Source organism: Tardiphaga sp. vice154 (assembly GCF_007018645.1).
Taxonomy (GTDB): Bacteria; Pseudomonadota; Alphaproteobacteria; order Rhizobiales; family Xanthobacteraceae; genus Tardiphaga.
In genome coordinates this window covers 3489718-3605060 of the sequence record NZ_CP041399.1, presented here as the reverse complement: position 1 = coordinate 3605060, position 115343 = coordinate 3489718, and the positions used below count along the sequence as shown (strand labels likewise).

At 62.2% G+C, this 115343-nt stretch carries 108 protein-coding genes, 3 tRNA genes and 4 pseudogenes (2 of these 115 only partly in view); 93 read left to right on the top strand and 22 right to left on the bottom strand.

The genetic code is table 11. The features are described from left to right. The 12 genes from FIU28_RS16860 to FIU28_RS16810 all read left to right on the top strand — a co-directional run. Window positions 1–418: the 3' portion of a calcium-binding protein gene (locus tag FIU28_RS16860; RefSeq protein WP_246660709.1), read on the top strand. 866 nt of this gene lie to the left of the window's left edge; 418 of the gene's 1284 nt are visible here — the last part of the coding sequence; its start codon lies beyond the left edge, outside the window; the stop codon is at window positions 416–418. A gap of 113 nt (window positions 419–531) precedes the next feature. Next, the gene (locus FIU28_RS27000; protein ID WP_246660708.1) at window positions 532–747 is read left to right on the top strand and encodes a hypothetical protein; all 216 of its coding nucleotides are present in this window, start codon (window positions 532–534) and stop codon (window positions 745–747) included. Beyond that, window positions 704–2038, top strand: a complete 1335-nt coding sequence (locus FIU28_RS16855; protein ID WP_246660707.1) for a calcium-binding protein — start codon at window positions 704–706, stop codon at window positions 2036–2038. The genes FIU28_RS27000 and FIU28_RS16855 overlap by 44 nt, the downstream gene beginning before the upstream one ends. Before the next feature lie 290 nt (window positions 2039–2328). Beyond that, complete coding sequence (locus FIU28_RS16850) at window positions 2329–2970, top strand: class I SAM-dependent methyltransferase (protein ID WP_368039449.1); 642 nt, start codon at window positions 2329–2331, stop codon at window positions 2968–2970. A 185-nt stretch (window positions 2971–3155) separates the two neighbouring features. Beyond that, the gene (locus FIU28_RS16845; RefSeq protein WP_143574359.1) at window positions 3156–5390 is read left to right on the top strand and encodes a peptidase domain-containing ABC transporter; all 2235 of its coding nucleotides are present in this window, start codon (window positions 3156–3158) and stop codon (window positions 5388–5390) included. Continuing rightward, complete coding sequence (locus FIU28_RS16840; protein WP_143574357.1) at window positions 5380–6726, top strand: HlyD family type I secretion periplasmic adaptor subunit; 1347 nt, start codon at window positions 5380–5382, stop codon at window positions 6724–6726. Before FIU28_RS16845 ends, FIU28_RS16840 begins: the two co-directional genes overlap by 11 nt. Beyond that, on the top strand, window positions 6723–8675 hold the full coding sequence (locus FIU28_RS16835; protein ID WP_143574356.1) for a tetratricopeptide repeat protein: 1953 nt from the start codon (window positions 6723–6725) through the stop codon (window positions 8673–8675). The genes FIU28_RS16840 and FIU28_RS16835 overlap by 4 nt, the downstream gene beginning before the upstream one ends. 72 nt (window positions 8676–8747) lie before the next feature. Beyond that, window positions 8748–9860: a hypothetical protein gene (locus FIU28_RS16830; protein ID WP_143574355.1), complete on the top strand. Its 1113-nt coding sequence runs from the start codon at window positions 8748–8750 to the stop codon at window positions 9858–9860. Between the two features lie 81 nt (window positions 9861–9941). Further along, window positions 9942–10355, top strand: coding sequence for a hypothetical protein (locus tag FIU28_RS16825; protein ID WP_143574354.1), 414 nt, complete (start codon window positions 9942–9944; stop codon window positions 10353–10355). Between the two features lie 328 nt (window positions 10356–10683). After that, window positions 10684–11700 (top strand): hypothetical protein, encoded by a 1017-nt coding sequence (locus FIU28_RS16820; RefSeq protein WP_143574353.1) that lies wholly within the window; start codon window positions 10684–10686, stop codon window positions 11698–11700. 34 nt (window positions 11701–11734) lie between these two features. Then, complete coding sequence (locus tag FIU28_RS16815) at window positions 11735–14137, top strand: glycosyltransferase (protein ID WP_143574352.1); 2403 nt, start codon at window positions 11735–11737, stop codon at window positions 14135–14137. Then, entirely contained in the window at window positions 14138–14752 is a 615-nt protein-coding gene (locus FIU28_RS16810; protein ID WP_143574351.1) for a hypothetical protein, read from the top strand. Window positions 14753–14842: 90 nt separating this feature from the next. Here the strand turns inward: FIU28_RS16810 and FIU28_RS16805 are convergent, their stop codons facing one another. Then, entirely contained in the window at window positions 14843–15568 is a 726-nt protein-coding gene (locus FIU28_RS16805; protein ID WP_143574350.1) for an acyltransferase, read from the bottom strand. 284 nt (window positions 15569–15852) lie between these two features. Here FIU28_RS16805 and FIU28_RS16800 point away from each other — a divergent pair, with 284 nt between their 5' ends. After that, window positions 15853–18198 (top strand): glycosyltransferase family 2 protein, encoded by a 2346-nt coding sequence (locus FIU28_RS16800; protein WP_143574349.1) that lies wholly within the window; start codon window positions 15853–15855, stop codon window positions 18196–18198. A gap of 38 nt (window positions 18199–18236) precedes the next feature. On the opposite strand, the gene FIU28_RS16795 is transcribed toward FIU28_RS16800, so the two are convergent. Then, window positions 18237–20732 (bottom strand): glycosyltransferase, encoded by a 2496-nt coding sequence (locus FIU28_RS16795; RefSeq protein ID WP_210247729.1) that lies wholly within the window; start codon window positions 20730–20732, stop codon window positions 18237–18239. 28 nt (window positions 20733–20760) lie between these two features. Then, on the bottom strand, window positions 20761–21657 hold the full coding sequence (locus FIU28_RS16790; protein ID WP_143574347.1) for a hypothetical protein: 897 nt from the start codon (window positions 21655–21657) through the stop codon (window positions 20761–20763). Between the two features lie 206 nt (window positions 21658–21863). Here FIU28_RS16790 and FIU28_RS16785 point away from each other — a divergent pair, with 206 nt between their 5' ends. The 7 genes and pseudogenes from FIU28_RS16785 to FIU28_RS16755 all read left to right on the top strand — a co-directional run bounded on the left by FIU28_RS16785 (window position 21864) and on the right by FIU28_RS16755 (window position 29528). Further along, window positions 21864–23072 carry a glycosyltransferase gene (locus tag FIU28_RS16785; RefSeq protein ID WP_143574346.1) on the top strand — a complete coding sequence of 403 codons (1209 nt, stop codon included), beginning with the start codon at window positions 21864–21866 and terminating at the stop codon, window positions 23070–23072. Between the two features lie 34 nt (window positions 23073–23106). Further along, on the top strand, window positions 23107–23748 hold the full coding sequence (locus FIU28_RS16780; protein ID WP_143574345.1) for a ParA family protein: 642 nt from the start codon (window positions 23107–23109) through the stop codon (window positions 23746–23748). 261 nt (window positions 23749–24009) lie between these two features. Further along, window positions 24010–24630 (top strand): transglutaminase-like cysteine peptidase, encoded by a 621-nt coding sequence (locus FIU28_RS16775; RefSeq protein ID WP_143574344.1) that lies wholly within the window; start codon window positions 24010–24012, stop codon window positions 24628–24630. 184 nt (window positions 24631–24814) lie between these two features. After that, window positions 24815–25874 (top strand): annotated as a pseudogene (locus tag FIU28_RS16770) (IS3 family transposase). A gap of 254 nt (window positions 25875–26128) precedes the next feature. After that, window positions 26129–26749, top strand: coding sequence for a transglutaminase-like cysteine peptidase (locus FIU28_RS16765; RefSeq protein WP_143574344.1), 621 nt, complete (start codon window positions 26129–26131; stop codon window positions 26747–26749). A gap of 126 nt (window positions 26750–26875) precedes the next feature. Next, a complete protein-coding gene (galE, locus tag FIU28_RS16760) occupies window positions 26876–27892 on the top strand; it encodes a UDP-glucose 4-epimerase GalE (protein ID WP_143574343.1) in 1017 nt (338 codons plus the stop codon). Between the two features lie 523 nt (window positions 27893–28415). After that, window positions 28416–29528 carry a hypothetical protein gene (locus tag FIU28_RS16755; RefSeq protein WP_246661011.1) on the top strand — a complete coding sequence of 371 codons (1113 nt, stop codon included), beginning with the start codon at window positions 28416–28418 and terminating at the stop codon, window positions 29526–29528. Window positions 29529–30092: 564 nt separating this feature from the next. Here FIU28_RS16755 and rfbA read toward each other — a convergent pair. Genes rfbA through rfbB form a run of 4 tightly spaced genes read right to left on the bottom strand, consistent with a single transcriptional unit; the run spans window position 30093 to window position 33535 of the window. Continuing rightward, complete coding sequence (rfbA, locus tag FIU28_RS16745; protein ID WP_143574342.1) at window positions 30093–30974, bottom strand: glucose-1-phosphate thymidylyltransferase RfbA; 882 nt, start codon at window positions 30972–30974, stop codon at window positions 30093–30095. Between the two features lie 4 nt (window positions 30975–30978). Beyond that, a complete protein-coding gene (gene rfbD / locus FIU28_RS16740) occupies window positions 30979–31875 on the bottom strand; it encodes a dTDP-4-dehydrorhamnose reductase (protein ID WP_143574341.1) in 897 nt (298 codons plus the stop codon). Between the two features lie 4 nt (window positions 31876–31879). Continuing rightward, entirely contained in the window at window positions 31880–32437 is a 558-nt protein-coding gene (gene rfbC, locus FIU28_RS16735; RefSeq protein ID WP_143574340.1) for a dTDP-4-dehydrorhamnose 3,5-epimerase, read from the bottom strand. Between the two features lie 36 nt (window positions 32438–32473). Continuing rightward, complete coding sequence (gene rfbB, locus FIU28_RS16730; protein ID WP_143574339.1) at window positions 32474–33535, bottom strand: dTDP-glucose 4,6-dehydratase; 1062 nt, start codon at window positions 33533–33535, stop codon at window positions 32474–32476. 240 nt (window positions 33536–33775) lie between these two features. Here rfbB and FIU28_RS16725 point away from each other — a divergent pair, with 240 nt between their 5' ends. Next, the gene (locus tag FIU28_RS16725; protein ID WP_143574338.1) at window positions 33776–34018 is read left to right on the top strand and encodes a hypothetical protein; all 243 of its coding nucleotides are present in this window, start codon (window positions 33776–33778) and stop codon (window positions 34016–34018) included. 240 nt (window positions 34019–34258) lie between these two features. Here FIU28_RS16725 and FIU28_RS16720 read toward each other — a convergent pair. After that, window positions 34259–34890 (bottom strand): annotated as a pseudogene (locus FIU28_RS16720) (transposase); the annotation flags it as partial. 954 nt (window positions 34891–35844) lie between these two features. Between FIU28_RS16720 and FIU28_RS26505 the strand changes: the two are divergent. The 5 genes from FIU28_RS26505 to FIU28_RS16695 all read left to right on the top strand — a co-directional run bounded on the left by FIU28_RS26505 (window position 35845) and on the right by FIU28_RS16695 (window position 39003). Then, window positions 35845–35985 carry a hypothetical protein gene (locus FIU28_RS26505; RefSeq protein ID WP_168209947.1) on the top strand — a complete coding sequence of 47 codons (141 nt, stop codon included), beginning with the start codon at window positions 35845–35847 and terminating at the stop codon, window positions 35983–35985. A 985-nt stretch (window positions 35986–36970) separates the two neighbouring features. Beyond that, window positions 36971–38023: a peptidoglycan-binding protein gene (locus FIU28_RS16710; RefSeq protein ID WP_143574336.1), complete on the top strand. Its 1053-nt coding sequence runs from the start codon at window positions 36971–36973 to the stop codon at window positions 38021–38023. 4 nt (window positions 38024–38027) lie between these two features. Continuing rightward, entirely contained in the window at window positions 38028–38552 is a 525-nt protein-coding gene (locus FIU28_RS16705) for a sterol desaturase family protein (RefSeq protein ID WP_143574335.1), read from the top strand. 2 nt (window positions 38553–38554) lie between these two features. Then, on the top strand, window positions 38555–38857 hold the full coding sequence (locus tag FIU28_RS16700; protein WP_143574334.1) for a hypothetical protein: 303 nt from the start codon (window positions 38555–38557) through the stop codon (window positions 38855–38857). Further along, window positions 38824–39003, top strand: a complete 180-nt coding sequence (locus FIU28_RS16695; RefSeq protein WP_143574333.1) for a hypothetical protein — start codon at window positions 38824–38826, stop codon at window positions 39001–39003. The genes FIU28_RS16700 and FIU28_RS16695 overlap by 34 nt, the downstream gene beginning before the upstream one ends. Before the next feature lie 77 nt (window positions 39004–39080). Here FIU28_RS16695 and FIU28_RS16690 read toward each other — a convergent pair whose 3' ends face one another. Continuing rightward, entirely contained in the window at window positions 39081–39587 is a 507-nt protein-coding gene (locus FIU28_RS16690; RefSeq protein ID WP_246660706.1) for a thermonuclease family protein, read from the bottom strand. A gap of 87 nt (window positions 39588–39674) precedes the next feature. Here FIU28_RS16690 and FIU28_RS16685 point away from each other — a divergent pair, with 87 nt between their 5' ends. After that, on the top strand, window positions 39675–39944 hold the full coding sequence (locus tag FIU28_RS16685; RefSeq protein ID WP_143574332.1) for a hypothetical protein: 270 nt from the start codon (window positions 39675–39677) through the stop codon (window positions 39942–39944). A gap of 101 nt (window positions 39945–40045) precedes the next feature. On the opposite strand, the gene FIU28_RS16680 is transcribed toward FIU28_RS16685, so the two are convergent. From FIU28_RS16680 to FIU28_RS27365, 3 genes are all read right to left on the bottom strand, one after another. Then, window positions 40046–40243: a hypothetical protein gene (locus tag FIU28_RS16680; RefSeq protein WP_143574331.1), complete on the bottom strand. Its 198-nt coding sequence runs from the start codon at window positions 40241–40243 to the stop codon at window positions 40046–40048. A gap of 245 nt (window positions 40244–40488) precedes the next feature. Beyond that, window positions 40489–40656 (bottom strand): hypothetical protein, encoded by a 168-nt coding sequence (locus tag FIU28_RS26500; protein WP_168209946.1) that lies wholly within the window; start codon window positions 40654–40656, stop codon window positions 40489–40491. 288 nt (window positions 40657–40944) lie between these two features. After that, window positions 40945–41232 carry a hypothetical protein gene (locus tag FIU28_RS27365; RefSeq protein ID WP_368039448.1) on the bottom strand — a complete coding sequence of 96 codons (288 nt, stop codon included), beginning with the start codon at window positions 41230–41232 and terminating at the stop codon, window positions 40945–40947. Between the two features lie 417 nt (window positions 41233–41649). On the opposite strand from FIU28_RS27365, the gene FIU28_RS26495 reads away from it, so the two are divergent. Then, entirely contained in the window at window positions 41650–41826 is a 177-nt protein-coding gene (locus FIU28_RS26495) for an antitoxin VbhA family protein (RefSeq protein ID WP_168209945.1), read from the top strand. A gap of 128 nt (window positions 41827–41954) precedes the next feature. Here the strand turns inward: FIU28_RS26495 and FIU28_RS16665 are convergent. The 3 genes from FIU28_RS16665 to FIU28_RS16655 all read right to left on the bottom strand — a co-directional run bounded on the left by FIU28_RS16665 (window position 41955) and on the right by FIU28_RS16655 (window position 44187). After that, window positions 41955–42040 (bottom strand) — tRNA-Tyr (locus FIU28_RS16665). A 285-nt stretch (window positions 42041–42325) separates the two neighbouring features. Next, window positions 42326–43780 (bottom strand): GH1 family beta-glucosidase, encoded by a 1455-nt coding sequence (locus FIU28_RS16660; RefSeq protein ID WP_168202963.1) that lies wholly within the window; start codon window positions 43778–43780, stop codon window positions 42326–42328. Window positions 43781–43833: 53 nt separating this feature from the next. Then, window positions 43834–44187, bottom strand: a complete 354-nt coding sequence (locus FIU28_RS16655; protein ID WP_143574328.1) for a PRC-barrel domain-containing protein — start codon at window positions 44185–44187, stop codon at window positions 43834–43836. A gap of 285 nt (window positions 44188–44472) precedes the next feature. Here FIU28_RS16655 and FIU28_RS16650 point away from each other — a divergent pair, with 285 nt between their 5' ends. From FIU28_RS16650 to upp, 3 genes are read left to right on the top strand one after another with little or no spacing between them, the layout of a single operon-like run. Continuing rightward, window positions 44473–45729 (top strand): GTP cyclohydrolase II, encoded by a 1257-nt coding sequence (locus FIU28_RS16650; protein ID WP_143574327.1) that lies wholly within the window; start codon window positions 44473–44475, stop codon window positions 45727–45729. A gap of 19 nt (window positions 45730–45748) precedes the next feature. Next, window positions 45749–46984: a URC4/urg3 family protein gene (locus FIU28_RS16645; protein WP_143576233.1), complete on the top strand. Its 1236-nt coding sequence runs from the start codon at window positions 45749–45751 to the stop codon at window positions 46982–46984. Between the two features lie 14 nt (window positions 46985–46998). Beyond that, window positions 46999–47628: a uracil phosphoribosyltransferase gene (upp, locus tag FIU28_RS16640; protein ID WP_143574326.1), complete on the top strand. Its 630-nt coding sequence runs from the start codon at window positions 46999–47001 to the stop codon at window positions 47626–47628. On the opposite strand, the gene FIU28_RS16635 is transcribed toward upp, so the two are convergent. Next, complete coding sequence (locus tag FIU28_RS16635; protein ID WP_143574325.1) at window positions 47613–48473, bottom strand: SDR family oxidoreductase; 861 nt, start codon at window positions 48471–48473, stop codon at window positions 47613–47615. The genes upp and FIU28_RS16635 overlap by 16 nt on opposite strands. Beyond that, entirely contained in the window at window positions 48470–48658 is a 189-nt protein-coding gene (locus FIU28_RS16630; RefSeq protein ID WP_143574324.1) for a hypothetical protein, read from the bottom strand. The genes FIU28_RS16635 and FIU28_RS16630 overlap by 4 nt, the downstream gene beginning before the upstream one ends. 116 nt (window positions 48659–48774) lie before the next feature. On the opposite strand from FIU28_RS16630, the pseudogene FIU28_RS16625 reads away from it, so the two are divergent. The 3 genes and pseudogenes from FIU28_RS16625 (at window position 48775) to FIU28_RS16615 (ending at window position 51904) form a co-directional block, all read left to right on the top strand. After that, window positions 48775–50352 (top strand): annotated as a pseudogene (locus tag FIU28_RS16625) (GMC family oxidoreductase). 218 nt (window positions 50353–50570) lie between these two features. Next, a complete protein-coding gene (locus FIU28_RS16620) occupies window positions 50571–51737 on the top strand; it encodes a M20 family metallopeptidase (protein ID WP_246660705.1) in 1167 nt (388 codons plus the stop codon). Between the two features lie 93 nt (window positions 51738–51830). Further along, window positions 51831–51904, top strand: a tRNA-Gly gene (locus FIU28_RS16615). A gap of 353 nt (window positions 51905–52257) precedes the next feature. Here the strand turns inward: FIU28_RS16615 and FIU28_RS16610 are convergent. Then, window positions 52258–53145 carry a LysR substrate-binding domain-containing protein gene (locus FIU28_RS16610; protein ID WP_143574323.1) on the bottom strand — a complete coding sequence of 296 codons (888 nt, stop codon included), beginning with the start codon at window positions 53143–53145 and terminating at the stop codon, window positions 52258–52260. A 104-nt stretch (window positions 53146–53249) separates the two neighbouring features. Here FIU28_RS16610 and FIU28_RS16605 point away from each other — a divergent pair, with 104 nt between their 5' ends. The 6 genes from FIU28_RS16605 (at window position 53250) to FIU28_RS16580 (ending at window position 60485) form a co-directional block, all read left to right on the top strand. Continuing rightward, window positions 53250–54410 (top strand): acyl-CoA dehydrogenase family protein, encoded by a 1161-nt coding sequence (locus FIU28_RS16605; protein ID WP_143574322.1) that lies wholly within the window; start codon window positions 53250–53252, stop codon window positions 54408–54410. After that, window positions 54400–56499 carry an acetate--CoA ligase family protein gene (locus FIU28_RS16600; RefSeq protein ID WP_246660704.1) on the top strand — a complete coding sequence of 700 codons (2100 nt, stop codon included), beginning with the start codon at window positions 54400–54402 and terminating at the stop codon, window positions 56497–56499. Before FIU28_RS16605 ends, FIU28_RS16600 begins: the two co-directional genes overlap by 11 nt. Next, complete coding sequence (locus tag FIU28_RS16595) at window positions 56496–56864, top strand: hypothetical protein (RefSeq protein ID WP_143574321.1); 369 nt, start codon at window positions 56496–56498, stop codon at window positions 56862–56864. Before FIU28_RS16600 ends, FIU28_RS16595 begins: the two co-directional genes overlap by 4 nt. Next, complete coding sequence (locus FIU28_RS16590; RefSeq protein WP_143574320.1) at window positions 56861–57703, top strand: alpha/beta fold hydrolase; 843 nt, start codon at window positions 56861–56863, stop codon at window positions 57701–57703. Before FIU28_RS16595 ends, FIU28_RS16590 begins: the two co-directional genes overlap by 4 nt. Before the next feature lie 61 nt (window positions 57704–57764). Then, on the top strand, window positions 57765–58973 hold the full coding sequence (locus FIU28_RS16585; RefSeq protein ID WP_168203088.1) for an ABC transporter substrate-binding protein: 1209 nt from the start codon (window positions 57765–57767) through the stop codon (window positions 58971–58973). A gap of 72 nt (window positions 58974–59045) precedes the next feature. Beyond that, on the top strand, window positions 59046–60485 hold the full coding sequence (locus tag FIU28_RS16580; RefSeq protein ID WP_143574319.1) for an NAD-dependent succinate-semialdehyde dehydrogenase: 1440 nt from the start codon (window positions 59046–59048) through the stop codon (window positions 60483–60485). Here the strand turns inward: FIU28_RS16580 and FIU28_RS16575 are convergent. Both FIU28_RS16575 and FIU28_RS16570 read right to left on the bottom strand, forming a co-directional pair. After that, window positions 60482–61180: a YkgJ family cysteine cluster protein gene (locus tag FIU28_RS16575; protein WP_143574318.1), complete on the bottom strand. Its 699-nt coding sequence runs from the start codon at window positions 61178–61180 to the stop codon at window positions 60482–60484. The genes FIU28_RS16580 and FIU28_RS16575 overlap by 4 nt on opposite strands. Window positions 61181–61235: 55 nt before the next feature. Then, window positions 61236–61880: a TetR/AcrR family transcriptional regulator gene (locus FIU28_RS16570; protein ID WP_143574317.1), complete on the bottom strand. Its 645-nt coding sequence runs from the start codon at window positions 61878–61880 to the stop codon at window positions 61236–61238. 233 nt (window positions 61881–62113) lie between these two features. Between FIU28_RS16570 and FIU28_RS16565 the strand changes: the two genes are divergently transcribed. From FIU28_RS16565 to FIU28_RS16545, 5 genes are all read left to right on the top strand, one after another. Continuing rightward, entirely contained in the window at window positions 62114–63376 is a 1263-nt protein-coding gene (locus FIU28_RS16565; RefSeq protein ID WP_143574316.1) for an acyl-CoA dehydrogenase family protein, read from the top strand. 12 nt (window positions 63377–63388) lie between these two features. Next, window positions 63389–64450, top strand: a complete 1062-nt coding sequence (locus FIU28_RS16560; protein ID WP_143574315.1) for a phosphotransferase family protein — start codon at window positions 63389–63391, stop codon at window positions 64448–64450. Between the two features lie 84 nt (window positions 64451–64534). Continuing rightward, window positions 64535–65446 (top strand): DMT family transporter, encoded by a 912-nt coding sequence (locus FIU28_RS16555; protein WP_143574314.1) that lies wholly within the window; start codon window positions 64535–64537, stop codon window positions 65444–65446. 191 nt (window positions 65447–65637) lie between these two features. Then, window positions 65638–66495 carry a DMT family transporter gene (locus tag FIU28_RS16550; protein WP_246660703.1) on the top strand — a complete coding sequence of 286 codons (858 nt, stop codon included), beginning with the start codon at window positions 65638–65640 and terminating at the stop codon, window positions 66493–66495. Window positions 66496–66889: 394 nt separating this feature from the next. Beyond that, window positions 66890–68110, top strand: coding sequence for an MFS transporter (locus tag FIU28_RS16545; RefSeq protein WP_143574313.1), 1221 nt, complete (start codon window positions 66890–66892; stop codon window positions 68108–68110). A gap of 16 nt (window positions 68111–68126) precedes the next feature. On the opposite strand, the gene FIU28_RS16540 is transcribed toward FIU28_RS16545, so the two are convergent. Further along, complete coding sequence (locus FIU28_RS16540; RefSeq protein ID WP_143574312.1) at window positions 68127–68912, bottom strand: SDR family NAD(P)-dependent oxidoreductase; 786 nt, start codon at window positions 68910–68912, stop codon at window positions 68127–68129. A 132-nt stretch (window positions 68913–69044) separates the two neighbouring features. On the opposite strand from FIU28_RS16540, the gene FIU28_RS16535 reads away from it, so the two are divergent. Beyond that, complete coding sequence (locus FIU28_RS16535) at window positions 69045–69782, top strand: histidine phosphatase family protein (RefSeq protein WP_143574311.1); 738 nt, start codon at window positions 69045–69047, stop codon at window positions 69780–69782. An 11-nt stretch (window positions 69783–69793) separates the two neighbouring features. Here the strand turns inward: FIU28_RS16535 and FIU28_RS16530 are convergent, their stop codons facing one another. Next, window positions 69794–71026, bottom strand: a complete 1233-nt coding sequence (locus FIU28_RS16530) for a serine hydrolase domain-containing protein (protein ID WP_143574310.1) — start codon at window positions 71024–71026, stop codon at window positions 69794–69796. Window positions 71027–71203: 177 nt separating this feature from the next. Between FIU28_RS16530 and tuf (FIU28_RS16525) the strand changes: the two genes are divergently transcribed. The 47 genes and pseudogenes from tuf (FIU28_RS16525) to secY form a co-directional block, all read left to right on the top strand. Continuing rightward, on the top strand, window positions 71204–72394 hold the full coding sequence (tuf, locus tag FIU28_RS16525) for an elongation factor Tu (protein WP_143574309.1): 1191 nt from the start codon (window positions 71204–71206) through the stop codon (window positions 72392–72394). Between the two features lie 244 nt (window positions 72395–72638). Continuing rightward, window positions 72639–72714: transfer RNA gene (locus FIU28_RS16520), tRNA-Trp, on the top strand. A gap of 202 nt (window positions 72715–72916) precedes the next feature. Further along, the gene (locus FIU28_RS16515) at window positions 72917–74092 is read left to right on the top strand and encodes a zinc-dependent alcohol dehydrogenase (RefSeq protein ID WP_143574308.1); all 1176 of its coding nucleotides are present in this window, start codon (window positions 72917–72919) and stop codon (window positions 74090–74092) included. A 366-nt stretch (window positions 74093–74458) separates the two neighbouring features. Then, window positions 74459–74650, top strand: coding sequence for a preprotein translocase subunit SecE (gene secE, locus FIU28_RS16510; RefSeq protein WP_143574307.1), 192 nt, complete (start codon window positions 74459–74461; stop codon window positions 74648–74650). Between the two features lie 14 nt (window positions 74651–74664). After that, window positions 74665–75195 carry a transcription termination/antitermination protein NusG gene (nusG, locus tag FIU28_RS16505; protein WP_143574306.1) on the top strand — a complete coding sequence of 177 codons (531 nt, stop codon included), beginning with the start codon at window positions 74665–74667 and terminating at the stop codon, window positions 75193–75195. 154 nt (window positions 75196–75349) lie between these two features. Further along, a complete protein-coding gene (rplK, locus tag FIU28_RS16500; RefSeq protein WP_143574305.1) occupies window positions 75350–75778 on the top strand; it encodes a 50S ribosomal protein L11 in 429 nt (142 codons plus the stop codon). Window positions 75779–75783: 5 nt separating this feature from the next. Then, window positions 75784–76476: a 50S ribosomal protein L1 gene (rplA, locus tag FIU28_RS16495; protein WP_143574304.1), complete on the top strand. Its 693-nt coding sequence runs from the start codon at window positions 75784–75786 to the stop codon at window positions 76474–76476. A gap of 173 nt (window positions 76477–76649) precedes the next feature. Next, on the top strand, window positions 76650–76832 hold the full coding sequence (locus FIU28_RS16490; RefSeq protein ID WP_143574303.1) for a hypothetical protein: 183 nt from the start codon (window positions 76650–76652) through the stop codon (window positions 76830–76832). Window positions 76833–77051: 219 nt separating this feature from the next. After that, window positions 77052–78002 carry a 2-hydroxyacid dehydrogenase gene (locus FIU28_RS16485; protein ID WP_143574302.1) on the top strand — a complete coding sequence of 317 codons (951 nt, stop codon included), beginning with the start codon at window positions 77052–77054 and terminating at the stop codon, window positions 78000–78002. 175 nt (window positions 78003–78177) lie between these two features. Then, the gene (locus FIU28_RS16480) at window positions 78178–78642 is read left to right on the top strand and encodes a (2Fe-2S)-binding protein (protein WP_143574301.1); all 465 of its coding nucleotides are present in this window, start codon (window positions 78178–78180) and stop codon (window positions 78640–78642) included. Between the two features lie 3 nt (window positions 78643–78645). Continuing rightward, window positions 78646–80820, top strand: a complete 2175-nt coding sequence (locus tag FIU28_RS16475) for a xanthine dehydrogenase family protein molybdopterin-binding subunit (protein WP_143574300.1) — start codon at window positions 78646–78648, stop codon at window positions 80818–80820. Continuing rightward, window positions 80817–81464, top strand: coding sequence for an Isoquinoline 1-oxidoreductase subunit (locus tag FIU28_RS16470; protein WP_143574299.1), 648 nt, complete (start codon window positions 80817–80819; stop codon window positions 81462–81464). The genes FIU28_RS16475 and FIU28_RS16470 overlap by 4 nt, the downstream gene beginning before the upstream one ends. Before the next feature lie 161 nt (window positions 81465–81625). After that, complete coding sequence (locus FIU28_RS16465; protein ID WP_143574298.1) at window positions 81626–82252, top strand: HAD-IA family hydrolase; 627 nt, start codon at window positions 81626–81628, stop codon at window positions 82250–82252. Window positions 82253–82835: 583 nt separating this feature from the next. Next, window positions 82836–83354, top strand: coding sequence for a 50S ribosomal protein L10 (rplJ, locus tag FIU28_RS16460; RefSeq protein ID WP_143574297.1), 519 nt, complete (start codon window positions 82836–82838; stop codon window positions 83352–83354). Between the two features lie 55 nt (window positions 83355–83409). Beyond that, window positions 83410–83781 carry a 50S ribosomal protein L7/L12 gene (rplL, locus tag FIU28_RS16455; protein ID WP_143574296.1) on the top strand — a complete coding sequence of 124 codons (372 nt, stop codon included), beginning with the start codon at window positions 83410–83412 and terminating at the stop codon, window positions 83779–83781. Window positions 83782–84201: 420 nt separating this feature from the next. Next, entirely contained in the window at window positions 84202–88368 is a 4167-nt protein-coding gene (gene rpoB, locus FIU28_RS16450) for a DNA-directed RNA polymerase subunit beta (protein ID WP_143574295.1), read from the top strand. Between the two features lie 127 nt (window positions 88369–88495). Then, window positions 88496–92695, top strand: coding sequence for a DNA-directed RNA polymerase subunit beta' (rpoC, locus tag FIU28_RS16445; protein ID WP_143574294.1), 4200 nt, complete (start codon window positions 88496–88498; stop codon window positions 92693–92695). Window positions 92696–92805: 110 nt separating this feature from the next. Further along, window positions 92806–93456 (top strand): annotated as a pseudogene (locus FIU28_RS16440) (fructose-specific PTS transporter subunit EIIC); the annotation flags it as partial. Window positions 93457–93671: 215 nt separating this feature from the next. Further along, the gene (locus tag FIU28_RS16435) at window positions 93672–95726 is read left to right on the top strand and encodes an FAD-dependent oxidoreductase (RefSeq protein ID WP_143574292.1); all 2055 of its coding nucleotides are present in this window, start codon (window positions 93672–93674) and stop codon (window positions 95724–95726) included. Between the two features lie 367 nt (window positions 95727–96093). Then, window positions 96094–98136 (top strand): ABC transporter ATP-binding protein, encoded by a 2043-nt coding sequence (locus FIU28_RS16430; RefSeq protein WP_143574291.1) that lies wholly within the window; start codon window positions 96094–96096, stop codon window positions 98134–98136. A 156-nt stretch (window positions 98137–98292) separates the two neighbouring features. Continuing rightward, entirely contained in the window at window positions 98293–99462 is a 1170-nt protein-coding gene (locus FIU28_RS16425) for an HWE histidine kinase domain-containing protein (protein WP_143574290.1), read from the top strand. A gap of 830 nt (window positions 99463–100292) precedes the next feature. Beyond that, complete coding sequence (gene rpsL, locus FIU28_RS16420) at window positions 100293–100664, top strand: 30S ribosomal protein S12 (RefSeq protein ID WP_011473880.1); 372 nt, start codon at window positions 100293–100295, stop codon at window positions 100662–100664. 12 nt (window positions 100665–100676) lie between these two features. After that, window positions 100677–101147, top strand: coding sequence for a 30S ribosomal protein S7 (gene rpsG / locus FIU28_RS16415; RefSeq protein ID WP_143574289.1), 471 nt, complete (start codon window positions 100677–100679; stop codon window positions 101145–101147). Between the two features lie 30 nt (window positions 101148–101177). Next, window positions 101178–103250 carry an elongation factor G gene (fusA, locus tag FIU28_RS16410; protein WP_143574288.1) on the top strand — a complete coding sequence of 691 codons (2073 nt, stop codon included), beginning with the start codon at window positions 101178–101180 and terminating at the stop codon, window positions 103248–103250. A 39-nt stretch (window positions 103251–103289) separates the two neighbouring features. After that, window positions 103290–104480 carry an elongation factor Tu gene (tuf, locus tag FIU28_RS16405; RefSeq protein ID WP_143574287.1) on the top strand — a complete coding sequence of 397 codons (1191 nt, stop codon included), beginning with the start codon at window positions 103290–103292 and terminating at the stop codon, window positions 104478–104480. Between the two features lie 78 nt (window positions 104481–104558). Then, entirely contained in the window at window positions 104559–104867 is a 309-nt protein-coding gene (gene rpsJ, locus FIU28_RS16400; RefSeq protein WP_013166261.1) for a 30S ribosomal protein S10, read from the top strand. An 88-nt stretch (window positions 104868–104955) separates the two neighbouring features. Continuing rightward, window positions 104956–105687: a 50S ribosomal protein L3 gene (gene rplC / locus FIU28_RS16395; RefSeq protein WP_143574286.1), complete on the top strand. Its 732-nt coding sequence runs from the start codon at window positions 104956–104958 to the stop codon at window positions 105685–105687. 1 nt (window position 105688) lies between these two features. After that, on the top strand, window positions 105689–106309 hold the full coding sequence (gene rplD / locus FIU28_RS16390) for a 50S ribosomal protein L4 (RefSeq protein ID WP_143574285.1): 621 nt from the start codon (window positions 105689–105691) through the stop codon (window positions 106307–106309). After that, the gene (locus tag FIU28_RS16385) at window positions 106306–106605 is read left to right on the top strand and encodes a 50S ribosomal protein L23 (RefSeq protein WP_143574284.1); all 300 of its coding nucleotides are present in this window, start codon (window positions 106306–106308) and stop codon (window positions 106603–106605) included. Before rplD ends, FIU28_RS16385 begins: the two co-directional genes overlap by 4 nt. A 12-nt stretch (window positions 106606–106617) precedes the next feature. Further along, window positions 106618–107451 carry a 50S ribosomal protein L2 gene (gene rplB, locus FIU28_RS16380; RefSeq protein ID WP_143574283.1) on the top strand — a complete coding sequence of 278 codons (834 nt, stop codon included), beginning with the start codon at window positions 106618–106620 and terminating at the stop codon, window positions 107449–107451. Between the two features lie 12 nt (window positions 107452–107463). Then, on the top strand, window positions 107464–107742 hold the full coding sequence (gene rpsS / locus FIU28_RS16375; RefSeq protein ID WP_143574282.1) for a 30S ribosomal protein S19: 279 nt from the start codon (window positions 107464–107466) through the stop codon (window positions 107740–107742). Window positions 107743–107752: 10 nt separating this feature from the next. Beyond that, window positions 107753–108136 (top strand): 50S ribosomal protein L22, encoded by a 384-nt coding sequence (gene rplV, locus FIU28_RS16370; RefSeq protein ID WP_143574281.1) that lies wholly within the window; start codon window positions 107753–107755, stop codon window positions 108134–108136. Window positions 108137–108153: 17 nt separating this feature from the next. Continuing rightward, on the top strand, window positions 108154–108852 hold the full coding sequence (gene rpsC, locus FIU28_RS16365) for a 30S ribosomal protein S3 (protein ID WP_143574280.1): 699 nt from the start codon (window positions 108154–108156) through the stop codon (window positions 108850–108852). 24 nt (window positions 108853–108876) lie between these two features. After that, entirely contained in the window at window positions 108877–109290 is a 414-nt protein-coding gene (gene rplP, locus FIU28_RS16360; RefSeq protein WP_143574279.1) for a 50S ribosomal protein L16, read from the top strand. 10 nt (window positions 109291–109300) lie between these two features. Further along, window positions 109301–109510 carry a 50S ribosomal protein L29 gene (gene rpmC, locus FIU28_RS16355; protein WP_143574278.1) on the top strand — a complete coding sequence of 70 codons (210 nt, stop codon included), beginning with the start codon at window positions 109301–109303 and terminating at the stop codon, window positions 109508–109510. A gap of 10 nt (window positions 109511–109520) precedes the next feature. Then, window positions 109521–109769 (top strand): 30S ribosomal protein S17, encoded by a 249-nt coding sequence (gene rpsQ / locus FIU28_RS16350; protein WP_143574277.1) that lies wholly within the window; start codon window positions 109521–109523, stop codon window positions 109767–109769. A gap of 64 nt (window positions 109770–109833) precedes the next feature. Beyond that, entirely contained in the window at window positions 109834–110202 is a 369-nt protein-coding gene (gene rplN / locus FIU28_RS16345) for a 50S ribosomal protein L14 (RefSeq protein ID WP_143574276.1), read from the top strand. After that, window positions 110202–110516, top strand: coding sequence for a 50S ribosomal protein L24 (gene rplX, locus FIU28_RS16340; RefSeq protein ID WP_143574275.1), 315 nt, complete (start codon window positions 110202–110204; stop codon window positions 110514–110516). The genes rplN and rplX overlap by 1 nt, the downstream gene beginning before the upstream one ends. Further along, window positions 110509–111066 (top strand): 50S ribosomal protein L5, encoded by a 558-nt coding sequence (gene rplE / locus FIU28_RS16335; protein ID WP_143574274.1) that lies wholly within the window; start codon window positions 110509–110511, stop codon window positions 111064–111066. The genes rplX and rplE overlap by 8 nt, the downstream gene beginning before the upstream one ends. A 43-nt stretch (window positions 111067–111109) precedes the next feature. Continuing rightward, the gene (rpsN, locus tag FIU28_RS16330) at window positions 111110–111415 is read left to right on the top strand and encodes a 30S ribosomal protein S14 (RefSeq protein ID WP_143574273.1); all 306 of its coding nucleotides are present in this window, start codon (window positions 111110–111112) and stop codon (window positions 111413–111415) included. Between the two features lie 12 nt (window positions 111416–111427). After that, window positions 111428–111826 carry a 30S ribosomal protein S8 gene (gene rpsH, locus FIU28_RS16325; RefSeq protein WP_143574272.1) on the top strand — a complete coding sequence of 133 codons (399 nt, stop codon included), beginning with the start codon at window positions 111428–111430 and terminating at the stop codon, window positions 111824–111826. A 13-nt stretch (window positions 111827–111839) separates the two neighbouring features. Continuing rightward, a complete protein-coding gene (gene rplF, locus FIU28_RS16320) occupies window positions 111840–112373 on the top strand; it encodes a 50S ribosomal protein L6 (RefSeq protein ID WP_143574271.1) in 534 nt (177 codons plus the stop codon). An 11-nt stretch (window positions 112374–112384) separates the two neighbouring features. Continuing rightward, window positions 112385–112747 carry a 50S ribosomal protein L18 gene (rplR, locus tag FIU28_RS16315; protein ID WP_143574270.1) on the top strand — a complete coding sequence of 121 codons (363 nt, stop codon included), beginning with the start codon at window positions 112385–112387 and terminating at the stop codon, window positions 112745–112747. Window positions 112748–112817: 70 nt separating this feature from the next. Beyond that, complete coding sequence (gene rpsE, locus FIU28_RS16310) at window positions 112818–113390, top strand: 30S ribosomal protein S5 (RefSeq protein ID WP_143574269.1); 573 nt, start codon at window positions 112818–112820, stop codon at window positions 113388–113390. Window positions 113391–113413: 23 nt separating this feature from the next. Further along, the gene (gene rpmD, locus FIU28_RS16305; RefSeq protein WP_143574268.1) at window positions 113414–113608 is read left to right on the top strand and encodes a 50S ribosomal protein L30; all 195 of its coding nucleotides are present in this window, start codon (window positions 113414–113416) and stop codon (window positions 113606–113608) included. Between the two features lie 113 nt (window positions 113609–113721). Next, the gene (gene rplO / locus FIU28_RS16300) at window positions 113722–114213 is read left to right on the top strand and encodes a 50S ribosomal protein L15 (RefSeq protein WP_143574267.1); all 492 of its coding nucleotides are present in this window, start codon (window positions 113722–113724) and stop codon (window positions 114211–114213) included. A gap of 149 nt (window positions 114214–114362) precedes the next feature. Beyond that, on the top strand, window positions 114363–115343 hold the 5' portion of the coding sequence (secY, locus tag FIU28_RS16295; RefSeq protein WP_143574266.1) for a preprotein translocase subunit SecY. It continues 351 nt past the right edge of the window; only the first 981 of its 1332 coding nucleotides appear in the window; it begins with the start codon at window positions 114363–114365; its stop codon lies beyond the right edge, outside the window.

The window sequence follows — 115343 nt, the reverse complement described above, 5'->3', positions numbered from 1 at the left end:
CCTGTACGGCGATGCCGGTAACGACTCGCTTTACGGCGGTGCGGGTAACGACACCCTGTTTGGCGGTTCGGGCAGCGACACGCTTGTCGCCGGCTCGGGCACCCAGACGCTCATCGGCGGCGCAGACGGCAGCTCGTTCGTCGGCTCCAACACCGGCACGGCATCGATGGTCGGCGGTGCGGCACAGGATTACTTCTACCTGTCCAACACGGCCAGCAATGACACTATTGACGGCGGTGGCGGCAACCTCGACTCGGTCACCTTCCTCAACCATTCGGCATCTGATGTGTCCAGCATCACGGCTGGTGGCGCGGGTTCAGCTGCCGGCTCCCTGGATGTCACCTTCAGCAATGGCCAGGTGACCAACGTGAACAACGTCGAATACCTGATCTTCACGGATGGTTACACCAAACTCTGATTGAGATTGACCGACCAATAACGACGCCGCCCTGGATCATCCAGGGCGGCGTTTTTTATGGAATGTGCCAGCAGCCAGCATAGGTCGCGGCTTTCATCAGGGGGAAGAACAGCATGACCACGTCCAGTCTCACGCAGGCCGACCTGGCCGCTTTGTTGGCGACGACCATCGATCCGGCCGTCCGGCAGCAGATCCTGGATTATCTGGTCGCCACTACCGCCTGGACCTCGCCCGATGATGGATCCGCGATTCCGGTCGAGATCGGAAGCTACATCCTGACGCCAGATGCCGCTGCCAACGTTTTTGGTAGAGAGCAATCCGCACAATAACGGTGTGGCGGGCGGCGCCACCCTTAAAGCGATCATCGAGAATACCGCGGCGGATGTCACGCTGGCGGTCGGCGGCAGTTCGCCGCTTCTGGTCGCCACCGGCAACGGCAGCAATCAGGTCTTCATCACCAATACCGCGGCTGTCACGGTACTGACCGGCTCCGGCAACGACACCATCTTTGCCGGCACCGGCGCCGACGTGATCCGCGCCAATGGCGGCAACGACGTGCTGATCGACCAAGCCTCCGGCTCGAACACGCTGGATGGCGGCGATGGCGCCGATGCTCTCTACGGCTTCGGCTCGGACACGCTGTTCGGCAGCGCCGGCAACGATACGCTCTATGGCGGCCTGTCGTCTGAGCTGCACGGCGGCGCCGACATCGACATTCTCATCTCCGGCAGCGATGCCGGCCATGCCGACAAACTGTTCGGCGACGGCGGCACGGACCAGCTGACAGGCGGCGCCGGGGCCGATACGCTCGATGGCGGCGCCGGCGCGGACGTCGTCACGGCCGGCTCGGGCAACCAATATCTCGACGGCGGCGATGACAACGATCTGGTGGTCGGCGGCACCGGCGCCGATTCGCTGCACGGCGGCAATGGCGCCGATGCCGTCTATTCCGGCAGTGCCTCCGGCGGCGCCAATTGCATGTTCGGCGATGCCGGCAACGATTCGCTCTATGCCGGCGCCGGCGATGATACCTTGGACGGCGGTTCGGGCAATGACCTCGTGCTCGGCGGAGCGCTCAGCTCTACCTTGCACGGTGGAGCGGACGACGACATCATCTATTCCGGCAGCACCTCGGGCTATGGCAGCACCTTGTACGGCGATGCCGGCAACGACACTTTGTATGGCGGGATTGGCGCAGACACGATCTTTGGCGGCAGCGGCCACGACCTGCTGGTCGCCGGCCACGGCCTCGGCATCACCCAGACCCTGATCGGCGGCGATGACGGCAGCTCGTTCCTCAATGACACCGGGGGACCCAGCGTCTCCATGGTCGGCGGCGCCGGCCAGGACTATTTCTACCTGAACAACATCTTCACGGAGGACACCATCGACGGCGGCGGCGGCAACCAGGATTCGGTTACCTTCGGATTTCACAAGAGCACAGACGTGCTCAGCGTGACCCCGGGATCGACGGCGAATTCCTTCGACGTCACATTCGGCTATCTGACGTACAACCACCTGGCGCCGACGCAGCTGCCGGTGACCCACGTCACCCAGATGACCCATGTCAGCAATATCGAATATCTGATCTTCAACGACGGAAACTACACCACGCTGTAGTATGCTTTCAGACGCACCGGTCACCCCCAGCCCACATTCAGCCTCATGTTGAGGAGCGCGCCTTTGCGCGCGTCTCGAACCATGAAGAGATTGTGCGTCGCCGACGAATGAAATTAAGTCGCCGTCGCGGTGTTTACTCACACGAGACTCCATTCCAGGTGATCTGGAACAAAATACCGCTTATTAACATAGCTCACGAACAACGCGTTCCCGGGCTGGTGTCGCATCCGCGTCATGTTAGATTGTGAAATCGCAGCCGCCCACAAAAACCAGAACGAGTGATTGAAAACGTGACCGGATCGACCTTGAATTTCGGGCAGCGGCGGCTGCTGAACGCCGGCGCTGGCAATGTGACAGCGAAGCGAATCGAGACCCTGCTGGACTCGAAAGGCTGGGAAGAGGTGCGCCTTGACGTCGATCCTGATGTGAACCCCGATATCGTCGGATCGCTGACAGACCTCGACCAGTTGTTCGAGCCCGCGTCCTTCGACGCCATCTGGTGCTCCCACGTGATCGAGCACCTGTTTGCCCATGAGACCTGGCCGACCCTAGTCAAATTTCGCCAGGTGCTGAAACCCGGCGGCTTCGCCCTCATCATGTGCCCGGATATTGAGGCGGTGGCCGAGCATCTGCTAAAATACGGCTTGGCTTCGATCGCCTATACCTCGCCATCTGGGCCGATTCGCGCGCTTGACATGCTGTATGGCCATTCCGCCGCCATCGAGCAGGGCCGCCATTACATGGCCCACCGCACCGGCTTCACCACTGAACGGCTGGGCAGCCTGATCCTGCAGGCTGGCTTTGCCGCCGCTCGCGTCCGCAGCGAGAATTTCGAGATCTGCGCACTGGCGCTTATGCCAGGTGCTGATGCTGACGCAGTTCAGACGGAGCTGGCCAGCTCGGGCTTCGATTTCCGCGAGACCGCTGCCTGAGCACTGGCGGACTCAATGTTAATCAATTCCCACATTATCGGCTTATTTGGCCCTTAACATTTGATTTCTGGTGGAATTGCGATGTGCGTTGCGGCATGATGTTCAAGCCTCCGGGCGTGCGGCGCTGATGTTAAGAGCCGCGAGACCATTCCGGGTCGTTTCAGATGATAGCTCAGAGGCCGGTCATGATCGTTGAACCAACCATCGTCGGCAATCCTCCTGAAGACGCGGCGTCGTCCGGCTTGGGCTCGCTGGTCATCGTGGCGCGCCAGCATGGACTTCACCTGACGACCTCGCAGCTGATTCACGACAACTTGCTGTCCGGCCAGGAAGTGTCGCTCAGCGACCTGCTGAAGTGCGCCAATTCGTCGGGCATGACGGCCAAGGCCGTCAAGCTCGACTGGAAGGGCCTGAGCCAGCTCAAGAAGGCGCTGCCCGCGATCATCCGCCTGAAGGACGGCAGTAGCATGGTGCTGCTGCGACTTGAGGGCGACGAGAACAACGTGCGCGTCGTGCTGCGCGATCCCAACGCCGCTGAGGACGCACTGCTGGTGATCGATCAGCCGCGCTTCGAGGACATCTGGACCGGCGAAGTCGTGCTGGCAAAGCGCGACTATTCGGTCTCGGATGAAACGCAGCCGTTCAGCCTGGGCCTGATCGCGGCGCTGATCTTTCGCGAACGCCGCATCGCGCGCGATATCGCCATCTCGGCGCTGATCCTCGGCCTGCTGGCGCTGGCGCCGATCATGTTCTTCCGGCTGCTGACCGACAAGGTGATCTTCTACAAGGCCGACAACACGTTCTATGTGCTGTGCGTCGCCATGCTGGTGGTGGTCGCGTTCGAGACGGCGTTCTTCTATCTTCGGCAGTATCTCGTGCATCGCCTAACCACACGGCTCGACGTCAAGCTGTCGACCTACGTGTTCGACAAGGTGCTGAGCCTGCCTATCGATTATTTTGAGCGCACGGCGGCCGGCCTGATTTCGCGCGACATTCGCGAGATTTTCCGCGTCCGCGGCTTCCTGATGGGGCAATTGTTCGGCACCATCCTGGATTCCACGACGCTGATCTTTTTTCTTCCGATCATGTTCTTCTTCAGCCCGATCATGACCTTCGTGGTGCTGGGCTTCGCCGGGTTGATCGTGCTTTGGCTTTTGCTGATGCTGCCGGCCTATCGCAAGCGGTCGTCAGCGGTGATCGCGGCAGAGGGTGCGCAGGGCGCGTTTCTGCAGCAGTCGCTGAGCGGCATCCGCACCATCAAGTCGCTCGCGCTGGACACAAGGCAGCGTCACATGTGGGACGTGCTGGTCGCCCGCGTCGCCAAGGCGCGGTTCGAGGAAGGCAAGATCGGGACCCTGATCCAGGCGGTGGTCAAGCCGATGGAACGGTTTGCTGTGAGCGGGTCCTTCGCAGTCGGCGTCTATCTCGCCATCACAACCAACGATCCCGTCTATGTCGGCGCGCTGTTCGCCTTCATGCTGCTGTCGCAGCGCGTGTCGGGCCCGCTGATGCAGATGGCCCAGCTCATCAACCAGTACGACGAAGCGCGCTCGGCGGTGGCCATCGTCGGAAATCTGGTCAACCAGCCGGCAGAAGAAGGCCGTTCCGGCCATGGCGTCCGCGTGCCGCTGAAGGGCCACGTGCAGTTCTCCGGCGTGACCTTCAAGTACAAAGGCGCGGTGTCGCCGGCGCTCAATGACGTCAGCTTCGAGGTGCCGCTGGGCCAGACCATCGGCGTGATGGGCAAGAGCGGCTCCGGCAAGACCACCATCACGCGGCTGCTGCAGCGGCTGCATTCCGATTATGAAGGCCTGATCAAGATCGACGGCGTCGACGTGCGCGAATACGACGTCGATCACCTGCGCCGCAACATCGGCGTGGTGCTGCAGGAGAACTTCCTGTTCAGCGGCACCATCCGCGAGAACATCTCGGCCGCCAAGCCCGACGCCACCTTCGACGATGTGGTGCAGGCGGCGCGGCTGGCCGGCGCCGAGGAGTTCATTGACAAGCTGCCGCGCGGTTACGAGACGTACATCTACGAGGGCTCGCCCAACCTGTCCGGCGGCCAGCGGCAGCGGCTGGCCATCGCGCGCGCGCTGATCGTCAATCCGCCGATCCTGATCCTCGATGAGGCCACCAGCGCTCTCGACGCCGACAGCGAGGCCATCGTCAACGCCAACATCTCGCGCATCGCTCACGGGCGGACCATGATCATTATCTCCCACCGGCTATCGTCCTTGATCAAGGCGGACGCCATCCTGGTGCTTAACCGCGGCGTTGTGGACGATATCGGCCGCCACGAGGAATTGCTCGAGCGCAACGACATCTATGGCGGGCTGTGGCACCAGCAGAACCACCACATGGACACGCCGGCCAGAAACGATCGCCCCGCCTACAGGAGTCCGACCCTTGTCTCCTAACCAGGCATCTTTGGCCACCGTTCGCCAGTTCCAGTCGGAAACCGACGCGATCCGCGAGGCGCCCGAGCCGCTCGCGGCGCGGGCCACGCTCTACGTTCTCGTGGCGTTCGTCCTCGCGCTGGTCGCGATCATGTGCCTGATGCGGCTCGATCGCGTCATCGGCAGCGTTGGCGGCAAGATGGTGCCGATCGACCAGATCAGCGTGCTGCAGGCGCTCGATGCATCGATCATCAAGACCATCGACGTGCGCGAGGGCGACCAGGTCAAGCCCGGCCAGTTGCTGGCCACGCTGGATTCCACCTTCACCTCCGCCGACGTCAACCAGTACCGGCTGCAGATCGCCAGCCTCGCGGCGCAGGTGGCGCGCGACGAGGCCGAGCTGAAGGAGGAGCCGCTGGTCTATCCGGCAAACTCCGATCCGGATTTCCAGAAGTACGCCGCCTTGCAGAAGGCGCTGTACGACCAGCGGATGGCGCAATACACCGCGCAGATCAACAGCTTCGACTCCAAGATCAAGCAGACCCAGGCGACCATCGAGAAGCTCCGCGGCGACGACGCCCGCTACCGCCAGCGCGATGAGATCGCAAGCAAGATCGAGACCATGCGCACGACGCTAGCCGAGAGCGGCACCGGATCGAAGCTCAATCTCTTCATCTCCCAGGATACCCGGCTGGAATTGCTGCGCACCCTGGAAAACACCCATAACAGCCTGATCGAGGCGCAAAACACGGTGGCTTCCTTGAATGCCGACCGCGACGCATTCAAGCAGCAATGGGCCGCGGCGCTGAGCCAGGATCTGGTGACCACGCGCAACAAGCTCGACGACGCCAGGTCGGCGCTGGAGAAGGCGGCGCGGCATCTGGACCTGGTGCGGCTGACTGCCAGCGAACCGTCCGTCGTGCTGACCATGGCCCGGCTGTCCGTCGGCTCGGTGCTGAAGCCCGGCGATCCGTTCATCACGCTGATGCCGGTGGGAACGCGGCTGGAAGCCGAGATCAAGATTTCCGCGCGCGACATCGGTTTCGTCAAGGCGGGCGACAACTGCACCTTGAAGATCGATGCGTTCAACGCCGCCGAGCACGGCACGGCCCAGGGCAAGGTGCGCTGGATCAGCGAAGGTGCCTTCACCACCGATGACGACGGCAAGCCCATCGATGCCTATTACAAGGCGCGCTGCTCCGTCGACGAAACGCATTTCATCGGCGTGCCGAAGAACTTTCGCCTGATCCCCGGCATGACCCTGACCGGCGATATCAATGTCGGCACCCGCTCGGTTGCGATGTATGTGATCGGCGGCATGCTGAGCAGTGTCAAGGGAGCGATGCGCGAGCCATGACGGTGGCAGCCCGGTCGATTCTCGGACGGCTGCTGCCCGCCTCGAGGGCGCAGGCCTTTGCCCGCGGTGAGGGCGCCTATGAGCGCGGCGCCTATCTTGAGGCCTACCGGCACTGGCGCGTTGCCGGCGAGGCCGGCCATGCCGGGGCCGCGTACCGCGTCGGGCTGCTCTATGCGCGCGGTGAAGGCGTTGTGCGCAGCCTGCCCGATGCCGTCGCGTGGTACACCCGGGCCGCCGAAGGCGGCAACGTCGAAGCCCAATTCCAGCTCGGCCTGATCCATCTCAACGGCGCCGCCGCGCCGCTTGGCATGAACGCGCCGGAGATGTGGCGGCGTTCGTCGGCGGCGCGCAGCGAGGCCGGCGGCAAAATCCAGGCGCTGGTATTTCCGCACGGCACCGATGTGCCGCCCGACGCGCAGCTCGCCTTCCGCTGGATGCACGCGGCCGCGGAGGCCGGCCATGCGGAGGCGCAGGCCTTTCTCGGCGATTTCCATTCGAACGGCACCGGCTGCGACAAGGACCTTGCCGCCGCGCTGACATGGTATCGGGCCTCCGCGGACGAGGGCTCCGTGCGCGGCGCGTTTGCGCTGGGCGACGTGTACTTCCAGGGCCGCGGCGTGCCGGTGGATTATCCGACCGCGGCGCAGTGGTACGACAAGGCGGCGACGGAGGGGCACGTCCGCGCCCAGGTGGCGCTCGCCTTCATGCATCTCAAGGGCACCGGTCTGGCCGAGGACCATGCCGAGGCCGCGCGACGCTTTGCCGTCGCGGCGTCCCATGACGACAGTGTGGCGCAGTATCACATCGGCCTGATGCGACTGAGCGGCGACGGCGTCGCGCAGGACATCGGCAAGGCCGAAACCGCATTGCGCAAATCGGCGAAGAAGGGCTACCTGCCGGCCATCTTGGCGCTGGCGGAATTCTATGCGCTGGGCACCGGATCGCAGCCTGACCTGTGCGAGGCCGCCAACTGGTATCTCGCCGCCGCCGAGCAGGGCAACGCCCAGGCGCAGTTCCTGGTCGGCCGCTTCCACGCCACGGGGACCGGCGTTGCGCCGAACCTGCGCGAGGCTGCGAAGTGGTTTCTGCGCGCGGCCGAGAACGGCCACACCACCGCTGCCTATAATGTTGCGGTGTTCCTGCTCAACGGCACCGGCGTGGCGCAGGACGGCGCCGCCGCCGTCAGATGGTTCGAACGCGCGTCGGAGGCCGGCATCGCGGCCGCACAGACCCAGCTCGGCCGGCTCTATGCCGCAGGCCAGGCCGTGCCGCGCGATGCCGGGCTCGCGGGCGAATGGCTGCACAAGGCAGCCGCGGGCGGCGACCCCGACGGCAAGACCGCCTATGCCGTATTCCTGCTGCAGCCGGACGCGCCGCCGGATGTCGTGGCGCGCGCGCGCGGGCTGCTGACGGAGGCCGCCAACGTCGGCTTCGTGCCGGCCGCCCTGCAGCTCGGCCAGCTCGCCATGGGCAGGTTCGGCGTCGCGCGAGACCTAACGGAAGCGGCAAGATGGTTTGGTAAGGGCGCCGAGGCCGGCAATGCCGAGGCGCAATATGCGATCGGGATGCTGCATCTCGATGCTAGCAGCCCGGTCCACAATGCTGGCGCGGGCGCGGCATGGATGGCGAAGGCGGCCGGCGCCGGCCACGGCGCGGCGCAATTCCAGCTCGGCGTGCTCTATTGTACCGGCAACGGCATCGAGAAGAATCTCGCCGAAGGCATCAACTGGTACGAAGCCGCGGCCAGGCAGGGCCACGCGATGGCGCAATACAACGCCGCCGTGATGCTATCGAACGGGCAGGGTCGCGAGGCCGATCGAGAGGCGGCGCTCGGCTGGTTTCAGAAGGCGGCGGAGCAGGGGATGGCGGAGGCACAGGTGGCTGTAGGAGACACATATCGCAGGGCGGCGGAGATGGCTAAAGAGGATAGCAGCCAGAACTCGTTGTGACGGGGCTACAAGCTTAGGGAACGAAACTGCTAGTCGCGTACTATGCTATCTTGAATCTGGCAGTGAACGATCATGCTACGCAAGTATCGGCGACAGATTAAAGAAGTAACTATGGATGCAAATTTGATCAACCGGATCTTTGCCCTTCTGTTTCTATGTGGCTTGGCATTAAGACTTCCGTTTTCGTCAGATGCCCTTGCAGAACAGCTGTTTCCCGATCCGGGCTTAACAAATCCGAAACTCAGATTTCACTCGGGACGCAGAGTTGGCAATGAAATTGAAATTTCCCCCGTGCTTCCGGATATTTTGGGAGATGCTTCCGCTTGGACTGTAGTTCAATGGAACAAGACCGAAATCCTTGATCCCTCGAAAATGTTAAAAGGTGATCCTCGGTATAGCGATCGGCTATTTGGTAACCCGAAATACACTTTTACTTCTGAGAACAGGGAGTCGAGGTTAAGTATCTTTGATACTGGAGTTGGCTCATCGAAAATATTCGAACTTTTTGCGTCTGGTGGACAACTAACTGAAACGGGCGGGGCAAACCTCTTCCTCGCAGCGAAGGCTCTGAACGGCGGCGCAGTTTTGGATAAGCCCGTTCATTATTCAGTGAAGTTGCGAATTTCGGAAGCTGATGTGCATGCGCCCAGTTCGCTGATTTCGAGCGGCGTGGTTCTCGCCCAAGTAATAAGTGGGTTTACTTTGATACTATCCGACCCGGAATCGAATCGACGGACACCGGTGTTTGTTCAAATTGGTCACGCGAACTCTCGAAATTCGTATTCTCAATATCGAGGATGTTACCCCAATCACGGCAATCGAGACATTGTCTATAATTCGGTAGGAGCAAAGCAATTGCGGTTCGAAGCCGGAGATGCAGTCAGTTTTCGGTTTTCCCTAAACAGCATTGTCTGTCAGATGGCAAAGAGAAATTTTTTATGCCGACGAACGGATGGTACAAATGAAGATTTCAGTTTCCCGGCTGCAGCGCTCGATATGAAAAACTGGCGTGTGAACTCGATGTACATCGGCCTTGAAACCCAAAACCGCGATGCTCGGACAGATGCGACTGCTGAGGCTCAAGGTGCAATCAGCGTGGCTGTCCAAGTTTCCGACGTTAGTGTTAGCAAAGACGAGAGCTTCGCTCCATCTTCTAACTGCACAAGCTTATCGTTGGACGATTAGTATTCCACTTGATTCCAATACCCGCCAACGATATGTTGTAGTGTAGCATTGATAGCATCAAATGTCCTGAAAGGTACAAGGATGGCGCGGCTTAAGGATACTCAAGCCTACTTGCTTCCATATCATCATACTCGAGATATGGGGCGGTTCAGTGATGGCAGCGAGTCAGTTACTTTCACTCGCGAAGAATTTGAATCGCTAATCAAAGTTTTCTTGCGTGCCGTCGAGGTCGATGAAGATTGGTATCGGTCTGAATACGATGACGTCGATGCCGCAATAGTGGCTGGAAGCTTTCGATCTGCGAGACATCATTTCATTCAAAACGGTTACCGTGAGGGCCGAAGACCAGCACCGGTAGTGGTGGATGAGAATTGGTACGGAAAAATTTATTCAGATGTGACCCGAAGCTTGGAGTTTGGGGAGATTGAATCATACCAGGAGCATTTCGATAAGTACGGCGAGAGTGAGGGACGTTTTCCGTTTCAGTTAGCCTGAATTCAGTGCGACGTCTTTTGGGTTCGAAGAGACGCATTTGACCTGGGGCGCGGTCATGTGAAACTAATCTGACTGGAATTTGAATTCGAGTAGTCTGTGTAATTGATCTGCTGTCGACGAAACAAGTAATTGTTTACTTGGTCTTTAGCTTTCCAAAAGAGTTAATCTAAAAAGTATCCAAAGACGGAAAACAATGGTTGTCGGGCATATTGATCGAATAAATCTGGAAACATGTGCGGGGTGGGTCCTGGACACGGAGCGCCTTGCTGCCCCAATTCCTCTCACATTTTATGTTAACGAGAAGCCAGTGTATTCAGGGCTAGCCGACTTGGAGCGCTTGGATATTGGCGCAAAATACGGTGAATCGCGACACGGATTTTCTTTTGGAATTTCGGCGTTTCTCAAGTACGGAAAAAACATTGTTGATATCGCCATAGATGCGAGCGAGCCTTTCAAATTTCAGAGTCTCCCTTTTTCATTGGATACACGCGACAGAAAAGACCTGGTTGAAGTTGGTACGGAGGGATGGCTCTTCCTGAAAAACGACTCCAACGACATCAGCGGAATTCTTAGCGGCAAGAAAAGCTTTAGAAGCGAGGACCTAGACCCCCTTCGAAAAATGTTTATTAGGCGGCATGTTTTCCTTTCGAGCTTAAATGTCAAATCACTCACATTCGTAATTCCAGATAAGAGCGTTGTATGCTGGAAAAAAAGGATGGAGCCGATGATCCCATCGACAAACCGTCCTGCTGTTACATTGCGCGATCGTTTAGATCGATATAATCCGAGATGTTTTGAATATGGTCTGTCGGCTTTCGACGGTCTTGATCAAGGCGATTTGGGTTTTTTTCGTACAGACGTGCATCCATCCAGCTCAGGGCGCATTGCGCTCTTCAAAAAGATCGCGGAGTTGCTTGAGGTAGATGTAAATTTGAGTTGGTCTAACGACGGACCGATGGAATTCTCCGGTGATCTAGGGGACAAACTTGATCCGCAAGAATCGGAATTAACGGTGTTGTCTAAGCCTGTCTTCGAGACTGTCAGATTACTCGATGAAGTGACGCCCGCTTTTTCGAAGGGGTTGCATCTCACCGGCAAGAGGATGGTTCATGAAAGTTCTGCCGTGAATGGGTCAACTTGCGTGTTGATTGGAACATCGACAGCTTACCACGTGGCTCAAGAGTTTTTTGCCACCTTTAAGCATGTGCATTTCTATTGGGGAAACGATGTTGACGACGATTTCGTGCGATTAATTCGACCCGACTATGTAGTCTGCTTAATAGCAGAACGTTTTCTTTCGCCCCGAATTGTTGACAATCAGGTCTCTATTCCCAGCGGATGGTAGTAAAAAGTCAACAAACCGTAAACGGGAATTGGTTATGAGTACGATTGAGCACTCTCCGACGATTGAAGCTGATTTTAAGATAATATCTGAGAGTGAACTTTTTGATCGAAGCTTCTATGTTCGGTCAAACGCGGACGTCGCAGAAGCTGCGATTGATCCGCTGATGCATTTTTGCCAGTACGGTTGGCACGAACATAGAGATCCTGCGCCTTTCTTTTCGATGCGGTATTATGCAGCGGCAGTTTCTCGCAAAGAACGAATCATAGGAAATCCATTTGTCCATTACATAACAAAAGGTCAGAAATCCCAGTTGCGGACGAGGCCTGAACATATGGGGCCGATAGAAGTAATTCCGACGATTAAAATATCTCAGTGGCCTGGACTGCTGTCGCGAAAACTTGCTGCAGAAATTGATGTGATTGTTCCTGTTTATCGCGGTCTACGCGACACCGCCGCTTGCTTGTATTCTGTTCTTTCATGTGAAGTTAAGGTTCCATTTCGATTGGTCGTCGTGAACGACAAAAGTCCAGAGGGTAAGCTCAACAAGCTGTTAAAGGCGCTCTCTGAAAGAGGGCTATTCCACTACATCGAGAATTCAAGTAATCATGGTTTTACCTACTCAGTGAACCGAGGTATGCAGCTCGGAATCGGCTGTCACAAGATTCTTCTGAATTCAGATACAATAGTCTATGACGGTTGGATTGATAGGATTGTGGCTCACGCCGCTAACAACGAGCGGCTTGGTACCATTACGCCTCTCTCGAACAATGCGACTATCTTTAGTTATCCAGACACTAACTCTAGCAATAACTATTCTGTTGAAGTATCGCTGGCGTCAATTGATCTGCTGACATCGGTAGTCAATCGAGGCCGTATATTTGACGTCCCGACGGGCGTCGGATTTTGTATGTATATAGATGCTAAATGCCACGAAGAAGTGGGAGATTTCGATGAAGCCACTTTCAATCGTGGATATGGCGAAGAGAATGACTTTTGCGTTCGCGCAAGTTCTGCTGGTTGGAGAAATGTTGCGGCAGCTGATGTCTTTGTTCGCCACACAGGCGAAGTATCCTTCGCGCTTGACGCGGGAACGCAGCAAAAATCGGGTTATATTGCTCTTCTGAAGAAGCATCCTAGGTATGAAAGTGCTGTAAAGCAGTTTGTTACGCGGGACCCTCTGCGAATTGCTCGGCGAGTAATTGATCTGGAGCGATTGCTTTTTGGTTTGAAGCAAAGGCGAATTGCGATTTTTGTAACGCATAATCAAGGTGGCGGAATCGATACTCATATCGCCGAAATAGCAAAAGGATTAGAATTAGAGGGTATCGGTATTATCGTCTTGTCGCCGAATAGGGTGAATGCGTCTGAAATTTCGTTGAACCTATTTGGCGCCACCCTGTACTTGCCTAACTTGCGCAATATCGACGAAGCGGAATTCATTTCCTGGATACTCCCGCGTCTAGTCGAGTCTGGCCTCGAAGTGGTGCATCTTCATAGTGCGGTGGGCTTCAATATTTCAGACGCAGAGTCTCTGATTAAAAAGATAGCCGACAGCGGCGTGCGTGTAGTAGCGACGATGCACGATTATTCTGCAATATGTCCTCGCCATCAGCTTGTTGATGATGGAGAGGATTATTGCGATATCCCTTCGCCATCTGTATGTAACGTCTGCATAAGCAATCTAAGTTATGCAGGGAGAAACGGTCGGAAGCCGGATATCTTGAAATATCGTCACCAATACGCGAAGATGCTATCTCACGCGAAGAAGATATTCGTTCCGTCGTCCGACACTAGAGATCGAATCCGGCCTTACTTAGGTAAACTTGATGTGCAAGTAAGGAAGCATACCGAGAACAATCGCAGCGTGTCGGTCGGTCGCACTTCCGATTTTCCTTCGCATGAGGCAGATAAAAATAGACCGTTAAAGGTTGTTACCCTTGGTGCCATTGGTCCGCATAAGGGCTCTCTCGTAATATTTGGCTGTGCCGCTGATGCGGCGAGGCGTAGTCTCAATATCGAGTATCATGTTGTCGGATATACAAACATCGACGAGAGATTATCTGATGTAGGCGTTAAGATTACTGGGCCGTACTACTCTACGTCTGAGCTGGCAGAGCTTGTGAAAGAGATTAAACCAGACATTGCATTCTTTCCCTCTATCTGGCCTGAGACCTATATGTACGCTCTTTCAGACGCCATGGAACTAAGGATCTTTCCAGTTACTTTCGACATTGGAGCGCAAGCTGAACGCATTGGAGCTGTCGGCTGGGGTGCACTGATTGACGTGCAGGACCGTTACAACTCCGAATTTATCAATGATAGTCTAATTTCCATGGGCATGCGCCTCCGAAGCGAGGGGTTTCCGGAGGCGCAATCCGATTTCAAAACACGTGGTAGTTTTGTGGATTACTATCAATATAGTAATGAAAGTCTCTAGATGTCCGTTATCGTCAAAGCCAATCGAGACACCTTTCTTTTAGCCCTGCCGATTGATCTTTCTGAACTTTCAGACCAAGAGAAAGTCTCTGTATCCGCAGGTTGTCGCCTCGCCGTTTCCGCTATCTCGGAAATAGATGGATGTTTTAAAGTGGAGTTAATTGATCACATGATCGGAAATTGGCGCAAAACTTGGTTTGGTAAAAAAGACCATTGGGATAGCAATGATGATGAGCCTAATTCGGATATTGAATTTGTTAAGAAAAATGCTGACCAGACCCAGGCTGTTGTCGGCCCTAAAACTATAGATTTGTCGAGCGAGAAACCAAACGGCCACATCGACAGTTACTCCCAGACAAGTATTCTCGGTTGGGCATACTACCCCGCGCATCCTGATCTGCGCGCAAATGTGCATTTCTTTTTCGATGGTGCCATGAAGGGATACGCAGTCGCCAATCGCTTTCGTCCCGACGTTCAAAAGGCTGGTCACGGTGACGGAAGCTGCGGTTTCGATTTCGTTCCGCCAGAAGGTGAATTTGACGAGGCGACGACGATCGAGGTGCGGACGTCAAACGGCCAGACTATTGGGGTCTTCAATAAGCTTGATCGTACTTAGCCTATATTAGCGAGACCGGTTTAGCTAATGCGTAGAGGTGGCCGGGAACTGAGTGTTTCTTGACGGCGGTGGAGTATAGATGGACTTTTATCACGGCAAATCCGCCTTATCCCACGTCACATCAGACCTCACGGTTTTAGCTGGGATGCCTGCGTGGATTGAATTAGATGGCATTGGCTTTGATACAACTGAGCGGGCTCCGACGATCGAATCTCGACCTAATTGAGTGCCAGGCAACAGCATTGCATCGTAGCCAAGCCAAACGTGCTCTTCCACAATAACTTTTCCGCCAAAATCATTGATTCGCTTGTTGTCTGATAAATTCAGTATCGCATGCATGTCATCGCTAAAGATTCTGATGTTTGCCGACCACAATCCGTCACTTCCGATAAAGATGATGCCGCCGTTTCGGCAATTCACGCGTGGTCCGGATGTGGCTGCTGTCTTATCTTCGATAATGATTGTTGAGTTGGGTCCACAAGAATACGAACCGTCAGGCATGTATACGTCGTTTCCCAGTATCACTATCGAGCATGCCCCCCAAAGGGTTATCGTAGGTGGGGTGACGTTCTTTCCAATTATGATCACAGATCTTTGTGGAACAGGTTCGCCTTGATGCGTTGCAATGCGTACCGGAGCTTCAGTGGCCGAGAGCAGGACGTTTTCGTTGACGTGCCACCAATCGGGTAGCCCGTTGCTCATCACCTTCAGATCCTCATTCATCAAGAGGGACTTTGTAGTACGCAAAAAGTCTTGAATTCCTAGTTCTTCTACGCGCTTCGCAATGGCTAGTCGTGCACGTGATTGGGCTTCCATGTTTTTATCACTCCGATCAACCGCTGTTGCAAATAATCTAAATATTGCTCATTTGTAGTTTTTTGGCATCTGCATTAGGAAGAAAGCCTCGTTTTAATTTGCCGTCACTCGGCTGGCATATTCTCGATCCGATCATAACAAGAAAGCATTGCGTCGAGTATCCAGACTTTGAAATTGCGAAATCGTAGCTTGTCTTGGCGACCAAACAAACGTTTGTTATATCGTTATGCAATTGCCCGCTGTCCCCGGATATCTAACGTTAGCAGCCGAATGCCACGCCGTTCATGACAGCCAAGCCCCGCAAGCGCGTCTCCGTGGCCGGTTCGCCCCTATCGACCGCCTTGTCACGTATCGACCGCGCCATCTTCACCGGCTTCGTCTACGACCCAGGCGATCTCGCGCGGACCTTCACCGTCGAGCTGCTGCTCGACGGCCTGGTGGTGGCCACCGCCCATAGTGACAAGAGGGTGGCGGCGCTGGTCGAGGCCGGAATCGGCGACGGCTGCTACGGCTTCACCATCGGCCTGCCGGAGCAGGGACTCGCCGCGGCGCAGACGGTCGAGGCGCGGCTGGCCAATGGCGGGGCGCCGGTCGGGCTGCCGATCGCCTGCGCCGCCGCCGACCCGCCCGATCCCGGCGCCCAGGCCGGCGACCTCAAATGGCTCGGCGGTCTGCGGTTCGATGGCTGGCTGGCGCTCGATCTGAACGACTCCGTCGACATCCTGATCGATCAGCAGCCGGTGATGCGGATCCGGCCGTCTGGCTGGTCCCATGTGGAGCTGGCCGGCGGAGTCCAGGCGGTGAAGCGGCTCGACCTGCACCTGCCGGAGCGGTTTGCCGACGGCCGCGTGCATTGGCTGTCCGCCACGGTCGACGGCCGTCATTTGACACCCGATGCCCTGCCGTTCGTGGCCTTCGACAATGGTCTGGAACAGGCGCTGCAGGGCCTCGGCCGCTGGGACAGCGAGCGCTTGCGCGGCCGGCTGTTCGACCAGCTGGTGCCGGCATCGCTGCCGTTTTCGGCCTATCAGGCCTGGAAGGAGCGTTTTCCGCCGGACGCAGGCCGTGCCTCGCCGCTGAAGGCCGCGGTGATGCTGGTCGGCGACCATCACGACCACCACACCGACGGGTCGGTCGAGAGCCTGGAAGCGCAGCTTCATGCCGGCTGGACCGCGGTGTCGCTGCCCGGCCGCGGCGTCACGCGCTTCGATCCCGCCGCCGCGCTGGCGTTCCTGTCCGGCGAAGCCGCCGACTGCGATTTTGTGGTGTTCTGTCTCAGCGGCACGGTGCTGTTCGAGGGCGCCTTGCAGGCGCTGGCCGGCGCCTTCGCGACCCATGACAATGCGCTTTGCGTCTATGCGGATATCGACGTCCAGATGGCCGATGGCTCGGTCTGGCCGCTGGCTTTGCCGGCCTTCGACCGCGAGCGCATGCTGGAGCAGGGCTATGCGGCGCATTTCTTTGCGCTGCGCCGCGATGCCGCTCTGGCAGGCCTGTGCGGCGCGGCGTCGCTCTACGACCTGTTGCTCCGCGCCGCCGACGCGGCGGGCGCCTGCGCGATCCGCCATCTGCCGGGGGCGCTGGCGGTGATGCCGCCGCTGGATCTCGCCGTGGCCTCCGCCGAGCTGGCGGACGCGACGCGCGCGGCGCTGCAGCGGGCGCACAGCCGCGCGACTGTCGAGCCGACCGCGTCCACGGTGTTGCCGGCGGTTCGCGTGCGCCGGCCGTCCGGTCCGCGCGCGCGCACCACCATCATGATCCCGACCCGCAACCGCGCCGCACTTTTGCGCCGCTGCATCGAGTCGATCCTGCCGGCGGTGGAGCGCTGCGGGGCCAGCATCGCCATCATCGACAACGATTCCCGGGAGGCGGAGACGCTGGATTATCTCGCCGGCATCGTCTCGGACCGCATCAGCGTGATCCGCGCGCCCGGCGCGTTCAATTACGCCCGCATCAACAATCTCGCGGCGCGGCAACTCGACGCCGACAATCTCTGCCTGCTGAACAACGATATCGAGGCGGAAGACGACCTCTGGCTGGCGGAATTGCTGTCGCGGCTGGCCGATCCGGAGGTCGGCGCCGTCGGCGCCAAGCTGGTCTGGCCCAGCGGCGTGATCCAGCACGGCGGCGTGGTCCTCGGCCCCAGCTTCGCCGCGGCCCATGCCGGCAACGACCGGATGGACGGCGATGCCGGCTATGCCGACATGCTCCGGGTCGCCCATGAATGCTCGGCGGTGACCGCGGCGTGCCTGCTGCTGCGGCGGAGCGATTATCTGGCGGTGGGCGGCATGGACGAGATCCGCTTTCCCGTGGCGTTCAACGATGTCGACCTCTGTCTCAAGCTGCGGCAACTCGGCCGGCGCATCGTGTTCACGCCGCATGCAACGCTGCTGCACCTGGAATCCGCCACCCGTGGCAAGGATGAGGCGCCGGACCGCAAAGCGCGCTTCGAGCGCGAATTGCGGATGCTGCGCACCATGTGGGGCGAGGCGCTGATCAACGATCCCTATTACAGCCCGGTGCTGTCGCTGGATCCGTCGCCGTTTTCCGCGCTGGCCTGGCCGCCGCGCAGTTTTGCCGCGCGCATCAACGCGCCGCCGCAGGCGGTGGATGTGCTGCCGGGGATTTAACGCGGTGTTCTCCCACCCCCTTGCGGGAAGGGAAGAGGCTAAGCCGCACCGGACGTCGCGAGGGACGCGGGCGGTCCGAGCCAGGCATCGATCATCTCCGCCACGTTGCCTGTCGGTGTGCCCGGTGCGATCCACAAATCCGGTCCCGCCGTGGAAGCCGAGCCGAACCGCACGCTCGGCAGACCGGACGCTGCGGCCGCCATGCCGATCGGATGGCCGAACACGGTGCCACCGAGTCCGAGGGCGAACCTGTCGATCCCGTAGGCCTGCACCAGGGTCGGGATCTCGGACGCGGTAATGGGCCCGGTCACATGAGTATTCGGCAACTGCATCAGTTTCAGATCGTCCAGGGTGCCGCCGAGAATCACCACGTCGAGGTCCGGGCGGATTGCCAGCAATTGCAGGCCGAGATCCCTGATCGCGCGGAATTCATCGGCTGATGTGCAGAGGGCGATGATCCCGAGATGCGCGCCGGCCGGGTGCGACTTTGCCGGACGCCTCCGGGCCGCCTTCGGCGCGCGCCGGCCGCCAAGCCCGATCTCCCGCAAAAAATCTTCGGCCTCGTCGTCGGCGCCGATCAGCTGGCGGGCGCCGTCCACGAGCGACTGCCGGCACGGCCTGAGCTGCCAGCCCTCATCAGACGGTTCGGCCCATGCGGTATTGGCCACCAGGATGTCATAGGGAAGCCGTTGCGTCCGGATGCGATCAAAAATCTGCGCGGGAAGCTGACTGGGGTCGACCAGTTCGAACACGTCCGGGGCGAGTGCGGCGAGACAGTGCCAGAAGCTTTCCGCGTCGGCGGCAAGCGCCAGATCGAAACGCAATGATTGCGGCGGCAAGGTCTGCGGATGATGCAAGGAGGCCCACATGCGCGCGCCGTCGGGCGACAGCGAGACGACCAGCGTGGGCGATCCCGAGTCTGTCAGTTTCCCGGCCCGCGCCATGGCCACCTCGAACATGGCGCCGGCGCCGCACAGGAGAATACTGTCGACAGTGTCGCCGGTTGCGAGCAGGGCCTGTTCCAGCCGTCCGCGGCTGTCGCGCAGGGGATCCGCCAGCAGGAACGCTGCGCATTCGACGCTGTAGCGCGGGTAGCGATGCGCGAGCACCTTGAGATTCCGCACCACCAGGGAGCGCTTCTCCTGGCGGAACGAGCGCGATCCCTCGTGGCCGACGAACACCGAGGCGACGCAGACATTGCGGAAGCCCGCTTCGGTCGCCCGCAGGCAGAGGTCCACATCCTCCATGTAGCCGCGGTGAAAATCGTCCGAGAGTTCGCCGACGGCGTCGAGGCAGGCGCGCGTCAGGTACAGGCAGAAGCCGATGCCGTTGGGAATGTCCTGCACCACGCCGGCATTTGCCGTGGCCGCCAGCCGGTCGAGGGCTTCCACCTCCGCCAGCGGCGGAAGCGGGTTGGACTTGTTCTTGACCGGGAAGCTGGTGAACTCGCCATTGTTCGACAGCGGCGTGGCGGTGCCGACGCCCGGCGTCGCCGTCACCACGTCGCGCAGCCGGCCCAGCGCGCCGGCGGGCACCAGCGTGTCGGCATTGAGCAGGATGATATCGCCGTCGGTGGCCGCCTGCAGCCCGCGGTTGATGGCGCCCACGAAACCGAGGTTGCGGTCGTTGGTGAGCACCGTCACGTCGCGTTGTCCCGCCAGGGTCGCCAGATAGCGCCTGACCTGCGGATCGGGCGACGCGTCGTCGACGATCATCACGCGTGTGTCCGGTGTCCTGGCCGCCGCCGCCAGCAGGCTGTCCAGGCAGGCCTTGGTCGCCTTGTAGTCTGCATAGACCGGAACGATCACGGTCAGGGACGGCGCCGTTGGCGCGTTACCCGGTGCTGCATCTTTTCGGCTGGGGGCCGGCGAGCGAGATCCCCGGCCGGGAAGCGCCGCGGTGGCGATCACGCTCTCGCTCTGGTGGATGTGCAAAAACTGATGTGCCGCGGAAGCCGGCCGCGGGATGCGAAAGGTGGCGGCGTGGCTGCCATTGTCCGCGAGGGCATGGTGCGGATCCGGCGGCAGGGTGCTGCCATAGGTCTCGGTATCTGAGGTCAGCTCGATCTCGACGCAGGTTCCCGGCAGCCAGGCGACCCAGCCGGTGATCTCGCCGTCGAGAATGTCGACCCGGGCAAAGGTCTCGCGCCCTTGCTCGCGCAGCACCGCAAAGGCCGCGCGCAGTGAAGTTCGATCATTGTCGTGGGACAGGATGGCCGCGGCGGCCTCCGCTTGCTGGTCCTCGTCGCCCCAGCACAACAGCCGCCGTGTCGCCGCCACGTCGTCGGGGTCGATCTCGATCGCCCTGGCGACGTCCCGCAGCGCAGCCTCCCGATGTCCCAGCCGGAACAGCGCCTCGGCGCGCAGCAGATAGACCTGGGAATTCGGCAGGGGCGGGATGCGGCAGCGCCGGTCGGCAAAGCGCCAGGCCGATCGCGAATCGCCGTGGCCGAGCGCGCGCACGGCCGCCCGCTCGAGTTCGAGGTAATGCCGTTCAGTCAGGAGGAAGCCGGCAGGCCTGTCGTCAATGATCAACGTGGCCCCGCCTCGCGCCGGTGCACGCTCAGCCCGCGGGCTTGGCGACATTCTGCCGGCTTCTGAACACCCTTACCCGCCCGGCAGTGCGCTGCACAGGCGCCGCGACCGTCGCTGCCGGCGCCGGCAATGGTGCGGGAGCCTGACTGACCAGTGGTTCGATATTAAGTTTGATGCCCACCAGCGGCTCGCGCCCTGAGGGACCGGCCAGCTTGATGCTCTGGCCGGTGACCCGCAGCGCGGGGGCGCCGAGAAAGATCGCCTCTGCCGTCAGCATGTAGTGGGAGGCCGCGGGCCCGGAAAGCTGCATTGTCACGCCGGTCAGCGGGAGGGCACGGCCGCGTGTTCCGGCGTAGGTGCCGAGCGGCACCATTTGGCCGTCACCGCGTTGCGGCCGTGCGAATTTCACGGCGTAGTTGATGTCAATGTCATAAGGCTTGTTGGGCCAATACAGGCAAAAGCCCTCGATCCTGGCCGGCGCCATCGGCCCGGCAATCCAGGCATTGGCCCGCTCGGAGAGGTCGCCGATGCCAGCCACATGCGCGAGAATACGCACATCGTCCACCGCCGCAGAACCCGAACTTATCATGGGTCCGGAGGACTGGAATTGCGGCGCCGGCGGGGTGCCCTGGGTCAGGGGTTCGAATTTCAGGTTTGCGGCCGTCGATCCGCCGGGTCGCTGAGCCGAGACCGCGACCGTCAGCTTGGCCGGCTGGGCTGCATATACCACCAGGCTGCTGTCGGGGGACCACAGGGTGCCTTCGGTAGCATCGGGACCCACCAGGATCTCGCAGGAGCCGACACTGGAGCGGTCAGGGGTGATGCGTACGACCGGAGGAAATTTGCTGTCATCCGCGGAATTGTAGCGCATCAGGAACAGCCCCGCCGGCAGGTCGATCGTTTTCCTTTGGGCTGTCTCATCCATCGCCGGTCTCACCCCATCATACTCTGTGATAACATCTATATACTGCCTGAGAATGTTGTGCGTTTGAAGAGGGTTTAACGTTAATCGCGGAGTTTCAATGCGATGCATTAAAATAAGCTCGCCATTCCGAAAATTGTGTAATTCTGTCAATCGGGTGTGGCTACCCAGCAAACTGTGGTGCCAAGGGGAGCGCGACGTCCAAATCTATGAACGTTCTATTTGTTCACAATAACTTTCCGGCGCAGTACAGGCATCTGGCGGAGGCGCTCGGACGTGACCCAGGGCATCAGGTCGTCGCGATCGGCTCACGCACCGCCAAGACGATTCCGGGCATCCGGCTGCTGAAGTATGCCAGCGCCAACCGCGATGCGGCGGCGGTGCACCCGTTTGCCCGCCGCTTCGACACCGAGTGTCGGCGCGCGGAGGAGGTGCTGTATTCGCTGTCGTCGCTGGCGGCGTCCGGCTTCGTCCCGGATGTCATTTTTGCGCATCCCGGCTGGGGCGAAACGCTGCCGCTGCGCACGGTGTTTCCGAAGTCGCGGATCGTGGTGTATTGCGAGTTTTACTATGCATCCGAGGGCCGGGACGTCGGGTTCGATTCCGAATTTCCCATGACCGGGCTGGACGGCGACGTCGCGCTTCACCTGAAGAACGCCACGTCGCTGCTGGCGCTGTCGGAAGCTGATGCCGCGGTATCGCCGACGGAATGGCAGAAATCGACCTTCCCCCGGGAATTCCAGGGCAAGATCGAGGTGGTTCACGAAGGGATCGATGTCGATGAGGTCAGGCCGGACCCGGCAGCGTCGATCGAATTGCCGTCGGGCTTTCGGCTGTTCGCCGGTGACGAGATCATCACCTATGTGGCGCGCAATCTCGAACCGCTGCGCGGCTATCATATCTTCATGCGGTCGCTGCCGAAGATACTGCAAGCGCGCCCGCATGCGCAGGTCGTTATCGTGGGGGGAGAGGGCGTCTCCTACGGCGCAACGCCGCCCGCCGGCACCACGTGGAAATCGATCTTCCTGGACGAGGTTGCGGGAAAGCTGGATCTCGGCCGGGTGCACTTTCTCGGTCATGTCCCCCGCGCCACCTTCCTCAGCGTGCTTCAGGTGTCTTCGGTCCATGTCTATCTGACCTATCCCTTCGTGCTGTCGTGGTCGCTGCTGGAGGCCATGAGCGCCGGATGCGTAATCGTGGCGTCCAATACGACGCCGCTGCGCGATGTCATCAACGGCGACAACGGAATCCTGGTGCCGTTCTTCAACGTCGATGCTCTGGCGGACAAGGTCATCGAGGTGCTTTCGACGCCACGTCGCTTCAGCAAATTGCGGACCGCGGCCCGCAAATTCGTCAGCGAGACCTATGACGCGAAGCGCATCAACCTTCCGCAGATGATGAGACTACTGCGCGAATGAAAGTTGGATTCTCCTTCGAGATGGATGTTGAAAAATGTCGACGATAATTGCCGTTGCGCAGCGCAAGGGCGGTGTCGGCAAGACGACGATTGCCGTCTGCGTTGCCGGCGAGCTGCTACGTCATGTCAGTGACGTCGGCCTGATCGATGCGGACAGCCAGGCCTCGGCCTGCCACTGGGCGGCGCCAGGCAATCTGGGCTTTCCGGTCTATGAGCTTGAAGCCGAAAGCCGACCGGTAGGCGAATGGGTGCGGATGGTGCGCCAGATCCCGCACGGCGTGCTGGTGATCGACTGCGCGCCGAACGATCGTTCGCTCGGCGCCGCGCTGGCGGTTGCGAACATCGCCATTGTGCCCTGTACGCCATCGGGCCTCGATATCGAGGCCACGCTGCGCACACTTGACATCGTTCGCCGGGTGCGCGCCAGCCGCCAGGATGCGCTCAAGGTTTTGCTGGTGCCGAACCGGGTGGATCGCCGCACCCTTGAGGGGCAGCAGGTAGTCGACGAGTTGTCGACGCTGGGAGAACCCGTCGGCCCCGCGATCGGCAGCCGGTCGGCCTTCGTGCGGGCCTTTGCCGCCGGGCAGTCGGTGTCGGACATCGCCCGCAGCTCCGCGGCTGATCAGGAAATCCGCGCGCTCACGCAGGAGATTTTGGCGCAGGTGCGGGCGAAATAGTTGCAGCCTGTATAAGATGGCGCGACGCGCAGCATCGTGACGCCGTCATCCGGGGGCGTCCCTGTGCGACCTTAAAATCCCGGATGTCGCCGTTGCTCGCGCTTGCGCGCGATCACCGGCTCATCCGGGCTATGCGCGCCCGCGTGGTTAACAGCCGCTGAAATCCCGCATTCTCATTTGAAGCAAATGCGACCGCCCGCTTGAGCCAAGCGTCAAAACATTTCGCGTAGTTTTTTTCCCATGGGAATGGGGAGAACGACGATGCGGAAGTTGATCAAGGCGGCCTTGCTGATGCTGGCACTGGTTTCGGTGGGTGCGCGCGAGGCCTCTGCGGCCTTGCTCGGTTCGACCATGAATTTGCGCAGCGCCATCGAGCGGATTCGCCTCAGCGAGGCAACGCTGGCGCCGATGGCCTTTACGTTGTTTTGCATGCGCTATGCCGGCGAATGTGCCGCACCCAAGCAGCGAATGGTGTTTCGCGGCGGCGCCACGCGCTTGACGCGGGCGCGGATCGCCGAACTGGTAGAGGTTAATGCCTCCGTCAACCGCTCGATTGTGCCGATGCGCAACGAGCGCGGTGTGGCCGGCGAGGAATGGCTGATCGGCCCGAGCCACGGCGATTGCAATGATTATGCCGTTACCAAGCGCCATCAGTTGATCGCGCGCGGCTGGCCGATGCGCAATCTGCTGCTCAGCGAAGTGGTGACATCATGGGGTGAGCACCATCTGATCCTGGTGGTGCGCGCCAAGGGCGGCGACGTGGTGCTGGACAACATGAACGCCCAGATACGGGGGTGGGCGAAAGCGCCGTATCGCTGGGTGCGCATGCAGACGTCGGAGAATCCCTCGTACTGGGCCGCCGTCGCCCGCAGTGACGTTTAGGATATCTCGAAACTGCAATGTAAGCGCAATTATGAGATATCCGCCGTTCGATAATAGTCGCTCACGTAGGATCCACTAGGTTACCTTTCCGTTGAATGTATTGAGCCGGTCCCGGAAATCTGCACAGGACGATAAGTGGAAACTCTGCCCGACAGCGGCGATAATCGCCGGCGCAGGAGAGACCATGAGCAGACGACCCCGCCGGAACCACACACCGGATTCAAGGTCAAGGTGGCATTGGCGGCCATCAATGGCGATCGCACGATCACCCAGCTGCCGAGCATTTCGATGTTCATCCCAATCAGGTCACGACCTGGAAGGCGCAGCTCGAGGGTGCGGCTTCCGGGGTTTTCGGGACGGGAGGCACAGCGCCGGCGGAGCCTCCCGCCAAGGCGGTATTGCTGAGCGCAAGACAATGATCGAACGTGAGTACGACCTGTCGATCACACGGCAGGCGGAGGTTTTGCAGATCAGCCGCAGCAGCGTCGATTATCTGCCGCGTCCGGTGCCGGATGCCGACCTTGCGATAATGCAGCTTCTGGATCGGCTGCATCTGGAGTTTCCCTTCGCTGGGTCGCGGATGTTGCGCGGCCTGCTGGCTGCCGAGGGGTGCAAGATCGGCCGCCGGCATGTGAAGACGCTGATGCGGCGGATGGGGATCGAGGCGCTGTACCGACGGCCGCGCACCACCCGGCCGGAGCCGGGCCACAAGATCTATCCGTATCTGCTGCGCGGAATGGAGATCACACGGCCAAACCAGGTCTGGTCGATGGACATTACCTACATTCCGATGGCGCGCGGCTTCGTCTATCTCGCCGCGGTGCTCGACTGGGCGACCCGCTGGGTGCTGTCATGGAGGCTGTCGATCACCATGGAGGCTGCGTTCTGCGTCGAAACGCTGCAGGACGCTTTGGCGCGCCACGGCAAGCCGGAGATCTTTAATACCGACCAGGGTTCGCAGTTCACCGGCCAGGCCTTCACCGGCGTGCTTGCCGATAACAGCATCGCTATCAGCATGGACAGGCAAGGGCGCATGGTGGGACAACGTGTTCGTCGAGCGATTGTGGCGCAGCATCAAATACGAGGAGGTCTATCTGCGGGCTTACGACAGCGTCGGCGAGGCGCGACAATCGATCGGTCGCTATCTGGACTTCGACAACGGTCGCAGGCCTCACTCGAGCCTTGACGGTCAGACACTCGATCAGGCTTACTTCAACTCGCTACCCATCCGCATGGCCGCCTAACCCCGGCAGAGACCCACTTTATCGACGTGGAAAATCTGTTCAGACAAGCGGGACCACCTCAACCTTAAAATCCCGGATGTCGCCGTTGCTCGCGCTTGCGCGCGATCACCGGCTCATCCGGGCTATGCGCGCCCGCGTGGTTAACAGCCGCTGAAATCCCGCATTCTCATTTGAAGCAAATGCGACCGCCCGCTTGAGCCAAGCGTCAAAACATTTCGCGTAGTTTTTTTCCCATGGGAATGGGGAGAACGACGATGCGGAAGTTGATCAAGGCGGCCTTGCTGATGCTGGCACTGGTTTCGGTGGGTGCGCGCGAGGCCTCTGCGGCCTTGCTCGGTTCGACCATGAATTTGCGCAGCGCCATCGAGCGGATTCGCCTCAGCGAGGCAACGCTGGCGCCGATGGCCTTTACGTTGTTTTGCATGCGCTATGCCGGCGAATGTGCCGCACCCAAGCAGCGAATGGTGTTTCGCGGCGGCGCCACGCGCTTGACGCGGGCGCGGATCGCCGAACTGGTAGAGGTTAATGCCTCCGTCAACCGCTCGATTGTGCCGATGCGCAACGAGCGCGGTGTGGCCGGCGAGGAATGGCTGATCGGCCCGAGCCACGGCGATTGCAATGATTATGCCGTTACCAAGCGCCATCAGTTGATCGCGCGCGGCTGGCCGATGCGCAATCTGCTGCTCAGCGAAGTGGTGACATCATGGGGTGAGCACCATCTGATCCTGGTGGTGCGCGCCAAGGGCGGCGACGTGGTGCTGGACAACATGAACGCCCAGATCCGGGGGTGGGCGAAAGCGCCGTATCGCTGGGTGCGCATGCAGACGTCGGAGAATCCCTCGTACTGGGCCGCCGTCGCCCGCAGCGACGTTTAGTATATCTCGAATTTAACGCCAGAATAACATATCACTCACTATAACTTGTTATCATATACCCCATCACAATAGAGTTTTGTAGTTGCCTGCAAGGGCCGCCACAGATTTGTTTGGGGGCAATGGTTTATGACATACAAGATTTCCATCCTCGTCACCGGCGGGGCCGGCTATATCGGCTCCCACTGCAGCAAGGCCGCTGCCGAGGCCGGGTTCATGCCGATCTGCTATGATAACCTATCAACGGGGCATGCCGACTTTGCGCGGTGGGGACCGCTTATTGTGGGCGACATCCACGACAGCGGCAAGCTCACCTCGGTCATCCGCGAACACAATGTGCAGGCCGTGATGCATTTTGCGGCGTTCAGCGCCGTCGGCGAGTCGGTTGTCGATCCGCAGAAATATTATTTCAACAATGTAGCGGGTACTTTGGCACTATTGCGCGGCATGCGCGACGCGGGTTGTGACAAGCTGGTGTTTTCCAGCACGGGCGCGGTGTACGGCAATGCCGGTCGGGATCCGATCCAGGAAAGCGCGGCTGGCCAAACGGTCAATCCCTATGGTCGGTCAAAATGGATGGTCGAGCAGATCCTGACGGACTATCGCGCCGCCTATCAGTTCAACTCTGTTTGCCTGCGCTATTTCAACGCCTGTGGAGCTGACCCGTCGGGGTCAATTGGCGAACGCCGCGACCCCGAGACTCATCTGATACCCCGAGCCCTGATGGCGCTGCAGGGCCATGTATCGAACTTCGCCATTTTTGGCGAGGATTATGACACGCCGGACGGCACTGCCGTGCGCGATTACATCCATGTCAACGATCTCGCCGCGGCGCATGTGGCGGCGCTGCAGCTGTTGCTGAACGGCGGCAGCGGTGGCGCCTTCAACCTCGGCACCGGCGTGGGCTATTCGGTGCGGCAGATCGTCGATGCCGTGCTAGCCGAGACCGGCCGCTCGGTGCCGCTGGTGGTCCGCGAGCGGCGGGCAGGAGACCCGCCCATCCTGGTGGCCGATCCCGCGCAGTCGGAAACCGCGCTGGGTTTCAAGGCAACCCACTCCGGGTTGCCGGACATCATCCGCTCGGCCTGGGCCTGGCACCAGAAAGCGCATCCGCTTCGGGAGGATATTCGCGAGGCGCAGGCGTAAGGGGCTGCCAGTCTTTTCAATGCGCCAGTTTGCGCGATTGTTCAGTGCAGAGCTTTCCTCACCCTTGTCCACCTGATCCAGGCAATCTGGTGCTTTAAGAAGAGATCGATCCAACGCTTGTCGCGCCACCTGAGAAGCTCAGGGGCGCTTGTGTCCGGCAAAGGACGAAACAACTCCGAGAATTCTTCCGTCTCGTCGATGGTCAAACCGCACAATGGCAGTTTGTCCAATTGTGCGTTGTGCACCGCACCGCTCCATTCAATCTGTCGCTGCAAAATCGGGACCGTCGTCGCCGCAGTTAGCACATATCATGTAATATGACGCATCCCCCATTTGGGGTAGTCGTCCTTTGATCTTTTTACCTCTGGTTAGCGGGCAATCGCCAATCCTACATTTGAATGATATCATGTTGACACATGAGAGGGTCTTGGTTCAATTTTCAGCGCCCCGCCGGACATCGACGTCGTTGACAGAAACTTCAAAGGATATCGCGACGGCCCATCCCGAGGTCGAGTTTGCTTTGGTGCTGGCGCGCACCATCGACGCCGTGCGGAATGACCCGGAGCAGCTACGCGGCGCGATCTACGAACTGGCGCGGCAGAAGCTGCAGGAACAGTTTGTTTCCGACGATCCGGAAGAAAACCGGCTGTTGCTGGGCGCGCTGGAAGTCGCCATCCAAGGCGTCGAGGCGCATTCCCGTAAAATCGCCGGAATTCAGCTGTTTCCCGCCGCGACGATTTCGGGACCGGTGCAGAGCCGGCGAATGGCAGGCGCGCTGGAAGGCCGCCAGCAGGCGCTGACCGCCTCCGATGACGTACCACGGCTCGAGCGGGAGGGCCTGATCGGCACCTCGGCCAGAGCTGCAGCCAGCCCGAAGCCGAACGCGGACCGTTCGCTTCGGAAGCGACTGGGCGCGCCGCTTCGTTTCCTGGTGCTGCTGCTGGTTATCGGCGTGGTGGCGCTGGTGATCCCGCGCCGCACCGAGATTGCAGCGGCCGGCCGCCAATTGATGGCGCGGGCCAGCGCGCCTGCCGCGCCCCAGCCCGTGCCCGTCGCGGCCGCGCCACCGCCGGCCGTGTTGCCGCCAACTGCGCTGCCGCCGGGCATACCCACCGCCTACGGCATTTACGCGGTCAATGCCGGCAAATTATATGAGCTGGAGCCGCTGCTCGGCCGAGTTCCGGACGGCCGGGTGGCCATCTCGGCGGCGATCACCAAGCCCAGCGCGGTGCTGGTGCCCGACGGTCATGTTAAGTTTGTGGTCTACCGGCGCGATTCCGCGAGCAGCGCGCCGGACCAAGTCGAAGTGCGGCTGATCGCGAAAGTCGTGCAAGCCACCACTTTTGACGCCACGGGAAAGCCGGTGACGGCGCCGGCGGAAGACAGCTGGGTGATCCGTAACGTCTCGTTTCCGTATCGTACGGCGCCGATCCGCGATAATGCGGAAATGTTCGAGGTCCAGCCGCGGGATCCGGATTCGGGACTGAGCCCCGGCCGCTACGGCCTGGTTGTCAAGGGTCAAGCCTATGACTTCACGGTCGAGGGCCCGGTGACCGACAAGCGGCAATGCCTGGAGCGGCTTGTGGCCGCCAACGGCGTATTCTTTTCGGAATGCCAGAAGCAGTCCTCACCATGAGGCGGAGAGTATGTCACCGCCACATACTCTGCCCCATCCTGAGAGCTTGTAAAAACTACTGATTTTTACAATTTTCGACCTGATTCAGATCAAAGAAGGTCCGCTCAACCAGCCCGCCATCATGACAAAGCCGGAAAACTCTAATTGCCGGTGGCCCAAAGTTCGGTCTCAGAGCAGCGCGCTGTTCACCATGAAGGGCAGTGAATGCTAGCCCTCTGCATCTTCCGGAGCCAGGAACGGTTGCATCGCCGCGGCGTGCTTCTTTTCGAACAGTTCGAGCCAGCGGGTTTGTTCGGTAGCAGACCAAGTGTGATCGGCTGCGCCGGGCGCAGTCGACGCAAGCCTCTCAAGCCTGAGGAATTCGTCGGTTTCCTCGGCTGAAAGACCCAGCAATGTTCCCGGACTACAAGAGTCTTCTATCGAACGTATCATAGGCAAAATGCTGATCGAAGCCGCGGGACCGGTCAATGAGCATCTGCCCTTAAGCTAACTTGTCAAGGTTACCGGGAGCCATATCATGCAAAACATGTTGCCAGATAGGTTCATATTTTAGCAGATGCCAGATCACAGCCCGCCAGCCACCCGCAGCAGGTACTTGCCATAGGCGCTCTTGACGATTGGCTTGCCAAGACCCTCGAGCTGGGTCGCGTTGATCCAGTTAAAACGGAAGGCGACTTCCTCGGGGCAGCAGATCTTGTAGCCCTGACGTTTCTCAATGACGCGGACATAGACCGCGGCGTCCAGCATGTTGTCGGGGGTGCCGGTGTCGAGCCAAGCGAAGCCGCGGCCCATCTTCTTGACGTGCAACGCGCCGCGCTCAAGATACACTCGGTTGACGTCGGTGATCTCCAGCTCGCCGCGCGCCGACGGCTTTATGTTGGCGGCGATGTCGACCACGTCCTTGTCGTAGAAGTACAATCCGGTAACGGCCCAATTGGAGCGCGGCTGCGACGGCTTTTCCTCGATCGATAGCGCGCGGTCGGTGTCGTCGAACTCGACCACGCCGTAGCTCTCGGGATCACTGACGTGATAGGCGAACACCGTGGCGCCGCTCTCCTGCTTGGTGGCGCCCTGCAGCAGGTCGGTGAGTTCGTGCCCGTAGAACAAGTTGTCGCCGAGCACCAGCGCCGAGGAGTGCCCGTCGACGAAATTCGCACCGATGATATAGGCCTGCGCCAGGCCATCCGGGCTCGGCTGCTCGGCATAGCTGAACGACATACCCCATTTGGCGCCGTCGCCGAGCAACTGGCGGAATTTCGGTAGGTCGGCGGGGGTCGAGATGATCAGGATGTCGCGGATGCCGGCCATCATCAGCGTCGACAAGGGATAGTAGATCAGCGGCTTGTCGTAGATCGGCAACAGCTGCTTCGACGCCGCGATGGTCATCGGATGCAGCCGGGTGCCGCTGCCGCCCGCCAGGATGATACCCTTGGTAATTCCGCTCATAATTTTATTTCCCCTGAAATTCCGGTAGCAGGCGTGCGACGGTCGCCGGCAGCGAGTCCCGCCAGTGCGGCAGGCGGACGTCGTGCGCCTGCGCCATCAGCGCATTGTCGAGACGTGAGTTGGCCGGCCGCTTCGCCGGAGTCGGATAGGCCGAGCTCGGGATCGGGATGACGCCCGCCGCCGGCCCACCCCGTTCGCGGGACGCGGCGAAGATCGCCTCGGCGAACTCCGCCCAGGTTGTGTCGCCGCCGCCGGTCATGTGAAAGGTACCGCGCAGTTCCGGCGCCTCTCGGCGCGCGAGCAGGTTTTTCGTCACCGCGATGACGGCGTCAGCGATGTCGAGCGCATTGGTCGGCGTGCCACGCTGGTCGGAGACCACCGAAATCTCGTCGCGCTTGCCCGCCAGCGTCAGCATGGTGCGGACGAAATTCTTGCCGAATGGGCTGTACACCCAAGCGGTGCGCAGGATCGCGTGATTGCCAGTGGCCGCCGCGACGGCGCGTTCGCCGTCGAGCTTGCTCTGGCCGTAGACGCCGACCGGGCCGGTCGGGTCGGTCTCGCGATACGGACGCTGCAGCGTGCCGTCGAACACATAGTCGGTGGACAGATGGACTACGGGAATGCCGAGTTGGGCCGCGGCGCGCGCCACGGCGCTTGCTCCGGCGCCATTGACCGCATGGGCCAGCTCCGGTTCGGTTTCGGCGAGATCCACAGCGGTATAGGCGGCGGCGCTGACGATGGCGTCGGGACGCAATGCCAGCAGCGCGGCTTCGACGGCGGCGGGCTGCGCCAGGTCGACCTCGGGGCGGGCGACGAGGTCGAGCTGGATGCCGGCGGCGGCGGCGCGTTCCAAAAGGGACTGCACGACCTGACCGTTTCGTCCGGTGACGGCGATGCGCATCGGGCTACTCAAAATAAGTAGGAAGTGACTTGAAGGCCGGCTGTCCGGCGTCCTTGTCGGACAGCATGGCGGTGCAGCCGTTCAGCGGCCAGTCGATCGCTAGATCGGGATCGTCCCAAGCGACGCCGAGATCGTTGGCCGGCGAATAATAATTGGTCACCTTGTAGAGTACGTGGGTGTCGGGTTCGAGCGTGCAAAAACCATGGGCAAAACCAATCGGGACCAGCAGTTGCCGAGCATTTTCGGCTGATAAGGTTTCGCCGACCCATTGACCATAGGTAGGCGACGAGCGCCGGAGGTCGATGGCGACGTCGAAGATACTGCCGCGCAACACGCGGATCAGCTTATCTTGCGCCGCCGGATGGCTTTGGAAATGGAGGCCGCGGATGGTGCCGGTCTCGACCGAGGACGACTGGTTGTCTTGGACAAATTCTAGTTCGATGCCGTGCTCGTGAAAGCGGTTGCGGTTGTAAGTCTCGGAAAACGAGCCGCGCGCATCGCCGAATCCTTTCGGCGTGATTAGCTTGACGGCCTCGATCCTGGTCCGCGTAACGGTCAACATGCGTGCCCCACTCGGTGCTAGAATTGGAAGATGTACCTAGACGGCGACGCCGAGTCGCTCGCCGCGGTAGCTGCCCGAGCGCACGCGCTCCCACCAGTCGCGGTTGTCGAGATACCACTGCACAGTCTGGCGCAGCCCGGTCTCGAAGCTATGGCGCGGCTTCCAGCCAAGCTCCCGGGCGATCTTGGCGGCATCGATGGCGTAGCGCGCATCGTGACCGGGGCGATCCGTGACGAAGCTGATCAGCTTTTCGCGCGGGCCGATTGCGGCATTGGGGGCGAGTTCGTCGACCAGTGAGCAGATCGACCGGACCACGTCGATGTTGGTGTGCTCGTTGTGGCCGCCGATATTGTAGCTCTCGCCAAGCGCGCCGCGTTCGGCGACATGAAGCAGCGCTTCGGCGTGATCGTCGACATGCAGCCAATCGCGCACATTTTCGCCGGCGCCGTACACCGGCAGCTTCTTGCCTTCGAGCGCATTGATGATGGTCAGCGGGATCAGCTTTTCCGGGAAATGATAGGGACCATAATTGTTCGAGCAGTTGGTCATCACCACCGGCAGGCCATATGTGTGGTGCCAAGCCCGCACCAAGTGGTCGGAGCCGGCCTTGGATGCGGAATAGGGAGAGTTCGGCTGATATGCGGTGTCTTCATAGAAGAATCCGGTGGCGCCGAGCGAGCCGAACACTTCATCGGTGGAGATGTGATGGAAGCGAAACCCTTCCTTGCGCTCCGCCGGCAGCGCCCTCCAATGTGCCAGCGCGGCCTGCAACATGGAGAAGGTGCCGACGATGTTGGTCTGGATGAACTCGCCGGGGCCGTCGATCGAACGATCGACATGGCTCTCCGCAGCCAGGTGCATTACCACGTCGGGTGAGAATTCGGCGAAGATGCGACGCATTTCTTGGGCATCGACAATATCGGCGCGTTCAAAGCCATAGCGCGGATCGGTCGACACGCCGGCCAGCGATTCTAGGTTGCCGGCGTAGGTTAGCTTGTCGACGACCAGGACCTGATGGTTCGTGCCTTCAATCAGCCGACGTACTACGGCGGACCCGATAAACCCGGCGCCTCCGGTGACAAGGTATCGTTTCGTCATTATTGTATGCCAATAAGAATTATTAATGTGATAAACAATAGCTCGTTAGGTTTGCTATGTCACTGCGTCGGGTTGGATACTGAACGTTTGAGTTAATAGCAGACGGAATGTGTCACAGAGAGTACGGAATGTGACACACAGAATAACGGGTTGGGCGGGGAAAAAATTGGCGGTGCTGGCCCAAAATCTATGCACGGCAGGGCTATGTGGGCCCTACCAAAGAGGCGAGGAAACAGTGCCATGGCTGATCGCGCTATCAGGATCAAAAATATCCGGACCGACATGGGCATTTTGCTGGAAGAAATCCGAACCGAGATATTTGAACAGCCGTTTCAGAGGATGTCAGCCGCCGATGTGCATTGCCTGAACGAGATCGTGCATGGGCTGCAGCGAAATTTGACGGAGCTGATCGAGCAGCTGGACGGTGTGGGCCGAGACAGATTGCGGGCGGTCCCGGCCCGGTGCGAACTTCTGCCTCGCTGATCGGCAGGTACCGTTGACGCCTCAATCAAATTAGCCGCGCGACATGTAATTTTCTACGCAAAAACGTGTCTGGATATGAATCTCATCCTATCCCAAATTTGGGGCGCCATGGCAGGAGGACCCACGCACCCGGATTGCGCAGCGATTTCGGGTTTTGTTTGAATGGTTCCCAAACCGTACGACGCAGTGCAAGACACCGTCAAAGGAGAGCAAGGCGCGATAATTTTTGCATCAAATCTAATCCATCGCCCAGGTTTCGTTCGGCTGCATGGCAGCTTTTCGATCATCCCGCAGCTTGGCCTTCACCCGTAGTTTCGGCGTTTTGTTGCGCAATTGCAGGCCTAATTCACGATAGATGCGCTGTGTTTTGTTCTGGCCGAGTTGCCATCCCTCACGCCGCAGCAGCACATGAACACGCCGGTAGCCGTAGCGTATCCGCGTCTGGCAAATCTCTCTGATCCTGATCTCCAGGCTGGCCTGATCGGATCGACGCGATTTGTAGTGATAGGTTGAAGTGTCGACCTCGAACGCCCGGCAGGCGCGCCGGATAGAGACGCCCCATTCACAACAGATCCCGTCAACGAGCTTGCGCTGGCGAACAGGCCTCAAATTTTTCGGCGGATGACGTCCTGCAGCATCTCCTTGTCCAGCGACAGGTCGGCCACGATCCGCTTCAGCTTAGCGTTCTCGTCCTTGAGTTGCTTCAACCGCCGCATCTCGGTCGGCAGCAAACCATCTTATTTTTTCTTCCAGTTGAAGTAGGTCGCCGCGCTGATCCCCGCCTTCCGGCAGATGTCCGCCACCGGCATGCCATCAGCGCCCTGTTTCAAGATGAGCGCCTTCTGGGCCTTCGAAAATTTCGATGCCTTCATCGCTCTCCGCTCCTTCCAGCCGGGGAAGTCTAGCGGAAAACTCTAGCCATAAGTGGTCCAGTTTGCGGCTCAGATCAGCCTCCTGAGCTTACTTTCGGGCGCCGGAATCCACTGGCTGCTCCGGTGATCCTACTCCTGATCCGGGCGTTCCGATCGGTTGACCGTTGGCAGAATGGCCGACGCCGACTCCCGGTGCGCTGACCGTGTTTGGCGACGAACTCGGCAAGGTGCTCGATCCATTCACTGCAGACTGTGCACTTGACGCCGATCCTGTGCCCGTAGGCTGTGGTGAATTCGTAGTCGTGGAAGTCCCAGACGTATTGTTTTTAAACTGGGCACCAGGCGTGGTTGGAACTGCTGTTGATGTTCCTCCAGTCGCTCCCACGGAAGCGCCGTTCGCGGATCCCGACACACCAGCCGAACCGCCGCCTGCGGCACCCCCGCCGGCGCCTCCACCGGCCCCTTGAGCAAAGGCTGGTGCCGCTGACGCGAGAAGCGCCATAATGAGGATCACGTTTTTCGAGGCCATAGCCGTCTCCCTTCGATTGAGCCGGGACAATCCGCGAAAACTACCGTTAGTTCCGCGGTAGCGAATTTGACCCCTGCGCTCTTGCAGAACCACTATTCGCGCATCATCCAAGGCCCGGTGAGGACGTCGAGGCGCCGACGATAAAGCCTCACGAAGGCCCCCACGGCCCCAATGGCGATAATAGCTCCGATTAGCCAGATCATCGATCGACTCCACAGCGTTGATGCATGCGCCACCGGGCAGGTGAATGCCGCAATTGAAAGCTTTGGTTAACCCTACTGGCCGTACCCACGTGCTCTTGCACAACGAGGCAGGCGGCCGTGAAACGACCGCCTGCTTGAAGTCATCGGGTTGGGGCTGTGCCCTGCGCGGCGCCGGCATTACGGGCCGCCTGTTCCGCCGAATTACTTGCAGGAGCAGCCGGTGTGACGCCTATGTTTGTCGAACTCAGCGAGTTATTGGCGGCGGCGCCGGGGCTGTTCGACATGCCGGTGCTCAACGATGGCGAAGGGTTCGTGGTCGACGTCGATGACGTACCGGCAGCACCCGCGTTGCGAGCGCCTTGAGCGGCGTTGTTGGAGGCCGGAGCAGAAGTTCCGGGATTTGTTTGTGTGTTGGTGCCTATTCCGGAACCAGCCGAGTTGCCGCCAGCGGCCGTGCCCCATGCTGGATCCGGCAGATGTTCCACCAGCAGCTGTACCAGTTCCTGACGACGCTGCGCCGGACGATGCCGAACTACCGGCATCAGACCCGCCGCTGCCGCCGCCGGCACCACCACCTCCTACGCCGCCGCCTTGTGCAAGGGCAGGGGCGTCGCTTGCGAGGAGCACTGCAACAATGATCGCGATTCGTGAGGCCATGACCCATGCGCGGCAAGGCTGACTCAGTCCATCCTCTTGAGATAGCTACTGTGCAGGCGACATGGTGTAATCCGGCCATCGAAGCAGACCATGATCGCATTCTTGCTGACGCGTTTTCCAGCGATCCTCACGACAATACCTGTCCGATCGCGCATCTTTGGACTTCTCTGTCTTCCCAGCTCGCTTAGCTCAACTCGATCGCCGGGTGACAATTGCATAGGGGTGATCCGCTCTGTGCAGGTGCTAGGACCAAAGCTGTGTTGAGTCGATTAATACACGCTTAATGTAGCGCAGGCGCCGCACCCCGACCGTTCCAAAAGCGTCACCGATGTCACCGCAACCGGTGCTTAGGTCCCGGATTACCGAAAACCGCACCGTTCCGCTAGATAACACCTCCGCGGTCGCGCAGACAGCCGCGGGCCGGGGCTTAGCCATACACTGACATCGCCGTGAGGGCGCTGGCGACGGCGATGGCGAGCGCGACGAAGCCGCCGAGCCCGATCAGGAACCCTTCGAGAGTACACATCACCGCACCTCCGACGGTTGAAGCCTATTTCTGTCGTTTCACGCATCGCAAGAGTCGGATCGCGCAGTTCCGGGCCTGAAAGGGCGCGGGCGACAATCTGAATCTGATCACCAACCAGACCTCGCCGGCACCGCCGGTGCGGTCGCTTCCGCATGGAGAAGTGCAATGCCGATCAAGCTCATGGCCGAGGCCGTGCGGGCAATCTTCCCGCGTGCGCCGCAGGCGGTCGTCGATGCCTCCGTGGCGAAGCAGGACGTGCTGACCCGCGCCGGCATCGACGGCACCAAGACCCGGCTGGCGTATTTTCTCGCCAATATCGAGCACGAGTGCGGCGGGTTCACGATTCCGAACCTGACGGAAAGCCTGGCCTATACGGCGGCCCGGATGGCTGAGGTGTGGCCGAACCGGTTCAACCGCGGCAAGGACGCGCGTGGTAATTTTATCCCGGACCCAAGCAAGGTGACGGCGAAGTACGGCACCGGCCCGGGCTGGCAGAAGGCGGCCTTCGACGACATCTACGGCAGCCGCATGGGCAACCGGCCGGGCACGTCCGATGGCTCGACCTTCATCGGCCGGGGCGGGCCGCAATGGACGGGCAGGGACGGCTACGCAGCGCTGGAACGCCTGACCGGCCTGCCGGCGGTCTCGACCCCGGCGATCGCCTCAAGGCTCGACATGCAACCGGAGATCTGCGCGGCGTTCTGGACCTGGAAGGGCCTCAACCGCTTCGCCGACGCCGGCGACTTCGTCGGCTGCGTCAAAATCTGGAACGGCGGCACCAACGGCTTGAAGGATCGCCAGAGCCTGATGGCCGGCAACGACCCGATCCTGAAGCGGCTCGGCGCGCTCGATGCCGTCGCCGTCATCCTGCCGCCGACGCCGGTGCCGGCCGCGGGCGGCGTGCGCTGGGTCCAGCAGGCGCTGAACAGGCTCGGCGCCAGGCTCGAGGTGGACGGCGTCGCAGGGCAGCGCACCACGGCCGCCTTGAAGGCGTTCCAGGTGGCCCAAAGCCTCACCGCCGACGGCATCGTTGGCCCCGCCACGACCGCCGCGATCAACATGGCGCTGGCCCAGGCGGCCACGCCCGCTCCGGCGATCCCCGGATCCGGCCCGATCGTCGTGCCTGACATCACAGTGCCGCCGGCCGGCACCGTGAAGCCGGGCCTCGCGTCGACGTTCTGGGGCCGCGTCGTCGACCTGTTCAAGCCGAAGGCCTGACATCATGGACCGCCATCACGGGCTGCCGCGCGCCTTCGACCTGTCGCGGCTATCGTATTTCCTCGACTTCGCGCTGGTGCCGCTGGCGGCGGTCTGGCTGCTCGTGACGTCGCCGGATCCGCTGTGGCGCACCCTGGCGCTGGCGATCGCCGGCGTGCTGGTCTGGACGCTCGCGAAATACTGGATCCATCGCCTCGTGTTTCATGGCCGCACGCCGTTCGAGCCGATGCACCAGATGCACCATCGGCTGCCGAAGGACATGATCGGCGTGGCGAGCTGGGGCACCTTCGCCAGCTTCGCCGTTGTCTGGCTCGGCTGCGGCGCGGCGTTCACCGCCGGCTTCATGCTCGGCTACCTCATCTATTGCGCGATCCACGTCCGGATGCACCACGGCGATTCCGCGCGGTTCGGCCGCTACACCGCATTCATGTTCCGCCATCACGCCGGGCATCACCGGGGCGGGCGCGGCAATTTCGGCGTGTCCGTCCCGGTGTGGGACTGCGTGTTCGGCAGCTATCGAAAGGCATGAAAATGAAGATCGCCATCTATGTCGCGCTGGCCGCGATCCTGCTGTGGTATGTGCTCGGCGGGCGCGCCTGGCTGAAATCGAAGCCGTGGGCGGAGGGCTTCTTCGCCGCCATCGAGCCGATCGAGATCCTGCTCTACCGCAAGTTCGAAACGATCCTGTGGGCGCGGCTTAAGATGCTGGTCGGCGTGGTGCTGACCGTGCTGATCTATCTCGGCTCGCTCGACCTGACGCCGATCATGCCGTTCGTGCCGCAGCAATTCCACACGCCCTCGTGCAGGCGCTCTACAACCTGCTGCCGATGCTGATCACGCTGGTCGGCATGGCCGACGAGAAGCTGCGCAACACATCGACCATGCCGATCGAGCTGGTGGCGCTGCCCGACAAGGTCGTCGCGGACAATCCATTTGTGGCCGAGGCCGTCGCCGTGGTCGCCGAAGCGAAGGCGGCCTGACCATGCTGACAGCTCTCGCGGCCCTGCCGGCCATCCTCGGCGCGCTCGCTGGCATGGCTGTTACAGAACGGGTCGGCTCACAGCTGCTGTTGAGAGCACTTCAAAGCTTTTCCACCTTTAGTATGGAGGCAAGCGCGGAACTTTTCGGGGTATTGCCAAGCGTATGCCCAATTTCCAAGGCCCGCGGAACGAGCTGTTTCTTGAGCTTCTGCGTAACGCCCATTTGAATACTTCGAGTAGTCGATCGCCCATCCCGATTTGACCAACCACTCTCCAATGTCGACACCGCCAACCAGACAGGTTGCCACTGGCCGCCGGTACCTATCTCTGCTCAATTCAGTGCAAGATACGGTCTGGTGGGCAATAAAACCTGCCAACGCATTCGCGGCGAGCGCGCCGCAGCGAACATTCTTACCAACCTTGTCGAAGCAGACCTGAGGCGACTCGACCGCATCGACGCCCCAGATCCTGATGCGAGTACCGTGCATCTCAATTGTGTCGCCGTCGGAAACCACCACCTGTCCGACAAAGTCAGCAGCCTCGGAGACCGCGGGTGATGTTAGAAAAATCAACAAAGCCACCATGTGAAATCTTGAGATCAAAATGCACCCTTCAGGCCTGAGGGGATTCAATATTACAAGCACGAGACTTCCTGTCTAGGAATACCTCAGGTGTCGCCGCAGCCGCCCGACGTTCCGCCGGAGCATATAGTCTGGCACAGCGCTCTTGCAGAATTAGCCAAATCTGACCATCGCCGAACGGCGTCGACCGGAAGCGCCAAGAAGGATTCCGAGAAGGTGAGCCCGTCGTTTGACGGCGGCTTGCGTGCGATCCAGCGCCGCGCTTATTTCGATCAGCGAATGTCCCGCTACGGCAAGTTCCCGCAAAAGCGCGTCGCCATCAGTCGTCCAAGGTCGTTTTCTCAAAATTCACCTGCGTAAAGCGGCGAGACTACAGACCAATATGGGTGTAGCGCAAGACCGGCGCGCTCCTGCAGAATGTGACGCGGTGACGGTCTGCCTCCTTGTCGACCGACGGAGGTCTAGCCGTTACCGACAGACATGATTTCATCGTAGGCGGCCTGGTGCTTCACGTAGAGCGACAGCAAGCGGTCGGGTGACGGGGTGTCCGAGCCGAGAGGCGCGATGCTGTCAAGGCTTTCGAATTCCTTCGTTTCCTCGGGCGTCAGTCCGACGAGTACGGACGTGCCGGCCTCTGTAATGTAGCGCCGCGGGTACATCGAAAAACTCCCCTATCAGGCGTCAATAGGTCCCACTTGGAAATATCTCGCAACTGCAGAATGACATTAACGTAACTTGTCAGGGTTACTGCCACGCCCAGCGCTCTTGCAAAACCAGCGTGTGCGCATGTGAAGGCCGGGCCCAGCCCGGCCTTTGGCATTTGTAGGGACGTTATTTTCCCCGCCGGATCCCCGCCTCATGACCCTTGCCCGAACTGCGCTGCGCCTGTGCGTGGCCGCCTGCCCTAGATCAGATTTCGCTCAGTCGTACTGTAGTCCTTCATGCAGAGGACCGTATCGCGGTGTCCGGCCTGCGCCGGGTGCTTGCTGCCGCTATCGACAAGATCGGTCCAGAACTCGGCGATCCCAAAGATGTTAAATTCACCGTCGAGACGCGGGATGTTAATACTCACCCAACTGTGACCCCATGTTCTAGCGAAGCGCCCGGCTAAGCGCTTGATCCTGCTTGAGAGAGCATATTGACCCCGGAGCCGATCGGAGCTCGGACCCCTCGCCGAATCACATTCCAGCTCTCGCAAGAAAGCTTGTCGGCCTGCCGCAGCAGGGCCTCGCCACGCGTCCGCATCTCGGCGGCCTGGTCGGCGAGGATCCTGGTCATCCCTCGCGCCACGCGAAGCTCCTTCTTCAGCGCCTTCCGGTCGCCGCCAGACATGAGGGTCGGATGGTGCTTCGGCGACATCTCACGGCGTGTCGTAGGACGGCCAACAGCCATCGTCCTCATGGCTGCCCGTGCGCATCTGGCAGCTGTCGTTGAGCAGTCGCCGGCCGACGTCCTTCCAGACCGCGTGCTGTCCGTAGAGCCGCTGCGCGTCGGTTGTTTGGATCTCCACGATGCGGTCGCAGCGCCGGCAGGAGACCCTCAGGACGTGGCGCGGGATCTCCGACAGCCGGCGGTTCTGGATGGGCACGCCTGGCCTGGCCTTGGCGACGGGGGCCGACAGCACGGCGTCCCAGTATGCGTCAGGCATCGGATCGCAAGGACCGGCGGGCGTCGCCGGCGCACGGCCAACCCCGGTGTTTTCCCTAGCCGCGCCAAGCGCATCGCGCCTGTTTCCGGGCTGTTCAACCCCAGTAGGCGCGGCCTGCATCCGGCGGGCTGTCTCCTCGGCGCGGGCCTGCTTTTCGGTTGGAAATCGCCAATCGGCGCATCTTCGGCTTGCCATGGCGGCGTCCTCTCTCGGTGATGTCGATTAAGAACATAAAGAGAACATCGGAGTCGAGTCGGAACCTTTAATGGCAAGCGCGTCATGGGAAGTTTTGCGCAAAAGATTGCCCTTCCGCGTTGCGGGTTCCCGTCAGATTCTACCTCCGACGGCCCCAGCAGGGGCGGCACGCTGAAACCGAAAACCCGCTAGCGCGACAGCAGAAATTCACGGGAGACGACCATGGATGACAAGAAGGCTCGCTCCGACGCCGTCCGCTTCGCTGTGGCCAATACCGAAATCGAGGGCGGGCAGGTCCTACCGGAGACCGAGTCGGCGCTGGACGAGTGGGCGCACGGAGAGATCGACGACGACGAGCTGATGGAGCAGACGCTCAAGAAGTTCGGGGCGGGAGCCTGAGTTGTCCACAGGCGAGCCGTGTCAGGTTTCAAAATATCTGACCCAAAGCTGACCCGCGCCTAATCTGACCCAGTTTGGGGCAGAAAAAACAAAGGCCCCGAAGGGCATTTTATTTAATGATAACAAGATGGTGGGGGAAGAAGGACTCGAACCTTCGAAGTCATAAGACGGCTGATTTACAGTCAGCTCCCTTTGCCACTCGGGACACTCCCCCGCTCCACGCCATCGACCTCAGCCCGCCAAGAAGCGGCTGGACGGCCATGGATGACGCTAAAACGAACGCCCGATGACGGGCTCCCGGTTGGCGGTTTATTGGGGGAAGGGCGGGGCAAAGTCAACCGAGCCGGCGATGAATCTGCCGGCAACCGATTAACGGGAACCGGCCCCGCATCCCCCAGCCTGAATGTACCAAACCGGCTTCGCCAGCCATTATGCGGCTCAACCTTCCGGTGCCAACGGGCTGGCATGCTGGCACGCCAATGGCAGCCTCGATTCGGCCCTACGCCAGCGCATTGTTCGCGATCACCTGCCGATAGAACTCCGCGCTCAGCTTCGGCGTTCGTTGCTGTGTTTCAAAATCGACATGGACCAGCCCGAAGCGTTTGTCGAACCCGTCCGACCATTCAAAATTGTCGATCAGGCTCCACTGAAAGTAGCCCGCGACGGGCACGCCGTCGGCGGTGGCGCGTTGTAGCTGGGTCAGATAGTTGCGCAGATACATGATGCGGTCGAGATCGGCGATGCTGCCATCGGCCAGCACACGGTCGGTGGCCGAGGTGCCGTTCTCGCTGATATAGATCTCCTTCACGCCCCACACTTTGGCGACGTTGCGCGGCCCCCAATACATGGCTTCAGGCCCGACCCGCAGCCAGTCGGATTCCATATGCGGAAACGACGCCGGAAACGGCAGCAATGAAAAGCCGGCCGCCGTATCGCTCGCCGTCACGTAATGCTGCGGCATGTAGATGTTGAGGCCGAGGAAATCGAGCGGCGACGCGATGACCTTCATTTCCTCGGCGGTGAAGCGCGGCGCGTCGGCGCCGGCATAGGCGAGGAAAGCGTCGGTGTAGCGGCCCTCCAGGATCGCGGTGAGATAGCCGGCATTCATCTCGCGGGTGGCGATTTCGGAAGCGCGGATATTGGCCGGGGTCTCGATCGCCGGAACGCAGGAGACGACGTTTTCCGCAAGGCCCACGCGGGTGCCGGCGCGGCCTTGCGCACGGATCGCCTGCACGGCGAGGCCATGACCGAGCGCCACGTGATGGCGGATCTGGTTGAGCACCGGCTGCGGCCGCTTCAGGCCAGGCGCCAGTTCGACCGGGCCTGGGCCGTAGCCGAAGTCGATGAAGGTGGCGGCTTCGTTGATGGTGAAGACGTTCTTGACGCGATCGGTGATCTTCGACGCGACGTAGCCGGCGTAGTCGGCAAAGGCCCTGGCGGTCTCGACGGACTCCCAGCCGCCGAAGCGGTCCTGTAGCGCCTGCGGCAGGTCCCAGTGATACAACGTCGCAAACGGTGTGATGCCGTTGGCCAGCAATTCATCGATCAATCGGTTGTAGAAGTCGAGTCCTTGGGGATTGGCGGCGCCGGTGCCGTCGGGAAATACCCGCGGCCAGGCGATCGAGAAACGATAGGCGGTTGTGCCCAGCGCCTTCATCAGCGCGACGTCTTCCTTGTAGCGGTGGAAGTGATCGCTGGCGCGGTCGCCATGCGCGCCGCCCCGGATCTTGCCCGGTATGTGCGCGTAGGTGTCCCAGACCGAACGGCCGCGTCCGTCTTCAGTCGCCGCGCCTTCGATCTGATAGGCCGACGTGGCCGTGCCCCAGACAAAGCCGTTCGGAAACGACCTGGTTGCCGGCTTCTTGTCCGCAAGAGCCATCGCCGGCGTGGCGGCAACGGCTCCCACCGCCAGCGCGCTGCCCGCCAATCTTCGTCGTGTCAATTGATAGGTCAACGGGTCTCCAGTCGGTCAATCGTTCGCCAGATGCGGGCGGCTTAGCGTGCCGGTCAGATGGGCACACCATAATAGTCGTCAAGGCCCTTGGTGCGCGTCGTATCCGCCCAATTCCATTCGCCGTTGGCGGCCTTCGGCGCGCCCTTGATCTGGTCGATGGTCACCAGGGTCTGGTAGCCGCCGAGTTCGACATTGTACTTCAGCGACGGCCACGGCAGCGGATAGTGATCGTCGCCAATGCCGAGAAAGCCGCCGAACGACACGACGGCGTAGGATACCCGGCCGCTGCTCTTCTCGATCATCAGGCGCTCAATGCTGCCGATCTTGTTGCCGTCGGCGTCGAACACCGCGGAGCCCTGTACCTTGTCGCTGCCGATCAGGCTGACGGTTTCGTCTTCGTTGGTCATGAGGTTTCTCCCTGTGCGAATGCGCGAGAAGAAAACCTGTGGTCGCTACAATCGTTCCGGCCTTCACGGCACTGAAACATTATGCCGCGCGTGCATTAGCGACGCCTCGTTAACCGCCGCGAATCTTTTGCTATTTATCTTGTTGTCTTTCGTCGCGACATGCGTATACTTTTTTTCTTCGGCACAGCGTCGCGCTATGTTTAGCGCGCGCCGCGTTACATAGCATCCATGTCAACGGGCCCGTCTTCTTAGGCGGGCCGTTGCCATTTGAGGGGGCCTTTTGCGATGACTCGCTCCAACCGGATCGACCATATACGGCTGACCTCGCACCCGGCGCCGGGCGCGAAACACGACTTTCCGATCCGATGGGGCGCGCCTGATGCGCGCGAGCGCGGGCCGGTGATTGGTACTGTGTCGCGGCCACAGGATCGCAATGTGATAGGCACGCATGGCGGCTCCTATTCGGTGTATCGCGCACTCGCCGTCTCCTCCGGCGCGCTCGATCCGATGCGTCGGCCGGACCTCACCAATACGTTTCCCGCGGCCACCATCGGTCCGTTCGAACAGTGGATCGATCCCGCGAAGATCGTTTCGCTGGATCCCTTCGGCCATCTTGTTGCCGAGAATTTTGCGACCGAGATCGCCGAGGGTGTGGACATCCGCCCGAGCATCGCTATCACCCGTGCGCGGCTCGATCTGATCGAATTGCAAAGCGCGATCGCCGCCGGCCGGCTGAAGGTCGATAATGACGTCGTGCATGCCAATGGCAGTGTGTCGGTCGTGAAGATCGCGATCGATCCGGTCTGGCATCTGCCGGGACTGGCGGCGCGCTTCGGCACCACCGAGAACAATCTGCGCCGGCAATTGTTCGAACAGACCGCGGGCATGTTTCCCGAACTGGTGACGCGGCCCGACTTGCACGTCTTCCTGCCGCCGATCGGCGGCATCACGGCCTACCTGTTCGGCGACGTGACCAAGCTGCCGGACCACACCACGAAAATCACCTGCCGCGTCCATGACGAATGCAACGGCTCCGACGTGTTCGGCTCCGACATCTGCACCTGCCGGCCCTATCTGATCCATGGCATCGAGGAATGCGCCAAGGCCGGGCAGGCCGGCGGTCTCGGCGTCATCATCTACAACCGCAAGGAAGGCCGCGCGCTTGGCGAGGTCACCAAATTCCTGGTCTACAACGCGCGCAAGCGCCAGGAAGGCGGCGACGCCGCCGCGCAATATTTCGAGCGCACGGAATGCGTCGCCGGCGTACAGGACGCGCGCTTCCAGCAATTGATGCCGGACGTCATCCACTGGCTCGGGCTGAAACGGATCGACCGTTTCATCTCGATGAGCGACATGAAGCACGATGCGCTGACGAGCCAGGGCGTCGAGATCGTCGAGCGGGTCTCGATCCCGGACGACATGATCCCTGCCGACGCGCATGTCGAGATGACCGCGAAGAAGGCCGCGGGCTATTATTCGCCGGAGCCGGTGCTGCCGCAGGATCTGCAGGACTCCGTTGGCCGTTCACTGGAAAAATATTGAGAGCTTTGCGGTGAATTCCTTGTCTCCGGATACCTCGGCCGCTCTGTCGCTCTTGTCCGCCCGCGCGGTGCGCGAGCGGGCGCATCGTCTGCTGGCGATCGGCCTCGACGACAAGCTTGCCCACTTCCGCATCGACCTCGGCCGCATGGACGCCGCGGTGGACCTCGTGCTGGCGACGACGCGCGCGGCCTATCCCTCGCTCGACGTGCCCTTCCATTCGCGCTGGCGGCATTTCGTCACCGGCGGGGACAACCGTTGGGCCGCGCTGGCCGACGCGACCGCCTGGAAAGACAAAGCCGCGCGCGCGCGCGCCGAGTTCGATCTCGCAATCGTCAGCGTCTTTCTGGATGCCGGCGCCGGTCCAAGCTGGCGCTATCAGGATCCGAAAACCGGGCAGGCGATCGGCCGCTCGGAAGGGCTGGGGCTGGCCAGTCTCGCGATGTTCGCCAGCGGCGCGTTCTCCGCCGATCCGGCGCAGCCATTGCGCGCCGACGCCTCGGTTCTGCAGAAGCTCTCCGTCGCCGATCTGCAAAACGGCATGCAGGTTTCCGACGCCAATCCGCTGGTCGGCATCGAGGGGCGCGCCGACCTGCTGCGCCGGCTGGGCTCGCTGGTGGCGTCGAAACCGGACGTGTTCGGCATGATTGACACGCCGCGGCCCGGCGGGCTGTTCGACCAGATGGTGATGCTGGCGCATCAAGGCAAGCTGCCGGCGCCGACCATCCTCTCGGTGCTGCTGCAGCGGCTCGGCCCGATCTGGCCGTCGCGGTTGACGCTCGGCGGCATCGCGCTCGGCGACTGCTGGAAGCACCCGGCGCTGAAGTCCGACGATGCGACCTCTGAACTGATGCCGCTGCACAAGCTCTCGCAGTGGCTGTCCTATTCGCTGATCGAACCGCTGCAGATCGCGGGCATCGAGGTCACCAATATTGACGGCCTCACCGGTCTCGCCGAGTATCGCAATGGCGGGTTGTTCGTCGATATCGGCGTGCTCAATTTTCGCGATTACGCCGACGCGGAACGCGAGCATGACGTGTCCTCGACGCTGGTGGTGGAATGGCGTGCGCTGACGGTGGCGCTGCTCGACCGCCTCGCCGAAGGCATCCGGGAGAAGCTGCAGCTTGACGCGACCTCGCTGCCGCTGGCCAAAATTCTCGAGGGCGGAAGCTGGGCCGCCGGGCGCGTGCTGGCGCGCGAACGTCGCGCCGATGCCTCGCCCCCCATCAGGATCATCAGCGACGGTACTGTGTTCTAATCGAAGGAAGTGCAATGGACGGCGTTACGATCGTTACCCACCCGCTGGTGCAGCACAAGCTGACGCTGATCCGCGACAAGACCCGCTCCACCAAGGGGTTTCGCGAACTGCTCAACGAGATCGGCATGTTGCTGTGCTATGAGGTGACGCGCGACCTGCCGCTCACCGACGTCGAGATCGAGACGCCGCTGACCAGGATGACCGGCAAGGAAATCGCCGGCAAGAAGCTGGTGTTCGCGCCGGTGCTGCGCGCCGGCCTGTCCTTCGTCGAGGGCATGATCGATCTGGTGCCGTCGGCGCGCATCGCGCATATCGGCCTGTACCGCGATCCCGAGACCTTTACCGCCGTCGAATATTTCTTCAAGGCGCCGACCAATCTCGAGGAGCGGCTGGTCATCGTGATCGATCCGATGCTGGCCACTGCCAACACCGCGGTGGCGGCGATCGACCGCATCAAGGAGCGCGGCGCCCGGGACATCCGCTTCGTCTGCCTGCTGGCGGCACCCGAAGGCATCGAGCGGCTGCGCGGCCATCACCCGGATGTGCCGATCTGGACCGCGGCGGTCGACGAGAAGCTGACCGACCACGCCTATATCTGGCCCGGCCTCGGCGATGCCGGCGATCGCGCTTACGGCACGCGCTGACGGCAGGATGCCGCGAATTCCGCCAGCGTGACGGGCTCGCGTCCCAGCAGCCAGCGCAGCACGTTGGGATTGCCCTTCAGCCCGTCGCCAGCATAGCTGACGAACATTTTCGTCAGCGCTGTCACGGCATGCTCATCCATCCCGGCGATACGCGCGCGCGCCTGCCATGCCTTGACAGATTCGGCCTCGGCCCGAACCTCGCGCCCGAGGGCGGCGGCAAACGCTTCGGCAACATCGATCGGGCTCAGCGGCGACGTGCCGGCCAGTTCGTAGGTGGCATTGGCGTGGCCGTCCTCGGTCAGCACTTTTGCGGCGACCTCGGCGATATCGCCGAGATCGATCAGGCTGAGCGGCGTCTCAAGCGGGTAGGGCACGCGGTACACGCCGTCGGTCGTGATCCGATCGAGTTCGCTCAGGATGTTCTGCATATAGGTGGTGGGCTGCAGGATGGTCCAGTCCAGTTCCGAACTGTACAGCATCTCCTCGACGCGCATCTTGGACCAGTGGTGCGGCATCACCTCGACATGCGGGTGCAGCACGGAATGATAGACCAGCCGCGGCACTTCGGCGGCCTCCGCCGCGGCGATCACGGCGTCGGCAAAAGCCACTTCATGCAGGCTGACATTCGGACAGACGTGGTAGACTGCGTCTGTCTCGTGCATCGCGCGCAGCAATGCGGCGTCGTCGTCGAGCGCGCCGATCACGACATCGGTCGCGCCGAGCCGGAGCAGCGCCTCGCGTTGCGCGGCGCTGCGCACAAACGCACGCACCGATGCGCCGCGCGCCGCCAGCGCGGCGATGATGGCCCGGCCGGTTTTGCCACTGGCGGCGGTGATCAGGATCATGGCGGGTTCCTCATGCGGGTCAGTACGAGCAGCCGATTCGGGCCAGCGATTTCCAGCAATTCACCGGCTTTCGCTGCAAGGTCAAGCGGCTCGTCCATGAACGCGCCGGCTTTGCAGGGCGGCGCGTTTTCGGTTTGCCGCGCGATCCAGTAGCCGTTGCGCCATACCCGCGCCGTGGCGTGCATACTGGCGTTGCGCAATGCCGTGACGCATACTGCGTTCCGAACGATCGACCGCTGTAAGGCTGTGGCCCTGGTTGATTTCAGGGCCGCTTGCCGGCCGAGCCTGGAAGTGATGACTGATGCGTGATGTGATCGTTGTCGGCGGAGGTTCGGCCGGTGCCGCCGTGGCTGCCCGTCTCTCCGAAGATGCCACCCGGCGCGTATTGCTGCTGGAGGCCGGTCTCGACTGGCGCGCCGACGAGGCGCCGTGGGAGATCCGCACGCCGAACCCGATCCCGATCATTCACCGTCGCGAATTCCAGGAGAAATGGCAGTGGCCGAATCTCCTGACGCGGCGCGTCGCGGAGCAGGAGCCGCGCTTCTACTGGCGCGGCAAGGGGCTCGGCGGGTCCTCGATGATGAACGGCCAGATCGCGATCCGCGGCGTCGCCGACGCGTTCGACGAATGGGCCGCCAATGGCTGCACCGGCTGGTCGGCGAAAGAAGTCATGCCGCTGTTTTCGGTGATCGAGGACGATTTCGAATTCGGCGACCGTCCCGGCCATGGACGCGGTGGTCCGCTGCCGATCTACCGCGCGCCGCCTGAGAAGTGGGGCGAGATCGATCGCGGGTTGCGCGATGCCGCGCTCGCGTCGGGTTATCACTGGTGCGACGACGTCAACGGTCCGGACGGCGAGGGCGCCGCCTGCTATCCGATCAACAGCCGCGATAGCCGTCGCATCACCACCAATGAGGCCTATCTTGAGCCGGCGCGCGGTCGCGCCAATCTGGAAATCCGCGGCCGGGTGCTGGTCGATCGCCTGATCCTGACCAATGGTCGCGCCACCGGCGTCGTGGTCCACGCCGAAGGGCAGGGCAGCACGGAGATTCACGCGCGCGAGATCGTATTGTGCGCTGGTGCGATCCACAGCCCGGCGATCCTGCTGCGCTCGGGCATCGGCCCGGCCGATGAATTGCAGGCGATGGGCATTGAGGTCGTGCAGGACCTGCCGGTCGGAAAACACTTTTTCGATCACCCGCTGCTGCGCGCCACCGTGCAACTGCGCGAGTAATTGCGCCCGTCCGATCCCGACACCCGCCACACCAATTGCTGCGTGACCTATTCGTCGGGGCTGGCCGATGGCGGCAGGCGCGACATGATCCTGGTCGCCTTCAACCACCGCGGCATCGGCGTGCCTGGCGCGGTGGCGGCCGGCCTGTTCAACGCTTTTTCGCGCGGTACGCTGAAGCTCGCCTCGCGCGACGCGTCGATCGATCCGGTGGTCGAGGAAAACATGCTGGCTGACCCGCGCGACATGCTGCGCATGGTCGATGCCGTCAGGCGCATGGCGGTGCTGTCCACCCAGCCGGCGCTGGCTGGCATCGCCGACTGGATCCGTCTGGCCGACACCGACCTCACACTGCCGCAGGCGGCGGCGCTGCCGACCGCCGAACTGGAAGCGATCCTGCGCCGCGAGACCGGCGACATCCAGCACGCCGCCGGCACCTGCCACATGAGCGGCTTTGCGGACGCAAGTGGCGTGGTCAATCCGGACGGCACCGTGAAGGGCATCAAAGGGCTGCGCGTGGCAGATGCCTCGATCATGCCGTCGGACTGCCGCGCCAACACCCACCTCACAACGGTGGTGATCGGCGAATATGTGGCGAAGATGATGAAGCAGGCGATGGCGAAAGCCGAGCCCGCGATGGTGGTGTAAGCCGAACCTCATGTCGGCGAGAGTCGGAGTGAGGGAGATCAAAGCTCCGTCATTGCAAGGTCAGGGAAAGCCGTTCGGCTTTCCCCTTAGCGAAGCGACGCGGCAATCCAGAAACCACAAACTCCGCAAGAACTGGATTGCTTCGTCGCAAGGGCTCCTCGCAATCACGATCGAAGCGACCGAGCTGATTGCACGAGATTTACCAAGAAGGAAGTTTCATGACCACCACCCACGAACTCCAGATCACCGAGTGGCTGGCCTCGCAGAGGCAGCCGATGATCGACCTGCTGCGCGACGTCGTGAACATCGACTCCGGCTCCTACGACAAGGAGGGCGTCGATGCGGTGGCGGCGCGCTTCGAGCGGCATTTTGCCGAGCATGGCATCGAGAGCTGGCGCGAGCCGCATGAGGTCTATGGCGACGCTCTGCATGCGCAAATCGCCAAGCCCGGCAGCAACGAGAAGCCGATCCTCTTGATGGGCCACCGCGACACCGTGTTTCCGAAAGGCGAGGCGGCTCGCCGCCCCTTCACCATCGAGGGCACGAAGGCCCACGGCCCGGGGATCGCCGACATGAAGGCGGGGCTCGTCATCAACGTGTTCGTCGCCGCTGCCCTGCAGAAATTCGGCGTCGCGCCGTTCCCGATCCGGATCCTGATCACCGCCGACGAGGAGATCGCCTCGCCGTCGTCGCGCCCGATCATCGAGCGCGAGGGCCGCGCGGCGCGCGCGGTGTATAATTCCGAGCCGGGGCGCCCGACCGGCAACATCTGTACCAGCCGCAAGGGCGGCGTGTTCATGCGCTTCGAGGTGTTCGGTCGCGCCGCGCATTCCGGCAATAATTTTGCCGACGGCATCAGCGCGATCGGCGAGCTCGCGCACAAGATCGTGGCGATCCATGCGCTGACCGATATCGCCCGTGGCATCACGCTGAATGTCGGGCTGGTGCAGGGCGGCCAGTCGATCAACACCACGGCGCCGCACGCCGAGGGCCAGATCGACCTGCGCTATGTCGAGCCCGCCGACCGCGCCACCACGCTGGCGGCGATCGAGCGGATCATGGCGACGCCGACGGTGTCCGGCACCACGGCGAAGCTGCATCTCAACGGCGAGTTCCTGCCGCTGATGCAGAGCCCGAGCTCGAAGGCGCTGTTCGACATCTATCGCGGCGCCGCGGGCGATGCCGGCCTGCCGACGCTCACCGGCGAATTCGCCGGCGGCTGCGCCGATTCCGGCTTCACGGCCTCGGTGGGCACGCCGACCCTGTGCGGCCTCGGCCCGGTTGGCGGCAATGTCCACACCGCCCAGGAATGGCTCGACCTCGACAGCATCGTCCCCCGCGCCACCACGCTGGCGCTGGCGATCCTGCGCAGCGAGGCGAAATAGCGCGAAATCGCCGGTTTTGCCGCCGCCGGGGAGGCAAATTGCCGCCTTGCGGGTGTTGAGGCGAATCCGGCGACGTGATACCTGATCGCCAGCGCGGGTGTAGCTCAATGGTAGAGCAGCAGCCTTCCAAGCTGAATACGAGGGTTCGATTCCCTCCACCCGCTCCACTCCCCTATCATGCTGCGTTGATGGCCGCTTCCAGCCGATCGAAGGGCGGCCGCATGTCGCAGACGCGGAGGGCGATGGCGTTGCCGATCGCCGCGGCGACGGGATCCGCGGCGCATCCGTCGGGGCGTTCGACGATGGTGGTCTAGACTCGCCCGGCGCGCCATCATGGCTCAGGCCTTCGATCGTGACGATGTCGCGGTTCGCCACCATGTACAGCGGCGTGGTGCAGGACTGGATCGGCCGGCGTCCAGCAGCACCGTGCAGGGCGCCGCAATTGCCTTGCGCGCAGCCGGCGCGCATTCCCTTCAGATCGAGATCTTGCCGCAACGCCATTAAATTTTGCGCGCAGATCCTACTTCTTCAGGAACTCGCCCGTCTGCAATCGCAGCCAGTGCATGAAGCTGCGAGCCTTTCGGCCGAGCGGCCGATGTTTCGGCCAGGCGACGTAATGCGCGAGCTGGCGTTCGAACGGCGCGTTGAACAGCGGTATCAGCGAGCCATCGTTGATCTCGTTGCGCAGCAGATAGAGCTGGCCCATGGCCACGCCGACGCCCTCGACCGCGGCATGATAGGTCAGCACGGAGCTGGGAAAGCTGATTCCGGCGTCGGTCAGGAGATCCGGACGGTTCACCGCCATCAGCCAGTCCGGCCAGTCGGCGCGGCGGTAGTGGGAGTGCAACAGTTGCACGCGGCGGAGGTCGTCGGGTTCGACCATCCGGTGGGACTTCAACAGCTTCGGGCTGCACATCGGCTGGATCAGGTCCTTGAACAGTAGCTCGCATTCCACGTTCGGCCAGTGGCCCGCGCCGAACTGGATGGCGAGGTCGACCTTGTCCTTCTCGAAATCGATCGGCGCCACCACATTGCTGATGTTCAGCTTGATATGCGGATAGGCGACGTAGAACGAGGGCAGCCGCTGGATCAGCCATTTCGCCGCGAAGGTGGTGTAGACGCGGATCTTCAGCGGCTCGGCGCGGCCCGTCGTCATCAGCCCCGCGGTGGCGTTGGCGATGATCGCGAAGGCCGGCGCGATCTGGCGCTGGAACTGCTCGCCCTCCGAGGTCAGCCGCAGACCCTGCCTGTCGCGCTCGAACAGTCGCACGCCGAGAAAGCTCTCCAGCGTGTTAATCTGCCGGCTGATCGCCGGCTGGGTGACGCGCAGCTCCGCCGCCGCGCGGGTGAAGCTGAGCAGCCGGGCGGCGACGTCGAAAACATGCAGCGGATTGAGCGGCGGCAACATGGCGGTGCACCATTACAAAAGGTCATGACTTGATAACCTTTGTGCAGTTGCCGGTCAAACCGCAGGCTGGGAAACAGGCCATCCCATAACGGCGGCGTTGATCCATGAATTTTGAGCTTTCTGAAGAACAGCAGTCCTTCGCCACCTCAGTGCGACGCTTTGCGGAGGCCAACCTGAAGGACGGCGCGCTGGCCCGCGCGCACGACCCGCAATTCCCCTTCGCGACCGCGAAGCTGCTGGCGAAGCAGGGGTTGCTCGGCATTTCCTTCAGCGAAGAGGATGGCGGCGCCGGCGGCACGCTGTTCGATTCGGTGATCGCGATCGAGCAGGTCGCCGCAGTCTGCCCGCGCAGCGCCGACATCGTGCAGGCCGGCAATTTCGGTCCGATCCGCACCTTCGTCGAATATGCCACGCCGGAGCAGAAGGCGCGCTGGCTGCCCGATCTGCTGGCGGGCAACACCTGCATCAGCCTCGGCATGAGCGAGCCCGACGCTGGCTCCGCGGCAACCGAGCTGAAGACCAGCGCGACCGAGGACGGCGACGGTTACCTGATCAACGGCAGCAAGGTGTTCGGCACCCACAGCCCGGATGCCGCAGTCTATCTGGTTTACGTGCGCTTCGGGCCCGGCGTCGGCGGCATCGGCTCGGTGATCGTGGAGCGCGATACGCCGGGCTTCACGGTCGGCAAGCCGTCGGCCTTCATGAGCGGCGAATCCTGGAGCCAGCTGTATTTCGAGAATTGCCGCATCCCGAAGGAGAATGTCCTGCTCGGCATTGGCGGCTTCAAGAAACAGATCTCCGGCTTCAACGTCGAGCGGCTCGGCAATTCGTCGCGCTCGCTGGCGCTCGGCCGCTACGCCTTTAACCTGGCGCGCGAGCACGCGCTGATCCGCAAGCAGTTCGGCCGGCCGCTGTGCGAATTCCAGGGCCTGCAGTGGAAATTCGCCGACATGGCGCTGAAGCTCGATTCCGCGCAGATGCTGCTGTACCGCGCCGCCAGCATCGAGAGCGGCCTGCCGTCGCCCTACAACACGGCGATCGCGAAACTCGCCTGCAACCAGGCCGGGTTCGACGTCGCCAACGAGGCGGTGCAGATCATGGGCGGGCTCGGCTACAGCCAGGACTCGCTCGCCGAATACTGCATGCGCCGCACCCGCGGCTGGATGATCGCCGGCGGCTCGACCGAAATCCTCAAGAACCGGATTGCCGAAGACGTATTCGAACGCAAGTTCGACCAGCGCGGAAATGCTGCCCGTGCGGGATGACCTGACAAAGCCGACGCTCGGGCAGGCGCTGCTGGCCCCGCGCAGCATCGCGCTGGTCGGCGCGTCCGATGATGTCACCAAGACCTCGTCGCGGCCGCTGCAGTTTCTGCGACGCGCCGGTTACAAGGGCATGGTCTATCCGATCAATCCGCGTCGGCCCACCGTGCTGGGTGAGAAGGCGTGGCCGTCGCTCGCAGCTTTGCCGGAAGTGCCGGATCACGTCTTCATCCTGACGCCGACCGCGGATGCCGTTGCCGCCGCAGAGGAATGCGCGCGGCTCGGCGTTGCCGTGGTCACCATTCTGGCCGCCGGGTTTTCCGAAGGCGGCGCGGAGGGGCAGGAACTGGTCGCACGCCTGCAGGCGCTGTGCGCGACGACGTCGCTCCGCATCCTCGGCCCGTCCAGCCTCGGCGCCATCAATCTGCGCGCCAAGACCATCATCACCGCGAACGCCGCCTTCGCCGAACCGGACCTGCCGAGCGGCAGCATCTTCGTCGCCTCGCATTCCGGCAGTCTGCTCGGCGCGCTGGTGTCGCGCGGCAAGGCGCGCAACATTGGCTTTGCCGGACTGGTCTCGGTCGGTAACGAGATCGATCTCAGCCTCGGTGAAATCTGCTCGGCGACGCTCGATGATCCCGAAGTCACCGGCTACATGCTGTTTCTCGAAAGCATCCGCCACGCCGATGCGCTGCGCACCTTTGCGATCGGCGCGGCCGCGCGCGGCAAGCCGGTGGTCGCCTACAAGCTCGGGCGCTCCGCGGCGGCCGCCGAACTGGCGCTGTCGCACACCGGCGCGCTGGCCGGCGAAGACGACGTCGCCGCTGCCTTCCTCGCCGATTGCGGCATCGCGCGCGTGTTCAATTTCGAAACCCTGCTCGAGACGCTGCCGCTGCTGCAGCGTCTCCCGGCGCGCCCGGCGGGCCCGCGCAGCATGCGCGTCGGCGTCGTCACGACGACCGGGGGCGGCGCCGCGATGGTCGTGGATGAGTTGGGCATCCGCGGCATCGATGTCGTCAAGCTAAGCCATGAGACCTATGATCGGCTGACCGAGGCCGGCGTCGCCGCCGGGCGCGAGCGCATTATCGACCTCACGCTGGCCGGCACGCGCTACGACATCATGAAGGCGGCATTGGAGACCATGCTGGCCGCGCCGGAATTCGATGTGGTGGTGGCCGTGATCGGATCCTCCGCACGCTTCCAGCCGGAGCTTGCGGTGAAGCCGGTGATCGAGAGCGCGTTGTCGCAGAAACCGCTGGTGACCTTCCTGGTGCCGGAGGCGCCTGAGGCGCTGGCGATGCTGACGGCTGCCGGCATCGCTAACTTCCGCACGCCGGAATCCTGCGCCGACGCGATCCAGGCGGCGCTGCAGCGCCGGTCGCCGAGTGCGATGCCCAAACCGCGTGTCGTCGCGGCGAACACCCCGAGGCAGCTCGACGAACTCGCGGCCTACGAACTTCTCGCCAAGCACGGCATGCGGCACGCGCCTGCCGTTGCGATTGCCATCGATGCCACCGCCACCGAATTGCCATTCGCCTATCCGGTGGCTGTCAAACTGCTGTCCGAGGAAATCGCGCACAAGACCGAGGTCGGCGGCGTGGTCCTCAACGTCGCAGATGCCATGCAGCTCGAAGCCGCGATCCGCAAGATCGCAGACAGCGTGCGCGCGCATCGCCCCGATGCCAACGTCTCGCAGGTGCTGGTGCAGCCGATGACCTCCGGCCTCGGCGAAATGCTGCTCGGCTACCGCGTTGATCCCGAGGCCGGGCCGCTGGTGCTGCTCGCCGCCGGCGGCATCTATACCGAGATCTACCGCGACCGCAGCATCCGCTTGGCGCCGGTCACGCTCGACGGCGCGCGGGAGATGATTTCGGAACTCGCGATCACCAGCGTGTTCCAGGGCTTCCGCAACAAGCCGCACGGCGATCTAGAGGCGCTGGCGCAGGCCATCGTGGCGATGTCGCAACTCGCGCTCGATAACGACGTCACCGTGCTGGATGCCGAAATCAATCCGCTCATCATCAATCCGGTGGGCCAGGGCGTCGTCGCGGTCGACGCGCTCGTGGCCCTCGCCGGAACGGAGGAAACATGATCGAAGAACTGCAAACCAGGGTCAATGCCGACGCGATGCTGGTGCAACGCGGCCGGTTCCTGACCACCACCTTCCTGCTCGAGGTCGGCGCGATAGCGTGGCTGATTGCCATCGCGGAAGGCAAGATCGTCTCGGTCACCCGCGGGCCGTTCGTGATGCCGTCGTGGTCGTTCGCGCTGCGCGCCTCCGAGGAGGAGTGGTCGGCGTTCTGGACTGCCAAGCCGCAGCCGGGGCATCACGACCTCATGGCGCTGATCAAGCGCCGCACCCTGAAGGCCGAAGGCAATCTGCAGGTCTTCATGGCCAACCTTCGATACTTCAAGGAAGCGCTGGTGAAACTGCGCGAGACGGGAGCCGCTCGATGACCGTGACCTTCGAGCCGACCATCGGCCGCTATCTGCATCTCGACCTGTTCGGCCGCCAGCATCGCATCTATGTCGAGGAAGCAGGCCACGGCACGCCGCTTTTGTGCCTGCACACCGCCGGGGCCGACGGCCGACAGTATCGCGCGCTGATGAATGATGCGCGTGTCACGGCGAAGCATCGGGTCATTGCCTTCGACATGCCGTGGCACGGCAAGTCGTCGCCGCCGGAAGGCTGGCACAACGAAGAGTACCAGCTCACCTCGGCGCAATATACCACGATGATCCTGGAGATCTCGGCGGCGCTTGAGCTCAACCGGCCGATCGTGATGGGCTGCTCGATCGGCGGCCGCATCGTGTTGCATCTGGCGCTGGAGCACCCCGAAGCCTTCCGCGCGATCATCGGCCTGCAGGCCGGCGCGCATGTCGATCCGTATTACGACCTCAACTTCCTGCACCGCCCCGACGTGCACGGCGGCGAGGTCTGTGCCGCCATCGTCTCCGGCCTGGTCGGCCCCGATGCGTCGGACAAGGAGCGCTGGGAGACGCTGTGGCACTACATGCAGGGCGGCCCCGGCGTGTTCAAGGGCGACCTTTATTTCTACAAGCTCGACGGAGATATCCGCGAGCGCGTCGCGCAGATTGATACCACGAAGTGTCCGCTGTTTCTGCTGTCGGGCGAATATGACTATTCCTGCACGCCGGAAGAGACGCTTGCCGTGGCGAAGTCGGTCAAGGGCAGCCACGTCCAGATCATGCAGGGCCTCGGCCACTTCCCGATGAGCGAGGATCCCGAGAAGTTTCTCGGCTACCTGCTGCCGGTCCTCGACAAGATCAAATGAGCCGGGCGAACCGGTTCAACACGCATCGACACAAAAACAACACTGGGAGCGAAACGTGAAATTGCAGAAATTGCTGGCGACCGTTGCGGTCATGTCATTCATTACCTCGGCGTCGGCCGAGATCTCCAATGGCACCGTCAAGATCGGCGTGCTGACCGACATGTCCGGCCCCTATGCCGACAATGTCGGCGCCGGCTCCGTGCTGGCTGCCAGAATGGCTGTTGAAGACTTCGGCGGCAAGGCCGCGGGCATGCCGGTCGAGCTGGTTTCGGCCGATCACCAGAACAAGGCCGACATCGGTCTCGCGCTAGCGCGGAAGTGGTACGATACCGAAGGCGTCGATACCATCACCGAGGTCGTGTCGTCCGGCGTGGCGCTCGCCGTGCAGCAGCTGTCGCGCGACAAGGACAAGGTGTTTCTGGCCACGGGGCCCGGCACGCCGGATCTGACCGGCAAGGCCTGCTCGCCGGTCGGCATCCACTGGGCCTACGACAATTATGCGCTCGCCAATGTCGCCACCGCGCCGCTGGTGCAGAAGGGCCTGAAGTCCTGGTACTTCCTGACCGCGGACTATTCGTTCGGCCAGGCGCTGGAAGCCGAAGCCGCCAAGGTGGTCACGGCCAATGGTGGCACCGTGCTCGGCTCCGCCAAGCACCCGCTGAATTCGTCGGACTTCTCGTCGTTCCTTCTGCAGGCGCAGGCCTCCAAGGCGCAGGTTATCGGCCTCGCCAATGCCGGCTCCGACATGATGACCGCGATGAAGCAGGCCAACGAGTTTGGCATCACGGCGGGCGGCCAGAGCATCGCGGCACTGCTGGTCAACCTGCCGGACATTCATGCGCTCGGCCTCGCCAGCGCCAAGGGCCTTATCTTCGCCGACAGCTTCTATTGGGACGCCAATGACAAGACCCGCGAATGGAGCAAGCGCTTCATGGCCCGGTTCGGCGGCAAGGCGCCGGGCAGCCTGCAGGCCGCCGTCTACGGCGCGGTCACGCACTATCTGAAGGCGGTCGATGCCAGCAAGAGCGATGCCGGATCGGTCGTCGTGCCGGAAATGAAGAAGACGCCGATCAACGACTTCTACACCACCAACGCCTCGATCCGCGAAGACGGCCGGGTGATCCGCGACATGTACCTGCTGCAGGTCAAGGAGCCCTCCGAGTCCAAATATCCGTGGGACTACTACAAGACCCTCGCCACCGTTCCCGGCGACAAGGCGTTCCGTCCCATCAAGGACGGCAACTGCCCGCTGGTCAGCGTGGCCAAATAAGAGCCGGCATACGAAGCGACCTTCCAACTCGGGCACGGCATTCGCCGTGCCCGTTTCTTTCTGGAGACGAAGATGGCCGATTATCCTGCGCTGAAGCTGCTGATCGACGGCCGATGGTGCGACGGCGCCGGTCGCGCCACCGAGCCTGTGCTCAATCCATCGACCGGCGCCGTGCTCGGAGAATTGCCGCATGTCACCGGCGCTGATCTCGACCTTGCGCTGGCATCGTCGGCGCGCGGCCACGAGGTCTGGCGCAAGACCTCGCCGGTCGAGCGGGGCCGAATCCTGCAGCGCGCCGCGGCGCTGCTGCTGGAGCGCGCCGAAAATATTGCGAGCCTGATCACGCTCGAACTCGGCAAGCCGATCGCGGAATCGCGCGTCGAGGTCGAGACGGCGGCGGCGATCTTCAACTGGAATGCAGAGGAGGGCCGCCGCGCCTATGGCCGCGTGATCCCGTCGCGCAGCTCGAACATCCGGCAGATCGCGGTTCGCGAACCGCTCGGTCCGATCGCAGCCTTCGCGCCGTGGAACGCGCCGGCGATCACGCCCGCTCGAAAGATCTCCAGCGCGCTGGCCGCCGGCTGCTCCGTCATCATCAAGCCGTCGGAAGAAACTCCGGCAACGACGCTGGCGATCGCCGGCGCCTTGCAGGAGGCTGGCCTACCGGAGGGCGCGCTCAACGTCGTGTTCGGCGATCCCGCGATGATCTCCGCGAGACTGGTCGGCTCCAGCATCGTTCGCGGCATCTCCGTCACCGGCTCGACGCAGATCGGCAAGCAACTCGGCGCGCTGGCCGTGCAGACCATGAAGCGTATGACGCTCGAACTCGGCGGCCACGCGCCGGTGGTGATCTTCGGCGATGTCGATCCGGAGGCGGCGGCCTTGTCGGCCGTAGCCGCCAAGTTTCGCAATTCCGGGCAGGTCTGCACCTCGCCGACGCGGTTCTTCGTGCACGAGTCGATCCACGATCGCTTCGCAGCCAGTTTGTCGGAGCTGGCAGACAAGATCACCGTGGGCGACGGCTTTGCAGCAACGACAAAGATGGGCCCGCTCGCCAATGCGCGGCGCGTCGAATCGATGGAGCGGTTTGTGGACGATGCGCGCGCGCGTTCCATTGCCGTGACCGCCGGCGGCGAGCGCTGCGGCAATCAGGGCTTCTTTTATCGGCCGACGGTGCTGACGAATGTCGACGATGATTGCATGGCCTCGAACGTCGAGCCGTTCGGCCCGCTGGCGGTCACGGCGCCGTTCCGGACCGTCGAGGACGCGATCCGACTGTCGAACCGGCTGCCCTTCGGTCTGGCGTCCTACGTCATGACCAATGACATGCGGAATTCGTCCGTCATGGCCGAGGCGATCCAGAGCGGCAACGTCATCATCAACCACTGGCAGGCCTCGCTGCCCGAAACGCCGTTCGGCGGCTACAAGGACAGCGGCGTGGGTTCGGAGGGCGGTGTCGAAGGCCTGCAGGAATTCCAGACGACCAAATATGTCAGCCAGTTTTCCGGCTAATCGGCGTCGCTGTTCCGTTTCTGCATCTCCTCCAGCAGCGCCGCCACCAGCCCCTTCTGCTCCGCCGGCAGCCCGCGATCCTTCGCCGCCTGTTCGAGCGCGAAGGTCGCCTCTGTGTGAATGCGGAAATGGCCGGCGTTCTGCTCGACGCCGCCCGGGGCGTCGCCGAACACCACCTGCTGGCAGCGCGGCAGCGATTTCGAGGTGAAGGCGCGGCAGGATAGCGGGCGCACCTCGTAGACCGTGCAGCGATCGTCGTTGCCAAGTAGCGCGCAGCGCAGCCGTAGCCGGCTGGGTTCCGGCGCGTCGCGCAGGGCGGCGGCGGCCTCCGCCAGCCGTGCCAGCAGCGCGGCGCGCGCGGCCGGCGGGAAGGTCGCGGCAATATGGTCGGCGATCAGCGCGGCGCTGCCGGGCGGCAGCTGGACGTAGAGGTGGCAGCACGGGCTGCAGCCGCTGGCGCAAGCCATGGCCGGCTGGTTGGAGATATGGTCGCGGAAGCTTGATGCGGCGGCCTCGGCGATCGCGGTCGCGTCGCGCGCGGCCTCGGCCATGGTGCCGGATTGGGCCAGCGTTTCCCGAAGCGTCGCCGCCAGCCCGGAGAAAATCCCCTCATAGCGCCCGGCGAGCGAGCGCATCAAATTGCCGACGTCTTCGATCTCCGCCGCGACATGGCGGCTTGCCTGCTGCGAATCCATGCGATGCGTCCGGTTGCGAACCCGCAATAGGCTGGCCGGGCCCGTTCGTCACGGACTATCTGCGCTCACGCCCGCGGCTTGGCCCGCCCAGCGCCAGCACCGACACACCGACGATCCGGGCGATGATCCCCGCGACATCATGGAGATCGCAGGCGCCGTCGGACATCTTGGCCAGCCGCTCGCTGTCGCGGATGGTCTGGTGCGCCATCGCCAGCGCGAAATGGATGCCCCAGTAGATGTCGGCGTCCTCATGGTCGGGCAGGGTGCGGCGCATCGCCGCCGCAAAACGCCGGAGGTGATCGACCTCACGGTTCTTGATCTTGCGGATCGGCGGAACCGCCTCGATCGAGGCGCGGATCATGAAGCGCGCGGCGTCCGAACGCTGCTTCTCCGGGCCGAGGCAGCCGCGCAGCGTTGGGCCGACCAGAGCGGTGAAGATCGCCGCAAGCTCGGCGCGGCCCTTCCCCGCTTCCTCCGCAGCCTTCAGCTCGTTGAGCCGCTCGCGGTTGGTGACCAGACCGCGGGACACGAACAGTTCGGCGATCAGTTCGTCCTTCGAGCCGAAATGATAGTTCACCGCGGCAAGGTTGACGGACGCCGCGGCGACGATGTCACGCATCGTCACATCCGCGAAGCCGCGGGCGGCATAAAGTTGCTCAGCCGCGGAAAGGATCGCCGTTCTTGTGTGGTCTGCCGCCATGAGTGGGCCCTATGCGCCGGGCGCGGGACGGGGAGATTGCAATTCAAACGCTTGTATGAAACTATCGTTTGACCAGCCGCGAATGTCAATTGCCTGCGGGCAGCTGGAAGCGTCGCGGTCATGTCAGTGTCGGTCCTGCTCGCAACTGCAATAACAACAAAAACGCTTGCGGACCTTCACCGACCGGACAACAGTGCCGCCAAATTCGTTCGAAAAAAGATGAGGAACGCCCCATGGATTTCAATCTCTCGAATCGCCAGCGCGAATGGCTCGATCGTGTTTCCTCGTTCATGGACAAGCACGTGCGCCCGGCCGTGCCGGTCTACAAGCAGCAGGACGCCGAAGGCGAGCGCTGGAAGGTGATCCCGATCGTCGAGGAGCTGAAGGCCAAGGCGAAGGCCGAGGGGCTGTGGAACATGTTCATGCCGCCATCGTCGCATGAGGACGAGGAATTCCACGGCGCGGGACTGAGCAATCTGGAATACGCGCTGCTCGCCGAACAGATGGGCCACATCGGCTGGGCCTCCGAAGTGTTCAACTGTTCCGCGCCGGACACCGGCAACATGGAAGTGTTTATGCGCTACGGCTCGAAAGAGCATAAGCAGAAGTGGCTGAAGCCGTTGATGAACGGTGAGATCCGCTCGGCCTTCCTGATGACCGAGCCGGACGTGGCGTCGTCGGACGCGACCAACATTGAAACCTCGATCGTCCGCGACGGCGACGAATACGTCATCAACGGCACCAAGTGGTGGTCGTCGGGCATGGGCGATCCGCGCTGCAAGATCATGATCGTGATGGGCAAGACCGATCCGTCGGCGCCGAAGCATCAGGCGCAGTCGCAGATTCTGGTGCCGGTCGATACCAAGGGCGTGACCATCGAGAAGATGCTGCCGGTGTTCGGCTTCGACGACGCACCGCATGGCCATGCGCGGGTCAAACTGGACAATGTCCGTGTGCCCGTTAGCAACATCCTGCTCGGCGAAGGCCGCGGCTTCGAGATCGCGCAGGGCCGCCTCGGCCCCGGCCGCATCCATCACTGCATGCGGACCATCGGCAAGGCCGAGGAGGCGCTGGAGAAAATGGTCAAGCGGCTGTCGTCGCGCACCGCGTTCGGCCGCAAGATCATCGAATTCTCGGTCTGGGAGCAGCGCATCGCGGAAGCCCGCACCGACATCGAGATGAACCGCCTGCTGTGCCTGAAGGCCGCCGACATGATGGACAAGGTCGGCAACAAGACCGCGCAGCTCGAGATCGCGATGATCAAGGTGTCCGGCCCGAATATGGCGCTGAAGATCATCGACAACGCGATCCAGGCCTATGGTGCCGCCGGCGTCTCCGACGATGCCGGGCTCGCCCGCGACTACGCCTCGATGCGCACCATGCGGCTTGCAGACGGTCCGGACGAAGTCCACAACCGCGCCATTGCGCGGCTCGAGCTGCGCAAATATGCCAATGCGCCGGACGTCTCGGTCGAGACCATGGCCGGCCGGCACTGACGGGGGTTCGGCGTGACTGAAAACGTGCGCAACGACGACGATTATTCCGGCACCAAGCCGGTCGAGGAGCGGCATCGCATCGATGAGCTGCGCCTCGACGGCTTCCTGCAGGAACACGTCGAGGGTTACCAGGGTCCGCTGACCGTCCTGCAATTCAAGGGCGGTCAGTCGAACCCGACCTACCGGCTGAACACGCCGGGTCGCTCCTACGTCATGCGTCGCAAGCCGTTCGGCAAGCTGCTGCCGTCCGCCCACGCCGTCGATCGCGAGTTCAAGGTGATCGCAGCATTGGGCAAGCAGGGCTTTCCGGTGGCCAAGGCTTACGCGCTGTGCATGGATGACGGCGTGATCGGCTCGGCGTTCTACGTAATGTCGATGGAAGACGGTCGCATCTTCTGGGATCCGGCGCTGCCGCAATTGCCCAAGGAAGAACGCCGGCCGATCTTCACCGACAAGATCGAGACACTGGCGAAGCTGCATATGTACGAGCCTGACCAGATCGGGCTCGGCGACTACGGCAAGCCCGGCAACTACTTTGCAAGGCAGGTCGATCGCTGGACGAAGCAGTACAAGGCGTCCGAGACGCAGTCGATCCCGGAGATGGACCGGCTGATGGAATGGCTGCCGACCTCGGTGCCGCAGCAGGAGCGGGTGTCGGTGGTGCATGGCGACTACCGCATCGACAACATGGTGTTCCATGCCACGCAGCCGAAGGTGCAGGCGGTCTTGGACTGGGAGCTGTCGACGCTGGGCGATCCGATGGCCGACTTCACCTATCTTCTGATGCAGTGGACCATGCCCGGCCTCGCCGGCCTCGATCTCAAGGAGCTCAACATCCCGACGATGGAAGAGGCTGCCGAGATCTATTGCCGCGCGACCGGTCGCTCCAGCGTGCCGGACCTGAACTGGTACTACTCCTACAACCTGTTCCGTCTCGCGGGCATTCTGCAGGGGATCGCCGGCCGCATCCGCGATGGCACCGCGTCCTCGGCCAAGGCGATGGAATCGGTCAAGCGCACCGTGCCGCTCGCCAAGGCGTCGTGGGACTACGCGCAGAAGGCCGGCGCGAAATAATAACAAGTTGAATGCAGGGTGGGCAAGGCGCAAGGGCGCCTTTGCCCACCCTGCAGCCGCTGCCGGCGACGACCTGGAAACATCTTGGCTCTTTCTCCCAACATCCGCGGCGCCGTGCTGATGACGGCGGCAATGGCCGGCTTCAGTCTCAATGACGCGCTGACCAAATTTCTCTCGCTGCAGATGAATTTCGGCCAGGTCATGCTGCTCCGCGGGGTGTTCGCCTGTGCGCTGATCGGCGCGCTCGCCTATCATCAGGGCGCGCTGCGGCCGTGGCGCATCCTGCTCAAGCGATCCGTCGCGTTGCGGGTGTTCGGCGAGATCGGCGGCACCACCACGTTCCTGGCCTCGATCACGCATCTGCCGCTCGCCAATACGTCGGCGATCTTCCAGTCGCTGCCGCTGGCGATCACGATGGGCGCCGCCTTGTTCTTCGGCGAACGGGTCGGCTGGCGGCGCTGGATGGCGATCGCGGCGGGCTTTGTCGGCGTACTCATCATCGTGCGGCCGGGCGTCGAGGGCTTCAACCAGTTTTCGGTTCTGGCGCTGGTCTCGGTGGCGTTCTGCTCGGTGCGTGATCTCGCCACCAAGCGCATCCCGGCGGAAATACCCGCTCTGTTCGTGACCTTCCTCACCACTTTGGTGGTGACCACCGTCGGTGGCATCCTCGTGGTCCCGCTCGGCGGCTGGTCGCCGCCGTCGTCGTCCGCACTGGGCCTGCTGGTGCTCGCTGCGGTGCTGGTGCTGATCGGCTACCAGTGCGTGATCCTCGCGCTGCGCGCCGGCGACATTTCCGCGGTGGCGCCGTTTCGCTACTTCCAGCTGCTATGGGCGATGCTGCTCGGCTATCTCGTATTCGGCGACGTGCCGGACGCCATGATGATCCTCGGTGCGTCGGTCATCGTCTTGTCCGGCCTCTACGCCTTCCACCGCGAACACGTCCGCAACCGGCTGCAGGCGACCAACGCCGCCGCGCTGCCGCCTGACGGGCTTTAGCCGCTTCCCGCAACGGGTGGATGCCGCATGCGATTCAGGCACTAAATGACGTTGCCTGTTGCTTGACCTTCACTGCCGTGCGGTTAAGAGAGCGTGTTGCGCCGCACACTTTTGCGGCTGTTTCTGACCCGCCCGGAATTCGCCTTGCCGCTCTCTCCCAATCTGCGCGGAAGCCTGCTGATGGCGATCGCATGGCCGGCTTCAGCGTCAATGATGCCGTCGCCAAATATCTCACCACGCAGATGAATTTCGGCCAGGTGATGCTGCTGCGCGGGTTGTTCGCCTGCATCCTGATCGGCGCCCTGGCCACGCACCGGGGCGCGCTGCGCCCGCTGCGAACGCTGTTCGTGCCCGCCGTGACGCTGCGGGTTTGCGGCGAGATCGGCGGCTCGGGCCTGTTCCTCGCGGCGATTTCCTATCTGCCGTTGGGAAACGTCACCGCGATCGTGCAGTCGCTGCCGCTGGCGATGACGCTCGGCGCCGTGCTGCTGCTCGGCGAGCCGGTGGGCTGGCGCCGCTGGTTGGCGATCGCCGCGGGCTTTATCGGTGTGCTGATCATCGTGCGGCCGGGCGCAGATGGCTTCAACCTGTACAGTCTGCTGGCGGTGGTTTCAGTGGCGTTCTATGTCATGCGCGAGCTCGTCACCAAGCGCATCCCGCCGGAAATTCCGACGCTGTTCATCATCTTTCTGACCACCATCGCGGTGACCGCGGCCGGCGCCGTTCTGGTGTTCCCGCTCGGCGGCTGGCGTGAACCGTCGCTTGCGTCGACGGCTCTCTTGGCGCTGGCGGCCGTGACGACGCTGATCGGCTATCAATGCGCGATCCTGGCGCTGCGCGCCGGCGAGATCTCCGCCGTGGCGCCGTTCCGCTACTCGCAGATGCTGTATGCGATGCTGTTCGGCTATCTCGTCTTTGCCGAAGTGCCGGACAACGCGATGCTGATCGGTTCCACGATCATCGTGCTGTCCGGCATCTACGCCTTCCACCGCGAGCGCATCCGCAACCGCCTGCTGGCCACGACGGCCGCGGCGACGGATGCGGTGTAACTTAATCTGACTCGACGGCGGTGATGGCCTCCCTCCCCCTTGCGGGGAGGGTCGGCCGAACGACGTCGATGCGACAGCATCGGCGGAAGTGGAGGCCGGGGTGGGGGTGCCACAGGCGAAGGAGTTTGTGGCTACCCCCACCCGACCGCGCTTCGCGCGGCCACCCTCCCCGCAAGGGGGAGGGAGAAGAAAGCACGAGCTAAATCGGTTTCCCCGAATACGGCATCGACGCCGTCAGCCCGCCGGTCTCAGCGAATTCTATGACGGATTGTAACGACCTGTTTTGTTTGTTGACCGCAATGCCTGCTACGGACGGTGGTGCTTTACTGCAATCTAAAATAGAAAATTGATGGGCTAAAGAACGCGACGATGCGGGCACGGGGAGCGCGACTACATGCGTGATTCAATCTCGTCCGATGAGCAATCGCCGCGATATTTCGGCTGGCGCATCGTCGCCGCCTTGTTCCTGGTCGAACTGTCCATCTTCGGTTTCGGCCTATACGGTCACGGGATCTACGTCACCGAATTGCGCCGCCTCAACGATTGGCCGACCGGGCTGATCGCGAGCGGCACGACGCTCTCCCTGGTGCTGGGCTCGCTGCTGTCGATGTTCGTCAGCGATCTGCTGCGATGGCTGGGGCCGCGCTCGTTGGTCCTGGCCGGTGTCGCCGCGCTCGCAACCGGCTTGGCGCTACTTGGATCGGCGACTTCGGTCCTTCAGCTATATATCGGCTTCTCGGTGCTGGCATTGGCCTGGGTCGGTCTGGGAGCCGTCACGGCCGCTGCTATTGTCGGCGCATGGTTCGACCGCAAGCGCGGCCTTGCGATCAGTCTGACCTATTCGGGCGCGACTTGCAGCGGCATCGTGCTTGCGCCGGGGCTGGTACTGCTGGTTGGATCGATCGGATTTCAGCAAGCGCTCTGGCTGGCGGCCGCTGCAACGCTGATCGTGCTGATACCTGTCGTGGCGACCATCGTTCGGTTTCCGCGAGCGGCAGAACGGCTGGTGGCAAGTACTAACCCGACATCGGCGACGTTGTCGCGCTGGAGCCTGCTGCAGGACGCGGCCTTCTGGTCGCTGACCGCACCTTTTGCATTGGCGCTGTTCGTGCAGGTCGCTTTCATCGTGCATCAGATCGCCATCCTGATTCCATCGATCGGGTTTCAACGCGCAGGCGTCGCGGTGTCGCTGACCACGGCGATGTCGCTCGCCGGGCGAATTGGCCTCGGTCTATTCGCCGATCGGACCGACCCGCGGCGCGTCGCCGTGTTGTCGATATTGAGCCAGTCCGCCGCGCTGGCGGTGATCGGACAATCCAGCGACGACAGCGCGCTGCTGGTTGCCTGCGCCGTGTTCGGCTTCTCGATCGGCAACCTGATCACGCTGCCGGCGCTGATCGTCCAACGCGAGTTTGCGCCGGGCGCGTTCAGTGTCGTGCTGGGCCTGTCGATGGGCGTCGCCGGCGTCATTAACGCCTGCGGGCCCGCGGCGATGGGCCTGTTGCGCGACCTGAGCGGCGGCTACACCACGCCGATCTTCATCGGCGTCGTTATCCAGGTCGCCTCGGCGCTCGGACTTTTGCTGAAACCCGCGATCGTCAGGCGCATGGCCTGACGGCTCGCCGGAGCCGTCAGATCGGTTTCCCCGAATACGGCATCGACGCCGTCAGCCCGCCATCGACCGGGATTGCCTGGCCGTTGACGTAGGAGGCGTCGTCACTCGCCAGGAACAATCCCATCGCGGCGAGTTCATGCGGCTGGCCGGCGCGCTTCAACGGATTGAGCTGGCCGATCTTGCTCTCGGTGCCGCGGTCTTTCGCATTGTCGAAAATCGGCCTGGTCATGCCGGTTTCGATCAGTCCGGGGCACACCGCATTAATCCGTACGCCGGTGCCAGACAGCGAATAAGCGGTGGTCTGCACCAGGCTGATCACGCCGGCCTTGCTCGCGGCATAGGGGTGTCCCGACGCGCCGGACTTCAGGCCCGCGACGGAGGCGGTGCAGACGATCGAGCCGTAGTGCTGCGCCACCATATGCGGCATCGCATATTTGATCGCGAGGAACGGCCCGATCAGATTGATGCGCAGGATCTCCTGCCACTGCTCCACGGTCTGGTCCGCCAGCGGCACCAGCCCGCCGGAGATGCCGGCGTTGGCCCAGATCGCGTCCAGCCTTCCATAGGTGGAAACCGCCTTGGCGATGAAGGCCTGCACGTCGCTCTCGGAACCGGCGTCGGCCGTCACGGCTTCGATGGTGCCGCCGGCATCGCGGACCAGCGTCGCGGTCTCCTGCACAGAGTCGCTGCGATCGACCACGATCAGTCTCGCGCCTTCTTTGGCGAACAAGAGCGCTGCGGCGCGGCCGATGCCACTGCCGGCGCCGGTGATCACGACGGATTTGCCTTCGAGGCGGCCCATGGGTTGCTCCCTGTGTTGTTCTTGTCGGCGTGCCGCCGCGTGGAATTCGCAATTCGCATGCATCTTGAAGAGGCTTGAGACGTTGCGCGCACTGACGTACAGCGGTTGAAACAGTATTGAAGAGGGATTGCGATGTCCAACGCCGAGAAGCCATTCGTCGCGCAGCACAGCGTTCCCCAAGGCGTCGTCGCGACCAGGTGGTGGTGGGTGCGCCACGCGCCGGTGCGCAGCGACGGCGGCAACATCTACGGCCAGAAGGACATGGACTGCGATTGCAGCGATCGCGTTGTCTTCAATGCAGTGAGCCGCATCCTGCCGCGCCAGGCGGCGTGGTTTGCCAGCAATTTGAAACGCACGCACCAGACCGCGGATGCGATCTGGGCCGCCGGGTTTCCTAAGCCGGATACCATGCTGCAGGAGCCGGATCTGGCCGAACAGCATCTCGGCGACTGGCAGGGCATGAACCGCGCGGCGTTCTTCGCCAGCCGTCCGATCGCGGTCGGCAGCTACTGGTTCGCGCCGATCGATGAGCCGTCGCCGAACGGCGAGAGTTTCATGGATCTGTACACCCGCGTGCGTCGCGCCATCGAGCGCATCAATATCAGCCATGCCGGGCAGGACATCGTCGCAGTCGCGCATGGCGGCACCATCAAGGCCGCGATCGGCCTGGCGCTCAACGACCAGCCCGACCGCGGCCTCGCCTTCACCATCGACAATTGCTCGGTGACGCGGCTCGACCATCTTGCCAGCGACGGCCATGCCGGCTGGCGGATTCCGATGGTCAACCAGCAGCCGTGGATCGCGGACGCCTCGCACGCTGCGATGCATCAGCCGGCCGGGCCGGAAGTGGTGCCGACCAAGCTGGCGTGATACCGGCGGCGCTACTCCACCGCCGCGTAGACCAGGCCGCGGATCAGCGTGCGGAAATATTCGCGCTGGCCCGGGCCCTGCGACATGAACACGGCGAACAGGTCCTCGACAGGATCAATCCAGAAGAACGTGCCGGCCACGCCGCTCCAGAAGAACTGGCCCTTCGATCCCGCGAACGGCGCCAGGCCTTCGTCGGTGCGTACTGCAAAGCCGAGGCCGAAGCCATGGCCGGGCGGCAGCAGCGGGCTGTCGGCCTTGACGCCCGCGGCGAGATGGTTCGATGCCATGAAGGCCAGTGTCTTGCGGCCGATCAGGCGGGTGCCGTCCAGCGTGCCGCCATTGAGCAGCATCTGGCAGAACCGCGCATAGTCCATCGTCGTCGAGACCAGCCCGCCGCCGCCGGATTTCATCTTGGGAATCTCCAGCGGATCGAACAGCGCGACCTTGTCGCCGGTCCAGGGATCCTTATCGAATGGCTGGGCCAGCCGTCCGGCATGCTCTGCCGCGGCGTGAAAGCCGGTCTCGGCCATCTGCAGCGGCGCGAGGATGCGTTCGGTCAGGAACGCGCCCAGCGTCTGGCCGGCGACGACCTCGACGACGCGGCCAAGAATGTCGGTGGAGCGGCTGTAATTCCATTCCGCTCCGGGCTGGCAGATCAGCGGCAGGCCGGCGACGATTGCGGCGTGTTCGGCGTTGGTGAGGCTGCGGTCGCGCAGCCGCGACTTCTGGTACATCCGCTGCACCATGCCGTTGCCGGTGATCTCATAGGTCAGGCCGGAGGTGTGCCGCAGCAGGTCCTGGATGGTGATCGGGCGCTGCAGCAGCGCCAGTTCCAGCTGGCCGTGGCACTCGACCCCGACGCGGGTATCGGCGAACTCCGGGATGAATTTCGCCAGGGGATCGCTGAGCAGCAGATGGCCATCCTCGACCAGCATGAGGATGCCCAGCGAGACGATCGGCTTGGTCATCGAGAAGATCCGGAACAGGCTGTCCCGGGCCATCGGCGTGTCCGCCTCCGGCGCCTGCCGGCCAAAGCTCTCGAAATAGCCGACCTTTCCGCGGCGGCCGACCAGCATGGTGACGCCGGGCGCGGTTCCCTTGTCGATCTCGCGGCGGAAGGCGTCCGACATGGCGTCCAGGCGGGCAGGGGACAGGCCGATCGTCTGCGGGGCGGCCATCGGCAGTGCCGGCGTCCGCGGGGCAGGGGTCTGCGCAGGGGCCTGGCGCGCACTTTGAACTGTCATGTTTCGTCTCCCGTTCCCCGGTGATTGATCTTGTCCTTGGCCGGCCTACATAGGGGGCTTCACCGGCATGCTCGGGCGAGAATGGCAGCCAAGTTCGCACTTGAACAGGGCCGTTTTCCCTTGTAACCAGCCGCCGGTTCGGTGCTGCGCACGGGCGCGGCGTAACTAAGGTGGATCATGGCCAAGGCAAAATTCGAACGTAACAAGCCGCATTGCAACATCGGCACCATCGGTCACGTCGACCACGGCAAGACCTCGCTGACCGCGGCGATCACCAAGGTGCTCGCTGAGTCCGGTGGCGCGACGTTCACGGCGTATGACCAGATCGACAAGGCGCCGGAAGAAAAGGCCCGCGGCATCACGATCTCGACCGCCCACGTCGAGTACGAGACCGCCAACCGCCACTATGCGCACGTCGATTGCCCCGGCCATGCCGACTATGTGAAGAACATGATCACCGGTGCGGCTCAGATGGACGGCGGCATTCTCGTCGTCTCCGCCGCCGACGGCCCGATGCCGCAGACCCGCGAGCACATCCTGCTGGCCCGCCAGGTCGGCGTGCCCGCGCTGGTCGTGTTCCTCAACAAGTGCGACATGGTCGACGATCCGGAACTGCTCGAACTGGTGGAAATGGAAGTTCGCGAACTTCTCTCCAAGTACGACTTCCCGGGCGACGACATTCCGATCATTAAGGGTTCGGCGCTCGCCGCTCTCGAGAACTCGGACCAGAAGCTCGGTCATGACGCAATCCTCGAGCTGATGAAGGCGGTTGACGCCTACATCCCGCAGCCGGAACGCCCGATCGACCAGCCGTTCCTGATGCCGGTCGAAGACGTGTTCTCGATCTCGGGCCGTGGCACCGTCGTCACCGGCCGCGTCGAGCGCGGCATCGTCAAGGTCGGCGAGGAAATCGAAATCGTCGGTATCCGCGACACCCAGAAGACGATCTGCACCGGCGTGGAAATGTTCCGCAAGCTGCTCGACCAGGGTCAGGCCGGCGACAATATCGGCGCGCTGCTGCGCGGCACCAAGCGTGAGGAAGTCGAGCGCGGCCAGGTGCTGTGCAAGCCGGGTTCGGTGAAGCCGCACACCAAGTTCAAGGCCGAGGCCTACATCCTGACCAAGGAAGAGGGCGGTCGCCACACCCCGTTCTTCACCAACTACCGTCCGCAGTTCTACTTCCGCACCACCGACGTGACCGGTGTGGTCCATCTGCCGGAAGGTACCGAAATGGTGATGCCGGGCGACAACATCGCGATGGAAGTGCACCTGATCGTGCCGATCGCGATGGAAGAGAAGCTGCGCTTCGCCATCCGTGAAGGCGGTCGCACGGTTGGAGCCGGAGTGGTCGCGTCGATCATTGAATGATCGACGGACACTCCGAAAGCTCCAACCGAATTAAAGATTCCCAAGTGCGGCCTACCGCACTTGGCTGCGGTGCAGGCGTGGTGGCGTCGATCATCGAATAAGACGATTACCGGATGGCGGGCGACGAATCGGGCAGATGCCCTGGTTCGTCGCCCGCCATTTGCGTTTTGGCCGCCTTGCCTCTTGCAAATCAGGCGCGGTCTATGCTTCAAACGGCGCGAAACGGCAGCGATGCCGTTTGCTTAGGGGTGTAGCTCAGTTGGTAGAGTACCGGTCTCCAAAACCGGTTGTCGTAGGTTCGAGCCCTACCGCCCCTGCCATTTCATGGTCCGGTCCCTGGACCCCGTTCCGATCCGGCCTTCGCGGCTGACCGGCGTGCTGCCTTTCCCGATTATCTCCGATATCCGTGACGCCGGCGGCTGCGTTTCCGTGCGCGACGCCGCATCCATCAGAAAGCTACCGGCGCGTGGAACGCGTTCCACGATTGGTTGTTGGCCGCGCATCATTTAATGGAGAGAATTCATGCGCGCGCTTTGCTGGCACGGAAAAGGCGATGTCCGGGTCGATACGGTTCCGGATCCGAAAATTCAACACCCCCGTGATGCCATCATCAAGATCACCGCCTGCGCGATCTGCGGCTCGGATCTGCATCTGCTCGACGGCTATCAGCCGACCATGGAAGAGGGTGACATTCTCGGCCATGAAAACATGGGCGAAGTGATCGAGCTGGGCTCGGAGGTCACCAATCTCAAGATCGGCGACCGTGTCGTAGTGCCGTTCACCATCAGCTGCGGCCAGTGCTTCTTCTGCAGGAAGGGCCTGTTTTCCTGCTGCGACCGCACCAATCCCAATCACGAGATGGCCGAAAAAGCGATGGGCCAGTCGCCGGCCGGCCTGTTCGGCTTCAGCCACATGCTCGGCGGCTATTCCGGCGGCCAGGCAGAGTTTTTGCGCGTGCCAATGGCCGATGTCGGCCCGATCAAGGTGCCGGACAACGTCACCGACGAGCAGGCGCTGTTCCTGTCGGACATCTTCCCGACGGGCTACATGGCCGCCGTCAACGCCCAGATCGAGGACGGCGACACGGTGGCGATCTGGGGCTGCGGTCCGGTCGGTCAGTTCGCCATCCGCTCGGCCTTCATGCTGGGCGCTGGCCGGGTGATCGCCATCGACGAGGTCCCGGAGCGGCTGGCGATGGCGCGTGCCGGCGGTGCCGAGACGATCGATTTCTCGCAGATCGACGTCCATGACGAGTTGATGCGCCTGACCGACAAGCGCGGCCCGGACAGCTGCATCGACGCCGTCGGCGCCGAGGCGGCTGGTCATGGCGCCATCGATGCGGTGATGGACAAGATCAAGGCGGCCACCTTCCTGGCCACCGACCGCGTCCATGTGCTGCGCCAGGCGATCATGGCGTGCCGCAAGGGCGGTACCGTCTCGGTTCCGGGCGTCTATGTCGGCATGGGCGACAATATCCCGATCGGCGCGGCCATGAACAAGGGCCTGACCATCAAGACCGGCCAGACCCATGTGCAGGCCTATACCAAGCCGCTGCTCGAGCGGATCATCAAGGGCGATATCGACCCGAGCTTCGTCGTCACGGACCAGGCCAGCCTCGAGGACGCGCCGGAGATGTACCGCAAGTTCCGGGACAAGGAAGACGGCGTGATCAAGGTGGTGATGCGCCCCGGCCTGTAACCGGGATCAGCCGTGCAGGGCGACGCGATTCGGGAGGGCAGCGGTATCCGCTGCCCTCTTGGTGTTCAGGCCCGTGTCACGCCGACGGCATGGTATGGGTCGGGAACGGCTCATTGGGCCCATCTCGCGGCACGCGGGGGCAGGGACAGTCGCCATATCTGCCCTTGTCTTGACCTTTTGCGGTTGTCGCCTTACAAAGCCGCACTCGCTGTCGGCCCGTTCTACGGACTTCCGACGCGGCTTTGATTTCCCCAGACATACGGGCCCGCTTGGTGCCCCATCCTGAAGATAGGGTGCGGGCGCAAGAGGGCTGTCTGGATTCCCGAAACCTAACAGTCGTCTCACGACGGATGCGGACAGTAAACGATGGCGTTCAGCCCGTTCAAATTCCTGCAGGAAGTGCGCACGGAGACCAACAAGGTCACCTGGCCGTCGCGGCGCGAAACCATGATCACGACCATCATGGTGTTCGTGATGGTGGCGCTGTCGTCGATCTTCTTTTTCGCAGCGGACCTGATCATCCGCTATCTCGTGACGTTTTTGCTCGGCATTCACTAACTCGGAACTGAATTATGAGCATGCGCTGGTATATCGTTCACGCCTACTCCAACTTCGAAAAGAAGGTCATGGAGTCGATCAAGGAGCAGGCCAAGCAACGCGGCCTGGAAGACCTGTTCGAGCAGATCCTGGTGCCGACCGAGAAGGTCACGGAAGTGCGCCGCGGCCGCAAGATGGACACCGAGCGCAAGTTCTTCCCCGGTTACGTGTTGGTGAAGATGCAGCTCACCGACGAAGCCTTCCACCTGATCAAGAACACCCCGAAGGTCACGGGCTTCCTCGGCGCGGAAAACAAGCCGATGCCGATTTCGGAGCCCGAGGCGATGCGCATCCTGCACCAGGTGCAGGAAGGCGTGGAGCGCCCGAAGGCGTCGGTGTCGTTCGAGATCGGCGAGAACGTCCGCGTGGCCGATGGCCCGTTCGCGTCGTTCTCCGGTGTGGTCGAGGAAATCGACGAGGCGCGTTCGCGCGTCAAGGTGGCGGTGTCGATCTTCGGTCGCGCCACGCCGGTCGAACTGGAATTCGGTCAGGTCGAGAAGGTCTGATCGGACGAAGCGCGAGGTTCGCCTCGCGTAGCTAAAGTGCGAAGCACGTCTTCGCATGAGACCTGTGGGAGGAAGAGGGCGGTCGCCAGCCGCTCGTCGACCCAACCACGGGACCTGCAACCGCCGGCCTTCGCCGGCACAACAGGAGTGACACATGGCAAAGAAAGTGACCGGATACCTGAAGCTTCAGGTGCCGGCCGGCGCGGCGAATCCTTCGCCCCCGATCGGTCCCGCGCTCGGTCAGCGCGGCCTCAACATCATGGAATTCTGCAAGGCGTTCAACGCGCAGACGCAGAAGGACGAAAAGGGCACCCCGATTCCGGTGGTGATCACGATCTTCGCCGATCGTTCGTTCACCTTCGCCCTGAAGACCCCTCCGATGTCCTTCTTCATCAAGAAGGCCGCCGATTTGAAGTCCGGCTCCAAGCTGCCGGGCCGCGACAAGGCGGGCTCGGTGACCAAAGCGCAGGTGCGCGAGATCGCCGAAACCAAGATGAAGGATCTCAATTGCGACAGCATCGAGTCAGCCATGAGCATGGTTGAGGGCTCTGCCCGTTCGATGGGTGTCGAGGTGGTGGGGTAACGATCATGGCAATTGGAAAACGTTTGAAGGCCGCCCGCGAGGGCATCGATCGTGAGAAGCTCTACACGATCTCCGAAGCGATCAAGATGATCAAGGAACGCGCGAAGTCGAAGTTCGACGAGACCATCGAAGTGTCGATGAATCTCGGCGTCGATCCGCGTCACGCCGATCAGATGGTTCGTGGCGTCGTCTCGCTGCCGAATGGCACCGGCCGCACCCTGCGCGTCGGCGTGTTCGCCCGTGGGCCGAAGGCTGACGAAGCCCGTGCCGCTGGCGCCGACGTCGTCGGTGCCGAGGACCTGGTGGAGAAGGTGCAGAATGGCGAAATCAACTTCGACCGCTGTATTGCTACCCCTGACATGATGCCGCTGGTCGGTCGCCTTGGTAAGGTGCTCGGTCCGCGCGGCATGATGCCGAACCCGAAGATCGGCACCGTGACGATGGACGTCACCGGCGCGGTCAAGGGTGCCAAGGGCGGCTCGGTCGAGTTCCGCGTCGAGAAGGCCGGCATCGTGCAGGCCGGCATCGGCAAGGCCTCGTTCTCGGAAGAGAAGCTGGTCGAAAACATCAAGGCGCTGGCCGATGCCGTCGCCAAGGCGAAGCCCGCGGGCTCGAAGGGCACTTACGTGCAGCGCGTCGCGGTGTCCTCGACCATGGGTCCGGGCATCAAGGTCGAGCCGAGCACCGTGCTCGTCTAAGCCTTAAGCCAGGCTGACTATCAAAGGGGCGGGACCGGGCAACCGGTTCCGCCCCTTTCGTTTGACCGGGGAGGTGCGGACCGCGAAATTATCGTTGCATTAACCATGCGGTCGCAAGCTTGCGCCACGCGCCGCCTTGCCCGGCGCATCCGGCAGGGCAATGGAGCCGTGTCATGGCTGACATTCTGACCTTCGTAAGGAATACTCCGCGATCGGCGCGCGCCCGACGGGCAGCTAAAGATGCCGGCGAAATCGTTGTCTTCCCCGGCGCCAGTGTCGGGATGCTCCAGGCGCTGTGGGATCGTCCGGAGGACGAACTCGTCGCCACCGCCCTCGACGGTCGCACCGACAATTGATGACAATTGATTCTGTGATTTTTGGCGGGCGCGTCTCGCCGCGAGCCCAGCACCGGCGTCACCCGGCCATGATCGCGGGGCGGGGTGCTTTCCTGCCGGATCTCTCCTAGACATATCGAACGTACAGGCGGCCTTGCGGTGTTCGGCACTGCAGGGCCCTGAGGGGCGGAATCGCACAGCCGGTTCCGCCCTCTTGTTTGATATTCAAGGGAATGCTCGATGGCCGACAAGGTTCTGATCTATTCGCGGTTCCCCAAGACCTTGATGAAGCGGATCGGCGATCGCTTCGACCTGATCGATGCCGCCGGCAAGAAGCCGGCCGAGATGTTTTCGGCGGACGAACGGAAGGACGTCCGCGCGTTGATCACCGCCGGCGGCCAGTCGCTGAGGGGCGACGTGATGGATTCGCTGCCCGCGCTCGGCGCGATCATCTGCTACGGCACCGGCTATGACGGCGTCGACTTCAAGGCGGCCGGCGAACGCGGCATCGTGGTCGGCAACAGCCCCGGCGCCAATGCCGCCTCGGTCGCCGACCTCGCGCTGACCCTGATGCTGGCGGCGACGCGGCGCATCCTGCCGGCCGACGACTATCTGCGCGAGGGCGGCTGGTCGTCGGCGAAGCCATCGCCGCTGATGGCGCCGCTGCCCGGCAATCCCGGGCGGAAAGTCGGCGTCTACGGCATGGGCGAGATCGGCCGCAAGATCGCCTCGCGCGTCGCGGCGTTCGAAACCGAGGTCGCCTATTTCAGCCGCAGCCAGCACGACGTTCCGTACCGGTACATGGCCTCGCTCGAGGCGCTGGTGGAATGGTGCGACGTGCTGATGGTGGCGGTGCGCGCAGGGCCGGACACCCAGCACATCATTGATGCCGACATGCTGAAAAAGCTCGGCCCGAACGGCTATGTGGTGAACATCTCGCGCGGCTCGGTGATCGACCAGGCGGCGCTGGTCGCGGCGCTGACCGACAAGACGATCGCGGGTGCCGGCCTTGACGTGTTCGAGAAGGAGCCGCACGCGCCGGACGCGCTGACCGCGCTGCCCAACGTGGTGCTGACGCCGCATATCGGCGGCCACACGCTGGATTCGCATGTCAGCATGCAGGACTGCGTGATCGCCAACCTCACCGCTTATTATGCAGGCAAGCCGCTGCCACACCCGGTCGTGGTGTGATCTTGGCGCGACGCGCCCAGATGGTCCGCGCCGCAAGATCCGCACGCGATACTTTCGTGAACGATCGGTACACAACTATGTGAGTGTCTGAATTCGCAATCCCGTTGTAGAGGTCCTTGGCAATCTAGAACCTATCGAATGTAGGCGTACATTCGATCGACCAAGGACATCAGCGATGGCTGCGTTCGCGCTCAAGATAAATGGTCAGACCCGTCAGGTCGACGTCGACCCCAATACACCTCTGCTCTGGGCGATCCGCGACGGCGCGGGTCTGATGGGCACCAAATATGGCTGCGGCGTCGCGCAATGCGGCGCTTGCACGGTCTATGTCGACGGCCAGCCGATGCGATCCTGCTCGCTGCCGGTCTCGGCGGTAGGCAGCAGCGAGGTCACCACCATCGAGGGCCTCGATAGCAAGGAGGCCAAGGCGGTGCAGGCGGCCTGGGCGGCGCTCGACGTGCCACAATGCGGCTACTGCCAGTCCGGCCAGGTGATGAGCGCCGCAGCCTTGCTCAACCTCAACCCGAAGCCATCCGACGATGACATCGACCTGGCGATGAACGGCAACATCTGCCGCTGCGCCACCTATGTCCGTATCCGCGCTGCGATCCACAGCGCTGCCAAGACGCTGGAGGGTTGAGCCATGACCGTGCATGACAAGGCTATCACCACGCTGTCGCGTCGCTCGCTGCTGAAGGCCGGCGCTGGCCTCGCCATCGGCGCCTATATCGCGCGCGGCGGCCGTGCCTTTGCACAGGCTCCGGCCGCGCCGGCCTATAACATCGCGCCGAACACCTTTGTGATCATCAGGCCGGACAACACCGTGACGGTGCTGTGCAAGGGCCTGGAGTTCGGGCAGGGGCCGTTCACCGGCATGGCGACGCTGGTCGCCGAGGAACTCGACGCCGACTGGTCGCAGATGCGCGCCGACCACGCGCCGTCCAATCCGGCCTTGTACAAGAATCTCGCTTTCGGCCTGCAGGGCACGGGCGGCTCCACCGCGATTGCCAATTCCTACATCCAGATGCGCCAGGTCGGCGCCGCCGCGCGCCAGATGCTGGTCGCCGCCGCCGCCGATGCGTGGCAGGTGCCGGCCGATCAAATCACCGTCGAGAACGGCGTGATCAAACATGCGTCGGGCAAGCAGGGCCGGTTCGGCGAGTTCGCCGACAAGGCGATGGCGATGCCGGTGCCGGCGGATCCGAAATTGAAGGACCCGGCGCAGTTCAAGCTGATCGGCAAGGAGGGCGCGGTGAAGCGCCTCGACAGCGCCGACAAGGCCAACGGCCGTGCGTTCTTCACGCTCGACATCAACGAGCCCGACATGCTGACGGTTCTTGTCGCGCGCTCGCCGAAGTTCGGCGGCACGGTCAAGTCGTTCGACGCCACGGCCGCCAAGGCGATCGCCGGCGTGGTCGACGTCAAACAGGTGCCGACCGGCGTCGCGGTCTACGCACGCGGCTTCTGGCCCGCCAAGACCGGCCGCGACGCGCTGAACATTGTGTGGGACGACAGCAAGGCCGAGACGCGCGGCTCCGCGCAATTGCTCAGCGAGTTTCGCGCGCTGTCGAAGACGCCGGGCAAGCTGGTCCGGGCGGAAGGCCAGTTCGAGCAGTCGATGGCCAAGGGCGGCCGTGTCGTCGAAGTGGAGTATGTGTTCCCGTATCTTGCGCATGCGGCGATGGAGCCGCTCAACGCCTACCTGAAATGGGATGGCGACAGCGCCTATGCGCGCTACGGCTGTCAGTTCCCGACCCCCGATCACCAGGCGATCTCGAAAGTGCTCGGCCTGCCGATGGAGAAGGTGAAGATCGAAGTGCTGATGGCCGGTGGCAGCTTTGGCCGCCGCGCCCAGCAGACGACGCACCAGGCCATCGAGCTGGCCGAAGTCGCCAAGGCGATCGGGCCGGGCCGCGGCGTCAAGCTGGTCTGGACCCGCGAGGACGACATGCGCGGCGGCTATTACCGGCCTTACAGCATCCACCGCATGCGCGGCGCGGTGCGCGACGGCAAGATCGAGGCCTGGAGCGACACCATCGTCTCGCAATCGATCATGAAGGGCTCGTTCTTCGAAGCGGTCATGTTCAAGGATGGCCTCGACCCAACCTCCTATGAGGGCTCGCACGACATTCCCTACGACGTCGACAACTTCCAGTGCGACATGCACCAGGTCGACGTCGGCGTGCCCGTGCTGTGGTGGCGCTCGGTGGGCCACACCCATACCGGCTATGCGGTCGAGGCGTTCGTCGATGAACTGCTTGAAGCCGCCGGCAAGGATCCCGTCGAGGGCCGTCTCGAACTGCTCAGCAAGAAGCCGCGCCATGCCGGCGTGCTGAAGGCGGTTGCCGAACTCGCCGACTGGAAGAACTACAAGGTGCCGGACGGCCGCGCCCGCGGCGTCGCGGTGGTCGAGAGCTTCAACACCTTCGTCGCGCAGGTCGTCGAATTGTCGATCGGCGAGGACGGCCCGAAGGTCCACAAGGTGTGGTGCGCGGTGGATTGCGGCGTTGCCGTCAACCCCGACATCATCCGCGCGCAGATGGAAGGCGGCATCGGCTTCGGCCTCGGCCATATCCTCTATGCCGAGCAGACGCTCGACGCCGGGCGTCCGGTCAACGGCAATTTCGACACCTATCGCTCGCTGCGCATCAACGAGATGCCGGCGATCGAAGTGGTTATCGTGAAATCCACCGAGAAGCCGAGCGGCGTCGGCGAACCCGGCGTTCCGCCGCTGGGACCGGCGGTCGCCAACGCGATGGCCAAACTTGGAGTAGGGCGTCCGCGCCAATTGCCGATCGTACCGGGAGCTTCCGCATGAGCCTGTTCAGGAACTCGATGCTGGCACTCGTCGCCGGCACCCTCGCAGCCGGCCTGCTGGCTTTCGTCGCCCCGGGTTTTCAGGCCGACGCGGCCACCGGGTCCGCGGCCAATGCCGCTTCGCTGCAGCCGGTCTCGGCCTTCGCCGGCATCAAGAACAAGAACGAGCGTTCGCTCGCGCTGTTTCAGGAAGTGGGCCGGGTGATCCAGTCGCCGCGCTGCATGAACTGCCATCCGGCGACGGAGCGTCCGACCCAGACCGACAAGATGCGCCCGCACATCCCGCTGGTTGTCCGCGGTGAGGGCGGGGTAGGCGCCGCCAGCGGCCTGGCCTGCGCAACCTGCCACCACGAGGCCAATTTCGATGCCGCCAACGTGCCGGGTAATCCGAAATGGGCGCTGGCGCCGATCGAGATGGCCTGGCAGGGCAAGACGCTCGGCCAGATCTGCGTCCAGATCAAGGACAAGGAGCGCAATGGCGGCAAGGACATGGCTGCCTTGATCAACCATATGGCGGAAGACGAACTGGTCGGCTGGGGCTGGAACCCCGGCGGCAACCGCACCCCTGCACCGGGCACGCAAAAGCAGTTCGGCGAGCTCTTCAAGGCCTGGGCCGATTCCGGCGCGGTGTGCCCGAAGGGGTAGCTGAACTTGTAGGGTGGGCAAAGGCGCCCTTGCGCCGTGCCCACCTGCCGAAGAAGTGGTGGGCACGCGCCATCGCGCTTCGCGCGCTGGTGACTTTGCCCACTACGGTCTGCGATCCAAGAGCATTTGCCCCGTTGCCGTCGCTTCGCTAAACGACGGCGATGACATCCTTGCTCGCGCCCCATTCCGCCGATGCGCTGCTGTTCGACATCGGCCGCGTCGTGATCGATTTCGACGTAGACCTGACGCTGGCCGCCTGGGCCGCTCATGGCGACTGTCCGCTGGCTGAGCTTGCGACGCGTTTCGTTAGCGACGAGACGTTCTGGCGCTACGAGACCGGCAAGTTGTCGGATACGGAATTTTTCGCACTGGTCAGGACCTCGCTCGGAATCGAGATTTCCGAGGCGCAACTGCTGGAAGGCTGGAACGCGACCTTCATCGGCGAGATGGCCGGCATCGCGCCGCTGCTTTCACGGGCGGCGCAGCACCTGCCGCTATACGCGTTCTCCAATACCAACCGCGCGCATGTGGAGCATTTCTCGCAGCATTATGCCGAGGTGCTCAGGCCATTCCGTGAGATATTCCTGTCCTCGACCATAGGGTTGCGAAAGCCCCAAGCGGAGGCCTACCGCCATGTGGTCGAGGCGATCGGCGTCCCCGCCGGCCGCATCGTGTTCTTCGACGATTTAAGCGAGAATGTCGAAGCCGCCCGGGCGGTCGGGCTCCAGGCGGTCCATGTCCGCTCGTCGGCCGACGTGGCGACCGCGCTCGACGCGCTGGGACTGTAGGGCTGGTTCCGCGGCGGGCATCCCCAGCATAAAACGTGCCGCGGAACAAATTTGCCCTTGGCAATTGCAGCGCGACTCGTTAAACATCCGGCTTCCGGACGTGCTGGCGACAGCTGGCACGTCTGTGTTCGCATCCGACAACCCACATCGTCAGGAGACCATTCTTTCAGGCTGTCCGCATGGATTGCTCGACGGAAAGGCCAACCGACGCGGGTTCACGAGGCGGGCAGGGGTCTTGGGGCAGCCAGCAATGGCAAGCCGATGATCTCGATCCTGTCCAAGACTGCTGGCGCCCAAGATAAACTAGCGAGAGAAACGCAAGTTTTTCAACGGCTTAATCCTCAAGCCAGCATAGACGGGTGAAGACCGGATCGTCAGCGCCGCGCAAGCGGCGTACCGCGTATCCAGTTCGAACCTCGACACTCCCCTGCTGGTGACGGCGCGGGAAGGGCAGGCTTTTCAAATATCGTCTCGCCCGACGTGTCTCATAGATCGTGTGTCTTGAGGTCAGGTTGCGGGCGGGTCGGTGGGTGTAACCCGGCGGTCCTGCCATGCAGAGGCCGCCAACCGGAGAGAGCTTGCTGTGGAAAGAGCGGCAAAAAAGGACGCGGTCGAAGCGCTGAACGGTCTGTTCAAGACCACCAGCGTTGCGGTCGTCGCCCATTATTCCGGCCTCACCGTCGCCCAGATGCAGACTCTGCGTACGCAGATGAAAGCCGCTGGCGCCTCGGTCAAGGTCTCGAAAAACCGTCTCGCCAAAATTGCTCTTGAAGGCACGGACGTCGTTGCCATTGGGTCCCTTCTGAAGGGTCCCACCGTGATCGCCACTTCTGACGATCCGGTAGCGGCACCGAAGGTTGCCGTCGAATTCGCCAAGGCAAACGAGAATTTCGTTATTCTCGGCGGATCGATGGGTAAAACCGTCCTGAGCGTCGACAGCGTCAAGGCCCTGGCCGCGCTGCCCTCGCTCGACGAACTGCGCGCCAAGATCCTGGGTCTCCTCGTGGCACCCGCGACCAAGATCGCTCAGCTGTCGACTGCGCCTGCGTCCAAGCTCGCACGCGTTGTTCAGGCCTATGCCTCAAAGAGCGAAGCGGCCTGACGCCCTTCGCATTCAAACCCTGGTTCGAACTAGATACGCTTAAGGAAACAAGACAATGGCCGACCTCAATAAGATCGTTGAAGAACTCTCGAGCCTGACCGTGCTCGAAGCTGCCGACCTCGCCAAGCTGCTCGAAGAAAAGTGGGGCGTGTCTGCCGCTGCTGCCGTCGCTGTTGCTGGCCCTGCCGGCGCTCCGGCTGCTGCCGCTGAAGAGAAGACCGAATTCACCGTCATGCTGACCGCTGCCGGCGACAAGAAGATCGAAGTCATCAAGGAAGTCCGTGCGATCACGGGTCTCGGCCTCAAGGAAGCCAAGGACCTGGTCGAAGGCGCTCCGAAGGCTGTCAAGGAAGGCATTGCCAAGGACGAGGCCGAGAAGGTCAAGGCTCAGCTCGAGAAGGCTGGCGCCAAGGTCGAACTCAAGTAAGACTTCAAAACGATCCCGGGAGGCGAGCTTCGGGTCGCCTCCCGGACCTTTTATGTCCGTACACAGGAATGTGTGGGGATTTCGTGGAACAACCCTCGAATCTCCATTATTGCCATCCCATATCGGGACGACAGCACGAAAGCACGGTTTGACAGCAGGAATGACGACGTTTCTGTCTAAGCCGTTGGGAGATATGCAATTTCGGGCTTTTTCAGTCCGTAACTAGACGGTTCAGACGGGCAGGGTGCAGCCAGGCATCCCGCGCGTCGTTTTGCGTTCCGCGATTCGCGCCTTCGATTTCAGGACTTTGGTCCTGATATTGGGCGCAACGACCGGAGCGTTTGGAAATTCAACCCGGGGGCGACGCCAGTCGCGCTTCGGAAGGTTCGCCCGTTACGGGCGACGCAATGAGAGGCCAAGATGGGTCAGCAGACGTTCACAGGTCGCAAGCGCGTTCGCAAGTTCTTCGGTCACATCAAGGAAGTCGCAGAAATGCCGAACCTCATTGAGGTTCAGAAGGCATCCTACGACCAGTTCCTGATGGTTGACGAACCCGAAGGTGGACGCCTCGACGAGGGTCTGCAGGCGGTATTCCGGTCGGTGTTCCCGATCTCGGACTTCTCCAGCACCTCGATGCTGGAATTCGTTCGCTACGAATTCGAGCCGCCGAAATATGACGTCGACGAGTGCCGCCAGCGCGGCATGACCTATGCTGCGCCGCTGAAGGTGACGCTGCGCCTGATCGTGTTCGATATCGATGAAGAAACCGGCGCCCGCTCCGTCAAGGACATCAAGGAGCAGGACGTCTACATGGGCGATATCCCGCTCATGACCATGAACGGCACCTTCGTCGTCAACGGCACCGAGCGCGTCATCGTCTCGCAGATGCACCGTTCGCCGGGCGTGTTCTTCGACCACGACAAGGGCAAGACCCATTCCTCGGGCAAGCTGCTGTTCGCCGCCCGCGTCATCCCCTATCGCGGCTCCTGGCTCGACATCGAATTCGACGCCAAGGACATCGTGTTCGCCCGCATCGATCGTCGCCGCAAGATTCCGGTGACGTCGCTGATGTTCGCGCTGGGTCTGGACGGCGAAGAAATTCTCTCGACGTTCTACAACAAGATCGAGTTCAAGAAGATCAAAGAAGGCTGGCGCGTGCCGTTCGACGCCGCGCGTTTCCGCGGCTACTCGACCGTCAACGATCTGATCGATGCCGACACCGGCAAGGTCGTGCTCGAAGCCGGCAAGAAGCTCACCGTGCGTGCCGCCCGTCAGCTCGTCGAAAAGGGCCTCAAGGCCCTGTTGATGACCGACCATGATCTGGTCGGCAATTACCTCGCCGAAGATCTCATCAACAACAAGACCGGCGTGATCTACGCCGAAGCCGGTGATGAGATCACGGGCAAGGAAAAGACCAAGGGCGACGATAAGGAAATCGAGCTGTTCATCGGTACGACGCCGATGAAGGAGCTGGTTGAGGCGGGCTACAAGGACCTGCCGCTGCTCGACATCGACCACGTCAACATCGGTGCCTACATCCGCAACACGCTGGCCGCCGACAAGAACATGACGCGGGAAGACGCGCTGTTCGACATCTACCGCGTGATGCGTCCGGGCGAGCCGCCGACCATCGACTCCGCGCAGAACATGTTCCAGTCGCTGTTCTTCGACAGTGAGCGCTACGACCTCTCCGCGGTCGGCCGCGTCAAGATGAACATGCGCCTCGAGCTGGACGCGCCGGACACCCATCGCACGCTGCGCAAGGAAGACATCCTCGCCGTCATCAAGACGCTGGTGGACCTGCGCGACGGTAAGGGCGAAATCGACGATATCGACCATCTCGGCAACCGTCGTGTGCGTTCGGTAGGCGAGCTGATGGAAAATCAGTACCGCGTCGGCCTCCTGCGCATGGAGCGCGCCATCAAGGAGCGCATGTCGTCCGTCGACATCGACACCGTGATGCCGCAGGACCTGATCAACGCGAAGCCGGCGGCTGCCGCCGTTCGCGAATTCTTCGGCTCGTCGCAGCTGTCGCAGTTCATGGATCAGACCAACCCGCTGTCGGAAATCACCCACAAGCGCCGTCTCTCGGCGCTTGGACCGGGCGGTCTGACGCGCGAGCGCGCGGGCTTCGAAGTCCGCGACGTTCATCCGACGCATTACGGCCGCATCTGCCCGATCGAGACGCCGGAAGGCCCTAACATCGGTCTGATCAACTCGCTCGCCACCTTCGCGCGCGTCAACAAGTACGGCTTCGTCGAAACGCCCTACCGCAAGGTCAAGGACGGTCGCGTCACCGACGAGGTCGTGTACCTCTCGGCGATGGAAGAGGGCCGCTACCACGTCGCGCAGGCGAACGTGGCGCTCGACGCCAAGGGCAAGTTCACCGAAGACCTGATCATCTGCCGTCACTCCGGTGACGTGCTGCCGGTCACGGCCGACAAGGTCGACTACATGGACGTGTCGCCGAAGCAGCTTGTTTCGGTTGCCGCGGCGCTGATCCCGTTCCTCGAGAACGACGACGCCAACCGCGCGCTGATGGGCTCGAACATGCAGCGTCAGGCCGTGCCTTTGGTGCGCGCCGAAGCCCCGTTCGTCGGCACCGGCATGGAAGCCGTCGTGGCGCGTGACTCGGGTGCTGCGATCGCGGCGCGCCGTTCGGGCGTCATCGACCAGATCGATGCGACCCGCGTGGTTATCCGCGCGACTGAAGATCTCGACCCCACCAAGTCGGGCGTCGATATCTACCGTCTGATGAAGTACCAGCGCTCCAACCAGTCGACCTGCATCAACCAGCGTCCGCTGGTTCGCGTAGGCGACAAGGTGGCCAAGGGCGATATCATCGCGGACGGTCCGTCGACCGATCTCGGCGAATTGGCTCTCGGCCGCAACGTGCTGGTCGCGTTCATGCCGTGGAATGGCTACAACTTCGAGGATTCCATCCTGCTCTCCGAGCGGATCGTGAAGGACGACGTGTTCACGTCGATCCATCTCGAAGAGTTCGAAGTCATGGCTCGCGATACCAAGCTCGGGCCTGAGGAAATCACCCGCGATATTCCGAACGTGTCGGAAGAAGCGCTGAAGAACCTCGACGAAGCCGGCATCGTCTACATCGGCGCCGAAGTCCGCGCCGGCGACATCCTGGTCGGCAAGATCACCCCGAAGGGCGAAAGCCCGATGACGCCGGAAGAAAAGCTTCTGCGCGCCATCTTCGGTGAAAAGGCGTCCGACGTTCGCGATACCTCGCTCCGCGTGCCGCCCGGCGTGCAGGGCACCATCGTCGAAGTCCGCGTCTTCAACCGGCACGGCGTCGACAAGGACGAACGCGCTTTGGCGATCGAGCGGGAGGAAATCGAACGCCTCGCCAAGGATCGTGACGACGAGCAGGCCATTCTTGACCGTAACGTCTACGGCCGTCTTGCAGACCTGCTCGAAGGCAAGGTCGGCATTGCCGGTCCGAAGGGCTTCAAGAAGGACAGCAAGGTCACCCGTGCCGTGCTCGAAGAGAGCCCGCGTTCGCAGTGGTGGATGTTCGCCACTTCGAACGACAAGCTGATGACCGAAATCGAAGCGATGCGGAAGCAGTACGACGAGTCGAAGAAGGGCCTTGAACAGCGCTTCCTCGACAAGGTCGAGAAGCTGCAGCGTGGCGACGAACTGCCGCCCGGCGTGATGAAGATGGTCAAGGTCTTCGTCGCGGTGAAGCGCAAGATCCAGCCCGGCGACAAGATGGCCGGACGTCACGGCAACAAGGGCGTGGTGTCGAAGATCGTTCCGATCGAAGACATGCCGTTCCTTGAAGACGGGACCCATGCGGACATCGTGCTGAACCCGCTCGGCGTGCCGTCGCGCATGAACGTCGGTCAGATTCTCGAAACGCATCTCGGCTGGGCTTGCGCCGGCATGGGCAAGCGGATCGGGCAGACCATCGACGCCTACTACGCGAAGCAGGATCTGAAGCCGCTCAAGGACACGCTGAAGAAGATCTACGGCGACGACGAAGTCATCAAGTCGCTGGACGATGCCGAACTCCTTGAGTTGGCTCGCAACCTGAAGCCCGGCGTGCCGATTGCAACGCCGGTGTTCGACGGGGCGAAGGAAGCCGACATCGAAGAGATGCTGAAGATGGCAGGCCTGGATGCGTCCGGTCAGTCCACCGTCTATGACGGCCGGACCGGCGACCAGTTCGATCGCAAGGTGACGGTTGGGTACATCTACATGCTCAAGCTGCACCATCTCGTGGACGACAAGATCCACGCGCGTTCGATCGGTCCGTACTCGCTGGTTACCCAGCAGCCGCTGGGCGGCAAGGCACAGTTCGGCGGACAGCGTTTCGGCGAAATGGAAGTGTGGGCGCTCGAGGCTTACGGCGCGGCGTATACGCTCCAGGAAATGCTGACCGTGAAGTCGGACGACGTCGCGGGCCGTACCAAGGTCTACGAAGCCATCGTGCGCGGCGACGACACGTTCGAGGCCGGTATTCCGGAATCGTTCAACGTGCTGGTCAAGGAAATGCGCTCGCTGGGTCTCAACGTCGACCTGCACAACTCGAAGCAGGCGCCGACCCCGTCGGAAGCAGCCGAATAATCTGACAGCGACTGCCCGGCCTTCATGGCCGGGCATCCGCGCTCTGCCCGGACGTGAGCAGAGTGCGTGGCGACCCTGAGAAATTCGAATTTGCTGCTGGTGGCGACCGGCACGCGAGGAGAAGACTATGAACCAAGAAATTATGAATCTCTTCAATCCGACGACGCCGGCTCAGGTCTTCGACCAGATCCGGATTTCGATCGCGTCTCCGGAGAAGATTCTGTCGTGGTCCTACGGCGAGATCAAGAAGCCGGAAACCATCAATTACCGTACCTTCAAGCCCGAGCGCGACGGCCTGTTCTGCGCCCGCATCTTCGGGCCGATCAAGGATTACGAGTGCCTGTGCGGCAAGTACAAGCGCATGAAGTACAAGGGCATCATCTGCGAGAAGTGCTCGGTCGAAGTGACCTTGTCGCGCGTCCGGCGCGAGCGCATGGGCCATATCGAGCTCGCAGCCCCCGTTGCCCACATCTGGTTCCTGAAGTCGCTGCCGTCGCGTATCGGCCAGCTGCTCGACATGACCCTCAAGGATCTCGAGCGGATCCTGTACTTTGAATACTACGTCGTTCTCGAGCCGGGTCTCACCGCGCTCAAGGACCGTCAGCTGCTGTCCGAAGAAGAGTATCTTCGCGCGCAGGACGAATATGGTCAGGACAGCTTCACCGCCATGATCGGCGCCGAGGCGATCCGCGAACTGCTGAAGGGCCTCGAGCTTGAAAAGCTCGACGTCCAGCTGCGCGTGGATATGAAAGAGACCGAATCCGAGATCAAGCACAAGAAGCTCGCCAAGCGCTTGAAGATCGTCGAGGCCTTCCGCTACTCCGGCAACAAGCCGGAATGGATGATCCTGACCGTCGTGCCGGTGATCCCGCCGGACCTGCGTCCGCTGGTGCCGCTCGATGGCGGCCGCTTCGCGACCTCCGATCTCAACGATCTCTATCGCCGCGTCATCAACCGCAACAACCGCTTGAAGCGCCTGATGGAGCTCCGCGCGCCGGACATCATCATCCGCAACGAAAAGCGCATGTTGCAGGAAGCCGTTGACGCATTGTTCGACAACGGCCGTCGCGGACGCGTCATCACGGGTGCCAACAAGCGCCCGCTGAAGTCGCTCGCCGACATGCTGAAGGGCAAGCAGGGCCGCTTCCGGCAGAATTTGCTCGGCAAGCGCGTCGACTATTCCGGCCGTTCGGTCATCGTCGTCGGTCCCGAGCTGCGTCTGCATCAGTGCGGCCTGCCAAAGAAGATGGCGCTCGAACTGTTCAAGCCGTTCATCTACTCGCGGCTCGACGCCAAGGGTCTGTCCACCACGGTGAAGCAGGCGAAGAAGCTCGTTGAAAAAGAGCGTCCCGAAGTCTGGGACATCCTCGACGAGGTCATTCGCGAGCATCCCGTGCTCTTGAACCGCGCGCCGACGCTGCATCGTCTGGGCATCCAGGCGTTCGAGCCGGTGCTGATCGAAGGCAAGGCGATCCAGCTGCATCCGCTGGTCTGCGCGGCCTTCAACGCCGACTTCGACGGCGACCAGATGGCCGTCCACGTTCCGCTGTCGCTGGAAGCGCAGCTGGAAGCGCGCGTCCTGATGATGTCGACCAACAACATCCTGCATCCCGCGAACGGTCAGCCGATCATCGTGCCGTCGCAGGATATCGTGCTCGGCCTGTACTATCTGTCGGTGATGCGTGACGGTCTGCCCGGCCAGGGCAAGCTGTATCATGCGGTGGCGGAGATCGAGCATGCGCTGCATGCGAAGGTCATCCACCTCCACACCAAGATCAAGTATCGCTGGGAAGGTCTCGACGAGAACGGCAAGCCGGTTACCCGCTGGTATGACACCACGGCTGGCCGCACCATGCTCGGCCAGGTCCTGCCGAAGTCGGCGAAGATGCCCTTCGACATCATCAACAAGCTGATGACGAAGAAGGAAATCTCCAGCGTCATCGATCAGGTCTATCGTCACTGCGGTCAGAAAGAGACCGTGATCTTCTGCGATCGCATCATGGCGCTCGGCTTCTACAACGCCTTCAAGGCGGGCATCTCGTTCGGCAAGGACGACATGGTCGTGCCGGCGTCGAAGTGGAAGATCGTCGACGGCACCCGTGCGCTCGCGAAGGACTTCGAGCAGCAGTACAACGACGGCCTGATCACCCATGGTGAGAAGTACAACAAGGTCGTCGATGCCTGGTCGAAGGCCGGTGAAGAAGTCGCCAAGGAGATGATGAAGGAGATTTCCTCCGTCAAGAAGGACGCGCACGGCGTCGAGCAGCAGATCAACTCGATCTACATGATGTCGCATTCCGGTGCCCGCGGTTCGCCGGCCCAGATGCGTCAGCTCGCCGGCATGCGCGGCCTGATGGCCAAGCCGTCGGGTGAGATCATCGAGACGCCGATCATCTCGAACTTCAAGGAGGGCCTGTCGGTTCTCGAATACTTCAACTCGACTCACGGTGCCCGTAAGGGTCTCGCCGATACCGCGTTGAAGACCGCGAACTCCGGTTACCTGACCCGTCGTCTCGTCGACGTGGCGCAGGACTGCATCATCACGCAGTCGGATTGCGGCACCAAGCTCGGCATCAAGATGCGCGCCATCATCGACAGCGGATCGGTGGTTGCATCGCTGGCGTCGCGTATCCTTGGCCGTTCGGCCTGCGAAGACATTCGCGATCCGAACACCAACAAGATCCTGATCAAGCGCAACACCCTGATGGAAGAGCGCGACGTCGATCTGCTGCAGCAGGCCGGCATCCAGGAAGTGAAGATCCGTTCGGCTCTCACTTGCGAACTGGTCAACGGCATCTGCGGCACCTGCTACGGGCGCGATCTCGCCCGCGGCACGCCGGTCAACCACGGTGAGGCCGTCGGCGTCATCGCGGCGCAGTCGATCGGTGAACCCGGTACCCAGCTCACCATGCGTACGTTCCACATCGGTGGCGCCGCGCAGATCAACGAGCAGTCGGTCATCGAATCCAACTTCGACGGCAAGGTCACGATCAAGAACGAAGCCATCGCCAAGAACGGCGAAGGTCACATGGTGGCGATGGTCCGCAACATGGTCATCGCGATCTCGGACGCCGACGGCACCGAGCGCGCCACGCATCGTATTCAGTACGGCGCGCGCGTGCACGTGGCGGAAGGCGACACCATCAAGCGCGGCCAGCGCATCGCGGAATGGGATCCGTACTCCCGTCCGCTGCTGACCGAAGTTGAAGGCGTGATCGGCTTCGAGGATCTGATCGACGGCCAGTCGATCGCCGAGACGCTCGACGAGTCCACCGGTATCGCCAAGCGCGTCGTTACCGACTGGCGTTCGTCGCGTGCCGGCGCGGATCTGCGTCCTGCCATTGTCATCAAGGGCAAGGACGGCAAGATCCTCAAGCTCGCCCGTGGCGGTGAAGCCCGCTACATGCTGTCGCCCGACGCCATTCTGTCGGTCGATACCGGCGCCAAGGTGAAGACCGGCGACATTCTCGCCCGTGTTTCGACCGAAAGCGCGAAGACGCGTGACATCACCGGCGGTCTGCCGCGGGTGGCCGAACTGTTCGAGGCGCGCAAGCCCAAGGACGCGGCGATCATCGCGGAAATCGGCGGCACCATCCGCTTCGGTCGCGACTACAAGAACAAGCGCCGGATCTCGATCGAGCCGATCGACAAGAACGAGGAGACCCGCGAGTACCTCATTCCGAAGGGCAAGCACATCCATCTGCAGGATGGTGACATCGTCGAAAAGGGCGACTTCATCGTCGAAGGCAATCCCGCGCCGCACGACATTCTGGCGATCAAGGGCATCGAGGAACTCGCTGCCTACCTGGTCAACGAAATCCAGGAAGTCTACCGATTGCAGGGCGTGCTCATCAACGACAAGCACATCGAAGTGATTGTTCGTCAGATGCTGCAGAAGGTCGAGATCACCGATCAGGGTGAGACCGACATGATCTCGGGCGAACAGATCGACAAGATCGAATTCGACCAGCTCAATGCGCGCGCCAAGGAAGAGGGCAAGAAGATCGCCACGGGAACGCCGGTACTGCTCGGCATCACCAAGGCGAGCTTGCAGACCCGTTCGTTCTTCTCGGCAGCGTCGTTCCAGGAGACCACGCGCGTGCTCACCGAAGCTGCCGTCAACGGCAAGGTGGATCCGCTCGAAGGCCTCAAGGAGAACGTCATTGTCGGCCGGCTTATCCCGGCAGGCACCGGCGCCTCGATGGCGAAGATCCGCGAAGTCGCAGTCAAGCGCGACAAGATGATCCTCGACGAGCGCGAAAAGCAGGCGACGATCGTTCCGGACGCTCCGGATGCCGAAACCCTGATGCTGCCGCCCGCCGAGTAAGCGAAGCGAACTATCAAACAGTAAAAGGCCCGCGAAAGCGGGCCTTTTTCATTGTGGAGGGCGCAACGCGCGCTGCGCCCGCGTACTTGTGCGCGCCAGTCTAGACGGCGGCGACCGGGGCTTCGCGCCGTTTTGGCGTCTCCGATGTCGCGATCTTCAAGGCCCAGGCCGGGCTGCTCGACGACACCGACCTGATCACGCTGGCCTGCCAGATCATGGTCGATGGCCACGGCGTCGCGTGGTCGTGGCATCAGGCGGTCGAACGCATGGCCGGCCAATTGGCGTCGCTCGACAATCCGTTGCTGGCGACGTGGGCATCGGACCTGCGCGACATCGGGCGTCGCGTGCTGGCCCAGATCGATCCGCCGATGGCCGCGACGATGGCCGCCGGCATGACGCCGCCGCTCGCGGCGGCGCTGGCGACGTGGCTGTTCCGCGGCCGTTTCAGCGTGGAAGAGCGCGAGGCCGGCGGGGCCGCCGCCGTACTCGGCCTGGCATTCGTGACCGAGGGCGTCATTCCGTTTGCGGCGCGGGATCCCTTCCGGGTGATCGCGGCCCTGATGGTCGGATCGGCGCTGACCGGGGCCATTTCGATGGCCGCCGGCGCAGAGCTCAAGGTTCCGCACGGCGGGATCTTTGTGCTGCCGATCCCCGGCGCAGTGACGCATGTCGTGGCCTATGGCGCAGCCATCTTGTGCGGAACGCTGGTAAGCGCCATTCTGGTCGGGCTGCTGAAGCGTCCGGCGGTGCAATCCGCCTGAGGGCGTAACCGGTCAAGCCGGCAACCCGGCGTGGCTGGCGCGGCGTTCCACACGCCTTTGTTCATCTTTCCTTCAGGTGGAAAATGATCATGCTTTGAAATGTTTATTGCAGGATGCGCCAATTCACTGATTGGTCGCATTTCGCTTTAGAGCAAAATCCGATACAGCGAGCGCGGCCGGTATGGTTCGTCTGATCCGGCGCGTGAGAGAAACCGATGCTTGATCTTGCAATTGTAGGTGGTGGTCCCGGCGGCCTGATGAGCGCCTGGTATCTCAAGCGGAAGCTCGGCGATCTGTGCCGCATCACCATCTATGAATCGTCCGACCGCGTCGGCGGCAAGATCCTGACCAAGAAATTCGACTCCGCGCCGGCGATGTACGAGGCCGGTGTTGCCGAGATCTACGATTATTCGATGACCGGGCCGGACCCGCTGCGCGAGTTGATTCAGCATTTCGGCCTGCAGACCATTCCGATGGATGCCGAGCAGGTGCAGCTCGACGGCAAACTGCTCAACGACGTGCCGGGCATGCGCAAGACCTACGGGCCGACCACCGCCAATGCGATCGAGGCGTTTCGCGATCTGTGCAGCACGATGGTGTCGCCGGTCGAATATTACGAGGGCGTCGGCGCCCATGACAACGAGCATCCCTGGGCGTGGATGACCGCCGAGGAACTGCTCGACAAGGTCGTGCCGGATGCGACCGCCAAGCGTTTCTTGAAGGTGATGGCGCGTTCCGATCTGGCGACCGAGGCCCACAACACCAACGGCCTCAACGCGCTCAAGAATTTCGTGATGGATATCGAGGGCTATATCGGCCTGTACTCGATCCAGAACGGCAATGAGCAGCTCATCACCTGTCTGCAGTCGGAGGTCGATGCCGACGTCCAGCTCAACCACCGTGTCCTGAAGGTCGGCAAGACCGAGGCCGGCCGCTACCAGCTCGACATGATGAACGGCAAGGGGCCGGAGACCCGCGAGTTCGACCTGGTGTTGATGTGCGTGCCGCATTCCTGGCTGGCGACGATGCGCTGGGGCGGCGAGCAGCTGCGCAAGTCGATGGTCAAGCACATCTCGTATTTCGACCGGCCCGCGCATTACCTGCGCATCTCGATCCTGTTCGACACGCCGTTCTGGGGCGAGCAGATTCCCGGCTCCTGGTTCATGTCGGAAGCGTTCGGCGGCTGCTGCGTCTACAATGAGGGCTCGCGCCATGATGTCGGCACGCACGGCGTGCTGAACTGGCTGATCGCGGGCTCCGACGCGCTGGCCTTTGCCAACCTCAACGACGAGGAGCTGATCGACGCGGCGCTGAAATCGCTGCCGGTCTCGTTCGGCAATGCGCGCGCGCATTTCATGGAGGGCAAGACCTATCGCTGGCTGTCCTCGGTCAATGCGATCCCCGGCGGCCTGCCGGCGCGCGATGTCATGACCAACCACCGGCCGGAACCGAAGAACCATCCCGGCCTCGTGCTGGTCGGCGACTATCTGTTCGATTCCACGCTCAATGGCCTCTTGGATTCCTCCGACGCGGCCACCGACATCATTCTCACCGAGATGATGCGGCTGCGGCGTGCCCGCGGCGACGGCGGGCCGGTTGCCTCCGACAAGATCGATCGCGACTATTTCGAGAATTACCGCGGCCTCGGCCCCTATAGCGAGGTGTGGAGCCGCTTCACCGATCCCGACTATCTGATGAAGCTGATCCAGATCGTCTGGGACCAGCCGAAGGCCTACCGGCTGCTGGTGGCGGGCTCGGCATCCGGCGAACTGGTCGGCGCGCTGCGCGACCGTGGCATCGACGCCTGGGGCATCGAGAGCAACAAGGTGATCCACGCCCGGACGCCGAAGGCGCTGAAGAAGTACAACCAGCTCGGCTCCGTCACCGACCTGCCGTTCAAGGATGAGCGCTTCGATTTCGTGTTCGAGACCTGTCTGTGCCACGTCGCCGAGAAGCAGGTGCCGAAGGCGGTGCGGGAACTCAACCGCGTGGTCAAGACCGGCGTGGTGTTTGGCTCGGTGACCTCCGACATGGCGCCGGCGCTGATCGACCGCTACGACCTGTTGCGCGGCGTCCGGAAGCTCGGCACCTGGTGGGAATGGTCGGAACTGTTCTTCGGCAACGGCTTCGATCTGTCGATGCACCGCCGTGACTGCACGGCGGAGGTCTGGGAAGCCACGCTGGCTGCCGACCGCGGCCCCGGCCACTGGTACGCCGACGCCGACAGCCTGCGCTATTCGTTCTTCGACAAGATGGATGACGAAGACTGAGCGGGCGAGGCGCTTCCGCCAGGATCTGCATGCGTTGACGCGCTCACCTGTCCCCATGTCGTCCCCGCGAACGCGGGGACCCATACACACCGTCTTCTCGGCTCAGCGCTGCAGGCCGCAGCGTTCCACCTTGATCGGCTGAGGCTATGGGTCCCCGCGTTCGCGGGGACGACATGGGGATGGCGCGAGGACCCCGGCGGCCACATCGCTTGCGGCTCGTCCTTGCCACGGCATGCGCGTCACATCCCCTATACCCCTCCCGTTGCTTTGCCGATTGCATTCTGATCGCATAGGATCATGGGGACTGCGGCACGCGCCGCAGCAATGATTCCTGCGGTCGCACGACCGTGCAGCAACGGTTTGTTTCATGGCGTCCCAGCCACCAAAGCCACCTTCCGACGATTCCTCGCAAGGCGAGCCGGCGTCGCCGCTCGACGACAAATTCGCGCTGCCGGTCGGCGCGGCCGCGACGCCGGTTCCCGGCATCAAGCCGCCATTGGCCAAGGGCCTGGGGGTCGACAAGGCGGCTAAATCCAAGCCGGTCGCCGAAGATGACGACGAGGAAGATGACGACGATGATGATGACGAGGATCTCGTCGTCTTCACCGCACGCGAAGCCGCCGGCGCGCTTGGCACCATTCTGGCGTTCACCCGGCCGTTCCTGACGAATTACCGCAAGATGATGGTTTTTGTCGGCCTCGGCGTTCTGGTCGAGACGCTGTTCAACGTCATCATGCCGCTCAGCCTGAAATATCTGATCGACGATGCGCTCGGCGAAGAGGACTTCGAGGCGCTGGTCATCATCCTGTCGGTGCTGGGGGCGGCCGGCATCATCACCTCGATCGTGGCGATCTGGTATGAGCGCTGGGACGCGCGGCTGGCGGCAACCGTCATTTCCGACGTCCGCGTCCGCCTGTTCGAGCACGTGCAGAACCTGCCGTCGGCCTATTTCGCCCGCACCAAGCGTGGCGAGATCCTGTCGCGCTTCTCGATCGACATGGCGGCTTACGAGACCTCGATCAAGACCTTCGCCAATAGTGCGATGCTGCCGTTTCTCGAACTGATCGCCGGCATTTTGCTGATGCTGTATCTGAACTGGCAGCTCGCGGCGGTGGCCCTGCTGATCTTCCCGATCACCCTGATCGGCCCGCGCATCCTGACGCCCAAGGCCGTGCAGGCCAATTACGACCAGAAGCTCACGGAATCCGCGCTGCTTGGTGCCGTTCAGGAGAACGTCGCGGCGCAGGCGGTGGTCAAGGCGTTCAGCCTGCAGCGCCGCACGCTCGGCTGGTTCCGGCTGCGCAACAACGAGGCCCGCGACCGCGTGTCACGCGCGATCTTTCTCTCCACCATGGTGGAGCGCTCGGTCACCATCTCGGTGCTGCTGCTGCACCTCGTCGTGCTGGCGATCGGCGCCTATCTGGCCACCAAGGGCCAGATCACCGTCGGTACCTTCGTGACCTTCGAGAGCGCGTTCTGGGAGGTGTCCTACAACATCGCCCATGTCATGCACTTCATCCCGGTGTCGATCCAGTCGGCCGCGGCCGTGCGCCACATCAACGAGATGCTCGATGAACCGACCCGCGGCGCCGACCGGGCAGGGGCGCCCAATCTGCCGCGCATCGTCAACGACATCACTTTTGACCACGTCTCCTTCAAATACGAAGGCAGCCAGACGCCGGTGCTCGACAATCTGACCCTTAAGCTCAACGTCGGAAAGACCATCGCGATTGTCGGACCCTCCGGCTCCGGCAAGAGCACGCTGCTCAATCTGATCCTGCGGCTCTACGTGCCCGACGAGGGCCGGGTGAGTATCGATGGCGTCGATATCCGCAAGGTAACGCGGGAGTCGCTGCGCTCCAGCATGGCGGTCGTATTCCAGGAAAACATGCTGTTCAACATGTCGATCCGCGAGAACATCCGGCTGGGCAAGGAAGGCGCCACCGACAAGGAAGTCGAGGACGCGGCTAAGAAGGCCGAGATCCACCGCTACATCATGAGCCTGCCGCAGAAATACGACACCTCGGTCGGTGAGCGCGGTGACACATTGTCCGGCGGCCAGCGCCAGCGGATCGCCATCGCCCGGGCCATCGTCCGCAATCCCTCCGTATTGCTGCTCGACGAGGCGACCTCGGCGCTCGACCAGACCACGGAGGCCGCGATCAACAAGACGCTGCTCAAGCTCGCGCGTGGCCGCACCATGATCTTCTCGACCCACCGCCTGACCTCGGTGGTGGAGATGGACGAGATCATCGTGATCTCCGGCGGCCAGGCGATCGAGCGCGGCTCGCATGTCGAATTGCTGGCGCTGAACGGGACCTACCGCAAGCTGTGGGACGATCAGGGCCTGGCACCGCATGGCGCCGCCGCTGCGGACGATGACGATGACGACGAGGATGACGACGACTGAGTCGCAATTTCCTCGCAATCAGGTGTGAAAAGGCCCCAATGTGCGGAACCGGGCACGGGGTGGAGCGTTCATCCGCCATTCCGCCCCCGGTGCATCGGCGCCACTGAGCAATTGGCCCGATGATCTTTGTCTGGCTCGTTCGAAGAGCCCCTAGACATGAGTTCAGATCAGCCCGCGACACCCAACGTCCTGATCGTCGAGGACGAGATGGTGCTGCGCATGCGCGCGGTCGATATCGTCGAGGACGCCGGTTTCAACCCCGTCGAGGCCGTCAACGCGGACGAGGCCATGAGCATCCTGGAATCCCGCTCCGACATTTCGCTGTTGTTCACCGACATCCAGATGCCCGGCTCGATGGACGGGCTGAAGCTGGCGCATGCGGTGCATGACCGCTGGCCGGGGATAAAGATCATCCTGGTTTCCGGCCGGATCAATCCGACCGACGCCGAAAAGCCAGAGGACAGCCGCTTTTTTGGCAAGCCGATCGGCGTCACGCAGATGATCGCCCAGTTGCAGGAGATGATCGGGGGCGGCGTGCTGGCGATCGTGCCCACCGCTGCCGAGGTCGCGCCCGTCGTGGTCGTGCCGGAGCACCAGCCGACCGCCCAGGAATTCCTCACCGCTGAGAACGACAGCCTACGTTTGCTGCTAGAGCAGGCCTCGTTCGACGCCAAGGTTCTGCTGGCCCAGTCCGGCATCGATGCCAAGGAGCGCGAGGCCGCCGACAAGCTGCAGAAGCTGATCCTGGAAGAGCTGCATCACCGCATCAAGAACACGCTGGCGACGGTGAGCGCGATCGCCTCCCAGAGCCTGCGCACCGCGCCCAGCCTCGCGCACGGCCAGCAGGCGATCGAAGGCCGGCTGCTGGCGCTCGGCCGCGCCCATGACCTGCTGCTGCAGGTGTCCTGGGCCAATGCCGGCCTCGACCACATCATCCGCGGTGCCACCGAGGCCTATGACAGCCAGAGCGAGGGACGGTTCACCATTACCGGCCCGGACATCAAGATGTCGTCCGGCGCTGTGATCGCGCTGGCGATGACCCTGAACGAGTTGTGCACCAACACCACCAAGTTCGGCGCATTGTCGGTTCCGACCGGCCGGGTCGCGATCGATTGGACCATCGACACGGCGACCGAGCGGCTGAAGCTGGTCTGGCGCGAAACCGGCGGCCCGCTGGTGCAGGCGCCGACCCGGCGCAGCTTCGGCACCAAGATGATGGGCTCACTCGGCCAGCAGCTCTCCGGCCAGGTCAAGCTCAGCTATGAGCCGTCGGGGTTCGTCTATGAGCTCGACGTGCCGCTGAGTTCCCTCGTTCCCAAGGTGTAGTCCGTAGCCCGGATAAGCGCAGCCTGCCCGCATGGCGGGGCGGAACCATTCGTGGCCGGCCCCTCATTGAGCCTCTGCTCCGGACAGCAGCCGCGCGCCGCTGCGCGCCATGCCGCCTTACCCGGCCAACGGCTCCGCGCATACGATTCCCTATCGATTCCCCAAAACGCATCCGGTTCTACCGATTCTGGCCGATCCTGTTCCGATCGCGCTCAAACTGGCTCGAAAACGTCGTCCGGCGTTCATCAATCGGTAATGTTTTTGCGGTGCGGATTTTGCGGTGGATGTCACGCAAACCCCATGAATCCGGCATGTTTTTGCAGCATCCGACATGCTAGAAGCCCTGCTGTCAGAAGCGTTTCTCGGCTCGCGCTTTAGTGTTGACTTGGGTAACCCCCGGGGATAAAACCCGCGCACTCACCGACAGGCGGTGAGCTTCGTAAGTGTCGGAACGGACCACCCTCTAGCGTCCTCCAAGATCAGTCTTGAGGGACCCAGCCTTTCGGGGCAGGAGCGGGCACCAACCTCGATCCAAGAAGCTCAAACGCTGTCGCTTAAAGCTAGGCAATGTCAAAACGTCCGTCTTTTGAGCAAGTTCTCAACAGACAGATCAGATTGCATGACCTCGGTACAGACTATCAGGCGCAAGCCCGTTAGTCACGATCGCGGTCCTCTGTGGCGTGAAACGCTTTCTGCTCAGGTATGAGCGGTTGGCGTGATTTCGTTTTGCGTGAATCTTTCTTTGATCTGTGAGTGGATCGATGGGGCAGGTGGCCCCAAACAATTTGCGAAGCCGTTATGGCTTCGCCTGAACAAGGGTGAAGGCGAAGATGCCGACGATCAACCAGCTGATCGCAAGTCCGCGTGTCGTTCAGAAGTCGCGCAAGAAGGTGCCGGCGCTGCAGCAGTCGCCGCAGAAGCGTGGCGTTTGTACGCGCGTCTACACCACGACCCCGAAGAAGCCGAACTCGGCGCTTCGTAAGGTCGCCAAGGTGCGTCTGACCAATGGCTTCGAAGTCATCGGGTACATTCCGGGCGAAGGTCATAACCTTCAGGAGCACTCTGTGGTGATGATCCGCGGCGGTCGCGTCAAGGATTTGCCCGGCGTGCGATACCACATTCTCCGCGGCGTGCTGGATACCCAGGGCGTCAAGAACCGTAAGCAGCGCCGTTCGAAGTACGGCGCGAAGCGTCCGAAGTAACGGGGATTATCGATGTCTCGTCGCCATTCTGCTGAAAAGCGTGAAGTCAACCCGGATCCGAAGTTCGGGAACATCATCATCACCAAGTTCATGAATTCGATCATGTACGACGGCAAGAAGTCTGCCGCTGAAAGCATCGTCTACGGTGCCTTGGAGATGATCGAAGGCAAGACCAAGCAGGGCCCGCTGCCAGTTTTCGAGCAGGCCCTGGAAAACGTGATGCCGACGATCGAAGTTCGTTCGCGTCGCGTCGGTGGCGCCACCTACCAGGTGCCGGTCGAAGTCCGCAGCGTGCGCCGTCAGGCGCTCGGCATTCGCTGGCTGATCACCGCCGCCCGTGCCCGCAACGAGAAGACCATGACCGAGCGTCTCTCGGCCGAGTTGCTCGATGCGTCGAACGGTCGTGGTAACGCCGTGAAGAAGCGGGAAGACGTGCACAAGATGGCGGAAGCCAACCGCGCGTTCTCGCACTATCGCTGGTAACGGCGAAACAACGGATTTAAGGACGAGCCCATGCCCCGCGTACATGCCATCGAGGATTACCGAAATTTCGGTATCATGGCGCATATCGATGCCGGTAAGACCACGACCACCGAGCGTATCCTGTACTACACCGGCAAGAGCCACAAAATCGGCGAAGTGCACGAAGGTGCAGCGACGATGGACTGGATGGAGCAGGAGCAGGAGCGGGGCATCACGATCACGTCCGCAGCCACCACTGCGTTCTGGAACGGCAAGCGTCTGAACATCATCGACACTCCCGGCCACGTCGACTTCACGATCGAAGTCGAGCGTTCGCTGCGCGTGCTCGACGGCGCCGTCGTCGTGCTCGACGGCAACCAGGGCGTCGAGCCGCAGACCGAGACCGTCTGGCGTCAGGGCGACAAGTATCGCGTTCCGCGCATCGTTTTCGCGAACAAGATGGATAAGACCGGCGCTGACTTCTACAAGTGCCTGCAGGACATCATCGACCGTCTCGGCGCCAAGCCGATTGCGATCCAGCTGCCGATCGGCGAGGAGAGCAACTTCAAGGGTCTGATCGATCTGGTCCGCATGAAGGGCGTCATCTGGGAAGACGAAGCCCTCGGTGCGAACTTCAAGGACATCGAGATCCCGGCCGACATGGTCGAGAAGGCCAAGGAATATCGCGAGAAGATGGTGGAAGCCGCCGTCGAGCTCGACGACGATGCTCTGGCCGCTTTCCTCGATGGCGTTGAGCCCGATGAAGCCACCCTCAAGCGCCTGATCCGCAAGGCCGTGCTGACCAGCGCGTTCTATCCGGTTCTGTGCGGTTCGGCCTTCAAGAACAAGGGCGTGCAGCCCTTGCTCGACGCGGTCGTCGATTATCTGCCGTCGCCGGTCGACGTTCCCTCCATCGTCGGCGTTGACGACGAGGGCGGCGAAGTCATCCGTTTGCCGAACGACAGCGAGCCGCTCGCGCTGCTCGCGTTCAAGATCATGGACGATCCGTTCGTCGGCACCATCACGTTCTGCCGCATCTATTCCGGCACGCTGATTTCCGGCACCGGCGTCGTCAACTCGACGCGCGAGCGCAAGGAGCGCATTGGCCGCATGCTGTTGATGCATGCGAACAACCGCGAAGACATCAAGGAAGCCTATGCCGGCGACATCGTCGCTTTGGCCGGCCTGAAGGAAACCCGCACCGGTGACACCCTGTGCGATGCCCAGAAGCAGGTCATCCTCGAGAAGATGGAATTCCCTGAGCCCGTCATCGAGCTCGCGATCGAGCCGAAGACTAAGGCCGACCAGGAGAAGCTCGGCGTCGCTCTGGCGAAGCTGGCGGCGGAAGATCCGTCGTTCCGCGTCTCCACCGACCTTGAGTCCGGCCAGACCATCCTCAAGGGCATGGGCGAACTGCATCTCGACATCAAGGTCGACATCCTTCGTCGTACCTACAAGGTCGATGCCAACATCGGCGCGCCGCAGGTGGCGTTCCGCGAGAAGATCACCAAGCGGGCCGAAGTCGATTACACCCACAAGAAGCAGACCGGTGGTACCGGCCAGTTCGCGCGGGTCAAGTTCGTCGTCGAGCCGGGCGAGCCGGGCTCGGGTTTCATCTTCGAATCCAAGGTCGTCGGTGGTTCGGTTCCGAAGGAATACATCCCCGGCGTCGAAAAGGGCCTCAACTCTGTGCTGGGTTCGGGCGTCGTCGCCGGCTTCCCGGTCGTGGACGTCAAGGTTTCGCTGGTTGACGGCGCCTACCATGACGTCGACTCGTCGGCCCTGGCCTTCGAAATCGCTTCCCGCGCCGCTTTCCGCGACGCGCTGCAGAAGGGCAAGTCTGTCCTGCTCGAGCCGATCATGAAGGTCGAATGCGTGACCCCGGAAGACTACACCGGTTCGGTCATCGGCGATCTGAATTCGCGGCGCGGCCAGATCCAGGGTCAAGATATGCGCGGCAATGCCAACGTGATCAATGCGATGGTGCCGCTCATGAACATGTTCGGTTACGTGAATACGCTGCGCTCGATGAGCCAGGGGCGCGCGACCTTCACAATGCAGTTCGACCACTACGCCGAAGCTCCGGCGAACGTGTCGGCTGAAGTCCAGAAAAAGTTTGCCTGATTGTCGTTAGCGACAGTTAACGACTGAACGGAGAGAATCATGGGTAAAGCTAAATTCGAACGCAACAAGCCGCATTGCAACATCGGCACCATCGGTCACGTCGATCACGGCAAGACCTCGCTGACCGCGGCGATCACCAAGGTGCTCGCTGAGTCCGGTGGCGCGACGTTCACCGCCTACGACCAGATCGACAAGGCGCCGGAGGAAAAGGCCCGCGGCATCACGATCTCGACCGCCCACGTCGAGTACGAGACCGCCAACCGCCACTATGCGCACGTCGATTGCCCCGGCCATGCCGACTATGTGAAGAACATGATCACCGGTGCGGCTCAGATGGACGGCGGCATTCTCGTCGTCTCCGCCGCCGACGGCCCGATGCCGCAGACCCGCGAGCACATCCTGCTGGCCCGCCAGGTCGGCGTGCCCGCGCTGGTCGTGTTCCTCAACAAGTGCGACATGGTCGACGATCCGGAACTGCTCGAACTGGTGGAAATGGAAGTTCGCGAACTTCTCTCCAAGTACGACTTCCCGGGCGACGACATTCCGATCATTAAGGGTTCGGCGCTCGCCGCTCTCGAGAACTCGGACCAGAAGCTCGGTCATGACGCAATCCTCGAGCTGATGAAGGCGGTTGACGCCTACATCCCGCAGCCGGAACGCCCGATCGACCAGCCGTTCCTGATGCCGGTCGAAGACGTGTTCTCGATCTCGGGCCGTGGCACCGTCGTCACCGGCCGCGTCGAGCGCGGCATCGTCAAGGTCGGCGAGGAAATCGAAATCGTCGGTATCCGCGACACCCAGAAGACGATCTGCACCGGCGTGGAAATGTTCCGCAAGCTGCTCGACCAGGGTCAGGCCGGCGACAATATCGGCGCGCTGCTGCGCGGCACCAAGCGTGAGGAAGTCGAGCGCGGCCAGGTGCTGTGCAAGCCGGGTTCGGTGAAGCCGCACACCAAGTTCAAGGCCGAGGCCTACATCCTGACCAAGGAAGAGGGCGGTCGCCACACCCCGTTCTTCACCAACTACCGTCCGCAGTTCTACTTCCGCACCACCGACGTGACCGGTGTGGTCCATCTGCCGGAAGGTACCGAAATGGTGATGCCGGGCGACAACATCGCGATGGAAGTGCACCTGATCGTGCCGATCGCGATGGAAGAGAAGCTGCGCTTCGCCATCCGTGAAGGCGGTCGCACCGTCGGTGCAGGCGTCGTCGCAAGCATCATCGAGTAATAGGCCGGGGCAGCGAATAGCGGATGTCCGCTATTCCCGACCTGACGCGAAGTTAAGTCGACAAAGAAAGACAACGGCATGAACGGCCAGAATATCCGCATTCGGCTCAAGGCGTTTGATCATCGGATTCTCGATGCTTCGACCCGCGAGATCGTCAGCACGGCGAAGCGCACCGGTGCACAGGTTCGCGGGCCCATCCCGCTGCCGACCCGCATCGAGAAGTTCACCGTCAACCGTTCGCCGCACGTCGACAAGAAGAGCCGCGAGCAGTTCGAGATGCGCACCCACAAGCGCCTCCTGGACATCGTCGATCCGACCCCGCAGACCGTCGATGCTTTGATGAAGCTCGATCTGGCCGCCGGTGTCGATGTCGAGATCAAGCTCTGATCCAGCCCGCTTAAAGCGGATTGAGTCACAGACGAATTTTTTTAGGTCCAGTCCCGTCAAACGGACAGAAAGAACAGGAAGCACGCCGATGCGCTCCGGAGTGATCGCACAAAAGGTCGGAATGACACGGGTCTTTACGGAGACCGGTGAGCACATTCCAGTGACCGTGCTAAAGCTGGGCAATTGCCAGGTGTTAGGTCACCTCACCAGCGAGAAGAATGGTTACGTTGCGTTGCAGCTCGGTTCGGGCACGCGCAAAACCGTTTATTTGCCGAAGGCTGAACGCGGACAGTTCGCGGTCGCCAAGGTTGAACCCAAGCGTAAGGTCGCGGAATTCCGCGTGTCGGAAGACGCGCTGATCCCGGTCGGCGCCGAGATCCAGGCGGACCACTTCGTGGTCGGTCAGTTTGTCGATGTCACCGGTACCTCGGTCGGTAAGGGTTTTGCCGGCGGTATGAAGCGCTGGAATTTCCGCGGTCTGCGCGCCACCCACGGCGTCTCGGTATCGCATCGTTCGATCGGTTCGACCGGCGGACGTCAGGATCCCGGCAAGACCTTCAAGAACAAGAAGATGCCCGGTCACATGGGTGTCGACAAGATCACCACGCTGAACCTGCGTGTTGTGCAGCTCGATGTCGAGCGCGGCCTGATCCTCGTCGAAGGCGCCGTTCCCGGCTCCAAGGGCGGCTGGATCGCGGTTCGCGACGCCGTCAAGAAGGCTCTTCCGAAGGAAGCGCCGAAGCCTGGCAAGTTCCGCCTGGTTGGCGCCGAGCAGGAAGCCCCTGCCGAGGCACCTGTCGCCGAGAAGGAGGGCGTGTGAGATGAAATTGAACGTCACCACGCTTGAGGGCAAGGACTCAGGTTCGATCGAGCTGTCGGATGCCATCTTCGGTCTCGACCCGCGCGTCGACATCATCCAGCGTTGCGTCAACTGGCAGCTCGCCAAGCGCCAGGCTGGCACGCACAAGACCAAGGGTCGCGCCGAGATCTGGCGCACCGGCAAGAAGATGTACAAGCAGAAGGGCACCGGCGGTGCGCGTCACGGTTCGGCCCGTGTCCCGCAGTTCCGCGGCGGTGGTCGCGCCTTCGGTCCGGTCGTGCGCTCTCATGCGTTCGATCTGCCCAAGAAGGTTCGCGCGCTGGCTCTGAAGCACGCTCTGTCTTCGAAGGCCAAGGACGGCGGCTTGATCGTGATCGAGAACGCCACCCTGGAAGAAGCCAAGACCAAGGCCCTGATCGGTCATTTCTCGGGCCTCGGCCTGACCAATGCGCTGATCGTCGATGGCGCCGAAGTCCACACCGGTTTCGCCATGGCGGCCCGCAACATTCCGAACATCGACGTGCTGCCGATCCAGGGCATCAACGTCTATGACATTCTGCGCCGTCACAAGCTGGTTCTGACCCGTGCGGCACTCGATGCGTTGGAGGCGCGCTTCAAATGAAGAACATTGACCCGCGCCATTACGACATCATCGTCGCCCCCGTGGTGACCGAGAAGGCGACCGTTGCGTCCGAATTCAACAAGGTTGTGTTCAAGGTCGCGATCAAGGCCACCAAGCCGCAGATCAAGGAAGCCATCGAGAAGCTGTTCGATGTCAAAGTGAAGAGCGTGAACACGCTGGTCCGCAAGGGCAAGCAGAAGGTGTTTCGTGGCAACTTCGGTTCGCAGTCGGACGTCAAGCGTGCGATCGTGACCCTCGAAGAGGGCCACCGCATCGACGTCACGACCGGGCTATAAGGCGGATATCCGATGGCACTTAAAAAATTCAACCCGACGACCCCTGGCCAGCGCCAGCTCGTCATCGTCGATCGCTCGGGCCTCTACAAGGGCAAGCCGGTCAAGACGCTTACCGAAGGCAAGCACTCCTCCGGCGGTCGTAACAACACCGGTCGCACGGTCGTTCGTTTTCGCGGCGGCGGTCACAAGCAGACCTACCGTATCGTCGATTTCAAGCGTACCAAGGTCGATATGCCTGCAAAGGTCGAGCGACTCGAGTACGATCCGAATCGCACCGCCTTCATCGCGCTGCTGAAGTACGAAGATGGGACGCTGTCCTACATCCTCGCGCCCCAGCGTCTCGCCGTCGGTGACACCGTGATTGCCGGAAACTACGTCGACGTGAAGCCGGGCAATGTCATGCCGCTCGGAAACATGCCGATCGGCACCATCATCCACAACGTCGAGCTGAAGATCGGGAAGGGCGGCCAGATCGCCCGTTCCGCCGGCACTTACGCCCAGCTCGTCGGCCGCGACCATGACTATGTGATCGTTCGCCTGAATTCCGGTGAGCAGCGCCTGGTTCACGGCCGTTGCACCGGGACAATCGGCGCCGTGTCGAACCCCGACCACATGAATACCTCGATGGGCAAGGCCGGCCGTATGCGCTGGTTTGGTCGTCGCCCGCATAACCGCGGCGTGTCGATGAACCCGGTCGACCATCCGCACGGTGGTGGTGAAGGCAAGACCTCGGGCGGCCGTCATCCGGTTACCCCGTGGGGCAAGCCGACCAAGGGCAAGAAGACGCGCTCGAACAAGTCGACTACGAAGTTCATTCTCATCAGCCGCCACAAGCGGAAGAAGTAAGGATCGCCGGACATGGTTCGTTCAGTCTGGAAAGGCCCGTTCGTCGAGAGCTCGCTGCTCAAGAAGGCAGAAGTTGCTCGCGCGTCAGGGCGTCACGACATCATCAAGATCTGGAGCCGTCGCTCCACGGTCCTGCCGCAGTTTGTCGGTCTTACCTTTGGCGTTTATAACGGCCAAAAGCATGTACCTGTTGCCATCAATGAAGAAATGGTCGGTCACAAGTTCGGCGAGTTCTCGCCAACCCGTACCTTCCACGGTCATTCGGGCGACAAGAAAGCCAAGAAGGGCTGAGGACTAAGTTATGAGCAAGCCAAAGCGCGAACGGAGCCTCCCGGATAACGAGGCCAAGGCGATCGCCCGCATGTTGCGCGTGAGCCCGCAGAAGCTGAACCTGGTGGCGCAGATGATCCGCGGCCGGAAGGCTTCCGCCGCGCTCGCCGACCTGCAGTTTTCGCGCAAGCGCATCGCCGTCGACGTCAAGAAGTGCCTTGAGTCGGCGATCGCAAATGCCGAGAACAACCACGACCTCGATGTCGACGCGCTCGTCGTCTCCGAGGCCCATGTGGGCAAGGGCATTGTCATGAAGCGTTTTTCCCCGCGCGGCCGCGGCCGTTCGGGACGCATCTTCAAACCATTCGCGCAGCTGACGATCGTTGTTCGTCAGGTTGAAGCGGCGACAGCTTAAGGGCGCGGGAGAGTACGATGGGTCAGAAGATCAATCCAATCGGTCTGCGTCTTGGCATCAACCGTACGTGGGATTCACGTTGGTACGCCGGCAAGAACGAATACGGCAAGCTGCTGCACGAGGATGTCAAAATCCGCGAAGTGCTGCACAAGGAACTGAAGCAGGCGGCTGTCGCCAAGATCATCATCGAGCGTCCGCACAAGAAGTGCCGCGTCACGATCCACTCGGCACGTCCGGGCGTCGTGATCGGCAAGAAGGGCGCTGACATCGACAAGCTTCGCAAGAAGGTGTCGGACATCACCGCTTCGGACGTCACGATCAACATCGTCGAAATCCGCAAGCCGGAACTCGATGCGACCCTGGTCGCCGAGTCGATCGCGCAGCAGCTTGAGCGCCGCGTGGCGTTCCGCCGCGCGATGAAGCGGGCGGTGCAGTCGGCGATGCGCCTCGGTGCCGAAGGCATCCGCATCAATTGCTCGGGTCGCCTTGGCGGCGCGGAAATCGCGCGTATGGAATGGTATCGCGAAGGTCGCGTGCCGTTGCACACGCTGCGCGCGGACATCGACTACGGCGTCGCCACCGCGTTCACGACGTTCGGCACCTGCGGCGTCAAGGTCTGGATCTTCAAGGGCGAAATCCTTGAGCACGATCCGATGGCCCAGGACAAGCGCATGGCCGAGGGTGACAATTCCCGCCCGCGTCGCGACGCTGCTTAATCAGAAGGTTTGAGGGCGTAAGCCATGATGCAACCAAAGAAGACCAAGTTCCGGAAGGCGCATAAGGGCCGGATTCACGGCGTGGCGACCTCCGGCGCAACCTTGGCGTTCGGTCAGTTCGGCCTGAAGGCGATGGCGCCCGAGCGCCTCACCGCCCGTCAGATCGAAGCCGCGCGCCGCGCGCTGACCCGTCACATGAAGCGTGCCGGCCGCGTCTGGATCCGCATCTTCCCGGATCTGCCGGTCTCGAAGAAGCCTGCCGAAGTCCGCATGGGTTCCGGCAAGGGTACGCCGGAACTGTGGGTTGCGCGCGTCAAGCCGGGCCGGGTGCTGTTCGAGATCGACGGCGTCACCCAGCAGACCGCCAAGGAGGCGTTCACGCTGGCCGCCGCGAAGCTGCCGATCAAGACGCGCTTCGTCACGCGCATTGCCGAGTAAGGGTAAGATCATGGCCGAGATGAAAACCGCCGATATCCGAGCGATGAGCCAGGACCAGATGGACGACGCCGTCCTCGGTCTGAAAAAGGAACGCTTTAATCTGCGATTCCAGCGTGCTACTGGGCAGTTGGAGAATACGACTCGCCTGCGTGAAGCGCGTCGTGACATCGCACGAATCAAGACCATCGCCGCGCAAAAGCGCGACGTGAAGTCGAAGTAAGGGGCCGAACATGCCGAAACGTACACTTCAGGGCGTGGTCGTCAGCGACAAGCAAGCCAAGACGGTTGTCGTCCGCGTCGATCGTCGCTTTACGCACCCGATCTACAAGAAGACCATTCGGACCTCGAAAAACTATCACGCGCACGACGAGAACAACGAGTTCAAGCCGGGCGACATGGTGTGGATCGAGGAGAGCAAGCCGATCTCCAAACTGAAGCGCTGGACGGTTGTCCGGGGCGAACAGAAGAAGACCGCCTAAAGCGCGACTTGCGCATTTCATCTACGCGCGACTTTGCGCATAAATCAGAGGACGAGGTGCATCAATGATTCAGATGCAGACCAACCTCGACGTGGCCGATAATTCAGGCGCACGCCGTGTCATGTGCATTAAGGTGATTGGTGGATCCAAGCGCCGGTATGCTACTGTTGGCGACATTATTGTCGTATCGATCAAGGAAGCCATCCCACGCGGGAAGGTCAAGAAGGGCGACGTGATGAAGGCCGTCGTGGTTCGTGTCCGCAAGGACATTCGCCGCGCTGACGGTTCGGTCATCCGCTTCGACCGTAACGCTGCCGTGCTGATCAACAATCAGTCGGAGCCGATCGGTACCCGTATCTTTGGGCCCGTGCCGCGCGAGCTGCGCGCCAAGAACCACATGAAGATCATCTCGCTTGCGCCGGAGGTGCTGTAATGGCTGCCAAGATTCGCAAGGGTGACAAGGTCATCGTGTTGAACGGTCGCGACAAGGGGCGCACCGGCGAAGTGTTCGAGGTTCGTCCGACCGAAGGCAAGGCGCTGGTTCGCGGCGTCAACCTCGTCAAGAAGCATCAGAAGCAGACCCAGGCCCAGGAAGGCGGCATCATCTCGAAAGAGGCGCCGATCCAGCTGTCCAACATTGCCATCGTCGGCAAGGACGGCAAGCCGACCCGCGTCGGGTTCAAGATTCAGGCGGATGGCACCAAGGTTCGGATCGCCAAGCGCTCGGGAGATCAGATCGATGTCTGAAACCGCTTATATTCCGCGTCTTCGTGAACAGTTCGACCAGGAGATCCGTGGCAAGCTGACCGAGCAGTTCGGTTATCAGAATGTCATGCAGGTTCCGCGTCTTGACAAGGTCGTGCTCAACATGGGCATCGGCGAAGCCGTCAACGACCGCAAGAAGGCCGAGACGGCAGCTGCCGATCTCGCGCTGATCGCCGGCCAGAAGCCGGTGATCACGATCTCGCGCAACGCCATCGCGACCTTCAAGCTGCGTGAAAACCAGCCGATCGGCGCCAAGGTGACCCTGCGCAAGGTCAAGATGTACGAGTTCATCGACCGCCTGATCAACGTCGCGCTGCCGCGCGTCCGAGATTTCCGCGGCCTGAACCCGAAGAGCTTTGACGGCCGCGGCAACTACTCGCTCGGCATCAAGGAACACATCATTTTCCCCGAAATCGACTTCGACAAGATGGGGGAGACGTGGGGCATGGACATCACGGTCTGCACGACTGCAAAGACCGACGATGAGTGCCGCGCGCTGTTGACCGCCTTCAATTTCCCGTTCCGGCAGTGAGAAGCTGACAAGCTTTTCAAACGCGGTAACCCAGGAGCCAAGCATGGCAAAGAAGAGTTCGATCGAGAAGAATAACCGTCGGAAGCGGATGACCAAGAACGCTGCGCCCAAGCGCGCGAAGCTCAAGGCCATCATCGCCGACAAGACCCTGCCGATGGAAGAGCGGTTCGCCGCAACGATGAAGTTGTCCGAAATGCCGCGTAATTCGTCGGCGGTCCGGATCATGAATCGTTGCGAGATCACCGGCCGTCCGCATGCGGTCTATCGCATTAACAAGCTCAGCCGTATCGCGCTGCGTGACCTGGGCTCTCGCGGCCTGGTTCCCGGGCTCGTGAAGTCGAGCTGGTAAGGGGATCGCATCATGTCAACGCACGACCCGATCAGCGACCTCATCACCCGCATCCGCAACGCTCAGATGCGCGTCAAGCCGAAGGTTTCGACCCCCGGCTCCAAGATGCGCGCAAATGTGCTCGAAGTGCTGAAGAACGAGGGCTACATCCGTGGCTACGCCAGCGTCGAGCATTCGAGCGGCCGTAGCGAGCTCGAAGTCGAGCTCAAATATTTCGATGGCGAACCGGTCATCCGTGAAATTCAGCGCGTTTCGAAGCCAGGACGTCGTGTTTACGTCTCGGTGAAGAACCTGCCGCGCGTGAAGAACGGTCTTGGCATTTCGGTTTTGTCGACACCCAAGGGAATTATGGCTGACCACGAAGCGCGCGAAGCGAACGTGGGCGGCGAAGTTCTCTTCACGGTGTTCTGAGGAAGGATTAGCCATGTCACGAGTTGGCAAAAAGCCAGTCACGGTCACCGCGGGCGTCACCGCTACCGTCGATGGCCAGGTGGTCAAGATGAAGGGCCCGAAGGGCAACCTTCAGTTCATCGTCCACGACGACGTCGAGGTGAAGCTCGACAACGGCTCCATTACGGTGAAGCCGCGGATCGAGACCAATCGCGCCCGCGCACTCTACGGTACCGCCCGCGCGCAGATCGCAAATCTGCTCGAAGGCGTCACCAAGGGCTTCGAAAAGAAGCTGGACATCACCGGCGTCGGCTATCGTGCCGCTCTCCAGGGCAAGAAGCTGCAGCTCGCGCTCGGCTACAGCCACGATGTCGTCTATGATATCCCGGAGGGGATCTTGATCACGGTGCCGAAGCCGACCGAGATCTTCATCTCCGGAAACGATTCGCAACGCGTTGGTCAGGTGGCCGCGGAGATCCGCAGCTATCGTCCGCCGGAGCCCTACAAGGGCAAGGGCGTGAGATATTCCGACGAGTTTATCTTCCGCAAGGAAGGCAAGAAGAAGTAACGGAGCCGGACATGTCGAAACTCAAGATTACGAATGCCCGGCGCAAGCAACGCGTGCGGCTCTCGCTTCGCCGGACCGCCAATGGTCGTCCGCGCCTGTCGGTTTTCCGCTCGTCGAAGCATATCTACGCTCAGGTGATCGACGATTTGAAGGGCGAGACGCTTGCGTCGGCTTCCTCGCTGGAAAAGACGATGCGCGAATCCGGCAAGACCGGTGCGGACGTCGATGCCGCGAAGGCGGTCGGCAAGCTGCTCGCCGAGCGTGCGGTCAAGAATGGCGTCAAGGAAGTCGTGTTCGATCGTGGTGGCTATCTCTACCATGGTCGCGTCAAGGCGCTTGCGGATGCGGCTCGTGAAAGCGGCCTCAGCTTCTAAGCGACGACACTTTCATTGATTGAACGGACACAGGATTGGGGCGTGAGCCTCTCAGGGATTGGAAAACACCATGGCAGGTGAACGCGAGCGCGGTGGCGGCCACAGGGGCGGCCGGGAAGAGCGCGACAGTGAATTCGTCGACAAGCTGGTCCACATCAACCGTGTGGCCAAGGTCGTCAAGGGCGGCAAGCGCTTCGGTTTCGCAGCGCTGGTCGTGATTGGCGATCAGAAGGGCAGGGTCGGTTTCGGTCACGGCAAGGCACGTGAGGTTCCCGAAGCGATCCGCAAGGCCACCGAATCGGCCAAGCGCAACCTGCTGCGCGTCGCTCTGCGCGAGGGTCGCACGTTGCACCACGATATCGCCGGCCGCCACGGTGCGGGTCGCGTCTATCTGCGTGCAGCCCCGGCCGGTACCGGCATCATCGCCGGCGGCCCGATGCGCGCCGTGTTCGAAACGCTCGGCATCCAGGATGTGGTCGCCAAGTCGATCGGTTCGTCGAATCCCTACAACATGGTTCGCGCCACTTTCGATGCGCTGAAGCATCAGGATTCGCCGCGTTCGGTCGCCGCCCGTCGCAACATCAAGGTGTCCACCCTGCAGTCGCGCCGCGTTGGCGGTGACGCTGAAGTGGTCGCTGAGTAATCACGACTTTTGGAGTTACCACGATGGCAACCGCCGCAAAGATGATCAAGGTCGAGCAGATCGGCAGCGCAATCCGCCGCCATCACTCGCAGCGCGCGACCCTGATCGGGATGAAGCTCAATAAGATCGGTCGCGTCTCCGAGCTGGAGGATACTCCTTCGGTTCGCGGCATGATCGCCAAGGTTCAGCACCTCGTCCGCGTGGTCGAGGATAAGTAAGCTCACGTCGCCTCCAGGCAGCCGCAGATCGGCTGTGCCAGGTGACAACCGACGCTCCTTCGAGGCCCGGATATCGGGCTTCAGGGCGGCGGTCCGATAAAGGGAAGAGAACGATGAAGCTCAGCGATATCGCCGATAACGCCGGCTCCCGCAAAAAGCGTATGCGCGTCGGCCGCGGTATTGGTTCCGGCAAGGGCAAGACGTCCGGCCGTGGCGGCAAGGGCCAGACCGCGCGTTCGGGCGTGCGGATCAAGGGCTTCGAGGGCGGCCAGATGCCGTTGCATCGTCGTCTTCCGAAGCGCGGCTTCAACAACATCTTCCGCCTCGACTTCACCGAGATCAACCTGGACCGTCTCCAGGATGCGATCGACAATAAGGTGATCGACACCGCGGGCGTCATCAACGCCGAATCGCTGGTCAAGGCTCGCGTCATCCGTCGCGCCAAGGACGGCGTCCGTCTGCTCGGCCGTGGCGAGATCAACGTCAAGCTGACCGTGGAAGTGCATGGCGCTTCGAAGTCTGCCATCGAGGCGATCGAGAAGGCCGGCGGCACCGTCAAGATCCTCAACCCGAAGCCGAAGAAGGCCGAAGGCGAGGCCGCTTAATCATCTGCGTCACCGTCTGCGACCGCAGACGGTCTTGCGCGTTTCGGCGGTAGAATTTATCAATGCCGAGCACCAATTAATGTCCGGCGTCTGCCGAATGCCCCGCTGGTCGGGGCATTGTGGCGCGAGGGGCGCGGAAGAAGGTCACTATGGTCTCTGCAGCAGAACAATTAGCCGCAAACCTCAACTTTTCGGCGCTCGGCAAGGCCGATGAACTGAAGAAGCGCATCTGGTTCACCCTGGGTGCGCTGCTGGTTTATCGGTTCGGCACCTATATTCCGCTGCCGGGCATCGACCCCACCGCATGGGAAGCTGTGTTCAAGCAGCAGGCCGGCGGCATTCTCGGCATGTTCAACATGTTCGCCGGCGGCGGCATCAACCGCATGGCGATCTTTGCGCTGAACATCATGCCGTATATTTCGGCATCGATCATCATCCAGCTATTGACCACCGTGTCGCCGAAGCTCGAGGCCCTCAAGAAGGAGGGCGAGTCCGGCCGCAAGATGCTCAACCAGTACACCCGCTACCTGACAGTGATCCTGGCGCTCTTCCAGTCCTATGGTATCGCCGTCGGTCTGCAGGGCGCGGGCAATGTCGTCAGCGAACCCGGCATGTTCTTCCTGCTCTCGACCACGGTGACGCTGACCGGCGGCACCATGTTCCTGATGTGGCTGGGCGAGCAGATCACCTCGCGCGGCATCGGCAACGGCATTTCGCTTATCATCCTGGCCGGCATCGTCGCCGAGCTGCCCTCTGCGATCGCCAACATGCTCGAGCTGGGCCGCCAGGGCGCTCTGTCGACCGGCCTGATCCTGCTGGTCATCATCATGTCCGTCGTCGTGATCGCCTTCATCGTGTTCATGGAGCGCGCACAGCGCCGGCTGCTGATCCAGTATCCGAAGCGCCAGGTCGGCAACAAGATGTTCGAGGGTCAGTCCTCGCATCTGCCGCTCAAGCTCAACACGTCCGGCGTGATCCCGCCGATCTTCGCCTCCTCGCTGCTGCTGCTGCCGGCGACCATCGCCAGCTTCAATGCCGGCAAGGGGCCGGAGTGGTTCCAGTGGATCACTACGCAGCTTGGCCACGGCCGTCCGCTGTTCCTGATCACCTATATCGGGCTGATCGTTTTC

Coding starts and splice junctions, on each gene's coding strand:
- FIU28_RS27000 (WP_246660708.1), top strand. CDS start 532: ATGACCACGTCCAGTCTCACGCAGGCCGACCTGGCCGCTTTGTTGGCG.
- FIU28_RS16855 (WP_246660707.1), top strand. CDS start 704: ATGCCGCTGCCAACGTTTTTGGTAGAGAGCAATCCGCACAATAACGGT.
- FIU28_RS16845 (WP_143574359.1), top strand. CDS start 3,156: ATGATCGTTGAACCAACCATCGTCGGCAATCCTCCTGAAGACGCGGCG.
- FIU28_RS16835 (WP_143574356.1), top strand. CDS start 6,723: ATGACGGTGGCAGCCCGGTCGATTCTCGGACGGCTGCTGCCCGCCTCG.
- FIU28_RS16830 (WP_143574355.1), top strand. CDS start 8,748: ATGCTACGCAAGTATCGGCGACAGATTAAAGAAGTAACTATGGATGCA.
- FIU28_RS16825 (WP_143574354.1), top strand. CDS start 9,942: ATGGCGCGGCTTAAGGATACTCAAGCCTACTTGCTTCCATATCATCAT.
- FIU28_RS16815 (WP_143574352.1), top strand. CDS start 11,735: ATGAGTACGATTGAGCACTCTCCGACGATTGAAGCTGATTTTAAGATA.
- FIU28_RS16810 (WP_143574351.1), top strand. CDS start 14,138: ATGTCCGTTATCGTCAAAGCCAATCGAGACACCTTTCTTTTAGCCCTG.
- FIU28_RS16805 (WP_143574350.1), bottom strand. CDS start 15,568: ATGGAAGCCCAATCACGTGCACGACTAGCCATTGCGAAGCGCGTAGAA.
- FIU28_RS16800 (WP_143574349.1), top strand. CDS start 15,853: ATGACAGCCAAGCCCCGCAAGCGCGTCTCCGTGGCCGGTTCGCCCCTA.
- FIU28_RS16790 (WP_143574347.1), bottom strand. CDS start 21,657: ATGGATGAGACAGCCCAAAGGAAAACGATCGACCTGCCGGCGGGGCTG.
- FIU28_RS16785 (WP_143574346.1), top strand. CDS start 21,864: ATGAACGTTCTATTTGTTCACAATAACTTTCCGGCGCAGTACAGGCAT.
- FIU28_RS16780 (WP_143574345.1), top strand. CDS start 23,107: ATGTCGACGATAATTGCCGTTGCGCAGCGCAAGGGCGGTGTCGGCAAG.
- FIU28_RS16775 (WP_143574344.1), top strand. CDS start 24,010: ATGCGGAAGTTGATCAAGGCGGCCTTGCTGATGCTGGCACTGGTTTCG.
- FIU28_RS16765 (WP_143574344.1), top strand. CDS start 26,129: ATGCGGAAGTTGATCAAGGCGGCCTTGCTGATGCTGGCACTGGTTTCG.
- galE (WP_143574343.1), top strand. CDS start 26,876: ATGACATACAAGATTTCCATCCTCGTCACCGGCGGGGCCGGCTATATC.
- rfbA (WP_143574342.1), bottom strand. CDS start 30,974: ATGAGCGGAATTACCAAGGGTATCATCCTGGCGGGCGGCAGCGGCACC.
- rfbD (WP_143574341.1), bottom strand. CDS start 31,875: ATGCGCATCGCCGTCACCGGACGAAACGGTCAGGTCGTGCAGTCCCTT.
- rfbC (WP_143574340.1), bottom strand. CDS start 32,437: ATGTTGACCGTTACGCGGACCAGGATCGAGGCCGTCAAGCTAATCACG.
- rfbB (WP_143574339.1), bottom strand. CDS start 33,535: ATGACGAAACGATACCTTGTCACCGGAGGCGCCGGGTTTATCGGGTCC.
- FIU28_RS16725 (WP_143574338.1), top strand. CDS start 33,776: ATGGCTGATCGCGCTATCAGGATCAAAAATATCCGGACCGACATGGGC.
- FIU28_RS16710 (WP_143574336.1), top strand. CDS start 36,971: ATGCCGATCAAGCTCATGGCCGAGGCCGTGCGGGCAATCTTCCCGCGT.
- FIU28_RS16705 (WP_143574335.1), top strand. CDS start 38,028: ATGGACCGCCATCACGGGCTGCCGCGCGCCTTCGACCTGTCGCGGCTA.
- FIU28_RS16700 (WP_143574334.1), top strand. CDS start 38,555: ATGAAGATCGCCATCTATGTCGCGCTGGCCGCGATCCTGCTGTGGTAT.
- FIU28_RS16690 (WP_246660706.1), bottom strand. CDS start 39,587: ATGGTGGCTTTGTTGATTTTTCTAACATCACCCGCGGTCTCCGAGGCT.
- FIU28_RS16680 (WP_143574331.1), bottom strand. CDS start 40,243: ATGTACCCGCGGCGCTACATTACAGAGGCCGGCACGTCCGTACTCGTC.
- FIU28_RS27365 (WP_368039448.1), bottom strand. CDS start 41,232: ATGCCTGACGCATACTGGGACGCCGTGCTGTCGGCCCCCGTCGCCAAG.
- FIU28_RS26495 (WP_168209945.1), top strand. CDS start 41,650: ATGGATGACAAGAAGGCTCGCTCCGACGCCGTCCGCTTCGCTGTGGCC.
- FIU28_RS16655 (WP_143574328.1), bottom strand. CDS start 44,187: ATGACCAACGAAGACGAAACCGTCAGCCTGATCGGCAGCGACAAGGTA.
- FIU28_RS16650 (WP_143574327.1), top strand. CDS start 44,473: ATGACTCGCTCCAACCGGATCGACCATATACGGCTGACCTCGCACCCG.
- upp (WP_143574326.1), top strand. CDS start 46,999: ATGGACGGCGTTACGATCGTTACCCACCCGCTGGTGCAGCACAAGCTG.
- FIU28_RS16635 (WP_143574325.1), bottom strand. CDS start 48,473: ATGATCCTGATCACCGCCGCCAGTGGCAAAACCGGCCGGGCCATCATC.
- FIU28_RS16630 (WP_143574324.1), bottom strand. CDS start 48,658: ATGCACGCCACGGCGCGGGTATGGCGCAACGGCTACTGGATCGCGCGG.
- FIU28_RS16620 (WP_246660705.1), top strand. CDS start 50,571: ATGACCACCACCCACGAACTCCAGATCACCGAGTGGCTGGCCTCGCAG.
- FIU28_RS16610 (WP_143574323.1), bottom strand. CDS start 53,145: ATGTTGCCGCCGCTCAATCCGCTGCATGTTTTCGACGTCGCCGCCCGG.
- FIU28_RS16605 (WP_143574322.1), top strand. CDS start 53,250: ATGAATTTTGAGCTTTCTGAAGAACAGCAGTCCTTCGCCACCTCAGTG.
- FIU28_RS16595 (WP_143574321.1), top strand. CDS start 56,496: ATGATCGAAGAACTGCAAACCAGGGTCAATGCCGACGCGATGCTGGTG.
- FIU28_RS16590 (WP_143574320.1), top strand. CDS start 56,861: ATGACCGTGACCTTCGAGCCGACCATCGGCCGCTATCTGCATCTCGAC.
- FIU28_RS16580 (WP_143574319.1), top strand. CDS start 59,046: ATGGCCGATTATCCTGCGCTGAAGCTGCTGATCGACGGCCGATGGTGC.
- FIU28_RS16575 (WP_143574318.1), bottom strand. CDS start 61,180: ATGGATTCGCAGCAGGCAAGCCGCCATGTCGCGGCGGAGATCGAAGAC.
- FIU28_RS16570 (WP_143574317.1), bottom strand. CDS start 61,880: ATGGCGGCAGACCACACAAGAACGGCGATCCTTTCCGCGGCTGAGCAA.
- FIU28_RS16565 (WP_143574316.1), top strand. CDS start 62,114: ATGGATTTCAATCTCTCGAATCGCCAGCGCGAATGGCTCGATCGTGTT.
- FIU28_RS16550 (WP_246660703.1), top strand. CDS start 65,638: ATGGCCGGCTTCAGCGTCAATGATGCCGTCGCCAAATATCTCACCACG.
- FIU28_RS16545 (WP_143574313.1), top strand. CDS start 66,890: ATGCGTGATTCAATCTCGTCCGATGAGCAATCGCCGCGATATTTCGGC.
- FIU28_RS16540 (WP_143574312.1), bottom strand. CDS start 68,912: ATGGGCCGCCTCGAAGGCAAATCCGTCGTGATCACCGGCGCCGGCAGT.
- FIU28_RS16535 (WP_143574311.1), top strand. CDS start 69,045: ATGTCCAACGCCGAGAAGCCATTCGTCGCGCAGCACAGCGTTCCCCAA.
- FIU28_RS16530 (WP_143574310.1), bottom strand. CDS start 71,026: ATGACAGTTCAAAGTGCGCGCCAGGCCCCTGCGCAGACCCCTGCCCCG.
- tuf (WP_143574309.1), top strand. CDS start 71,204: ATGGCCAAGGCAAAATTCGAACGTAACAAGCCGCATTGCAACATCGGC.
- FIU28_RS16515 (WP_143574308.1), top strand. CDS start 72,917: ATGCGCGCGCTTTGCTGGCACGGAAAAGGCGATGTCCGGGTCGATACG.
- secE (WP_143574307.1), top strand. CDS start 74,459: ATGGCGTTCAGCCCGTTCAAATTCCTGCAGGAAGTGCGCACGGAGACC.
- nusG (WP_143574306.1), top strand. CDS start 74,665: ATGAGCATGCGCTGGTATATCGTTCACGCCTACTCCAACTTCGAAAAG.
- rplK (WP_143574305.1), top strand. CDS start 75,350: ATGGCAAAGAAAGTGACCGGATACCTGAAGCTTCAGGTGCCGGCCGGC.
- rplA (WP_143574304.1), top strand. CDS start 75,784: ATGGCAATTGGAAAACGTTTGAAGGCCGCCCGCGAGGGCATCGATCGT.
- FIU28_RS16490 (WP_143574303.1), top strand. CDS start 76,650: ATGGCTGACATTCTGACCTTCGTAAGGAATACTCCGCGATCGGCGCGC.
- FIU28_RS16485 (WP_143574302.1), top strand. CDS start 77,052: ATGGCCGACAAGGTTCTGATCTATTCGCGGTTCCCCAAGACCTTGATG.
- FIU28_RS16480 (WP_143574301.1), top strand. CDS start 78,178: ATGGCTGCGTTCGCGCTCAAGATAAATGGTCAGACCCGTCAGGTCGAC.
- FIU28_RS16475 (WP_143574300.1), top strand. CDS start 78,646: ATGACCGTGCATGACAAGGCTATCACCACGCTGTCGCGTCGCTCGCTG.
- FIU28_RS16470 (WP_143574299.1), top strand. CDS start 80,817: ATGAGCCTGTTCAGGAACTCGATGCTGGCACTCGTCGCCGGCACCCTC.
- FIU28_RS16465 (WP_143574298.1), top strand. CDS start 81,626: ATGACATCCTTGCTCGCGCCCCATTCCGCCGATGCGCTGCTGTTCGAC.
- rplL (WP_143574296.1), top strand. CDS start 83,410: ATGGCCGACCTCAATAAGATCGTTGAAGAACTCTCGAGCCTGACCGTG.
- rpoB (WP_143574295.1), top strand. CDS start 84,202: ATGGGTCAGCAGACGTTCACAGGTCGCAAGCGCGTTCGCAAGTTCTTC.
- rpoC (WP_143574294.1), top strand. CDS start 88,496: ATGAACCAAGAAATTATGAATCTCTTCAATCCGACGACGCCGGCTCAG.
- FIU28_RS16435 (WP_143574292.1), top strand. CDS start 93,672: ATGCTTGATCTTGCAATTGTAGGTGGTGGTCCCGGCGGCCTGATGAGC.
- FIU28_RS16430 (WP_143574291.1), top strand. CDS start 96,094: ATGGCGTCCCAGCCACCAAAGCCACCTTCCGACGATTCCTCGCAAGGC.
- FIU28_RS16425 (WP_143574290.1), top strand. CDS start 98,293: ATGAGTTCAGATCAGCCCGCGACACCCAACGTCCTGATCGTCGAGGAC.
- rpsL (WP_011473880.1), top strand. CDS start 100,293: ATGCCGACGATCAACCAGCTGATCGCAAGTCCGCGTGTCGTTCAGAAG.
- rpsG (WP_143574289.1), top strand. CDS start 100,677: ATGTCTCGTCGCCATTCTGCTGAAAAGCGTGAAGTCAACCCGGATCCG.
- fusA (WP_143574288.1), top strand. CDS start 101,178: ATGCCCCGCGTACATGCCATCGAGGATTACCGAAATTTCGGTATCATG.
- tuf (WP_143574287.1), top strand. CDS start 103,290: ATGGGTAAAGCTAAATTCGAACGCAACAAGCCGCATTGCAACATCGGC.
- rpsJ (WP_013166261.1), top strand. CDS start 104,559: ATGAACGGCCAGAATATCCGCATTCGGCTCAAGGCGTTTGATCATCGG.
- rplC (WP_143574286.1), top strand. CDS start 104,956: ATGCGCTCCGGAGTGATCGCACAAAAGGTCGGAATGACACGGGTCTTT.
- rplD (WP_143574285.1), top strand. CDS start 105,689: ATGAAATTGAACGTCACCACGCTTGAGGGCAAGGACTCAGGTTCGATC.
- FIU28_RS16385 (WP_143574284.1), top strand. CDS start 106,306: ATGAAGAACATTGACCCGCGCCATTACGACATCATCGTCGCCCCCGTG.
- rplB (WP_143574283.1), top strand. CDS start 106,618: ATGGCACTTAAAAAATTCAACCCGACGACCCCTGGCCAGCGCCAGCTC.
- rpsS (WP_143574282.1), top strand. CDS start 107,464: ATGGTTCGTTCAGTCTGGAAAGGCCCGTTCGTCGAGAGCTCGCTGCTC.
- rplV (WP_143574281.1), top strand. CDS start 107,753: ATGAGCAAGCCAAAGCGCGAACGGAGCCTCCCGGATAACGAGGCCAAG.
- rpsC (WP_143574280.1), top strand. CDS start 108,154: ATGGGTCAGAAGATCAATCCAATCGGTCTGCGTCTTGGCATCAACCGT.
- rplP (WP_143574279.1), top strand. CDS start 108,877: ATGATGCAACCAAAGAAGACCAAGTTCCGGAAGGCGCATAAGGGCCGG.
- rpmC (WP_143574278.1), top strand. CDS start 109,301: ATGGCCGAGATGAAAACCGCCGATATCCGAGCGATGAGCCAGGACCAG.
- rpsQ (WP_143574277.1), top strand. CDS start 109,521: ATGCCGAAACGTACACTTCAGGGCGTGGTCGTCAGCGACAAGCAAGCC.
- rplN (WP_143574276.1), top strand. CDS start 109,834: ATGATTCAGATGCAGACCAACCTCGACGTGGCCGATAATTCAGGCGCA.
- rplX (WP_143574275.1), top strand. CDS start 110,202: ATGGCTGCCAAGATTCGCAAGGGTGACAAGGTCATCGTGTTGAACGGT.
- rplE (WP_143574274.1), top strand. CDS start 110,509: ATGTCTGAAACCGCTTATATTCCGCGTCTTCGTGAACAGTTCGACCAG.
- rpsN (WP_143574273.1), top strand. CDS start 111,110: ATGGCAAAGAAGAGTTCGATCGAGAAGAATAACCGTCGGAAGCGGATG.
- rpsH (WP_143574272.1), top strand. CDS start 111,428: ATGTCAACGCACGACCCGATCAGCGACCTCATCACCCGCATCCGCAAC.
- rplF (WP_143574271.1), top strand. CDS start 111,840: ATGTCACGAGTTGGCAAAAAGCCAGTCACGGTCACCGCGGGCGTCACC.
- rplR (WP_143574270.1), top strand. CDS start 112,385: ATGTCGAAACTCAAGATTACGAATGCCCGGCGCAAGCAACGCGTGCGG.
- rpsE (WP_143574269.1), top strand. CDS start 112,818: ATGGCAGGTGAACGCGAGCGCGGTGGCGGCCACAGGGGCGGCCGGGAA.
- rpmD (WP_143574268.1), top strand. CDS start 113,414: ATGGCAACCGCCGCAAAGATGATCAAGGTCGAGCAGATCGGCAGCGCA.
- rplO (WP_143574267.1), top strand. CDS start 113,722: ATGAAGCTCAGCGATATCGCCGATAACGCCGGCTCCCGCAAAAAGCGT.